Annotated in this window: 103 protein-coding genes and 3 pseudogenes (2 of these 106 running past the window's edge); 53 read left to right on the forward strand and 53 right to left on the reverse strand. The window is 72.3% G+C overall.

Annotated features, from left to right (window positions below; translation table 11 throughout):
• Positions 1-627: the 5' end (the start) of a protein kinase gene (locus ACGF3H_RS07175; RefSeq protein WP_362492792.1), read on the reverse strand. Its footprint begins 903 nt before the window's first position; only the first 627 of its 1,530 coding nucleotides appear in the window; the start codon lies at positions 625-627; its stop codon lies beyond the left edge, outside the window.
• Between the two features lie 279 nt (positions 628-906).
• Positions 907-1,452, reverse strand: coding sequence for a GreA/GreB family elongation factor (locus tag ACGF3H_RS07180; protein ID WP_362492917.1), 546 nt, complete (start codon positions 1,450-1,452; stop codon positions 907-909).
• A gap of 308 nt (positions 1,453-1,760) precedes the next feature.
• On the opposite strand from ACGF3H_RS07180, the gene ACGF3H_RS07185 reads away from it, so the two are divergent.
• Positions 1,761-1,955, forward strand: a complete 195-nt coding sequence (locus ACGF3H_RS07185; RefSeq protein WP_362492790.1) for a hypothetical protein — start codon at positions 1,761-1,763, stop codon at positions 1,953-1,955.
• Positions 1,956-1,960: 5 nt separating this feature from the next.
• Here the strand turns inward: ACGF3H_RS07185 and ACGF3H_RS07190 are convergent, their stop codons facing one another.
• The 5 genes from ACGF3H_RS07190 to ACGF3H_RS07210 form a co-directional block, all read right to left on the reverse strand.
• Entirely contained in the window at positions 1,961-3,340 is a 1,380-nt protein-coding gene (locus ACGF3H_RS07190) for a cellulose binding domain-containing protein (RefSeq protein WP_362492914.1), read from the reverse strand.
• Positions 3,341-3,405: 65 nt separating this feature from the next.
• Positions 3,406-4,986 (reverse strand): beta-N-acetylhexosaminidase, encoded by a 1,581-nt coding sequence (locus tag ACGF3H_RS07195; RefSeq protein WP_362492787.1) that lies wholly within the window; start codon positions 4,984-4,986, stop codon positions 3,406-3,408.
• A gap of 45 nt (positions 4,987-5,031) precedes the next feature.
• Complete coding sequence (locus ACGF3H_RS07200) at positions 5,032-5,868, reverse strand: carbohydrate ABC transporter permease (RefSeq protein ID WP_362492785.1); 837 nt, start codon at positions 5,866-5,868, stop codon at positions 5,032-5,034.
• Positions 5,865-6,812, reverse strand: a complete 948-nt coding sequence (locus tag ACGF3H_RS07205) for a carbohydrate ABC transporter permease (protein ID WP_393590232.1) — start codon at positions 6,810-6,812, stop codon at positions 5,865-5,867. Before ACGF3H_RS07205 ends, ACGF3H_RS07200 begins: the two co-directional genes overlap by 4 nt.
• An 85-nt stretch (positions 6,813-6,897) precedes the next feature.
• A complete protein-coding gene (locus tag ACGF3H_RS07210) occupies positions 6,898-8,169 on the reverse strand; it encodes an extracellular solute-binding protein (protein WP_362492781.1) in 1,272 nt (423 codons plus the stop codon).
• A 265-nt stretch (positions 8,170-8,434) separates the two neighbouring features.
• Between ACGF3H_RS07210 and ACGF3H_RS07215 the strand changes: the two genes are divergently transcribed.
• Positions 8,435-9,247 carry a GntR family transcriptional regulator gene (locus ACGF3H_RS07215; protein ID WP_362492911.1) on the forward strand — a complete coding sequence of 271 codons (813 nt, stop codon included), beginning with the start codon at positions 8,435-8,437 and terminating at the stop codon, positions 9,245-9,247.
• 54 nt (positions 9,248-9,301) lie between these two features.
• On the opposite strand, the pseudogene ACGF3H_RS07220 reads toward ACGF3H_RS07215, so the two are convergent.
• The 6 genes and pseudogenes from ACGF3H_RS07220 to ACGF3H_RS07245 all read right to left on the reverse strand — a co-directional run.
• Positions 9,302-9,547: pseudogene (locus ACGF3H_RS07220) on the reverse strand (LysR family transcriptional regulator); the annotation flags it as partial.
• A 109-nt stretch (positions 9,548-9,656) separates the two neighbouring features.
• Positions 9,657-10,886, reverse strand: coding sequence for an MFS transporter (locus tag ACGF3H_RS07225; protein ID WP_362492778.1), 1,230 nt, complete (start codon positions 10,884-10,886; stop codon positions 9,657-9,659).
• 15 nt (positions 10,887-10,901) lie between these two features.
• Positions 10,902-11,849: a glycosyltransferase family A protein gene (locus ACGF3H_RS07230; RefSeq protein WP_362492776.1), complete on the reverse strand. Its 948-nt coding sequence runs from the start codon at positions 11,847-11,849 to the stop codon at positions 10,902-10,904.
• 35 nt (positions 11,850-11,884) lie between these two features.
• Positions 11,885-13,030: a Gfo/Idh/MocA family oxidoreductase gene (locus tag ACGF3H_RS07235; protein ID WP_362492774.1), complete on the reverse strand. Its 1,146-nt coding sequence runs from the start codon at positions 13,028-13,030 to the stop codon at positions 11,885-11,887.
• 92 nt (positions 13,031-13,122) lie between these two features.
• Positions 13,123-13,626 (reverse strand): peptidase inhibitor family I36 protein, encoded by a 504-nt coding sequence (locus ACGF3H_RS07240; protein ID WP_362492771.1) that lies wholly within the window; start codon positions 13,624-13,626, stop codon positions 13,123-13,125.
• A gap of 268 nt (positions 13,627-13,894) precedes the next feature.
• Entirely contained in the window at positions 13,895-14,791 is an 897-nt protein-coding gene (locus ACGF3H_RS07245) for an AfsR/SARP family transcriptional regulator (RefSeq protein ID WP_362492769.1), read from the reverse strand.
• A gap of 181 nt (positions 14,792-14,972) precedes the next feature.
• Between ACGF3H_RS07245 and ACGF3H_RS07250 the strand changes: the two genes are divergently transcribed.
• Positions 14,973-16,259, forward strand: a complete 1,287-nt coding sequence (locus ACGF3H_RS07250; protein ID WP_362492766.1) for a glycosyltransferase — start codon at positions 14,973-14,975, stop codon at positions 16,257-16,259.
• A 117-nt stretch (positions 16,260-16,376) separates the two neighbouring features.
• Here ACGF3H_RS07250 and ACGF3H_RS07255 read toward each other — a convergent pair whose 3' ends face one another.
• Complete coding sequence (locus tag ACGF3H_RS07255) at positions 16,377-17,150, reverse strand: SDR family oxidoreductase (RefSeq protein ID WP_362492763.1); 774 nt, start codon at positions 17,148-17,150, stop codon at positions 16,377-16,379.
• 21 nt (positions 17,151-17,171) lie between these two features.
• Positions 17,172-17,936 (reverse strand): SDR family oxidoreductase, encoded by a 765-nt coding sequence (locus ACGF3H_RS07260; protein ID WP_362492760.1) that lies wholly within the window; start codon positions 17,934-17,936, stop codon positions 17,172-17,174.
• 612 nt (positions 17,937-18,548) lie between these two features.
• On the opposite strand from ACGF3H_RS07260, the gene ACGF3H_RS07265 reads away from it, so the two are divergent.
• Genes ACGF3H_RS07265 through ACGF3H_RS07285 form a run of 5 tightly spaced genes read left to right on the forward strand, consistent with a single transcriptional unit; the run spans position 18,549 to position 22,850 of the window.
• Complete coding sequence (locus ACGF3H_RS07265) at positions 18,549-19,850, forward strand: beta-ketoacyl-[acyl-carrier-protein] synthase family protein (RefSeq protein WP_362492908.1); 1,302 nt, start codon at positions 18,549-18,551, stop codon at positions 19,848-19,850.
• Positions 19,847-21,100 (forward strand): ketosynthase chain-length factor, encoded by a 1,254-nt coding sequence (locus ACGF3H_RS07270; RefSeq protein WP_362492757.1) that lies wholly within the window; start codon positions 19,847-19,849, stop codon positions 21,098-21,100. The genes ACGF3H_RS07265 and ACGF3H_RS07270 overlap by 4 nt, the downstream gene beginning before the upstream one ends.
• Positions 21,093-21,350 (forward strand): acyl carrier protein, encoded by a 258-nt coding sequence (locus ACGF3H_RS07275; protein ID WP_362492754.1) that lies wholly within the window; start codon positions 21,093-21,095, stop codon positions 21,348-21,350. The genes ACGF3H_RS07270 and ACGF3H_RS07275 overlap by 8 nt, the downstream gene beginning before the upstream one ends.
• Before the next feature lie 37 nt (positions 21,351-21,387).
• On the forward strand, positions 21,388-22,326 hold the full coding sequence (locus tag ACGF3H_RS07280) for an aromatase/cyclase (RefSeq protein ID WP_362492751.1): 939 nt from the start codon (positions 21,388-21,390) through the stop codon (positions 22,324-22,326).
• Positions 22,327-22,337: 11 nt separating this feature from the next.
• Entirely contained in the window at positions 22,338-22,850 is a 513-nt protein-coding gene (locus ACGF3H_RS07285; RefSeq protein ID WP_362492748.1) for a flavin reductase family protein, read from the forward strand.
• Here the strand turns inward: ACGF3H_RS07285 and ACGF3H_RS07290 are convergent.
• The 3 genes from ACGF3H_RS07290 to ACGF3H_RS07300 form a co-directional block, all read right to left on the reverse strand.
• Complete coding sequence (locus tag ACGF3H_RS07290) at positions 22,841-23,758, reverse strand: MBL fold metallo-hydrolase (RefSeq protein WP_362492745.1); 918 nt, start codon at positions 23,756-23,758, stop codon at positions 22,841-22,843. The genes ACGF3H_RS07285 and ACGF3H_RS07290 overlap by 10 nt on opposite strands.
• Positions 23,759-23,933: 175 nt before the next feature.
• Positions 23,934-25,235, reverse strand: coding sequence for a multidrug effflux MFS transporter (locus ACGF3H_RS07295; protein ID WP_362492742.1), 1,302 nt, complete (start codon positions 25,233-25,235; stop codon positions 23,934-23,936).
• Positions 25,232-25,678, reverse strand: coding sequence for a MarR family transcriptional regulator (locus ACGF3H_RS07300; protein WP_362492739.1), 447 nt, complete (start codon positions 25,676-25,678; stop codon positions 25,232-25,234). The genes ACGF3H_RS07295 and ACGF3H_RS07300 overlap by 4 nt, the downstream gene beginning before the upstream one ends.
• Positions 25,679-25,883: 205 nt before the next feature.
• Here ACGF3H_RS07300 and ACGF3H_RS07305 point away from each other — a divergent pair, with 205 nt between their 5' ends.
• The 11 genes from ACGF3H_RS07305 to ACGF3H_RS07355 all read left to right on the forward strand — a co-directional run bounded on the left by ACGF3H_RS07305 (position 25,884) and on the right by ACGF3H_RS07355 (position 38,212).
• Positions 25,884-27,608, forward strand: a complete 1,725-nt coding sequence (locus tag ACGF3H_RS07305) for an ABC transporter ATP-binding protein (protein ID WP_362492737.1) — start codon at positions 25,884-25,886, stop codon at positions 27,606-27,608.
• Positions 27,605-29,464 (forward strand): ABC transporter ATP-binding protein, encoded by a 1,860-nt coding sequence (locus ACGF3H_RS07310; protein WP_362492734.1) that lies wholly within the window; start codon positions 27,605-27,607, stop codon positions 29,462-29,464. Before ACGF3H_RS07305 ends, ACGF3H_RS07310 begins: the two co-directional genes overlap by 4 nt.
• A 255-nt stretch (positions 29,465-29,719) precedes the next feature.
• Positions 29,720-30,445, forward strand: a complete 726-nt coding sequence (locus ACGF3H_RS07315; RefSeq protein ID WP_362492731.1) for an SDR family oxidoreductase — start codon at positions 29,720-29,722, stop codon at positions 30,443-30,445.
• A gap of 21 nt (positions 30,446-30,466) precedes the next feature.
• Entirely contained in the window at positions 30,467-31,543 is a 1,077-nt protein-coding gene (locus ACGF3H_RS07320; RefSeq protein ID WP_362492728.1) for an LLM class flavin-dependent oxidoreductase, read from the forward strand.
• 37 nt (positions 31,544-31,580) lie between these two features.
• Entirely contained in the window at positions 31,581-32,738 is a 1,158-nt protein-coding gene (locus ACGF3H_RS07325; RefSeq protein ID WP_362492725.1) for an acyl-CoA dehydrogenase family protein, read from the forward strand.
• Between the two features lie 10 nt (positions 32,739-32,748).
• Positions 32,749-33,096: an antibiotic biosynthesis monooxygenase gene (locus ACGF3H_RS07330; RefSeq protein ID WP_362492723.1), complete on the forward strand. Its 348-nt coding sequence runs from the start codon at positions 32,749-32,751 to the stop codon at positions 33,094-33,096.
• On the forward strand, positions 33,089-33,565 hold the full coding sequence (locus ACGF3H_RS07335; protein ID WP_362492721.1) for a lipocalin-like domain-containing protein: 477 nt from the start codon (positions 33,089-33,091) through the stop codon (positions 33,563-33,565). The genes ACGF3H_RS07330 and ACGF3H_RS07335 overlap by 8 nt, the downstream gene beginning before the upstream one ends.
• Entirely contained in the window at positions 33,562-34,380 is an 819-nt protein-coding gene (locus tag ACGF3H_RS07340) for an oxidoreductase (protein WP_362492719.1), read from the forward strand. The genes ACGF3H_RS07335 and ACGF3H_RS07340 overlap by 4 nt, the downstream gene beginning before the upstream one ends.
• A 63-nt stretch (positions 34,381-34,443) precedes the next feature.
• Complete coding sequence (locus ACGF3H_RS07345; protein WP_362492717.1) at positions 34,444-35,232, forward strand: SDR family NAD(P)-dependent oxidoreductase; 789 nt, start codon at positions 34,444-34,446, stop codon at positions 35,230-35,232.
• Positions 35,233-35,271: 39 nt separating this feature from the next.
• Positions 35,272-37,188, forward strand: a complete 1,917-nt coding sequence (locus ACGF3H_RS07350) for an NAD(P)/FAD-dependent oxidoreductase (protein ID WP_362492715.1) — start codon at positions 35,272-35,274, stop codon at positions 37,186-37,188.
• A gap of 25 nt (positions 37,189-37,213) precedes the next feature.
• A complete protein-coding gene (locus ACGF3H_RS07355; RefSeq protein WP_362492712.1) occupies positions 37,214-38,212 on the forward strand; it encodes an alpha/beta hydrolase in 999 nt (332 codons plus the stop codon).
• Between the two features lie 223 nt (positions 38,213-38,435).
• Here ACGF3H_RS07355 and ACGF3H_RS07360 read toward each other — a convergent pair whose 3' ends face one another.
• Together ACGF3H_RS07360 and ACGF3H_RS07365 are read right to left on the reverse strand one after the other, a co-directional pair.
• Positions 38,436-38,888, reverse strand: a complete 453-nt coding sequence (locus ACGF3H_RS07360) for a nuclear transport factor 2 family protein (RefSeq protein WP_362492709.1) — start codon at positions 38,886-38,888, stop codon at positions 38,436-38,438.
• 124 nt (positions 38,889-39,012) lie between these two features.
• A complete protein-coding gene (locus ACGF3H_RS07365) occupies positions 39,013-39,714 on the reverse strand; it encodes a response regulator transcription factor (protein ID WP_362492707.1) in 702 nt (233 codons plus the stop codon).
• Positions 39,715-40,056: 342 nt separating this feature from the next.
• On the opposite strand from ACGF3H_RS07365, the gene ACGF3H_RS07370 reads away from it, so the two are divergent.
• From ACGF3H_RS07370 to ACGF3H_RS07385, 4 genes are read left to right on the forward strand one after another with little or no spacing between them, the layout of a single operon-like run.
• Complete coding sequence (locus ACGF3H_RS07370) at positions 40,057-41,427, forward strand: MFS transporter (protein WP_362492704.1); 1,371 nt, start codon at positions 40,057-40,059, stop codon at positions 41,425-41,427.
• Between the two features lie 19 nt (positions 41,428-41,446).
• Entirely contained in the window at positions 41,447-42,106 is a 660-nt protein-coding gene (locus ACGF3H_RS07375) for a response regulator transcription factor (RefSeq protein ID WP_362492700.1), read from the forward strand.
• A 27-nt stretch (positions 42,107-42,133) separates the two neighbouring features.
• Positions 42,134-43,663, forward strand: coding sequence for a HAMP domain-containing sensor histidine kinase (locus ACGF3H_RS07380; RefSeq protein ID WP_362492697.1), 1,530 nt, complete (start codon positions 42,134-42,136; stop codon positions 43,661-43,663).
• Positions 43,660-44,646, forward strand: a complete 987-nt coding sequence (locus tag ACGF3H_RS07385; protein WP_362492694.1) for a TAXI family TRAP transporter solute-binding subunit — start codon at positions 43,660-43,662, stop codon at positions 44,644-44,646. Before ACGF3H_RS07380 ends, ACGF3H_RS07385 begins: the two co-directional genes overlap by 4 nt.
• 372 nt (positions 44,647-45,018) lie before the next feature.
• On the opposite strand, the gene ACGF3H_RS07390 is transcribed toward ACGF3H_RS07385, so the two are convergent.
• From ACGF3H_RS07390 to ACGF3H_RS07400, 3 genes and pseudogenes are all read right to left on the reverse strand, one after another.
• Entirely contained in the window at positions 45,019-45,996 is a 978-nt protein-coding gene (locus tag ACGF3H_RS07390) for a LacI family DNA-binding transcriptional regulator (protein ID WP_393816474.1), read from the reverse strand.
• 95 nt (positions 45,997-46,091) lie between these two features.
• Positions 46,092-46,424, reverse strand: a pseudogene (locus ACGF3H_RS07395) (hypothetical protein); the annotation flags it as partial.
• A gap of 103 nt (positions 46,425-46,527) precedes the next feature.
• A complete protein-coding gene (locus ACGF3H_RS07400) occupies positions 46,528-47,493 on the reverse strand; it encodes a pirin family protein (protein WP_362492688.1) in 966 nt (321 codons plus the stop codon).
• Between the two features lie 176 nt (positions 47,494-47,669).
• On the opposite strand from ACGF3H_RS07400, the gene ACGF3H_RS07405 reads away from it, so the two are divergent.
• Positions 47,670-48,020, forward strand: a complete 351-nt coding sequence (locus ACGF3H_RS07405; RefSeq protein WP_362492686.1) for a tetratricopeptide repeat protein — start codon at positions 47,670-47,672, stop codon at positions 48,018-48,020.
• Between the two features lie 114 nt (positions 48,021-48,134).
• Entirely contained in the window at positions 48,135-48,779 is a 645-nt protein-coding gene (locus ACGF3H_RS07410) for a peptide deformylase (RefSeq protein ID WP_362492684.1), read from the forward strand.
• Between the two features lie 84 nt (positions 48,780-48,863).
• On the opposite strand, the gene ACGF3H_RS07415 is transcribed toward ACGF3H_RS07410, so the two are convergent.
• Positions 48,864-50,297, reverse strand: a complete 1,434-nt coding sequence (locus tag ACGF3H_RS07415; RefSeq protein ID WP_362492681.1) for an NAD(P)/FAD-dependent oxidoreductase — start codon at positions 50,295-50,297, stop codon at positions 48,864-48,866.
• Positions 50,298-50,417: 120 nt separating this feature from the next.
• Here ACGF3H_RS07415 and trxA point away from each other — a divergent pair, with 120 nt between their 5' ends.
• A complete protein-coding gene (trxA, locus tag ACGF3H_RS07420) occupies positions 50,418-50,816 on the forward strand; it encodes a thioredoxin (RefSeq protein ID WP_362492679.1) in 399 nt (132 codons plus the stop codon).
• A gap of 12 nt (positions 50,817-50,828) precedes the next feature.
• Here trxA and ACGF3H_RS07425 read toward each other — a convergent pair whose 3' ends face one another.
• Together ACGF3H_RS07425 and ACGF3H_RS07430 are read right to left on the reverse strand one after the other, a co-directional pair.
• A complete protein-coding gene (locus tag ACGF3H_RS07425) occupies positions 50,829-51,863 on the reverse strand; it encodes a LacI family DNA-binding transcriptional regulator (RefSeq protein WP_393816463.1) in 1,035 nt (344 codons plus the stop codon).
• 632 nt (positions 51,864-52,495) lie between these two features.
• A complete protein-coding gene (locus tag ACGF3H_RS07430; RefSeq protein WP_362492674.1) occupies positions 52,496-53,164 on the reverse strand; it encodes a helix-turn-helix domain-containing protein in 669 nt (222 codons plus the stop codon).
• A 136-nt stretch (positions 53,165-53,300) separates the two neighbouring features.
• Here ACGF3H_RS07430 and ACGF3H_RS07435 point away from each other — a divergent pair, with 136 nt between their 5' ends.
• Positions 53,301-53,861 carry an NAD(P)H-dependent oxidoreductase gene (locus ACGF3H_RS07435; RefSeq protein WP_362492671.1) on the forward strand — a complete coding sequence of 187 codons (561 nt, stop codon included), beginning with the start codon at positions 53,301-53,303 and terminating at the stop codon, positions 53,859-53,861.
• A 55-nt stretch (positions 53,862-53,916) separates the two neighbouring features.
• Here ACGF3H_RS07435 and ACGF3H_RS07440 read toward each other — a convergent pair whose 3' ends face one another.
• The gene (locus ACGF3H_RS07440; protein WP_362492668.1) at positions 53,917-54,822 is read right to left on the reverse strand and encodes a LysR family transcriptional regulator; all 906 of its coding nucleotides are present in this window, start codon (positions 54,820-54,822) and stop codon (positions 53,917-53,919) included.
• A 145-nt stretch (positions 54,823-54,967) separates the two neighbouring features.
• Here ACGF3H_RS07440 and ACGF3H_RS07445 point away from each other — a divergent pair, with 145 nt between their 5' ends.
• The 4 genes from ACGF3H_RS07445 (at position 54,968) to ACGF3H_RS07460 (ending at position 59,406) form a co-directional block, all read left to right on the forward strand.
• Positions 54,968-55,186: a hypothetical protein gene (locus ACGF3H_RS07445; protein ID WP_362492665.1), complete on the forward strand. Its 219-nt coding sequence runs from the start codon at positions 54,968-54,970 to the stop codon at positions 55,184-55,186.
• 160 nt (positions 55,187-55,346) lie between these two features.
• Complete coding sequence (locus ACGF3H_RS07450; RefSeq protein ID WP_362492662.1) at positions 55,347-56,534, forward strand: CaiB/BaiF CoA-transferase family protein; 1,188 nt, start codon at positions 55,347-55,349, stop codon at positions 56,532-56,534.
• A gap of 156 nt (positions 56,535-56,690) precedes the next feature.
• Positions 56,691-57,899, forward strand: a complete 1,209-nt coding sequence (locus ACGF3H_RS07455) for a polysaccharide pyruvyl transferase family protein (RefSeq protein WP_362492659.1) — start codon at positions 56,691-56,693, stop codon at positions 57,897-57,899.
• A 64-nt stretch (positions 57,900-57,963) separates the two neighbouring features.
• Positions 57,964-59,406 (forward strand): FAD-dependent oxidoreductase, encoded by a 1,443-nt coding sequence (locus tag ACGF3H_RS07460; protein WP_362492656.1) that lies wholly within the window; start codon positions 57,964-57,966, stop codon positions 59,404-59,406.
• Positions 59,407-59,430: 24 nt separating this feature from the next.
• Here ACGF3H_RS07460 and ACGF3H_RS07465 read toward each other — a convergent pair whose 3' ends face one another.
• The 4 genes from ACGF3H_RS07465 to ACGF3H_RS07480 form a co-directional block, all read right to left on the reverse strand.
• Positions 59,431-60,450 carry a sigma-70 family RNA polymerase sigma factor gene (locus tag ACGF3H_RS07465; RefSeq protein ID WP_362492654.1) on the reverse strand — a complete coding sequence of 340 codons (1,020 nt, stop codon included), beginning with the start codon at positions 60,448-60,450 and terminating at the stop codon, positions 59,431-59,433.
• A gap of 48 nt (positions 60,451-60,498) precedes the next feature.
• On the reverse strand, positions 60,499-60,924 hold the full coding sequence (locus tag ACGF3H_RS07470; RefSeq protein ID WP_362492651.1) for a CBS domain-containing protein: 426 nt from the start codon (positions 60,922-60,924) through the stop codon (positions 60,499-60,501).
• 87 nt (positions 60,925-61,011) lie between these two features.
• On the reverse strand, positions 61,012-61,446 hold the full coding sequence (locus tag ACGF3H_RS07475) for a PPC domain-containing DNA-binding protein (protein WP_362492648.1): 435 nt from the start codon (positions 61,444-61,446) through the stop codon (positions 61,012-61,014).
• Positions 61,447-61,522: 76 nt separating this feature from the next.
• Complete coding sequence (locus ACGF3H_RS07480; protein WP_362492905.1) at positions 61,523-63,532, reverse strand: BTAD domain-containing putative transcriptional regulator; 2,010 nt, start codon at positions 63,530-63,532, stop codon at positions 61,523-61,525.
• A gap of 147 nt (positions 63,533-63,679) precedes the next feature.
• Here ACGF3H_RS07480 and ACGF3H_RS07485 point away from each other — a divergent pair, with 147 nt between their 5' ends.
• Positions 63,680-64,633, forward strand: a complete 954-nt coding sequence (locus tag ACGF3H_RS07485) for an alpha/beta hydrolase (protein WP_362492645.1) — start codon at positions 63,680-63,682, stop codon at positions 64,631-64,633.
• Here ACGF3H_RS07485 and ACGF3H_RS07490 read toward each other — a convergent pair.
• A complete protein-coding gene (locus tag ACGF3H_RS07490) occupies positions 64,589-65,017 on the reverse strand; it encodes a VOC family protein (protein ID WP_362492643.1) in 429 nt (142 codons plus the stop codon). The two genes, ACGF3H_RS07485 and ACGF3H_RS07490, sit on opposite strands and share 45 nt — an antisense overlap.
• Positions 65,018-65,192: 175 nt before the next feature.
• On the opposite strand from ACGF3H_RS07490, the gene ACGF3H_RS07495 reads away from it, so the two are divergent.
• On the forward strand, positions 65,193-65,831 hold the full coding sequence (locus tag ACGF3H_RS07495; protein WP_362492640.1) for a LysE family translocator: 639 nt from the start codon (positions 65,193-65,195) through the stop codon (positions 65,829-65,831).
• A gap of 715 nt (positions 65,832-66,546) precedes the next feature.
• Here ACGF3H_RS07495 and ACGF3H_RS07500 read toward each other — a convergent pair.
• Positions 66,547-66,846: a hypothetical protein gene (locus ACGF3H_RS07500; protein ID WP_362492637.1), complete on the reverse strand. Its 300-nt coding sequence runs from the start codon at positions 66,844-66,846 to the stop codon at positions 66,547-66,549.
• Between the two features lie 604 nt (positions 66,847-67,450).
• Positions 67,451-68,806 (reverse strand): tetratricopeptide repeat protein, encoded by a 1,356-nt coding sequence (locus ACGF3H_RS07505; protein WP_362492634.1) that lies wholly within the window; start codon positions 68,804-68,806, stop codon positions 67,451-67,453.
• A gap of 462 nt (positions 68,807-69,268) precedes the next feature.
• Between ACGF3H_RS07505 and ACGF3H_RS07510 the strand changes: the two are divergent.
• Positions 69,269-69,361: pseudogene (locus ACGF3H_RS07510) on the forward strand (IS5/IS1182 family transposase); the annotation flags it as partial.
• A 103-nt stretch (positions 69,362-69,464) separates the two neighbouring features.
• Here ACGF3H_RS07510 and ACGF3H_RS07515 read toward each other — a convergent pair.
• A complete protein-coding gene (locus ACGF3H_RS07515) occupies positions 69,465-72,608 on the reverse strand; it encodes a glycosyl hydrolase 115 family protein (protein ID WP_362492631.1) in 3,144 nt (1,047 codons plus the stop codon).
• 221 nt (positions 72,609-72,829) lie between these two features.
• Here ACGF3H_RS07515 and lanKC point away from each other — a divergent pair, with 221 nt between their 5' ends.
• The 4 genes from lanKC to ACGF3H_RS07535 all read left to right on the forward strand — a co-directional run bounded on the left by lanKC (position 72,830) and on the right by ACGF3H_RS07535 (position 79,310).
• A complete protein-coding gene (gene lanKC, locus ACGF3H_RS07520; RefSeq protein ID WP_362492628.1) occupies positions 72,830-75,445 on the forward strand; it encodes a class III lanthionine synthetase LanKC in 2,616 nt (871 codons plus the stop codon).
• Positions 75,446-75,480: 35 nt separating this feature from the next.
• Complete coding sequence (locus ACGF3H_RS07525; protein ID WP_003972313.1) at positions 75,481-75,609, forward strand: SapB/AmfS family lanthipeptide; 129 nt, start codon at positions 75,481-75,483, stop codon at positions 75,607-75,609.
• 135 nt (positions 75,610-75,744) lie between these two features.
• Complete coding sequence (locus ACGF3H_RS07530; RefSeq protein ID WP_362492625.1) at positions 75,745-77,526, forward strand: ABC transporter ATP-binding protein; 1,782 nt, start codon at positions 75,745-75,747, stop codon at positions 77,524-77,526.
• The gene (locus ACGF3H_RS07535) at positions 77,523-79,310 is read left to right on the forward strand and encodes an ABC transporter ATP-binding protein (protein ID WP_362492622.1); all 1,788 of its coding nucleotides are present in this window, start codon (positions 77,523-77,525) and stop codon (positions 79,308-79,310) included. The genes ACGF3H_RS07530 and ACGF3H_RS07535 overlap by 4 nt, the downstream gene beginning before the upstream one ends.
• Before the next feature lie 27 nt (positions 79,311-79,337).
• Here the strand turns inward: ACGF3H_RS07535 and ACGF3H_RS07540 are convergent, their stop codons facing one another.
• Together ACGF3H_RS07540 and ACGF3H_RS07545 are read right to left on the reverse strand one after the other, a co-directional pair.
• Positions 79,338-79,934 carry a response regulator transcription factor gene (locus tag ACGF3H_RS07540; protein WP_362492619.1) on the reverse strand — a complete coding sequence of 199 codons (597 nt, stop codon included), beginning with the start codon at positions 79,932-79,934 and terminating at the stop codon, positions 79,338-79,340.
• A 405-nt stretch (positions 79,935-80,339) separates the two neighbouring features.
• Entirely contained in the window at positions 80,340-80,576 is a 237-nt protein-coding gene (locus ACGF3H_RS07545) for a hypothetical protein (protein WP_362492616.1), read from the reverse strand.
• A 163-nt stretch (positions 80,577-80,739) separates the two neighbouring features.
• Between ACGF3H_RS07545 and ACGF3H_RS07550 the strand changes: the two genes are divergently transcribed.
• The 3 genes from ACGF3H_RS07550 to ACGF3H_RS07560 all read left to right on the forward strand — a co-directional run bounded on the left by ACGF3H_RS07550 (position 80,740) and on the right by ACGF3H_RS07560 (position 82,812).
• Entirely contained in the window at positions 80,740-80,826 is an 87-nt protein-coding gene (locus ACGF3H_RS07550; protein WP_362492902.1) for a putative leader peptide, read from the forward strand.
• Between the two features lie 233 nt (positions 80,827-81,059).
• Complete coding sequence (ssuE, locus tag ACGF3H_RS07555) at positions 81,060-81,614, forward strand: NADPH-dependent FMN reductase (protein WP_362492613.1); 555 nt, start codon at positions 81,060-81,062, stop codon at positions 81,612-81,614.
• 34 nt (positions 81,615-81,648) lie between these two features.
• A complete protein-coding gene (locus ACGF3H_RS07560) occupies positions 81,649-82,812 on the forward strand; it encodes an LLM class flavin-dependent oxidoreductase (protein ID WP_362492610.1) in 1,164 nt (387 codons plus the stop codon).
• Positions 82,813-82,851: 39 nt separating this feature from the next.
• Here the strand turns inward: ACGF3H_RS07560 and ACGF3H_RS07565 are convergent, their stop codons facing one another.
• The gene (locus ACGF3H_RS07565) at positions 82,852-83,277 is read right to left on the reverse strand and encodes a PPOX class F420-dependent oxidoreductase (RefSeq protein WP_362492607.1); all 426 of its coding nucleotides are present in this window, start codon (positions 83,275-83,277) and stop codon (positions 82,852-82,854) included.
• A gap of 79 nt (positions 83,278-83,356) precedes the next feature.
• Positions 83,357-84,247 carry an NAD(P)-dependent oxidoreductase gene (locus ACGF3H_RS07570; RefSeq protein WP_362492604.1) on the reverse strand — a complete coding sequence of 297 codons (891 nt, stop codon included), beginning with the start codon at positions 84,245-84,247 and terminating at the stop codon, positions 83,357-83,359.
• Between the two features lie 119 nt (positions 84,248-84,366).
• Here ACGF3H_RS07570 and ACGF3H_RS07575 point away from each other — a divergent pair, with 119 nt between their 5' ends.
• Positions 84,367-84,831 (forward strand): type II toxin-antitoxin system PemK/MazF family toxin, encoded by a 465-nt coding sequence (locus ACGF3H_RS07575; RefSeq protein ID WP_362492601.1) that lies wholly within the window; start codon positions 84,367-84,369, stop codon positions 84,829-84,831.
• Here ACGF3H_RS07575 and ACGF3H_RS07580 read toward each other — a convergent pair.
• Positions 84,816-85,655, reverse strand: coding sequence for a TIGR02452 family protein (locus ACGF3H_RS07580; protein ID WP_362492598.1), 840 nt, complete (start codon positions 85,653-85,655; stop codon positions 84,816-84,818). The genes ACGF3H_RS07575 and ACGF3H_RS07580 overlap by 16 nt on opposite strands.
• A 288-nt stretch (positions 85,656-85,943) precedes the next feature.
• On the opposite strand from ACGF3H_RS07580, the gene egtA reads away from it, so the two are divergent.
• The 4 genes from egtA to egtD are packed head-to-tail and all read left to right on the forward strand — an operon-like array spanning position 85,944 to position 90,404.
• Complete coding sequence (egtA, locus tag ACGF3H_RS07585; protein WP_362492595.1) at positions 85,944-87,248, forward strand: ergothioneine biosynthesis glutamate--cysteine ligase EgtA; 1,305 nt, start codon at positions 85,944-85,946, stop codon at positions 87,246-87,248.
• Positions 87,245-88,612 carry an ergothioneine biosynthesis protein EgtB gene (egtB, locus tag ACGF3H_RS07590; RefSeq protein WP_362492592.1) on the forward strand — a complete coding sequence of 456 codons (1,368 nt, stop codon included), beginning with the start codon at positions 87,245-87,247 and terminating at the stop codon, positions 88,610-88,612. Before egtA ends, egtB begins: the two co-directional genes overlap by 4 nt.
• Positions 88,612-89,445: an ergothioneine biosynthesis protein EgtC gene (gene egtC / locus ACGF3H_RS07595; RefSeq protein WP_362492590.1), complete on the forward strand. Its 834-nt coding sequence runs from the start codon at positions 88,612-88,614 to the stop codon at positions 89,443-89,445. The genes egtB and egtC overlap by 1 nt, the downstream gene beginning before the upstream one ends.
• Positions 89,442-90,404 (forward strand): L-histidine N(alpha)-methyltransferase, encoded by a 963-nt coding sequence (gene egtD / locus ACGF3H_RS07600; RefSeq protein WP_362492587.1) that lies wholly within the window; start codon positions 89,442-89,444, stop codon positions 90,402-90,404. The genes egtC and egtD overlap by 4 nt, the downstream gene beginning before the upstream one ends.
• 62 nt (positions 90,405-90,466) lie before the next feature.
• Here egtD and ACGF3H_RS07605 read toward each other — a convergent pair whose 3' ends face one another.
• On the reverse strand, positions 90,467-91,732 hold the full coding sequence (locus ACGF3H_RS07605) for an extracellular solute-binding protein (RefSeq protein ID WP_362492584.1): 1,266 nt from the start codon (positions 91,730-91,732) through the stop codon (positions 90,467-90,469).
• Positions 91,733-92,012: 280 nt separating this feature from the next.
• Here ACGF3H_RS07605 and ACGF3H_RS07610 point away from each other — a divergent pair, with 280 nt between their 5' ends.
• The gene (locus tag ACGF3H_RS07610; RefSeq protein ID WP_362492581.1) at positions 92,013-92,228 is read left to right on the forward strand and encodes a dodecin; all 216 of its coding nucleotides are present in this window, start codon (positions 92,013-92,015) and stop codon (positions 92,226-92,228) included.
• A 51-nt stretch (positions 92,229-92,279) separates the two neighbouring features.
• Here the strand turns inward: ACGF3H_RS07610 and ACGF3H_RS07615 are convergent, their stop codons facing one another.
• Positions 92,280-92,771, reverse strand: coding sequence for a hypothetical protein (locus tag ACGF3H_RS07615; RefSeq protein WP_362492578.1), 492 nt, complete (start codon positions 92,769-92,771; stop codon positions 92,280-92,282).
• 103 nt (positions 92,772-92,874) lie between these two features.
• Here ACGF3H_RS07615 and ACGF3H_RS07620 point away from each other — a divergent pair, with 103 nt between their 5' ends.
• Both ACGF3H_RS07620 and ACGF3H_RS07625 read left to right on the forward strand, forming a co-directional pair.
• Positions 92,875-93,894, forward strand: a complete 1,020-nt coding sequence (locus tag ACGF3H_RS07620; protein ID WP_362492575.1) for an LLM class flavin-dependent oxidoreductase — start codon at positions 92,875-92,877, stop codon at positions 93,892-93,894.
• 56 nt (positions 93,895-93,950) lie between these two features.
• Positions 93,951-96,296: an excinuclease ABC subunit UvrA gene (locus ACGF3H_RS07625; RefSeq protein ID WP_362492572.1), complete on the forward strand. Its 2,346-nt coding sequence runs from the start codon at positions 93,951-93,953 to the stop codon at positions 96,294-96,296.
• Between the two features lie 43 nt (positions 96,297-96,339).
• Here ACGF3H_RS07625 and ACGF3H_RS07630 read toward each other — a convergent pair whose 3' ends face one another.
• The 6 genes from ACGF3H_RS07630 to ACGF3H_RS07655 form a co-directional block, all read right to left on the reverse strand.
• Positions 96,340-97,248, reverse strand: a complete 909-nt coding sequence (locus tag ACGF3H_RS07630) for a PRC and DUF2382 domain-containing protein (protein ID WP_362492569.1) — start codon at positions 97,246-97,248, stop codon at positions 96,340-96,342.
• 72 nt (positions 97,249-97,320) lie between these two features.
• A complete protein-coding gene (locus ACGF3H_RS07635; RefSeq protein ID WP_362492566.1) occupies positions 97,321-98,163 on the reverse strand; it encodes a lysophospholipid acyltransferase family protein in 843 nt (280 codons plus the stop codon).
• Positions 98,160-98,933 (reverse strand): GNAT family N-acyltransferase, encoded by a 774-nt coding sequence (locus ACGF3H_RS07640; protein WP_362492563.1) that lies wholly within the window; start codon positions 98,931-98,933, stop codon positions 98,160-98,162. The genes ACGF3H_RS07635 and ACGF3H_RS07640 overlap by 4 nt, the downstream gene beginning before the upstream one ends.
• 190 nt (positions 98,934-99,123) lie before the next feature.
• Positions 99,124-99,873 (reverse strand): succinate dehydrogenase/fumarate reductase iron-sulfur subunit, encoded by a 750-nt coding sequence (locus ACGF3H_RS07645; RefSeq protein ID WP_362492560.1) that lies wholly within the window; start codon positions 99,871-99,873, stop codon positions 99,124-99,126.
• Positions 99,870-101,819 (reverse strand): fumarate reductase/succinate dehydrogenase flavoprotein subunit, encoded by a 1,950-nt coding sequence (locus tag ACGF3H_RS07650; RefSeq protein ID WP_362492557.1) that lies wholly within the window; start codon positions 101,817-101,819, stop codon positions 99,870-99,872. The genes ACGF3H_RS07645 and ACGF3H_RS07650 overlap by 4 nt, the downstream gene beginning before the upstream one ends.
• A gap of 1 nt (position 101,820) precedes the next feature.
• Complete coding sequence (locus ACGF3H_RS07655; RefSeq protein ID WP_362492899.1) at positions 101,821-102,492, reverse strand: succinate dehydrogenase; 672 nt, start codon at positions 102,490-102,492, stop codon at positions 101,821-101,823.
• A gap of 131 nt (positions 102,493-102,623) precedes the next feature.
• Between ACGF3H_RS07655 and ACGF3H_RS07660 the strand changes: the two genes are divergently transcribed.
• On the forward strand, positions 102,624-103,508 hold the full coding sequence (locus tag ACGF3H_RS07660) for a LysR substrate-binding domain-containing protein (RefSeq protein WP_362492554.1): 885 nt from the start codon (positions 102,624-102,626) through the stop codon (positions 103,506-103,508).
• A gap of 117 nt (positions 103,509-103,625) precedes the next feature.
• Here the strand turns inward: ACGF3H_RS07660 and ACGF3H_RS07665 are convergent, their stop codons facing one another.
• Together ACGF3H_RS07665 and ACGF3H_RS07670 are read right to left on the reverse strand one after the other, a co-directional pair.
• The gene (locus ACGF3H_RS07665; RefSeq protein WP_362492551.1) at positions 103,626-104,159 is read right to left on the reverse strand and encodes a 2'-5' RNA ligase family protein; all 534 of its coding nucleotides are present in this window, start codon (positions 104,157-104,159) and stop codon (positions 103,626-103,628) included.
• 152 nt (positions 104,160-104,311) lie between these two features.
• Entirely contained in the window at positions 104,312-105,202 is an 891-nt protein-coding gene (locus ACGF3H_RS07670) for an NAD(P)H-binding protein (protein WP_362492548.1), read from the reverse strand.
• Between the two features lie 170 nt (positions 105,203-105,372).
• Here ACGF3H_RS07670 and ACGF3H_RS07675 point away from each other — a divergent pair, with 170 nt between their 5' ends.
• A complete protein-coding gene (locus ACGF3H_RS07675; protein WP_362492546.1) occupies positions 105,373-106,227 on the forward strand; it encodes a LysR family transcriptional regulator in 855 nt (284 codons plus the stop codon).
• Between the two features lie 58 nt (positions 106,228-106,285).
• On the opposite strand, the gene ACGF3H_RS07680 is transcribed toward ACGF3H_RS07675, so the two are convergent.
• The 3 genes from ACGF3H_RS07680 to ACGF3H_RS07690 form a co-directional block, all read right to left on the reverse strand.
• The gene (locus ACGF3H_RS07680; protein WP_362492543.1) at positions 106,286-108,430 is read right to left on the reverse strand and encodes an EAL domain-containing protein; all 2,145 of its coding nucleotides are present in this window, start codon (positions 108,428-108,430) and stop codon (positions 106,286-106,288) included.
• On the reverse strand, positions 108,427-109,239 hold the full coding sequence (locus ACGF3H_RS07685) for an SAM-dependent methyltransferase (protein WP_362492540.1): 813 nt from the start codon (positions 109,237-109,239) through the stop codon (positions 108,427-108,429). Before ACGF3H_RS07685 ends, ACGF3H_RS07680 begins: the two co-directional genes overlap by 4 nt.
• Before the next feature lie 204 nt (positions 109,240-109,443).
• Positions 109,444-110,388, reverse strand: a complete 945-nt coding sequence (locus tag ACGF3H_RS07690) for an SCO0930 family lipoprotein (protein WP_362492896.1) — start codon at positions 110,386-110,388, stop codon at positions 109,444-109,446.
• 772 nt (positions 110,389-111,160) lie between these two features.
• Here ACGF3H_RS07690 and ACGF3H_RS07695 point away from each other — a divergent pair.
• Both ACGF3H_RS07695 and ACGF3H_RS07700 read left to right on the forward strand, forming a co-directional pair.
• On the forward strand, positions 111,161-111,295 hold the full coding sequence (locus ACGF3H_RS07695; protein ID WP_393583623.1) for a hypothetical protein: 135 nt from the start codon (positions 111,161-111,163) through the stop codon (positions 111,293-111,295).
• Between the two features lie 16 nt (positions 111,296-111,311).
• Positions 111,312-112,031, forward strand: the 5' portion of a protein-coding gene (locus tag ACGF3H_RS07700; RefSeq protein ID WP_362500679.1) for a hypothetical protein. Its footprint extends 45 nt past the window's final position; the window shows 720 of its 765 coding nt (coding positions 1-720); it begins with the start codon at positions 111,312-111,314; its stop codon lies off the right edge, out of view.

Below are 112,031 nucleotides of genomic sequence, written 5' to 3' on the forward strand. Positions count from 1 at the left end.
GAGGACGAGGCCGAGCGCGTAGACGTCGGCGGGACGGCCGACGGGCCGGCCGAGGACCTGCTCGGGCGAGAGGTAGGCGGGCGTCCCGGTGAGGGCGCCGGTGGCCGTGCGGGTGGTGGCGTCCAGGAGCCGGGAGATGCCGAAGTCGGTCAAGTAGGGGCGGTGGGAAGCGTCCAGGAGGATGTTGGACGGTTTGACGTCCCGGTGGACGATCCCCTCGTCGTGGGCGTGAGCCAGCGCCTGGGCGAGGCCGGCACCGAGTTCCGCGGTCGCCGCGGGAGACAGGGGGGCCGTGGCGATGCGGTGCTTCAGCGTGCTGCCCTCGATCAGTTGCATGACCAGGAAGACACGTCCGTCGTGCCGGCCCGCGTCGTAGGCGGTGACGAGTCCGGGGTGGTTCAGCCGGGCCAGGATCACGGCTTCGCTGTGCGCGCCGTCCCCGAGGTCGGCACCGGCTTCGGGCCGGAAGACCTTGACCGCCACCGGTCGCCGCAACCGCAGGTCGAACCCGCGATGGACGTCGGCGGCCCCGCCCGATCCGAGGAGACCGTCGATTCGGTAACGGCCGCTCAACACCTGGGCGGGGCATCGGGACACCATGACCCGGGCCGACTCACGCAACCTCATTCCCTCTCCCACCGCATCGAGGCCGGACACCCGGTGAGCCATGGCCGGCGCACCGCTGGGCTCAGGTACCCAGGGAGAAGCGGCGTATCCCGCGTCGACGTCGATGTGGCGGCGCAGCCGGGGCGAGGCCCACACTCGTCGCGCGCTGAACCCGGCATGCCTGCCCGTTCGCCGCGGGGGCCCGTGCAGCCGGGCGAGCAGGCGGTAGGCACGCGCAGCAGCCGGGCCAGGCCGCGGCGGGGGCGGTGTCCGTCGCCGCAGGACGCCGACGTCGACCGGTCACCCGCCGGTCGTACCCGACGGGCCGTTGCCGCGTCCCGGGGAGACGACAGCGGCGGTCGCGCGTCCTTCCGGTGTGTCGTATGTGACCGTGTCGCCGGGGCGGCGGCCGAGGAGGGCGCACCCGAGAGGGCTGTCCGCCGTGACCAGGTCCCGGTCCGGGGCCTCGGCACGCCCGCCGATCTCCACGGTCCGCTCCGTGCCGTCGCCGTACCGCACCGTGACCGAGCTGCCGACGCCCACCCTGTCGGCCGGGGGCGGGCCCGCGTCCTCCGCCTGGGTGAGGCGGGTGGTGATGTCCGCGATGCGGGAGTCCAGCCGCTGGAGCGCGTCGGCGCGCTGCAGTTCGTCGGCCGCGTCGGCGCGGTCCCCCACGTCCGCGTCGGAGTCCCGCAGCGTCGCCGCGCCCTTGCCGCGTTCGGCCTGCAGGGTGGCGCGTTCCTGTTCCAGGGCATGGCCGGCGTCGGCGCTGATGGGTGCGGGTTCGTGCCCGGCATCGCCTCGAGTCGCGGCTCCGGGTGTCGTGTGGAACGGTGGGGACGGCAGCGCTCGCAACGCAGCCACCTGCACCGGAAGGAGGGCGACATGTCTTCGAAGCGACGTCGGAAGAAGAAGGCGCGCCGCAAGCACGCCGCCAACCACGGGAGGCGGCCCCAGTCCTGAGGACCGCGGCGATCGGACACGAGCAGCGGGCGGAACGGCGGGCAGGCGTGGCCTCCCGCCGTCCCTCGCGACCGGGAGACGGAGTCCGGAGCAGGTGGGCCGTGCACAGCGTCGAGGAAACGATCGAGGTTTCGGTACCGATGCGTACCGCGTACCACCAGTGAACCCAGTTCAAGACGTTCCCGCGGTTCATGCCGTGGGTGCGGCGGGTCGATCAGGTCCGGCCCACCGTGCTCGTGCGGGTCGGACTCCGGAATCTCAAGCAGTTCATCGAAGCGCTCGGGAAAGAGTGCGGGGCCTGGCGCGGAGTCGTCCGCAACGGTCACGTCCGGCTCCTGGAACCGGAACCGCCCAGGAGCCGGGTGCCCGACTGGCCCGTCGGCTGATCACCTCACTGCGAGGGGACCGTGTCCTCGAAGGCGGTGCCCGCGCCGCGGTAGGCGGCCACCTTGGCGGCCACCTGCGCGGGGGTCAGCACCTGGTCCTTCACGTGCAGCACGTAGTCGACCTGCTGGTCGTACGCGCGCGGGCCGGTGCTCGTCTGGCCCGCCAGGTCGATCAGCCACTGGTTGAAGTTGATCGACATGGGCCGCTCCGGCAGATACGCGGCGTCGTGCGTGCCGAACAGCTGCCCGTCGACGTAGTAGCGGATCGAGCTGTTGTCGATCGTGACGATCAGGTCGTGCCATCCCGCGTAGCTCTGCCGGCTCTCCGTGTGCTGGTTCACGGCCTGCCACGGGTCCGGGTCATAGGTCTCCCATGACGTCGTGTAGAGGATGTTCGACGCCTCGCCCCAGCCGCCGTTGGGCAGGTACTCGAAGTCGTACTCGGCGTAGTCGTCGGCCATCGGCGCCTTGAGGTCGTTGATGGTGAAGAACGTCTGCACCAGGTGGTCCCCGTCCGGGCCGCTCTTCGGCGCGTCGGCGAACCTGACGCGCGCCGCGTACGTGCCGTTGCGGAACTTCGTGGCCTTGGTGAGCACTTCGGTCTGCTCGGTGCTCGCCCCGGTGCCGGACGTCGAGGTCTCCAGGTTCATCACGGTGTTGCCGCCGGAGGACGAGAAGGTCACGTTCTCCGGCGCCCAGGTCGCGCCGGGCACCCCGGGGCCGCCGGGGTTGGAGCGTACGTTCCAGCCGTGGGCCGAGACGGCCGGGTCGTCGTACTTCGTGTAGCTGAAGTCGTCGAAGAGCGTCGCGCCGCTCCCCGGCGGGTCGGTGGGATCCGTCGGGTCGGTGGGATCGGTCGGGTCGGTCGGATCGTTGCCCTCGGGGGCGGTGCCCCAGACCGTCGCCCCGTCCAGTTGGGCGGTGACCTTCGCCCAGCTCGCGTACGCGCTCTGGGCCGCGCCGAAGGAGTAGTCGTCGGTCTGGTTCAGCGACTGCCAGTCGGCGCGGTGGAAGCGGAGCTGGAGGTCGCCGCTGTCGGCGCCGGGGGCGAGGGAGCCCGCGCCGGAGGTGAAGCCGATCTCCAGGTAGCGGTCGGCGGTGGCGGTCGGGTGGGCGAGGGCACCGAAGGTGCCGGTGACATTGGCACAGCCGCGCACCGCCCAGGAGCAGGCGAAACGGTAGCCGGCACTCGCCGAGTCGGCCTTGAAGTAGTAGCGCAGCTTCACGCCGCTGAGCGCCACGGGGGACGTGCCGGTGTTCTTCACCTTCAGCCACGGTTCGGCCTGGTCGCTGCCGGTGGATCCGGTGTGGTACTGCACCGACACGGCGCCCGAGGCGGCGCCGGCCTCGGCGACGGGCAGCGCGGCGAGGGACGCGGAGCCCATCAGGGCGACGAGGGCACAGCGGGCCGCCCTGGTGAGCGCCCTGCGGGAGGTCGTTCGCACGGGATTCATCTCGATTCCTCTCCGGAACGGTGGGGGACGGAACTGCGAGGGACGGGGACGTACGGATCGAACGGCCCGTGCCGCACACCGAGGGCGGCGAGCCTGGTGCCGTGCGCGACGAGGCGTGCACGGGCCTGCGGCCAGGGCGAGGCGCCGTGCCACGCCCGGTCGGCGAGGGCGGCGAGCCGGGGAAAGGCCAGGTAGTCGACGTGGTCCGCGGTGGGCGCGAACTCGGTCCACAACTGGGCCTGCACCCCGAGGAGTTCGCCTCGCAGGGAGGGATCGTCGGGTGGGTCGTGGTCGTGGACGGTCCGCAGTCCGACGACGGTGCCGGGCTGGGCCGGCGGTTCGGCCGGGGAGGCGGACTGGGCGTAGTCGAGATAGGTGGCCCCGTGGTGGCTGCTGACGACCCGGTGGCCGCGTTCGAGCGCGGTCCGGACGTGTTCCGGGTCCCGCCAGGTCATGACCGTGAAGTCCGGCGGCAGCCCCTCCCCCGTCTCCGCCCACGCGACGGGGGTCCGGCCGCGCTCCAGCAGATGGGCACCGACCCGGCCGAGGAACCAGCTGCGCAGGTCCCCCGCGCCGGACAGGCCTTCCGCCGCGACGCGTGCCCGTGCCTCGGGGCTCGCGGCCCATTCGGTCGTCGGGCATTCGTCGCCGCCGACGTGGACGTGCGGGGAGGGGAAGAGGTCCAGGACCGTGTCGAGGACGGTGCGGCAGAAGTCGAGGACGGGCTCGTGGACGCCGAAGACCGTGTCGCACACGCCCCAGCGGGTCCACACGTCGAGCCGGCGGCCCGGGACGGTGCCGAGTTCCGGATAGGCGGCGAGGGCTGCCCGGGCGTGTCCGGGCATCTCCACCTCGGGCACCACGGTGACGCCACGTGCGGCGGCGTAGGCGACGAGATCCCGCAACTGCCGCTCCGTGTAGGACCCTTCGTGCGGCACCCCGTCGAAGACGTCGGACCCGGCGGGGCCCACCATCGACTGCGCACGCCGTCCGCCCACCTCGGTCAGCAGGGGGTAGTCGGCGACCGGAAGCCGCCACCCCTGGTCGTCGGTGAGGTGCAGGTGCAGCACGTTGAGCTTGTGCAGGGCGAGCAGGTCGACGTAGCGGCGCAGGAACGGCGCGGGCTGGAAGTGGCGTGCCACGTCGAGCATGAAGCCACGCCAGGCACGGCGCGGCACATCCGTGATCTCGGCGCAGGGCATCCGCCAGGGCACGCCTGGCCGGGCCCGTCCCGCCAGGGCCTCGGCGGGGAGCAACTGTCGGATCGTCTGGATGCCGCGCAGCAGCCCGGTGAGGCGGGCGGCCCGCAGGAGCACGGCGTCGGGCGAGACCGTCAGGCCGTAGCCCTCCGCGCCGAGACCGACGAGCCCGGGGTCGAGTGCGAGGAGGACCCGCCCGTCGGGAGCGGGGCGCAGCCGGAGTCCCGTGGCGGGTGCGAGGAGGGTGCGCAGCAGGGTGGCGGCGGGCTCGGCGCCGGGCGTGACGCGGACCGTGGTGTCCGGGGTGAAGGTGAAGTGGCCCGGGCGGTGGGTGTGCTGGGTGGGCGCGGGCACGAGGGCGGGACGGGACGCGGGCACGGCGGACCTCCGGTACGGGCCGTGGGGAGCGGGGGACGGGCGTGCTCAGCCCTTGACGGCGCCGGCGGCGAACCCCGATGCCACGTGTCGTTGCAGCAGCAGGAAGATCACCAGGGCGGGCAGCGCGAAGAGCGTGGAGGCGGCCATCGTGGCGCCCCAGTCGGTGCCGAACGTGTTGTGGAACGAGGACAGCCACACCGGCAGCGTCCGGTGGTCCTGTTGCTTGATGATCAGGAAGTTGGCGTAGGCGAACTCGTTCCACGCCGTGATGTAGCCGAACAGCGACGTCGCCATCAGGCCGGGCGCGAGCAGCGGGAAGGCCACGTGCCGGAACGCACCGAGCCGGGTGCATCCGTCGACCTGCGCCGACTCCTCCAGCTCCGCCGGGATCGTGGCGATGAAGCCGCGCAGCACGACGACGGTGAACGGCAGCGTCATCATGAAGTAGACGAGGGTGAGGGTCGGCAGCCGGTCGAGCATCCCGGTGTCACGGGAGATGATGTACACGGGGATGATCAGGGACTCCCACGGTGCCATCTGCGCGACGAACACCATGAGCATGAACTGCCTGCGTCCGCGCCAGCGCATCCTGGCCACCGCGAACGACGCGCCGAGCGCGACGATCAGCGCGAGCACGACCGCGCCGAGCGTCACGAGGACGCTGTTGCGCCAGAACAGGCCGAACCCGTCCGCCTCGACGGCCCGTTCGAAGTGGTCGAGGGTCCAGCTCCGGGGCAGCGGCCGGGGACTGTCGGACTGGATGTCGCGCGACGGTGTGAAGGCGGTGGTGACCATCCAGTAGACCGGGAACAGGCAGACGACGACCGTCACGGTGGCGGCGAGGTTCAGCGGCAGGCGGCGCAGGGCGCGAGGGGGCGTCACAGCTCGTTCTCCTGCCGGAACATCTGACGGAACCAGGCGACGAGCACCCCGGACATGAGCAGCACGGTCAGCATCGAGGCCGCCGAGCCGAGGTCGTAGCGCTGCTGGGCGAGAGCGGTCTGCACCGCGTACACGGGCAGGATCGTCGTGGAGTCACCCGGGCCGCCGCGGGTCATCACCCAGATCTGCACGAAGGCCTTGAACGTCCAGATGACTTCGAGGGAGAGCACGAGCATGAAGATCGGTCGCACGATCGGGAGGGTGATCGAGCGGAAGACCCGCCATCCGGACGCGCCGTCGATGCGTGCGGCCTCGTGGAGTTCGGCCGGCACGGTGGTGAGCGCCGAATAGAGGGTGATCGCCGCGAACGGGACCGACTGCCAGACCACGAGGGCGACCAGGATGGCGAACGCCGCTCCGCCGTGCGCCAGCCACGGATAGCCGTCGAAGCCGTCGAAGCCGAGGCCGGTGAGGGTGTGGTTGACGATCCCGAACTCGGAGTGGAAGAGCCACTGGAAGACGGTGGTGGCCGCGACCACCGGCATGGCCCAGGTCAGTACGAGCGCGCTGAGCACGGCCGTGCGGCCGAACCGGCCGAGCCGCTCCACCATCAGTGCGACCGACGTCGACAGCACCATGATCAGAGTGACGTTGACGGCCATGAAGAGGAAGGTGCGCCGCACCACGGACCAGAAGCGCGGGTCGGACAGGAGCGTCGTGTAGTTGTCGAGGCCGGTGAAGCGCGCGTCGCCGAGGATCAGCTGGCGCAGCCCGAAGTCCTGGAAGGAGATCAGGACGGCCCGTGCGAGCGGATAGACGAGCAGGTACAGCATGCCGAGCACCGCCGGCGCCACCAGCAGGTACGGCCAGACGCCGGACATGGTGGCGCGGCGGGCGGCGCCCCGGGTACGCCGGGGCGGGCGGGCCGGCGGCCGGGACACCATCGGGTCGCGGACGATCGTCACGGCGCACTCCTCTCGGTGGGCGCAGGTGGGCGCAGGGGGGGGGCGGAGGTGGGCGATGGCGGGGTCAGGAGCCGGACTTCATGGCATCGGTGATGGCGTCGGAGGCCTCGGCGGCCTCGCGCTCCGGGTCGCCGCCGGTGAGGACGGCGGTCAGGTAGTCCTTGATGGGATTCCTGGCCTCGACCGCCGCCCAGCCCGGGGTGTTCGGGGTGGCGTGGCCGACGGCCGCGCCGACCGCCATCGCGGAGGCGCCGGGGTCGGCGGCGACCGCGCCGGCGAGCGTGGTCTTGTTCGGCACGTAGCTCATCGCGACGGCGAGCTTCTTCTGCCACGTGTCGCCGGTCAGCTCCTTGACGAAGGTGAACGCGGCGTCGTGGTGCTGCGACGCCACCGGGATCACGAGGTCGGATCCGCCGGTGAAGACGGCGCCCGGGGTGCCGGCCGTCTTCCCCGGGATCGGGAAGAAGCCGAGCTCGTCCTTCAGCTCCGGATTGATCTGGGCGACGACGTTGGCCCCTCCGGGTGTGCTGATGATCTGCGCCGTCTGCCCCTTGGCCATCACCTCGGCCTGCGGCGGCTGCGCCTCGTCGGAGTCCTTCGGCCCGTTGCCCAGGGCCTGGAGCTCCTTGTAGAAGGCCATGGCGCGCAGGGCCTCCGGTGTGTCGAGGGCGCCCTTCCACGTGCCGTCCGATTCGGTGGCGAGATCGCCGCCCTCGTCCCAGACGAAGCCCGCGTAGGCGTACCAGTTCTGCCCGGGCAGGTAGATACCCTGCTGGGAGCCCTTGTCGAGCTTCTTCGTGGCGGCGATCCACTGGTCGCGGGTCTTGATCCGCGTGGCGTCGACGCCGGCGTTCGCGAAGAGGTCCTTGCGGTAGACGACCACGCGGTTGGCCGCGTAGTACGGGATGCCGTACTGCTTGCCCTCCCAGGCGCCCGGCTCGGCGAGGCCCTCGATCCAGGCGTCGCCGCCGAGCTCGCCGACCTTGTCGCTCAGGTCGAGCAGGCCGCCGCTCTGGGCGAACCGGGCGACCTGCGTGTTGCCGGTCTCGATGACATCGGGGGCGTCGTTGCCGGCCAGCGCGGCGGTGACCTTCTCACCGATGCCTTCCCACTCCTGGATCTGGATCCGTACGTCGATGTCCCGGTGCGCGGCCTCGAAGTTCTTCTCGAAGTCCTTCTGGAAGGCCTCCGAGACGCTGTCGCGCATCAGCCACACGTCGATCGCGGTCCGGCCCCCGCCCGTGGATCCCCCGTCGCCGGAGCCGGACGAACTGCAGGCGCTGAGCCCGGCGACCGCGACGAGCGCGGACACGCCGGTGAGCAAACGGAGCTTCACGGTTCACCTCTGGGAGCCGGACCTGACCAGCACCTAACTGGTCAGGTGACCTCTGGTGAGGGAGAAAGCTGGCATAGACCAATGACCCCGTCAACCCCCTTAGCAATGCAGGGCAGTTACCGGATTTGTTGTCGATCTCCGCGTCTTCGTGGTCAACTGGTCAGGCAACTGGTCGTACGGCATGAGGGGGCGGGCGGTGACCACGGACGCGAGCGACGCGAACGGAACGGCAGGGGCTACGGTCGGCCGGCGCTCGTCGGGGGCGGTGCTGAAGCGGGAGCGGGTCCGCGATCATCTCCTGCAGCTCGTCGAGTCCCAGCGCCCCGGCGACCCGATCCCCTCCGAGCGAACCCTCTGTGCGGACCTGGGCGTGTCACGCCCCACTCTGCGCGCGGCCGTCGACGAACTCGTCGCGGCGGGCGTTCTGGTCCGCGAACACGGACGCGGCATGTTCGTCGCACCCGAGAAGATCACCCAGGAGCTGGTCTCGCCCGAGCAGGGGCTCGAGGTGCCCCGCGCGCAGGGCGCCTGGTCCAGTCGGCTCCTGGAGTTCACGACCATCCAGGCGGGCGCGCGCGTCGGCCGCAAGCTGCGCCTCTCCCCCGCCGCCCGGATCGTCTACGTGGCCCGGCTGCGACTCGTCGACGGCGCCCCGATGGCCATCGAGCACCTTCACATCCGCGCCGATCTGGTGCCCGGACTCTCCGCGCAGGAGCTGGAGAGCGGCGATCTGTACGAGCACCTGCGCGAGCACCACGACGTTCACGTCCGCGAAGCGACCCAGACCATCGAGCCGACCGTGGTGACCCGGGCGGAGGCCGAGGTGCTGGACGTGCCCGAACTCTCCCCCGCCCTCCTGGTCGAGCGGCTGACCTCGGACACGGCCGGCCGGCCGGTCGAGTACGTCCACTCGCTGTACCGCGGCGACCGCTACCGCATCGTCTCGCGCCTCACCCTCGGCCCTGCCGCGACCGCGCCGGAGCCGCTGCCCGGCCACCACCCCGGCATCCCCCCGGGCGACTTCGCCCACCGCGACACCGTCGCCTCCTCCACCCGCGGCGACGTGCAGGCCCGCTGACGCCCGGTCGACGAGCGGCGACACCGGCCCGGCACGGGCCGTCGCGGTGGGCGGTCACCCGGTGGATCCGTCGTTCGGAAGCTCCTCGGTCATGCGTCTGCCGACGCGGGCGGCCGTCTCCCGGAGCCAGATGTGGGCCGCGTCGTGGGTGTGCACGGGGTGCCACCACATCGCCTCCCGCAACGGCACGGCCTCGTACGGCGGCTCGACCACACGCACGCCGGCGAGCGGCGCCAGGAGCCGGGCCAGGCGGGCCTGGACGAGGGTGATGCGGCGGGTGCCGGCCACCAGCAGCGGGATAAAGTCAGAACACCGGATCACCGCCCGCCGAAGACCCTTCCTGGTGGACGGGGCTCGGGCCGGCCGGCGGCGTGGTCCTCGCCGTCGGCGGGACCACCCTGATCACCATTCACGGAGCGGCACGCTGTCCCCGGTTCGCAGGCCGCCGATTCGGTTCCGGCTCCGGGGAGGACGACCATTGGGCGATGACTCTGGAAGCAGCGGCGACCGCGAGCATGAGTGTCACGAGCAGGCCCAGTGCCAGGCGCAGCCCCAGCGCGTGTGCCAGTAGCCCGATGACCGGTGGGCCGCTGAGCAGACCCGCGTAACCGAGGGTTGCGACAGAAGCCACCGCTTTGCCCGTGCCGTCCGGGAAGGTGTCTCCCACTGCCTTGAACATCTGCGGCATCAGACACGAGAGCCCCGCTCCGAACATCGCGAACCCGGTGAGTGCCACCGGGCCCAGCCCGCTGAACAGTCCCGCTGCCAGCCCTCCGCTCGCAACGAGGGCCGAGCAGGTGACCAGTCGCATGGCGCCGACGGACATCGCCACTCGGTCGGCGACGAGTCGGCCGGTCGCCATGGCGACGGAGAAGGCCATGTAGCCCGTGGGTGCGGAGGCCGCCGACAGACCGACGTCTTCTCTCAGGTAGACGCCGCTCCAGTCGGCGATCGCCCCCTCGGCGAGCAGGCAGGCGAAGCAGCAGGCGCCGAGGAGCAGCAAACGGCTGTCGGACGTCCTCGTGCCCGGCTCGTGGTCGACCGGTGCGGGCCGTGCGGTGGCGGCGAGGTGCGGACCGCGGCCGCACAGCCAGGCGCCGACCGCCGACACACCGGCCAGGACAGGAAGGGACACGGCGGGGTCGACGCCCAGGTGGGCCATCAGGCTTCCCGCCGCGGCTCCGATGAGGGCGCCGATGCTGTATACGGCGTGGAAGGAGGTGATGATCTGGCGTTCGTAGGCACGGTCCACTGCCACGGCCTGCGCGTTCATCGACACGTTGTACGCGCCGCCCGCCAGGCCGAAAATCAGCAGGCTGACCATGAGAAGGGCCAGATTCGGTGCCAGTCCGGGACCGATGAGTCCAAGGGCGACGGCGACGGATGCCACCGTGCTGACACGGTCGGCGCCGATCCGGTCGATATACCGTCCGACGGTTGCGAGCCCTGCCACGGTGCCGGCAGCGGCGACCAGCAGGGCGGCTCCCAGAAGGCCGTCGCCAAGGTCCAGTCTCTCCTTGACGTCTGGGATGCGGGCGACCCAGGAGGAGACGGCGACGCCATTGACGAAGAAGTAGCCGGCGACGGAGCGGCGCGCTGATCTCAGCCGGCCGGACGGCGACAACGAGTGCTGTGTCATGAGGTGGTCGGCCGTTCAGCGAACGCCGAGGTAGTCGATCATGCCCAGGATCTCCTGAGCCAGGGACTCCTGTCCTTCCTTCTCCATGGTGAGGGCCAGCCGCCGGAAGAAGGCATCCTTGAGACCGTTCACCTCATCGGGCTCGATGGTTCGCCGTTCCAGGGATATGGAGATCGCTTCGAAGAACCCGTCGGTGTCGACCTCGGCCTTGCGCCGGTAGTAGTCGGCGCCGATGCGGTCGCGGTCGGACGACCCCCTCGAGTCCTGCGGTACGCGGTACTGGCACGGAACAGACGGCAGGTAGGCGACGGACGTGCCCGCCGCGGACATGCGGAACCAGGCGTGCGCGTCCTCGGATGCGCGTACGTGCGGGAAGGGACTGATGACGGCCAGCTCCGTGCGGACCGCGACCGTCGACGTCAGCGTGGTGTAACCGGTGTCCACGCCCATGCGGATCCATACGCGGGGGCCCTCGACCGGATCTTCCCGGTGCGAGTCGAGGATTTCCTGAAGCGAGGGCGTGAGACGACTGTGCGCAACCGTACTGCCGTCCTCGTCGATGACGGAGAAGGTCGAGTACACGAAGTCCACTTCGGGACGTTCGACGAAGGTCTGCCTGGTTGCTTCCAGCCGCCGCGGATGGGCGAGATCGTCCGCGTCCTGGAACAGGACGAAGGGCGATCCGTGCTCATGGGCCCATCGCACGCCCACGTTGCGGCAGCAACCCTGGCCGTGGTTGGCGTCCTGCTCGATGAGGAAGACCCGCTCGGGGTCCCTGTCCTGCAGCTTTCGCAGCCGCTCGCGGTCTCGTGGATCCGGGGACGCGTCGTCGATGACGACCACCTGCCAGTCCGCATCCGTCTGTGCGTACAGGCTCTGCATGGTCTGGTCGAGATAGACGCCCGCCTTGGCGGAGTCCGCATAGTGCGGCATGACGAACGTCGCAGGGGCTGGAGAAGCCATCTTCCCTCCGTCTCTGGTCCTGACTGAGCTGGGCACTACCGTTGTTGGGCCCATGGCATCGGCTCCAGCTGATCGAACTTGGAGGTGATCTCCGTGGAGCCGTCGGTGGGCGGGTCGGCGATGGCCGAGACGATTTCCAGGACGTGCAGAGCATGCCGGGCCGACAGTGCCGGGGTGCCACCCTTGCGCACTGCTTCGCCAACGTCGGCTATTCCGCGTGCGAAATCCATGTCATGGGTGTCCTGGTACCGGAAACGGTAGTCGGCGGGCCGTGCGGGAGGAACGACTTCCGGGTTCGTCAGATAGTGATGCGCCGATTCGACACCGGTCACCCGCCTGCGCAGGTGCACATCGGCACCGTAGTCCCAGCATTCCGATGTGGACAGCACTCCCTCGTCACCGACGATCTGGAGCGAGTGATTCTCCGGGGCCACGGTGCTGCACGTCAGACGAGCCACCACCCCGGAGTGGAACGTGATGCATGCCGAGGTGAAGTCGGGCGCGAAAGCGTGGGGCTGCGGATCGCCCAGTTTCTCGGGCTGCAGCAGCCGGGAGAAGCTCACCACCTCCGCGGCCGGCCCGAAGAACGCGGTGAGCCATGTCAGGTAGTACCCCGCGTGCTCCAGCGTGGGGCCGACCCGGAACTCGTCGAGGTACGGCCAGGCGGCTCCCGAGGCGCTGATCCAGGTGCGGTAGGGCATCTGGTGGACCGCTCCGTCGTCGAGTTCCGCGTAGACGAGGCGAGGCCGGCCGATGGCGTCGTACCGGAGCGCCTGCCACATGGTCTGGGCCGTCTCGCCCAGCAGCGAACAGGGCGCCGAGGAGAGGACGAGTCCTCGCCGCTCGGCCGACTCCACCAGTTCCCGGGCCCGCGTCAGATTCTCGGCGAAGGGCTTCTCCGAGTAGACGTGTTTGCCCGCCTCCAGAGCTCTGCGGGAAACCTCGTAATGGCTGCGCGGATTGGTGAGATTCACGACAATCTCCACGGATTCGTCACGCAGCAGTTCCTCGTACGAGGCGTACACCGGCACGCCGTGATGCTTCGAGAAGATGGTGGTCCGGTCGTCGTTCAGGTCATGGACACCTCGGAGCCGAAGCTCCGGATAGTTCGGAAGGGTTGCCATGTAGAAGTCGGCCACATAGCCGCATCCCACGAATGCGATACCGGTGGACTGAGTCAACGCTGTTTCCTTGGTCGAGGATGTGGCGGGCTCCCTGCGAGAGCGCCGGACGTGTCGGTCCCGTTCGGGGCTGCGTGAGCCTTGGCTGCCGGTCAGTTCGTCCGGCCGGGCACCCAGGCGCTCAGCGGGACGAAGGCGCCGAGGTCAGCCACGCTTGCTCCCGCGTCGACGCGGTACGGGGATCCCAGGCAGTAGTCGTTCGGGAAAAGAACCGCACTGGCGGAATGTGTGTTGGCTGCGGATTCGACCCGGCCGGCCCAGCCGTGGTCGACGAGGCTGATACAGGTCCCGCTGCTGTTCAGCGAGGAAAGGGACAGGCGTTCACCGTCGAAGTTCTGTCCGGAGTACAGGCACAATGCACCGGACGAGCAGTTGGCCGCCTGGGCGGCGTGGGCCGTCGTGGGGGTCAGGACGGCCAGAGCCAGCGCGGCCGTCGACACCGCGTTCGCGGCCGGTCTCCGCCATCGAGAGGGTCGTGTGGACAGGCGGAGGGCGGCGGACATCGCGTTCATCTCTTGTGCCCCTTCGTTTGCCGGACGGTCGCTGTTTGTCGTTGCTGCCGATGAGGACCTGGGCTCCTCGGCCGCGACGGCCATGGAGCCGATGGGTTCGAGAGCCTGGGGAGTCGGATGCCGTGGACGGCGATGCGGTCCAGCGGCAAGGGTCATCCGGCCGCGACGGCGGGGAAGGATGACGCTCGGCGGTCGTCAGCGTCGAGAGGCGCAGGCCACGGTGGAATGCGTCCTGCCACCGCATGCGGCGCCGGGTCGAGCAGGCTGACGGCGCCGCTCGCGACGGGACGGGTCCGTTCATGACCTGCCGGATGCGTACGACGGCGGGCCGCTGGACGAACGCCCCCATGGGTCACGCCGGGTGGCGCAGGAGTTCGCCTCGCCGGCGCTCGGTCCGGGCCCTCGGCAGTCTGTCGGTGAGTATCGCCTCGTGAAGCTCCCGCAGTTCCGCTGACGGCTCGAGACCGATCTGGTCCACCATCACGGCGCGCAGGTCCTGGTACACCTCGAGGGCACGGGTGCGGTACCCCGAGTTGGCGAGGGCGCGGATGTAACTGGAGTTGAGACCCTCGTGGAGTGGGTAGCGCGTCACCAGCGTGGACAGTTCCCCCAACACCTTCCGGTCCCTGCCGAGCACCATTTCGGCCTCGATCTTTTCCTCGATCAGCGACAGTCGTGCTTGTTCCAGACCGTGTATCTCGGCCTGTATGTACTGTCCAGCCTGCACGTCCATCAGCGCCTGTCCATGCCACAGTGACAACGCACTCTCCGCTGTCCTGACCGCCCCCTGGTAGTCGTCCAGGTCCACTTCCATGTGCGCCCGCCGTTCGAGAGCTCGGAATTCCTCCACGTCGAGGTCCACCTGGGAGGCCACGAATACGTATCCCCCCGATCGGTGCACCAGGTATTCCTTTGCTACCGTCCTGGCGGACACCCCCATCGTTTCCGCCAGGAATTTGCGCAAGTGCAGGATGTAGGTCTGCAGGGTTGTCATCGCAGTCTTGGGTGGGTTCTCTGTCCAGAGTTCGTCGATGATCAAGCCGGTCGACGTCACGTGGGGAAGATTGAGGAGGAGCAGCGCCAGCATCTGTTTCTCCCTGTTGGACGTCGGCGCCGACTCCCGCTTGCCCGTGCCCACCGTCAGTGGCCCGAGAAGCCGAGCGAACAAGCTGCCCACCTGCCTTGGTGAAGAGCCACGCCGACGGACGCCGAGGTGGCTGCGGTCCCTGACATCAAGCACGCTAGACATCGGACGTCAAATCTCTGCACACTCCACCGCGGAAGAACGTAAGATCTTTGCGAGAAATGTAATGGCACCCGTATCGAGTCACGTTACTCAGAACTCGCGGAACCCGCATGAGTGATCAGGAGTCTGGTGTAGCCTGACCGCGTTCCCGACACGAGCACTGGTACGGGGGTTGGATCAAACAATGCGCGTCACGTTGACAACACTTGGATCCCGCGGAGATACGCAACCTTTCGTGACCCTGGGGAACGAGTTGAAATCTCGCGGCCATACGGTCCGTATCGCAGCACCGTCCGTTTACGCCGACGTCGTGCACGAAGCCGGACTGGAATTGATACCGCTGCCCGGAGATCCCGGAGAATACCTACCGGGAAGGGCGTGGAAGTCCCTGAGCGAGGAGCGGCTGGCTGCCCGGGTCGGGCGCACGGCCTCCGCGGTCCGCCTGTCCCGTGCGCTCAGCGTGCTCCCTCAGCACACTCTGCAGGACCGTCACGAGCTCCTCCGGCTGCTGCAGTCCGCCTGCGAGGGGGCCGACCTCGTCGTCAACTCCGTACTGACCCGTCCGTACCACCTGCTCGTCGAGGACCCCGCCCCCTGGGCCGCTGTGTGCCTGATCCCTCAGTCGAGTACGAAGGTCTTTCCTGCCTTCGGCGCACCCTCGCTTCCGCTCGGCCCCCGGTACAACCGGCTCACCCACCTGGCACGCCGACAGTGGGAATGGCACTGTGCGCGTGGGCCCGTGAACGAGATCCGGCGCAACAGGGGGCTCCGACCGCTGGGCCCGCGCTCGCCGCTGAGGGCGATGGGCGAGAAGAACCCGATCCTCTACCCCTTCAGCCCCAGCCTCGTCCCGCCGCCCGCCGATTGGCCGGCCAACTGCCACATGACCGGCTTCTGGCACTGGGACCGCATGACCTGGAAGCCGTCGGCCGACCTTCGCGCCTTCGTCGAGGACGGGTCACCGCCGGTGGTCTTCACCATGGGGAGCCTGTGGCCGCTGCACCGACGGTACGGTGTGCTGCGGATGGCATGGGAAGCGGTGCGGAAGGCCGGCCGACGCATGATCTTCGTTGGTTCCACTCACGGAGAGGAGTTGCCTCCCGACGTCTTCCACGTCGATGAGGTGGACCACCGCTGGCTCTTTCCCCGGGCATCGTGCGTGATCCACCATGCCGGTATCGGGACCGTATCGCAGGCCTTGCGCGCCGGTATCCCGCAGATGTCCGTGCCGGCTCTTGTCGACCAGCCCTACTTCGCACAGCGGCTCACGGAGCTGGGCGTGGCACCGTCCCCGGTCCCGCTGGCCGGGCTCTCCGCCTCGAAGTTCGCGGCGTCGATCGATGAGTGCTTCGACAACCCCGAGCTGGCGCGTCGGGCGGTGCAGGTGGCCCGCGGTGTGAGCGGGGAGCCCGGCGTGGTCCAGGCGGCGGAGGTTCTGGAGACCTGGGCCGGCGCGGGCTGCAACGGCTGACCGAACGAGAACGTCGTCGATCACGCGCGGCGGGCCCCGGTGACGTGGTGCCCACGGGGCCCGCCGGGTACGCCGGGTACGCCGGGTACGCCGGGTACGCCGGGTACGCCGCTCAGACTACGCACCGCCGTCGACGTGCACGTTCTCCCCGCAGATGTTGCCGTTGGCCGCAGAAACCAGGTAGGCGATGCAGCTCGCCACATCCTGAGGTGTGCTGAAGCGTCCCGACGCGATGCGCGACTGCAGAACCTTCAGTCTCTCCTTGGTCAGGACCCTCTCCAGCTGTTCGTTGAGGATTCCTCCCGGCGTCACCACGTTGGTCAGCACACCACCCCGGCCGAACTCCACGCCGAGACTCCTGGCGACGCCATGCAGAGCCGCCTTGGTCGCGCCGGCCGCGGCCTCGAACGGCACGTCGCCCGCCCACCCGCGCTCGCACCCCAGTGAGGACACGAGTACCACCCGTCCCCAGCCCGCAGCCGCCATCAGGGGGACGACGCGCTGCAGCGTGAAGAGCGTCGACTCCAGGTCGGTGCGAACGCGCCGCCGAATGTCGTCCCTCGGCAGGGACGCGAAAGGGGTCGTGGCCAACGGCGCCGGCGAGGACATGGCGTTGGCCACCAGAATGTCCACGGCCCCCCACGCCGCTACGACGGCGTCGACACACTCGTCGATCACCTGTGGGGAGTGCAGGTCGTAGGCCACCGCCATGGCCTGACCGCCTGCCCGTTCGATGTCGTCCACCAGATCCTTCGCCGCCGCCTCATTGGTGCGGTAGGCAACGGCCACCCGGGCGCCCTCGGCGGCCAGCGTCCGGCAGGTGTGCGAACCGACGCCGATGCCCGAACCGCCGGTGACGAGAGCCACCTTGTTCTTGATCCCGAGATCCATGCTCCACCTCTCAACTGTCGGTCAGCGGACCACTGCGCCACCGCTCACGTGCACGTCCTGACCGTTCATGACTTGGTTGGCGACCGAGCCGAGGACGACCACCATGGTGGCCACGTCCGCCGCATCGACGAGACGGCCCCGCGGAGAGAGGGCGACGAACTCGTCTCGATACTCCGGGAACCAAGGCTTGGTGACGTTGTTCTCGGTGCGTGTCAGACCGAGTACGACCACGTTGCACAGGATGTCGGCGTCACCGGCCGAGAAGGCCAGGGACCGGTTGAATCCGTGCAGCGCTGCCTTGGCCGCGCCGTAGAACTCGAATCCCTTCTTGCCCTGGGCGACCAGGCTGCTGGACACCTGGACGATGCGACCCCATCCGGTCTCGCGCATCTGCCGGAGGGCGCAGGACGAGAACTCCACGGCAGTCTCGATGTTCAGACGCAGCACCTCGCGCCAGGGCACGGCGTCGAGTTCACCGATGTCGAGTGCCGGGGCCGCAGGCTGGAACAGCGCGTTGTTCACCAGCACCTGGATCGGTCCGCCCCAGCGGTTCACCGCTCGCACGACATCGTCGGCACCGCCGTCCTCGCCCATGCGGTGGGGTACGGCCAGGACACGGCCCTCCCCTTCCCGCTCGAGGTCCTCGGCGATGCGCCGGTCGGTGTGATAGGTGAACGCGACCCTGGCTCCCTCGGCGGCGAAAGCCCTGACCAGTTCCCGTCCGATCCCTCCGCTGCCGCCGGTGACCAGGACCGTCCGGTCCCGCAGTCCCAGATCCACGGTCACGCCCCGTCCACCACGGCCGGGCGCCGGCAGTGCCCGGCCGCGTCCCCGCTCACCACCCGCTCGCGGTCCTCCCCGCCGAGCCCGCCGAGCAGGTGCCGTGCCGCGCTCCCGTGTCGGCCCGGGTAAGTACTGCTGTCATGGACACCTCCGTGCGGTGGGGAGCCCATCCCGTACATGACGGCCTCGGCAGGCCAGAGGGACTGCCGATGTACGCCCACTTCCCCGGCCGGGACGAATAGGGGCGCCTCCGCGTCCAGGGCTTTGGAGAACTGCTCTTCCGACATGGCTGACCACATCCTTCTCAGGCTGGTACGTCGAGTGGCATCGGAGACAGGGGCACCGCACCGGCCCGTCCGGCCGGCGGGAGGTGCCACCCACGGTGACCGGTCCTGGACACGCGCGAATCCCATGGAGAACCACCGCGTTCGATGACCGGATCGGGCTGGACCCGGTGCATGCCGGACGCGCGTTCCCTTCTCACGGTGCTGACCGCCGTCACGGTGGCGGCCGGCACTCGCGGAACGGTCGAGGGCTGCAAGAGCAGAGCACATGTCCAGGTGCCACGGAAACCTTGAGTCGACTTTGAGGATTGCTTGAGCGGCCGGGCGAACCATCGAGGAACAGCATCGACAGGTCAGGAGGCCGGCTGTGACACGAGTGGTGGTTACCGGACTCGGCGTTCGTGCCCCCGGCGGGTCGGGGGTGAAGGAATTCTGGAGCCTGCTCAGTGAGGGACGCACGGCGACTCGGGGAATCACCTTTTTCGATCCCTCCCCGTTCCGGTCGCGCGTCGCGGGCGAGGTGGATTTCGACGCGGCCGCCGAAGGGCTGACCCCGCAGGAGCGCAGGAGAATGGACCGGGCCACCCAGTTCGCGGTGGTGTGCGCGCGGGAAGCTCTGGCCGACAGTGGTCTGTCGCTCGACGCTCCCGTGCCCGAGCGTCGCGGTGTCGTGCTGGGCAGCGCCGTCGCCGCGGCGACCAGCCTGGAGAACGAGTACCTGGTGCTGTCGGACTCCGGCCGTGACTGGCTGGTGGATCCGGCGCACCTGTCCCCTTACATGGGCGACTACCTGTCCCCGGGAGTCATGCCCGCAGAGGTGGCTTGGTCGGCCGGCGCCGAAGGGCCCGTCGTCATGGTCTCGGACGGCTGCACCTCCGGGCTGGACGCCGTCGGCTACGGAGTGCGACTCATCCAAGAGGGCAGCGCCGACGTGGTCGTCGCGGGAGCCACGGACACTCCGATCACGCCCATCGTCGTCGCGTGCTTCGACGCCATCAAAGCGACGACCCCGCGCAACGACGATCCCGCCCGGGCCTCACGCCCCTTCGACGCGACCCGGAACGGCTTCGTTCTGGCCGAGGGCGCCGCGATGTTCGTCCTGGAGAGTTACGCCTCCGCCAGGGCCCGGGGGGCCCACATCTATGCCGAGATCGGCGGCTACGCCACGCGCTGCAACGCCTACCACATGACAGGGCTGAAGAAGGACGGCCGCGAGATGGCGGAGGCCATCCGGGTGGCGCTCGACCAGACACGCCTGAACGCCACCGACATCGACTACGTCAATGCCCACGGCTCGGGGACCAAGCAGAACGACCGGCACGAGACCGCGGCCTTCAAGACCAGTCTGGGACCGCACGCGTACGACGTGCCCGTCAGTTCCATCAAGTCGATGATCGGACACTCCCTCGGCGCGATCGGATCCCTGGAGATCGCCGCCTCGCTGCTGGCCATCGAGAACAACACCGTCCCGCCGACGGCGAACCTGCACACGGCAGACCCGGAGTGCGACCTCGACTACGTGCCGCTCACCGCCCGGGAACAGCCGACGAACGCGGTGCTGACAGTCGGCAGCGGGTTCGGGGGATTCCAGAGTGCGATGGTCCTGCACCGTCCGGAGGTGACACAGGCATGAGCACCGTACGCACCGTCGTCACCGGTATCGGTGTCGTCGCTCCCAACGGGGTCGGCACCCAGGCCTATTGGCAGGGCCTGTTGGCCGGCAGAAGCGGCATATCCGCGTTGACCCGCTTCGACGCCTCGCGCTACCGGGCCCGCCTGGCCGGGCAGATCGACGACCACCTGGCTACCGGCCACCTTCCCTCCCGGCTGATGCCGCAGACCGACGTCTCCACTCGTTACGCGCTCACAGCGGCCGAGGAAGCCCTGAAGGACGCTCGGGTGGGCCCCGAGTGCGGGCTGGCCGACTACGACATGGGGGTGGTCACCTCCACCGCCCAGGGCGGCTTCGACTTCACCCACCGCGAGTTCCGGAAGCTGTGGAGCCGTGGGCCGGAGTTCGTGAGCGTCTACGAGTCGTTCGCGTGGTTCTACGCCGTCAACACCGGCCAGATCTCCATCAGGCACGCCGCCCGCGGGCCCTCGGCGGCGCTGGTCGCCGAGCAGGCAGGAGGTCTCGACGCGATAGGGCACGCGCGCCGGACAGTGGCCTCCGGTACCCCACTGGTCCTGTGCGGCGGGGTCGACTCGGCGCTGGACCCGTGGGGCTGGGTGTCCCAGCTCGCCGACCAGCGCGTGAGCACCGCCGCCGACCCCGAACGCGCCTACCTGCCGTTCGACGCCGAAGCGCGAGGTCATGTGCCCGGCGAGGGCGGCGCCATGCTGATCGTCGAGGACGCGATCTCCGCAGCGCGTCGCGGGGCCCCCCAGGTGTACGGGGAGATAGCGGGCTACGCAGCCACGTTCGACCCCGCCCCGGGAAGCGGTCGTCCGCCGGCCCTGGGGAGGGCGGCCCGGCTGGCCCTCGATCAGGCGGGCCTCGAACCTGCCGACATCGACGTGGTCTTCGCCGACGGAGCAGCACGGCCCGAAGCCGACCGTGCCGAGGCGACGGCGATCCGCGAGCTTTTCGGCCCCCGGGGTGTTCCCGTCACCGTGCCCAAGGCCCTGCTGGGCCGGATGTGCGCGGGAGGCGGCCCGGCCGACCTGGTCGCGGCCCTTCTGGCCCTGCGCGATGGCGTGGTCCCGGCGACCAGGCACACCGTGCGGGTGCCCGCGCCCTACGAGATCGACCTGGTGGTCGGTGAACCGCGCGACATCCACCCCCGCTCGGCTCTCGTGCTGGCCCGTGGCCGGCACGGCTTCAACGCCGCGGTCGTCCTGACCGCCGGCGACAGCCACGACGAAGGAGCTCTTCATGACTGAACTCACCCTCGACACATTGCGCCGAATCCTGGTCGTGTGCGCCGGCGAGAGCGACACGAACGGCCTAGGGGACGACACCCTGGACGAGAGCTTCCAGGACCTCGGCTACGACTCACTGGCCCTGATGGAGGCGGCTGCCGTGATCGAGCGCGAGTACGGGGTCGCCCTGTCCGACGAGGAGGTGGCGACGGTTCCCACGCCCCGCGCGCTCCTCGAACTGGTCAACCGGACCGTCCGGAACGCCGCCTGAGACCAGAACCAGTCCGTCGAAGGAGGAGGGCACCAGCATGACAGGCAACACGCTGCATCGCACCGAGCATTCCCTGACCATCGCGGCGCCGGCCGACGAGCTGTACTCCGTGGTCGCGGACGTCACTCGATGGCCCGCTGTCTTCGAACCGACCGTGGCCGTACGCCACCTGGAGCGGGTGGGGCGCACCGAGCGCTTCCAGCTCTGGGCGGAGGTCAACGGCCAGGTGGCCACCTGGCGTTCCACCCGCGTCCTGGACGCTGACCGCGGGATCATCGTCTTCCACCAGGAACACAGCGCTCCGCCTTTCGACCGCATGTCGGGAGCCTGGCTGTTCCGCGCGTCCGCCGACGGCGGCACGGAAGTGGTGCTGCGGCACCGGTTCAGCGTGGCCGACTCCGAAGCCTTGGAAGACGCGGAGCGGGCCCTGGACGCCAACAGCACGCGGGAACTGAACGCCCTGGCGGGGGTCGTCGCCTCGGGTCACCCGGTGAACGACGTGACCTTTTCGTTCACCGACACCGTGGTCCTCGACCGCCCGGTGGCGGACGCCTACGCGTTCATCGAGCGGGCCGAGCGGTGGGAGCGCGTCCTTCCGCATGTCACCCGTGTCGTGCTCGACGAACCGGTGCGTCACGTTCAGCACCTGGAGATGGACACCACGGTCGACGGCTCCCGTCACACCACTCGGTCGGTCCGCATCTGCCGGGCGCCGGGATGGATCGCCTACAAGCAGCGGGTCACTCCCCCTCTGCTGGCCGGCCACAGCGGGGAGTGGATCTTCGAACCGCACCCCCGGGGGACACTGGCCGTGGCGCACCACACGGTGACGCTCCGCCCGGAGGCGATTCCCGGTCTACTGGGTCCTGGGGCCTCGGTGGCCGACGCCAGGGCCCATGTGCGGGAGGCACTGGGCCGTAACAGCCGCGCTACGCTGAGCCATGCTGCCGCTGTCACGACGCAGGCCAAGGCCTGAGGCGACGGCCCATGGCAACCGATCCGGGCACCTTCCGCGCGTTCTTCGGCTCTGTGCCGACCGCTGTGGCGGTGGTGACGGCCGCAGTACCCGACAGTGGTCCGCAGGGGTTCACGTGCAACTCCTTCACCGCCGTCTCGGCCGATCCGCCGCTCCTCCTGGTGTGCGCGGATCACCGCTCCCGCACGCTGCCCACAGTGCTGTCGGCCGAAGCGTTTGTCGTCCATCTGCTCGCCGAGAGCGGTGCGGACCTGGGCCGGCGCTTCGCGGGCAGCGCTGCCGACAAGTTCGCCGGTCTGTGCTGGCGGCCGTCCTCGGTGGTCGGTGACGCTCCGGTCATCGAGGACGACGCCATCCTGGCCTGGGCGGAGTGCGCCCTGGCCGACGTGGTGCCTATGGGCGACCACAGTGCCTTGGTGGGGCGGTTGGAGACCGCCGTGGTGCGCCCACGTCGCCCTGTGCTCTACCAGCGGGGGGTGTTCAGCCCTTGGCGCATCGCCTGCGATGCGGTGGCTCAGGCGTGACAGGCCGGCAGTCTCCCGTGGAACGCGACCATGTCGGCGAAGAGCGCGTTCATGTCCAGCGGGCTCCCGGGTTCGGCACCCAGCGCCTCGGCGCAGGCGCGGTGCAGGTTGGGCACGATGCGCTCCGAGTCCAGCCAGTCACCGAACCGGCCGAGGTCGGCCGAGGCAGCGAGGGCGAGGGGGTGCGTCCCGTCCGCAGTGCCCTCGGCGGCGAGCGACCGCAGGAACCGGAGGTACTCGGCGGTGTCGTCCAGTACCTCCGGGCCGCTGACCGGGCCGTGGCCGGGAACGATCACTCTGGGCTCCAGGGCGCGCAGTGCGTCGAGTGCGGCGAGGCACCCGGACACCGACCCCATCGGTACGAAGGGCGTCACCCCAGCCATGACGATGTCCCCGGTGAACAGCACCCGGCTGTCCGGGAGCCACACGACCACGTCGCCGCCTGTGTGGGCCGGCCCCAGGTGGAGCAGCTCGACGCGCTGGTCGCCGACATGAAGACCGATGCGGTCCGCGAACACGATCCGTGGCGGGACCAGTCGCACGTCGCCCCAGACGACGTCGGGCCACAGACCGGTGAGGTGCAGCTGGGCCGCAAGCATCTCGTCGCGGGCCCGTTCGTGGCCGATGACAGCGGCTTCCGGGAAGACGAAGTTGCCGAAGGTGTGGTCGCCGTGGGAATGAGTGTTGACGATGAGGGTGGGTGCTGTCCGTGTCACGGACATGACCGTGTCCCGCAGCCGCCGTGCACGGTCCTCGGTCGCCGCAGTGTCGACGAGCAGTGCCTGCCCGTCGGCGACGACCAGCCCGGCGTTGTTCACGCACCACCCTCCGTCGGGCTGGAGATACGCGAAGACGCCGTCTGCGACCTGCTCGAGCCGGACCGCACGCAGGCTTCCTTCCTGCCCCATGTCGACCTCCTCAGACGAGTCCTGCACCTCACGCATCTTCGGCTGAGCGGCTGGAGGAGTGGTAGAGACTTGGACGGTGACGTCCCGCGGCGGCGTGGCCCGGCCCGTTCGGAGGCGGTCGTCGAAGTCGCGGCTCCGCGCACGGCACAGCGGAAGTAGCGGGCCTTGTCCGCCGTCAGGCGCTCATGCGGTTGCGCGACCCGGTCCTGCCGGTCTTCCTGGGAAGGCCCGTGCCGTGCGGGTCCGGATCCCGAGGCACGAGGAAGGCGGCCAGGGCGGCCGGAACCAGGAACGCCGCCATCAGCCCGGCCATGGGCAGGGCACTGCCGTCACCGAAGAACCCCACCAGGGGGGAGGCGACCGCACCGAAGGTGAACTGCACGCTGCCCAGCAATGCGGAGGTGGCGCCGGGTGCATCCCGGCCCCGGCTCTGCGTGATCGTCGTGACGGCCGGGAAGAAGACGCCGAATGCCGTGATCGTCACGAAGAGACAGATCGATGTCGAGGCGAGGCCGCCTCGCCCAGTGGCCTCGGCGACGAAGAGGAGGGCGGCGGGGGCGAGGGTGAGCAGCATGGAGACGCGCAGCAGTCCCTCCGGGCTGTGGCGTCTCGCGAGCCGGCCGTAGGAGATGCTGGCGGCCATGTTGCCCAGCGCGTTCGCACCGAAGACGAGGCTCGTGATGCCGGCGGGCAGGTGGTAGACCCCCTGGAAGACGAAACTCGTGCTGCCGATGTACACGAAGACCGCCGCTCCGCCGAAACCCAGGCTCAGCACCGGCGTGAGCACCGACCGGCGGGCACAGACACGCCTCATGGACCGCACTGTCCCGCTCATGCCCCCGGACACGCGGGCGGTCGGAGCGAGGGATTCCGGCACCCAGAGCACCAGGCACAGCGTCAGGGCCAGTCCGAAGAAGGCCAGCAGGCCGAAGAGCCATCGCCAGGACCCGAAGGAGAGCACGGCCCCACCGAGCAGGGGGGCCGCGATGGGCGCCAGCGCGGTCACCGCGGACAGCGTCGCGAACGCCCCTGCGATGCGGTCGTCGTCGAAGAGGTCGGCCACGACCGCCCGGGCCACAACGATGCCGGCCGCCCCGGCCAGCCCCTGCCCCAGGCGGGCGGCGTTGAGTACCTCCAGGGTCGGCGCAAGGCCGCACAGAAGCGAGAAGCCCGTGAAGGCGGCGGATCCACCGATCAGCACTGGCCGCCGTCCGAAGGAGTCACTGAGGGGACCGCACAACAACTGTCCGACGATGATGCCGATCAGGAATCCGGTCAGCGAGATCTGGGCCCCGGCCGTGTCGGTGTGCAGGGATCGCGCCATCTGTGGCAGTCCGGGGACGTACATGTCGGTGGCCATGGGGCTGACGGCGCTGACCCCGGCCAGGGTGAGCATCAACCGCCGGCCGCCCGGTGGCCGGGAGATGCGGTGGCCGGGGCGCGGGATCCCGGGTGTGTCCCGGCTCCTTCTGATCATGATTCGGCCGCATGTCCTTCCTCGTCGGAGTCACCTTGCGGGGCTGTGGGCGCGGGGGCGGTCTCGGCCAGTCGCACCATCAGACCGGCGGCGAGTTCCAGCACGCCGCGCTCGGTCGAGGACAGGGTCGCGAGGGCCGACGAGAGCCAGCGGTTCCCCTCTTGCACGTGTCCGTCGAGTGCCTGGACACCGAGGTCCGTGATGGCGATGTCCTGACTCCGGCGATCCCTGCGGCTGGTCGACCGGATGATGCGGCCGCGTTCCTCCAGCTCGTTCAGAACCCGGGTCAGGGACTGCGGCTGCAGCCCTTCGATGGCGGCCAGGGCGGTGAGGGTCAGTGGACCGTCGTGGCGCAGGTTCGCCAGCACCGTGGCGGCCAGGCGGGTCAGTGTCTGGCCTCTCCCCGGGTGTTGTGCCCGCAGACGCGAGGACAGACGCGACACACCGAGCCGTAGCGTCTCTGCCGTACGAAGGTCTTCATCAGCTTCCACATTTACCAAGTTAGCACTTAGCATCAGTCCGCCGACTGTTCTTGATAGTGCGCAACAGGCCACTTAATAGTAAGCAGCGACTTGTTATCCGGGAACGGGAAGGACAGGGTGGGGGCACCGGCTCCGCCCGGGTGATCACCGTTCTTGGGAGGACATCTTGCTCTTACGTGCCGTCAACCGGACCCGGCGGCTCCGCCTCGGCCTGGTGGCTTTGCTGCAGACCGCGCAGACACTGGCGATGCTCTGGCTCCCGGCGCTGAACGCGGACGTCATCGATGACGGCGTGCTCCGGGGTGACCGCCACCAGATCGTCGAGCTCGGGGCCGTGATGCTCGCGGTGACCTGCGTCCAGGTGCTCTGTGCGGGCGGCGCCGCCTGCCTGAGCGCCTCGGTCGCACTGGCCTGGGGGCGGGAGCTGCGCCAGGCCGTCTTCTCCCGGGTCCTGGCCCTCTCGGCCCACGAGGTGAGCCGAATCGGCCGCGCCAGTCTCATCACGCGCTCCACCCAGGACGTACAGCAGATCCAGCAGCTCGCCCTCAACACGATGACGGTCATGGTGGTGGCCCCGCTCACCGCGGTCGGCAGCGCCGTCATGGCGCTGCGACAGGACGCCCGCCTGGGACTCGTGCTGTCGGTGGTCCTGCCGACGCTCACCGTGGCGCTGTGGCTCGTCCTGCGCCGCACGCTGCCGCTGTCCGCCGCGGTACAGCAGCGCCTGGACCGCCTCAACCAGATCATGCTGGAACGTCTCTCGGGCATGCGCACCACCCGGACCTTCGACCGCGACGGCCATGAGGAGGCCCGCTCCCGGGGCGCGAACGAGGCGATGATGCGCACCGGCCTCGCACTGGGCCGGGCCCAAGCCCTGATCATGCCGACGTTCACCGTCGTCATCGAGTTGTCCTCGGTGGCGGTGCTGTGGTTCGGCGGCGTACGCGTGGCCGCGGGCGACGTCCCGATGGGCACCGTCATCGCTTTCCTGCAGTACCTGTCGCTGATGCTCCAGGCGGTCATGATGGCCATGGGCGTCTTCCTCCAGGCCTCACGCGCCGGGGCCAGCGTGGGGCGGGTCTCGGAGGTGCTGCAGACCCGGGCCACCCTCGACCGGCCGCGTCGGGCCGCGGGGCGGCTGGTCCGGCCGAGCGGTGTGGTGATCGACTCCGTGCACTTCCGCTACCCGGGCGCCCGCGAGGCCGTGCTGCACGCGGTGTCGCTGACCGTGGACCCCGGCGAGACGGTCGTGCTGACCGGGTCGGTCGGCAGCGGCAAGACGACTCTGCTGCACCTGGTGGCACGGATCGCCGATCCCCACGTCGGCAGGGTCACCGTGGGCGGGCACGACGTGCGCGAACTGGAGCGCGACGTACTCGCCGCGTCCGTCGGCCTCGTCACCCAGCGGCCCTACCTCTTCTCGGGCACCGTCGCCGAGCACCTGCGGCGCGGCGCTCCGGACGCCGACGACCGCGCACTGTGGCGGGCGCTGGAGCTGGCGCAGGCACGCGACTTCGTCGAGGCCACCGGCCATGGTCTGCACACCCCGATCAGCGCCGGCGGCACCAACCTGTCCGGCGGCCAGCGCCAGCGGCTGGCCATCGCGCAACTGCTCCTCAAGAGGCCACAGGTCTGCCTGCTCGACGACCCCTTCTCCGCTCTGGACGCGGACACCACCGCACGGCTGCGAGCCGCTCTGGACGCCGAGACGGGCGGGGCCGCGCGCCTCGTCGTCTCCCAGCACATGGCCACGCTGCGTGCGGCGGACCGCGTGGTGGTGCTGGACCGGGGTCGCGTGGTCGGACAAGGTCCGCACACCGACCTCATGGCGGGCAACTCTGCCTACCGGGAGATGGTGGACGCCCGCGAAGGCGAGGTGGAGGCGTCGTGACCGACAGGGACGATCGTGCCGACGAACACGGGACGAAGGCGCCGTCCGTCCGTCCGGCCCTGCGGCTGGCAGCTGCTACGGCCGGTGCACGCGCCCGCTTGGCGGCCTGCCTCCTGCTGAGCGCCCTCAGCGTCACCCTGTCCCTGGTGGTGCCCCAGCTGCTGGGCGCGGTCACCGATCTCGTCGTGGCCGGCCTGCGCAGCGAAGGAGAGGTCGACCTTTCTGCGGCCGGCAGGCTCCTGCTGCTCGCTACGGTGCTCGTCCTGGGCTCGGCCGCCGCTGCCTGGGGACGCGGCCTGCTGGCACAGTCTGTGGCGCAGGGCGCGGCCTACCGGCTGCGGGAGGCCGTATCGGCCAAGCTCTCCCGGCTGCCGATGGCGTATCTCGACGCGCGGCCACCCGGTGACGTCCTGTCGAAGACGACGAACGACATCGAGAACACGTCGATGACCATCCAGCAAGCCCTCACGCAGATCACCGCCGCCCTGCTCACGATCGTGGGACTGCTCGCCGCCATGCTGTGGCTCTCCCCGGCGCTCACGGTGGTGGCGGTGGCCATGCTGGTGATGTCCGCACTCGTCACGCGAGCCTTGGCCCGGCGCTCGCGTCCGCAGTACGCGGCGCAGTGGGACGCCGTGGGCAAGGTGAACGCCTTCGTCGAGGAGGCGGTCACCGGGCACACCGAACTCGTGGCCGGAGGCCGGGCGGACCAGGCCGAGCGGGCGTTCGGCGAGCGGAACCGTCTGCTGTTCCGCGCCGGGCTGCGGGCACAGATCCACGCCGGCGTCATGGGCCCCGCGACGACGTTCATCGGCTCCGTCGGCTATGTGCTCGTCGCCGTTCTGGGCGGCCTGCGGGCGGCTCGCGGTGACCTGTCCGTCGGTGACGTCCAGGCGTTCATCACCTACACGCTCCAGCTCGGTGGCCCGGCGTCGGCCGTGGCCTCCGTCGTGGGCGTGCTGCAGTCGGGGCTGAGTTCGGCCCGGCGCGTCCAGACCCTCCTGGGTGCCCCGGAGGCCCCGGCACCGACTCCGGCGACCGCGACCGGCGCCGCGCCCTCCGGGCAGGTACGGTTCGAGCACGTCCGGTTCGGCTACACGCCCGACCGTGAGCTCTTCGAGGACCTCTCCTTCACCGCACGGCCCGGGGAGACGGTCGCGATCGTCGGTCCCACCGGCGCGGGCAAGAGCACGGTCGTCAACCTGCTCCTGCGGTTCTACTCGCCCTGGTCCGGGCGCGTCCTGCTGGACGGCACGGACATCGCCGCGCTGCCGCGCCACGACCTGCGCCGACGGGTCCGAGCCGTGCTGCAGGAACCGTGGCTGTTCACCGGAACCGTCGCCGACAACATCGCCTACGGAGCCGACGGGGCGAGCGACGACGACATCCGGCGGGCGGCGCGGGCGGCCTGCGCCGACCACTTCGTCCAAGCCCTGCCGCACGGATACGCCACGGTGGTGGGTCCGGACGGCGGTGGCCTCAGCACCGGGCAGATGCAACTCCTCGCCTTGGCCCGGGCCTTCCTCGCCGACCCCGAAGTGCTGGTGCTGGACGAGGCGACGAGTGCGGTGGACGCCCGCACCGAGGTACTGATCCGCGAGGCCTCGGCGCGGCTGCGCAGGGGACGGACCAGCATCGTGATCGCCCATCGGCTGTCCACGGTCGAGAACGCGGACACCATCCTGGTCATGGAGGAGGGAGGCGTCGTCGAGCGGGGCGGGCACCGCGAGCTGGTGGCACGAGGCGGCCGGTACGCCACGCTCCACGCCCGCCTCGACGGCGCCGGCACCGACTCGGGCGTCGCTTCTCACCCGGACTCCGACCCGGCCCTCGGGCCCACCCCCGGCCGCCCGTAGGGCGTGTCCGCACAGTCCTTCCGTCCGCCCGGAGAGCAGGAGGGACTTCGCGGACACGCCCCAGGAGTGCGCACCGTTCCCGTGCCGTTCGCCGGGCCGGGAGCGCGCCGAGGATACAGCAGCTCCGCGGCCTCGTCGCCGTCACACCGTTTATCGACCTCCGACCACTCCTTGAGCCCGGGCGAGCACGATGAGGCCCGTAGGGCGAAGTCGGCACAGGCAGCCGGCACTGGGCGTCAAGGCTGGGGAGTGAGCATGCGAGACCGCCGCGTCATCCTGGTGACCGGTGCGACGTCGGGCATCGGAAGGGCAGTCGCGACGCTGGCAGCGGAGCGAGGCTTGCGCGTGGTGCTGAATTCGGCACGCTCCTCGGAGGAGGGCGGCGAGTTGGCCTCCTCCCTGCCGGACGCGCGATACATCCAGGCGGATGTGGGCCAACCCGCGCAGGTGCAGACGCTCCTCGATCAAGTCGAACGGGAGTACGGGCGCCTCGATGTCCTGGTCAACAACGCCGGGGTGACGCGACGCATCGCGCACCGCGCGGTCGACGCGGTCAGCCACGAGCTGTGGCGCGAGATCCTCGACGTGAACCTCATCGGGACGTGGTCGACGGTCCAGGCCGCCGTGGACCTGCTGCGCCGCTCCCGCGGCACCGTGGTCAACATCTCCTCGGTAGCGGGCGACCGCCCGGTCGGCAGTTCCATCCCCTACGCGGTCAGCAAGGCGGCCGTCAACCACATGACACGACTGCTGGCGGCGGCGCTCGGTCCCGAGATCCGCGTCAACGCGGTCGCCCCCGGCCTGATCAACACGCCGTGGACCGCGGACTTCGGCGACATCCGCAAGCATGCGGAATCCGTGACGCCGCTGCGCCGCATCGGAACGCCCCAGGAGGTGGCGGAGTCCGTGCTCTGGCTGGCCGAGGCCTCCTACACCACCGGCGAGGTCCTCGGCGTCGACGGCGGCGCCCACCTGGTCTGATCGGAAGGACTGCACGACGGCATGGAACTGGCAGTGAACATCGGCCTCGACGGCGCGCTCCCTCTCGCCCGGGCGGCGGAGGAACTCCGCTACCGGACGGTGCTGGCCTCCGACAACTTCCGCAGTGACGCGCTCACCGTGCTGTCCGGCGTCGCCGTACACACCCGGCGCATCGGTCTGATGCCTGGGGTGCTGCAGCTTCCGGCCCGGAGCCCCGCGGCGACAGCCACGGCGGCCGCCTCACTGCATGCGCTGTCCCAGGGCCGGTTCGGCCTCGGGCTGGGCGTCTCCAACCCGGACGTGTCGGAAGGGTGGCACGGCGTCGCGTTCGAGCACCCCCTGGGACGGCTCAGGGAGTACGTCACCATCGTGCGCAGGGCGCTCGCCGGCGAGGAGGTCCGCTTCGAGGGGGAGCACTTCCGTCTGCCCGTGGGCGACCGGCACGCCCACACGCCCCTGCGGCTCGGCATGGCCCCCGGGGACGCGCGGGTTCCCGTCCACCTGGGAGCGTCGAGCCCAGGCTCACGTCGGCTGGCCGGCGAGATCGCGGACGGGTGGATCGGCGCCTTCACCACCCCGGAGGACGTAGCCGACGCGGTGGCGCAGATCGACCGAGGCCGCGCGGGAAGGGCGGAGCCCCCCTTCGACGTCCTGCCCTGCGCCGCGACCTGCATCGACGACAGTGTCGAGCGCGCTGCGGACACCCTGCGGGCGCACTACGCCGGCCTGCTCGGCGTCGGCGACGCGGCGACCAACTTCTTCTGCCGGCTCCTGCGCCGGTACGGCTTCACCGACGCGCCCGAGGAGATCCACGCCCGGACGCGCGCCGGTGACCGGGCTGCCGCCGCCGAGGCGGTCCCCCTGGAATTCATCGACATGACCGCCCTGATCGGACCGCCCCGCCGGGTGGCCGCGCGGATGCACCGGTACGCCGACGCCGGCGCGACCTGCCTGGGAATCATGATCACAGCGGCTCAGCTGGACACGCCGGAGAGAATCCGGCAGTTGCACGAGGCCAAGCGGGCCCACGACCTGTTCCTCGCGGAACGGGCCACGACGCGCCCGCCGTCGCACCGCCCGGTGCCCGACCCCCTGTAACGGTCCCCGGCCGCCCTCCGGACGGAAGGAAACAACCATGCCCCTGTGGGGAACCGCCGTCGAGCCGCCTCCGGCCGTGGCAGACCTCGCCGCGACGGCGGCGAAGCACGCCGAACAAGCCGAGACACAACGGAGACTGTCCCCTGACATCGTCACGGGTCTGCGCACCGCCGGTTTCGCCCGGCACTTCGTCCCCGCTGCCTTCGGCGGCTCGCAGGGCGGGTACGAGGAACTCCTCGACATGGTCGCCCCGGTGGCCGCCGGCTGCCCGTCCACAGGGTGGAGCGCGTCGATCGCCGCCTACACCGGAAGGATGGCGGTGCACCTGCCCGAGCAGGGGCAGCGCGAGGTGTGGGGCGAGCATCCCGACGCGCTGATCGCCGGGGCGCTCGTACCCAGCGGGACGGCCACGTCCGTGGCCGGAGGGTGGCGGGTCACGGGACGCTGGGCCTACGTCAGCGGAGCCGACTACTCCGACTGGGCCCTGATCTGCGCTCCGGGCGGCACCGGTACCGGTACGCGGCCCTGGTGCTTCGTCCTGCCCCGGGAGCACTACGAGGTGGCGGACACCTGGTTCAGCGTCGGGATGCGAGCCACGGGCAGCAACACCGTGGTGGTGCGGGACGTCCTCGTACCGAAGCACCGCTCCTTCACCCGGGCCGCCCTCGAAGCCGGACTGGACCCCGACGACGAGCGGTTGAGCGGCCGGGCGCCCTTGAAGGCGGTGAACGGGCTGTCCTTCGCCGGGCCGCTGCTGGGCGCGGCGCGCGGGCTGCTGGAGCACTGGGTCGACTGGATCAGCCGCAAGGTCGACACACACACGGGGACGCCCGCCTGTGACCGCCCTGCGGTGCGGGCCGTGCTGGCTCGCAGCAGCGCGGAGGTCGAAGCCGCCGCCCTGCTCGTCCGGTCCATCGCCCGGACGGCGGACTCCGGCCGCGAGCTCAGCCCGTTCGTCGCGCGGCACATGCGGGACTGGTCGTACGCCACCGAGCTGCTGCGCGACGCGGCCGAACGGATCTTCGTGGCGTCGGGCACCGCGGGGCAGGGCGAGGGGGACCGGGCCCAGCGCTTCTGGCGGGACATCCACGCCGGCGCCAGCCACTTCGCCCTTCAGCTGGAACAGGCGAGCGGCCCGTTCGCCGAGTCCGTGTTCACCACGCCGAATCAGCACACCCCGAGCCGAGCGACGTAAGGACGACACCATGAACCAGACACCGCGGGAGCACGCCTCGCACGACGGGACGGGGGCCGACTACGTCCTCTTCATCCTGCTCGACACCCCCGGCCCGGAGCAACAACGCCGACTCGCCACGGCTGTGCAGGAACACATCGACACCTGGGTGCGGCACTGCCCCGGGTACGTTGCGACGCGGCTGCACCTGGCGACGGACGGCCGGACGATCGTGAACCACGCGCAATGGGCCGACGAGGACCACTACCGGCGCAACTTCCAGGAGCATCCACGCAAGAAGGACCTCGACGCCTCCATCGCCGCGTACGCGACCGGGGCTCCCAGGCCGATCCCGTGCCAGGTGTCGAGCCGTGACTGATGCGAGCGACGTACCGGACGCGGCCGGCCTGGTCGGTGCCTGGCAGCTGGTGGAGTTCTGCGAACTCGAGGAAGGCGGCGGCACCTCCGCAGGCCCGCTCGGTGCCGACGCCCAAGGGCTGCTCATCTATGCACAGGACGGCGCCATGTCCGTCTCGATGATGCGACGCGACGGGCAGACCGCGACCGCGGGGCCGGCCGGAGGGCGGTCGGGCACCACCGAGTACATGGGGTACGCCGGAACCTGGCGCCTGGAGGGGACACGGCTCCTGCACCGCGTGGAAGTCAGTACCCACACCTACCAGCTGGGGCAGGAACTCGAACGCGAAGCGCGCCTGAGGGGCGACCGGCTCGAACTCGTCGGCCGGGCACCGGTCGATGGCCGCTCGCGCCGTCGGATGCTGATCTGGCAGCGCCGTGCGCCCCGCGGCGCGCCGGACACTCACCGTCCCAACGGGGGCCCGGGATGACACTCGTGGAACGGCTCGACGGACGGGTGGTCGTGGTCACCGGCGCCGGCCGCGGGATCGGCCGCGCGGTCTGTGAGGAGTTCCTCCGGGCCGGGGCGTTCGTGGCTGCCGGGAGCCGCGGGGCCCGAGCGGATCTGGCCGGCCTCGCCGCGGACCCGGACCGGCTGTGCACCGTCGACGTCGACCTTGCCACCCCCGAGGGCCCCGCGATCCTGGTCGACGCGGCCGCCCGCCGCTTCGGCGGGGTGGACATCCTGATCAACAACGTGGGGGGCTTCCCCGACGGCCGGCCACGCTTCGGGGGCTTCCGGTCCGTCACCGACGACGACTGGATACGTACGCTCGAGTTCAACCTGTTGACCGCGGTGCGCGCGGTCCGTGCCGTTCTGCCCCTGATGCTGGAACACTCCGGCGGCTCGATCGTCAACGTCTCGTCGGTCAATGCGCGGCTGCCGGCACCCAACGTCATCGACTACGCGGCCGCCAAGGCCGCCCTGAACAGTCTGTCGAAGTCCCTGTCCGCAGAGTTCGCAGGCCGAGGCATCCGCGTCAACACGGTCTCGCCCGGCCCGGTGCGCACACCGCTGTGGACGGATCCCGGAGGGCTGGCGGAGCAGGCGGCCGACGCCATGGATCTCACGGACGGCGAGGCTGCCATGAAGGCCATGGCCGACGGCATCGGCGGCATCCCGCTCGGCAGGTTCGCGAGGCCCCGCGAGGTCGCACGCCTGGTGCGGTTCCTCGCGGGACCGACCGCCGACTACATCACGGGAAGCGAGGTCGTGATCGACGGCGGTCTGCTGAGGACCGTCTGACCCGCGCGCCGGCTTCCGCCCGCGTTCTCCCGACCGAACACTCCACCGAAGGACGGAGGAACCATGAGTGCACAGCAGCGAGAAGTGGTCCTGGTGACCGGTGCCACGAGCGGCATCGGCAAGGCCGTCGCCCGACAGCTCGGCCGACGCGACGGCGCGAGCCTGTACATCTGCTCGCGTGGCGAGGAGCGGCTCAACACCACGCTGAAGGCCCTACGTGAGGAGGGGGTGGACGCCGACGGGGAGACGTGCGACGTGACCAGGCCCGAGGACGTGCGACGGTTCGTCGCCTCGGCCGTGGAGCGCCACGGACCGGTGGACGTGCTGGTGAACAACGCGGGGCGCAGCGGCGGCGGCGCCACGGCCCAGCTGGCCGACGAGCTCTGGTACGACGTGATCAACGCCAATCTCAACAGTGTCTTCCTCATGACGAAGGAGGTGCTGACCAGCGGCGGCATGCTGGGGAAGAACACCGGGCGCATCGTCAACATCGCGTCCACCGGCGGCAAGCAGGGAGTGGTGCACGCCGCACCGTATTCCGCCTCCAAGCACGGAGTCGTCGGGTTCAGCAAAGCACTCGGTCTGGAGCTGGCCCGCACCGGCATCACGGTCAACGCGGTCTGCCCCGGCTTCGTGGAGACGCCCATGGCGGAACGCGTGCGCACGCACTACGCGACCATCTGGGGCGTCTCCGAGGAGGAGACCTTCGAACGCATCACGAACCGGGTGCCGATCGGCCGATACGTCCTCCCCGAGGAAGTCGCCGCCATGGTCGAGTACCTCATCGGTCCGGGCGCGTCGGCGGTCACGGCCCAGGCCCTGAATGTCTGTGGCGGGTTGGGCAACTACTGAGCCCTCATCGCCGGCGAGGTGGCACAGGAAGGAACCACCATGGTTTTCAGCAGACCGATCGACCCGATCGATCTGGACGACGAGGAGTTGACTGAGTGCCTGCGCGAAGCGGACCTGCCCGCTCTTGTCTCGACTCTGGTTCACCTCACCGGCGATCTCTCCCTGCTGCCCAACGGCACGACGGGGCGGGACTGGCTGCACCAGCAACAGGGCGGGTTGTCACCCGCCTGGCGGGACGCCGTGCTGGCCAGGGCCCTGCGCGTGCTGGGCGACCTGCGGGACCGGGGTGCCCCTGCCGACATCTCGCCACCCGGTCCCGGCCTGCTGCATGCCGTCAGCTCATGGCTCATGGGCCGAGACACCACGGACTTGATGCCCCTGCTCAAGGAGCAGGTGCTGCCGCCGGGCTCGGACCCTGGCGCCCCGCACTGGAGGCTGGACGCGGCGGCGGCCCGGGATTTCCGGGTCGTCGTCGTCGGGGCGGGTCCCAGCGGACTGCTCGCGGCCCGTCGCCTCTCACAGGCCGGGGTGCCGTTCGTGGTGTACGAGAAGAACGCGGACGTCGGTGGGACGTGGCTGGAGAACGTGTATCCCGGTTGCCGGGTGGACGTTCCGAGCCACTTGTACACCTTCGCGTCCGCCACCCGGACCGACTGGCCCGAACACTACTGCTCCCAGGAGGAGCTGCTCCGCTACTTCCGCCGGTTCGCCGAGGAGTTCGGCCTCTACGAGCACATCCGGTTCCGCAGCGAGGTGACGGCGGCCCACTGGGACGAACAGCGGCGCGAGTGGGCCCTGGAGGTGCGGACGGACCAGGGCCGGGTACGGGACAGCGCCCGTGCCGTCGTCACGGCGGTCGGTCAGCTCAACCGGCCTCGGCTTCCCGACATCCCCGGGCGTGACCTGTTCGCCGGGCCGGCCTTCCACTCGGCGCGCTGGGACGCGTCCGTGGACCTTGCCGGCAAGCGCGTCGCGGTGGTCGGCACCGGAGCCAGCGCCTTCCAGTTCGTTCCGGAGATCGCCGGGACAGCGCGCGAACTGCTGGTCTTCCAGCGGACCCCGCCGTGGATGCGCCCCAGCCCGGATTACGGCAAGCGCATGTCCAAGAGCGCCCTGTGGCTGTTTCGGCACGTTCCTCACTACGCCATGTGGTACCGCCTCGTGCTCGCGGCTCCCGGGCTGCAGGGCGCTCCCTGGGTGGTCGACTCGGGATACCCGGTATCGGAACGGGCCGTGTCCGCGGAGAACGAGCGCGTCCGGGCGGCGCTGGTCGCCGCCATGCGGACCCAACTGTCGGACGCGCCCGACTTGCTGGCCCGCGTGGTCCCTGGCTACCCCGTGGGGGCCAAGCGCGTGGTGAGAGACAACGGCAGCTGGTTCACCACGCTCAAACGCGACGACGTCACGCTGGTCACCGACCCGATCACCAGGATCGACACGGGAGGGCTGCGCACCGCCGACGGCACCCGGTACCCGGCGGACGTCATCATCTACGGCACCGGTTTCCGAGCCGATCGCTTCCTTGAGCCGATGTCCGTGACCGGCCGGGGCGGCGCCGATCTGCACAAGACCTGGGACGGCGACGCGCGGGCCTACCTCGGCATGTCCGTCCCCGGTTTTCCCAACTTCTTCTGCCTGTACGGCCCCAACACCAACCTCGTGGGACAGGGCAACAGCATTCTCTTCTTCTCCGAATGCGCCGTGACCTACCTGTTGGACGCGCTGCGGCGCCTCAGCGAACCTGGACGCCCGTGCATGGAGGTCCGACGCGATGTGCACGACCGCTACAACGCCTGGATAGACGGAGCCACGCGCGAACGGGCCTGGGGCTGGACCTCCGTGCGGACCTGGTACGTCAACGACCAGGGCCGCTCGCCCCAGAACTGGCCGTTCTCCGCTCTGGAGTACTGGCAGCTCACCCGTGCCGTCGATCCGGGCGACTACCTCATGGAATAAGAGCCGCCTTCCCAGGAGTGTTCCGATGTCTGCGCCCGCCGACCGCCGCGCCACTGCCGAGGCGGGGCCGCCACCGCCGTTCGACCCCGAGCTGGCGGTTGCGCTCCCCTCCCTGACCGCGTCCGTACCGCCCTCGGTCACCAGCCGGATGATCCCGGAACTGCGCAGGCGCAGCTCCCGGGGACCCACGGATGAGGAGCTGAGCCGTCCGGGAACGTTCCTCCTCGAGGAGCGATCGGCACCGGCCCCGGCCGGCGGCCCCTCGGTCCCGCTGCTCGTCTGCCGGCCCGCACAGCGGGCCGCCGCCACGGGGGTGATCTACTACATCCACGGCGGGGGGATGGTCTTCGGCCACAACAGGTCCGGTCTGTCGGCGGTCCTCGACCTGGCCGGGGAGCTGGGGCTCGCGGTCGTCTCGGTCGAGTACCGGCTGGCGCCGGAGACGCCCCACCCCGGCCCGGTGGAGGACTGCTACACCGGGCTGCTCTGGACGGCCGAGCATGCGGATGAGGTGGGGATCGAGCCGGGTCGGATCACGCTGGCGGGACGCAGCGCCGGCGGCGGTCTGGCCGCCGCCGTCGCCCTGCTGTCCCGGGATCGTCGTGGCCCTCGGCCGGCCGGGCAGATGTTGCTGAGCCCGATGCTCGACGACCGCAACGACAGTGTGTCCGGGTGGCAGATGGCCGGTCGGGGCGTATGGGACCGGGTCAGCAACGAGATGGGCTGGAAGGCCCTCCTCGGCCCGGCTCAAGGGGGCCCGGACGTTCCGTCCTCCGCCGCACCGGCCCGGGCCGCTGTCCTGGCGGGACTGCCACCGGCGTACATCGACGTCGGTTCCACGGAGACCTTCCGTGACGAGGGCGTCGGCTACGCCGACCGCATCTGGCGGGCCGGTGGGCAGGCGGAGTTGCATGTGTGGCCCGGGGCCTTCCACAACTTCGACGTCCTCGTCCCCCGGGCCCGTCTCTCGCGGGACGCCCGGAGGGCACGCCTGAACTGGCTGAGGCGGATCGTCGAGGCGTGAGACCGACCGGTGCGGGCGGAGAGACGGCCCCCGTGGGTCGCGGTCCGGGATCCGTTCGTTGTGGCGACCCCCGGCTCGGGGAGTGCACACGAGGGACTTCGGGACTCGGGGCCGAGCGTCGCACGACCGAGGGGCGGTCTCCGTGAGGCCGCCCCACCGATGTGCCGCTACGCTCCGGCCGCCCCGCGTTCGCGGATCGGCTCATGCCCCGGTACCTCGTCGCTCAGCCGGCGACGGCCGTGTCCGGACTCCTCACGTGGTCGTGCCCGACCACCCGGGAACGCGTCCTGAGCAGTCCGTCCTCGAAGGCGAGGACATCGCTCACCACGCAACTCGGAGCGATCTCCGGTACTCGGTCGGCCTCAGTGGTGACCACCAGTGCGTACATGGAGGTCTCGATGGTCCCGTCCCCCTTGTCCACGACACCCAGCATGTTGAACCAATGGCGTCGCTGTACCCGGCGGCCTTCGAACCGTCGGTGGAACTCCCGGAGTTCCCTGGCGATTCCCGCAGGCGTTCGGGCCGCCGGCCGCCCGGGCGAATGGGCGAACTCTCCGTCAGCCGTGAAAGTCGCCGCATACCCCTCGAAGTCTCCACCGTCCAGCATCCTCATTTGTTCAGCGTAGAACTGTTGAATGGCCACATACAGGTCGGTGAAGCTGTGTCCGGATTCCATGGGTAGCCCTCCTACCGACGAACGGACTCTGGCGACGAGAGCGCCCCCACGCGCCAGTTCTTCTCCGAAGGATGTCCGGTGTTCCTCGAGGACCGCTCAAGGAACACATGCAACAGCCGCCCTGCTATGCGGGCGAACCGACGAACCGGAAACCGACACCGCGGACCGTCTCGATCCAGTCGCGGTGGCCAATTTTCTTGCGCACCGCGGCAATGTGGGAGTCAAGGGTGCGCGAACTGTCCACCCACTGGTCCGCCCACACGGTCTCCCCGATGTACTGGCGCGTGAAGACGCGGCCGGGCGAGGAGGCCAGCAGCACGAGCAGCTCGAATTCCTTGCGCGTCAGGACCACGGCCGTGCCCCCCACCGTCGCGACCCGTTGCCGCAGGTCCACCCGCAGCGGCCCGTGCCGGAGAACCTCGGACGGCGGCGTGGTCTCGGCCTCGTGGTCCGGGTCGGAACCGGCCGTCCCTGCCGGCGAGAACCACTGGGTGGTGCGGCGCAGCACGGCAGCCATTCTCGCCAGCAGTTCATGCAGCCGGTACGGCTTCACGATGTAATCGTCCGCGCCCAGACGCAAGCAGAGCGCCTGGTCGAACGAGTCGGACCGGCCGGTCACCGCGATGATCGGGACATGGGTGCGTTCGTGGAGACGACGGCACAGTTCCAGACCGTCGACATCCGGGAGATTCAGGTCCAGGAGAACGATGTCCACGGCATCGGCGCTGCCTAACGCTTCCAGGCCGAGGGCGAGATGCTGGACACTCCAGCCGTGGTCCTCAAGCCCTTCCGTCAGCGCCTCGGCCACGTCCAAGTCGTCTTCCACCAGAAGAGCCTTCACTCAACAACCCCGTTCGATGCCTGTGTACAACCCCCGGCCCCCCATTGATCGTTACCGATCCCATAGTGCCCTTTCCCAGCTCCTGGGTACACACACGGACTGTGCCGTACCTGGGCCCTTTTCAGGATTGGCGCCGCTTTCTCCACGCCCATGCGCCCACAACTGTCCGAAACGCGTCGCGGGCGCCGGGAACGTGCCGGCTCCGCGTCCTACCGGATTCACGTCCTAAGGGACTGTAAGGTCTGCGTTCCGTGGCTTGATCGAAGCGTTCTTCCCTCGGACCTTGGTGCCTCCGACACCGTCATCCCATCACCGAGGGAGTTTCTGTTGGAGACAGGCACCAGGATCACGAGGCCCGGCGAGAGGCGACGCGAGGAGCGCAGGGCCGTCAGCAACATCGTGCGCGGGTCCGTCGGCAACCTCATCGAGTGGTACGACTGGTACGCGTACACGGCCTTCAGCGTCTACTTCGCCGCGGTGTTCTTCCCTGCCGGCGACCAGACCGCCCAGCTGCTCAACACGGCGGCGGTGTTCGCGGTGGGCTTCCTCATGCGCCCGGTCGGCGGCTGGTTGCTGGGCCGGTACGCCGACCGCCACGGACGCCGGGCGGCGCTGACGCTGTCGATCTCGCTGATGGCCGGGGGCTCGTTGGTCGTCGCCCTCACTCCGTCGTACGACGTCATCGGGCTCGCGGCGCCCGTGCTTCTGGTCGCCGCACGGCTCTTGCAGGGCGTCTCGGTGGGCGGCGAGTACTCCACCTCGGCCACCTACATGTCCGAGGTGGCCTCGCCCGGTCGCCGAGGGTACTACTCCAGCTTCCAGTATGTGACGCTGATCGCGGGGCAGATGGTGGCCCTCGCCGTGCAGATCGCCTTGCAAGCGCTGCTGTCCGCCGAACAGATGGAGGCCTGGGGCTGGCGCGCCGCTTTCGCCCTAGGTGCCGTCGGGGCGCTCGTCGTCCTCTGGCTGCGGCGCGGGATGGACGAATCGGAGAACTTCAAGCGCGCCTCGGCGGCCGAGCGCCACCGGGCCCACCCTGCTCCCGGGAGCCTGCGACTGTTGCTCGCCCATCCCCGGCCGTGCCTGCTGGTGGTCGGCATGACCATGGGAGGAACCCTTTTCTTCTACACGTACACGACGTACCTGCAGAAGTTCATGGTGAACACCAGCGGCATCGACAAGCCGACCGCTGCATGGATCAACTTCTCCGCGCTCCTGGTCTTCGTGGTCCTGCAACCGGTGATGGGCCGGCTGTCCGACCGGACGGGGCGCCGCCCGCTGTTGCTCGCGTTCGGCGGGCTGGGAGCCCTCGTGGTCGTACCGTCCCTGACACTGCTGTCCCGGACGAGCAACCCGCTGCTGGCGTTCCTGCTGATGGTCGTCCCGCTGGCCGTCGCCTCCCTGTACACGTCGATCAGCGCGGTCGTGAAAGCCGAGTTGTTCCCGACGTCGATCCGGGCCATGGGCGTGGGTCTGCCCTACGGTCTGACCGTGGCACTCTTCGGCGGTACCGCCGAGTACATCGCGCTGTGGTTCAAGCGTGCCGGGCACGAGAGCTGGTTCTTCTGGTACGTAACGGTGTGTGTGGTGATCTCGTTGCTCGTCTACGCTCGGATGCGTGAGACGTCGGCGGACTCACCGCTGGAGGAGATTGCCGTGTCGTCCTCGAGGACTCCGAGCGGCGTCGGTGACGGCTGACAGGCGGAAGGCGGGGACGGTGCGGGTACTGCTGGCCGAGGACGACGACGGCGTGGCCGGTGCGCTGGCCGAGGCACTGTACGAGCACGGTCACCTGCCCATGCGGGTGGGCCGGGGCCAAGCGGTCCTCACCCGTCACCGTCAGGTCGACCTTCTGCTCCTCGATCTCGGTCTGCCGGATCTCGACGGTCTGGAGGTGCTGCGCAGACTTCGTGCGGTGAGCGGCGTGCCGGTCGTCATCCTCACCGCTCGCGGGGACGAACGCTCGGTGGTGCGCGGGCTGCGCCTCGGTGCAGACGACTACCTGGTCAAACCGGTGCGGGTGGCGGAGTTGATGGCCCGGATGGACGCCGTCACCCGTCGCATGCCGGACCGGGGCCCCGCGGCACCGCACACCGTCACCACCGGGGACGTCGAGGTCGACCTCACCGCCCGCCGAGTGTTTGTCGCGGGCGAGGAAGTCCGGCTGACCACGAAGGAGTTCGCGGTCCTGGCCGTCCTGGCCGAGCGGGCGGGCACGGCGGTCAGCCGTCAGCAGGTGCTCGACGAGGTGTGGGGCGACGCGTATCTGGCGGTCTCCCGGTCGCTGGACGTCCATCTCACGCAACTGCGGGCCAAACTCGGCCGTCCGGACCTGCTCACGACCATCCGGGGTTTCGGCTACCGCTTCGGTGGCTGAGGGACCCGCGACGAAACGGAGGCTCCAGTGCGCGCCAGAGTCCTCACTGCCCTGCTCGCGTTCACGGTGCTGGCCCTCGCCGGCTTCACCGTGCCGTTGATGACTTCCACCGCGTCCGAACGCACTCAGCAGCTGACCGGGGCCCGCTCCGTCAACCTCGACCGGTTCGCCACGCTGACGGACCAGGCTGCGCGTAGCGGTGACACGAGCGCGCTGGTCGCCGAGGCCACTCGCTACACGCAGATCTACGAGGAAGCGGTCGTGATCGTCGACGCCCGGCAGGTGCCGGTGGTGCAGACCGGCGGTATGCGGGCGTCCGACCCGGCGGTGGCCCGGCTGGTGGACGCGGCACTGCGCAACCAGCCCGTTTCCCCCGCGAGCACGCTGCACCCCTGGGATCGGGACGACCGTCTGTACGCACGACCGGCGGGCAGCGGAACCCGGGTGACCGGCGCCGTCGTCCTACGCGCCTCAGTGGACGCGGCCGCCCATGACATCGCCGTCCGCTGGGGTCTCGTTCTCATGGGCACGGGCCTGGTAGCCGGGGCCTGCGTCTTACTGGCGCTGGCAGCGACCCGCTGGGTGGTGCGCCCGCTCCACCGCCTCGACCGGGCGGTGGGAGAGCTCACCGCGGGACTCCCGCCCCAGCACCCCCAGGTCGGAGGGCCACCCGAACTGCGCAAGCTGGTCACCGGGTTCAACCGCATGGCCGACACCGTCACGGCCGCACTGGACCAGCAGCGGCGCCTGGTGGCCGACACCTCGCACCAGTTGCGCAACCCCCTGACGGCGCTGCGGTTACGCGTCGACTCGCTCGGGGCACGGCTGCCCTCCTCCGCCGACCGCACCTACACGGCGATGACCAACGAACTGGAGCGCATGGAAAACCTCCTCGATGACCTGCTCGCTCTGGCCACAGCGGAACAGCGGGCCGGTGAACTGACCGTCGATGACGCGCGGGGGGAGGCCCGCTGTGACGCCGCCGCGATCGCCCTGTACCGGGTACAGCTGTGGCATCCGGTGGCGGACCGGGCCGGTGTGTCACTGCGCGCACGCGATGCGTCCTGCACCGAGGTGGCCTGCACGGAGACGGAGCTGGCCCAGACGGTGGACGTCCTGGTGGACAACGCGATCAAGTACGCCGGCCGGGGCGCCGAGGTCGTGGTCGACACCGTCTGCGACGGCCCCTGGGCGGTGCTGGAAGTCCGTGACAACGGCCCGGGACCGGCCGAGGACGAACTCGCCCACCTTGCTGACCGCTTCTGGCGCAGCGAACGGCACCGCGGCGTGCGCGGCAGTGGCCTGGGACTGGCCATCGTGGAGCGGATCGCCGCCGGGCGAGGTGGACGCATCGCCTTCAGTACCGTCGAACCGCACGGGCTGAGTGTCAAGGTCCACCTGCCCCGGGCCGCTGCCTGGCGCGGAGCGCAGGTCGGCCCGGGCCCGTGCGGTCCGCTGTCGGCCGGTGTGGGATCCGAGAGCGGAGCGCCGTGCACACGCCACGAGCCGTCGGCACTGGTTCCGGGCGGCGCCCGGCCGGAGGGTCGGTACCGGTGATCCCTCGAAGGCCGGTGCTGCGTCTCGGTCTGGCGGCCGTGTCCACCGGGGCGCTGAGCACTCTGACCGGCGACGGGAGGCACGCGGGCACGGGTCTCGCGGGCGTTCTGCGCATCGCGTCCGGCGAACCGAGTGGTTTCTACGCCGCGTTCTGCCGTCTCCTCGCCGCCGAGTGCGCCAAGGTGTCCCCGCCCCTGGCATGCCGCCCGGTGTTCACACAGGCCAGCGTCGCCAATCTGGAACTGCTGGGTGACGGTCGCGCCGAGCTGGCCCTGGCCCTGGCCCACACGGCGGGGGCCGCGATGGCGGGCGACGCGCCGTTCTGCGGCCGGACGCCTCTGCGGGCCTTGGGGCGGGTCTACGAGAACTACCTGCAACTGGCGGTCCGCGCGGACTCCCCCGTCCGCAGTCTCCCGGAACTTGCCGGCCGGACGATCTCGTTGGGGGCGCCCGAGTCGGGCGGGGCGTCACTCGGTGGGCAACTGCTGCGCGCGGCCGGCCTGATCCCGGGCAAGGACATACGGATCCGTCATCTGCTGATGCCGGAGGCCGCACGTGCTCTGCGCGGCGGCACGATCGACGCGCTGCTCGTGGCGGGAGGCGTGCCCCTGCCACTGCTGTCGGACCTGGGCACCCGGCCCGGCTTCCGGCTCCTCCCCCTGGCGCCTCTGTTGCCCGCGCTGCGGTCCCTGGGCGGCCAGGACGACGACGACTGGCTGGAGGAGGTGACCGTGCCACCGAACGCCTACTGCGGCACAGCCGGTGTCGCCACCATCGGCGTGGCCAATCTCCTGTTGTGCCGCCCCGATCTCCCGGACGCCGTCGCCGCGGCCGTCACCAGGATCCTGGTGCTGCGCTCCGACCGTCTGGTGCCGAGGGAGTCGGTGGGCACCCAGTTCCTCGACGCACCCAGCCTCATCGCCACCGGCACCGTTCCGCTGCATCCCGGGGCGGTCACAGCCTACCGGGAGGTGCACGGCTGAGTCGGAGTCGCCCGGCCCGACGCGTGTGGCCCTCGGGCGGTGGTCCGGGGGTGGTCCGGAACGGCGGGGCGGGCGCCGGGTCCGGGTGCCGGGCGTACGCGTGACCTGGCATTCGCTGCCCGGCGGCATGGCGTTCTGCAGCGCGCCCGGACAGGCGTCGAGACACAGGGTGCGTGGTCGTGGAGAGGAGCTGGTGCGCCTTGGTCTGTGGCGCCCTCCGGCTGAGCAACCGGTGGTCAGCGATCGGCGTGCCTCGGGAACCCTGGAGAGCGACACGGACGCCGTGGTACTCATGCACCGGTGGAGAGGGCTCACCAGAAGGAGTCATCTCGCGGCGGCGTCCGCCGAGGCGTTCCCGGCAGCCGCGGCGTCTCAGGACGACTGGCGTACGACGAGTGAGGAACGGAGTGTCGACTTCTCCCCCGCGGCGGTCTCGTTGTCGAGCCGGGCCATCAGGAGACGTGCCAGCTCCTGACCCATGGCCTCGAAGGGCTGCCGCACGGTGGTCAGGGGCGGGTCGGCGTCCGCCGCCACAGGGGAGTCGTCGAAACCCACCACGGCCACGTCGTCGGGAATCCGCCGACCCGACTGTCGTAGGACCTGCAATGCACCGGTCGCCATGCTGTCGGAGGCGGCGAACACCGCGTCCAGCTCAGGGTGGTTCACGAGAAGCTTGTGCATGGCCGCGACACCGGAGGCGCGGGTGAAGTCGCCCTGTTCCTCGATCGGGTGCAGGCTGCTTTCCTGGAGCACCCTGCGGTAGCCGGTGCGTCGGTCCACGCCCGCCTGGAGGTCGAGCGGACCGGTGATGGTCGCGATGCTGCGCCGGCCGCGCTCGACAAGATGCCGAACGGCCAGCCGTGCGCCGTCCACGTTGTCGACGTCGACCGACCAGTTCGGGACGTAGCCGACCGGTCGGCCCACTAAAACGGTGGGAATTCCGGATCGCTCCAGTTCACCCGGCAGCGGGTCCGAACCGCGCAGTGAGCTGAGCAGCACCCCGTCGACATGACGGGCTTTCAGGAAATCGGTCAGCCGGTTCCGGTCCTGCTGGGACTGGGCGATTGCCAGCAGCAGCTGGAGACCCCTCGCGGCCAAGCCCGCCGTGGCCCCGCGCACGATGGCCGAGAAGTACGGCTCCTCCCAGAAGACCCGTTCCTCATCGACCGCGACGACGAGGGCGACCGTGTCGTTGCGCTGGCGCACCAGGGCCCGGGCTGCCGAATTCGGCACGTACCCCAGTTCCCGTACGGCGCGCAGCACCGCTTCGCGGGATGCCTGACTGACCCGGGCGGAGCCGTTGATCACCCGCGACACGGTGCCCCGGCCGACACCTGCGTGCGCTGCCACCGAGTCGAGTGTCGCTCGTCGTTCCTGCAACTGCTCTTCTTCCTCTCCCTGTTCGGGCGCTTCCTCTTCAGGGCCGGCGGCGCCTGTGGCTGCCCTCAGGTTAAACCGTTCGTCGGTCCGCACTCGCCGACCTCGGCCTGCCGCCGGGCGTCCGAGGTGCAGGGCTGCTGGTGTGCCGTGGGTCTGGGGCCGCCGAGGCCGGGTCGAGCGGAGGCTGATGCCCCGCCGCGTAGCAGGTCTGGCGTGAGGTGTCCCCAAGGACGACGTCGGGCGACCGGACGCACCCGCCCGTCAGCCACTCGAGCCGCACGGGCGAGGATGATGTTGATCTGTTCGGCCGCGTAGGCCGAGCACTGACCGGCGTTGCTGCCGTACGGGTCGCCTGGCAGGGCGTCCCGGGTGTAGGCGCGGCCCGAGCCGGACGCCATCCGACCGGGACGGACAGGGCGGGCAGGCCGGTGATGTTGGCCGGAGGAAGCCGGCTTCTGGGCAGACGAACCAACGCGACGGTGTGGCTCGACGAGGACCTCGTCAACGAGCCCTTCCCCGCGGCTTCAGCGGCGTCACCGGCAGCTCCGGAGCTGGCAGCGGAGCCCCTTCGTAGCCCTTCACCTCACCGAACCGGGTCCCTTCCGTCCAGTCCCGGCGGGCCTGTTCGATCTCCTCCTGGGAGCGCCCGATCCAGTTCCAGAACATGATCAGCTCTTCCTCGAACGGCTCGCCGCCCAGGAGCATGAGGCCCGCGTCCGACTCCGCCCGCAGCGGCAGTTCGCGGCGGCCGCAGCCGAGGTAGAGCATCGAGCCCGGCACCAGGGGCACGCCGTCGACGTGGGCCTCTCCCGACATGGACAGGACCGCGTACTCGAAGTCCGGTTCCAGCGGCAGGCGTACGTCCGCGCCCCGGGTGAGACTCAGGTCCGCGCCGACCAGGGGGGTGTACGTCGTGCCGGGCGAGGTCGCTCCGTCGAGTTCGCCCAGGAGCAGGGTGGCCGTCAGGCCGGGGGCCGTGACGTGCGGCAGGTCGCCGTGGAACTCGAAGTGCGGGTCGGTGTGACGGTGGGCGTCCGGGAGCGCCACCCACAACTGTGCGCCGTGCAGGTAGCGGGCGTGCGAGCGCGGGCTCTCCTCGGAGTGGCTGATCGCGCGGCCGGACGTCATCAGGCCCAGCTGGCGCGGGCGGATGGTCTGCAGGCTGCCGGTCGAGTCGCGGTGCAGCACCTCGCCGTCGTGGAGCCAGCTCACCGTCTGCAGGCCCATGTGCGGGTGCGGCGGCACCTGCATGCCGGGCTCGTCGGCGATGTCGTCGGGGCCGTAGTGATCCACGAAGCACCAGGCGCCGACCATGCGCCGGCCCAGGTTGGGCAGCAGCCGGCGCACCTCGGTGGACTCGCCGAGCTTGACCTGGCGGGGGCTGAGGAGTTCCCGCACGGGCTCCGCCACCACGAAGCCGCGGCCGCCGCACACCGAGGGGACCGCCTCGCGATCAAGATTGCTCATGCCGCCCAACCTAGACCCGTGCGGCCCGCCGCGTCAGTCCGTCGTCGGCCCCTTCACCCCGCCGCCGGACGGACGCGCGGCGCCGGCCGGTCCCGGTACGCACCACCCCCTCGGAGAGGGTAGTGGAATATTCAACCAACACGGCCGGTTCCCGAGTACGCAGAAGGAGGTCACGAGTGGACACGACGTACTACGACCACGGAACGCCGGCGGAGCGCTGGGAGCGCGCGCGGATGTTCTTCGACGCCAAGGACTACGCCGCCGCCGCGCGCGTGCTCGGCGGGCTGGTCGAGGAGGTGCCCGAGCAGACCGGCCCCCGGCTGCTGCTGGCGCGCGCCTACTACCACTCGGCGCAGCTGCGGCGCGCGGAGGCCGAGCTGCGGGTCATCGTCGAGCGGGATCCGGTGGAGCACTACGCCCGGCTGATGCTGGGCCGCACCCTCGAACGCCAGGGCCGCCAGGAGGAGGCCGACTCCCACCTGCGGATCGCCTCCGCCTTCGTGGGCGAGTTCCCGGACGGCGTCTGAACGGCGCGCCCCGCCGGTGGTGCCGCGGTGCCCGGTTCCCCACGGGGGCCGGGCACCGTCGTGCACTCGGAGAGCGGCGGTGCGTGGGGGCCCGCGCCGTGACATGCTGGCGCGATGGGAGCCCTGAGTGAGCACGCGTCACTGGCCGAGCGGGTCGAGGAACTGCTCGCCGCCGGAGGCCCGTTGCCGATCGTCGCGGCCGGCGACCCGGTGCTGCGTCGGGCCGCCGAGCCCTTCGACGGGCAGCTGGAGCCCGAGCTGCTGGCGCGGTTCGTCCAGGCGCTGCGCGTCACCATGCACGCGGCGCCGGGGGTCGGCCTGGCCGCCCCGCAGGTCGGGGTGGGACTGAGGATCGCGGTGATCGAGGACCCGGCGCCGGTGCCGGACGAGGTACGCGTTGCCCGGGGGCGGGTGCCGCAGCCGTTCCGGGTATTGGTCAATCCGCGCTACGAGCCCGTCGGCGCGGGCCGGGCCGCCTTCTACGAGGGCTGCCTGAGCGTGCCCGGCTGGCAGGCGGTGGTGGCCCGGCACGCCGAGGTGCGGCTGGTCGCGCGGGACGAGCACGGGCGCGCGGTGGACGAGGTGTTCGCGGGCTGGCCGGCCCGGATCGTGCAGCACGAGACGGACCACCTCGACGGCACGCTGTACGTGGACCGGGCCGAGCCGCGGTCCCTGGCGTCCGGCGAGGCGATGGCGCGGCTGTGGGCCCAGCCGACACCGGAGCGGGCGGCGGCCGCCCTGGGATTCGACCTTCCCTGACGACACGTCAGAGACTGCTTGCCGGGCGTGGAGGCGTCCGGGGCGGCGGTGTTCCGCTCACCCCGAACGCCGCTGCCGGACCGGTCAGTTGTCCCGGTAGGCCTCCAGCAGCCGCAGCCACACCTCGCTGATCGTCGGGTAGGACGGCACCGCGTGCCACAGCCGGCTGACCGGCACCTGCCCGGCGACGGCGACGGTCGCGGAGTGGATCAGTTCCCCGACACCGGGGCCGACGAAGGTGACGCCGCGGACGATCTCGTCCTCAAGGTCGACGACCATCCGGGCACGGCCCGTGTAGCCGTCGCGGTACAGCCCCGCGCCCGCCACGGTCGACAGGTCGACGTCGACGGCGCGGACGCGGTGGCCGGCCTCTTCGGCCTCGGCGAGGGAGAGACCGACGGCGGCCGCCTCCGGGTCGGTGAACACCACCTGGGGCACGGCGTCGTGGTCGGCGGTCGCGGCGTGCGCGCCCCACGGCCCGGCCTCCAGGGCGGGCTCGCCGGAGGCGCGCGCGGCGATGGCCGCGCCCGCGATCCGCGCCTGGTACTTGCCCTGGTGGGTGAGCAGGGCACGGTGGTTGACGTCGCCGACGGCGTACAGCCAGTCGTGGCCGTCGACGCGGAGGCTGTCGTCGACCGGGAGCCAGGAGCCGGGCCGGAGGCCGACGGTCTCCAGCCCGATGTCGTCGGTGCGCGGGGCGCGACCGGTGGCGAAGAGGATCTCGTCGGCCTTGATGCGGTCGCCGGTGCCGGTGACGGCCACCACGGTGCCGTTCTCACGGCTGACGGACTCGACGGAGGTGCCGGTGCGAATGTCGGCGCCGGCCTCGGTGAGCGCCTCGGCGACCAGTTCGCCGGCGAACGGCTCCATCCGGGCGAGCAGGCCCTTGCCGCGGACGAGGAGGGTGACCCGGGAGCCGAGGGCCTGCCAGGCCGTGGCCATCTCGACGGCGACGACTCCCCCGCCGACCACGATCAGCCGTCCCGGCACGCTGCGGGCGCTGGTGGCCTCGCGGCTGGTCCAGGGGTGTACGCCGTCGAGGCCCGGCAGGTCCGGCAGGGCGGCCCGGGTGCCGGTGCAGACGGCGACGGCCTGCCGGGCGGTGAGGGTGCGGCGGGCGCCGTCGGGGCCGGTCACCTCCACCGTGCGCGGTCCGGCGAGGCGCCCCTGTCCGCGGTACAGGTCGGCGCCGATGCCCTCGACCCACTGGACCTGGCCGTCGTCCTTCCAGTGCGAGGTGAAGTCGTCGCGGTGGGCGAGGACCGCCTCGGCGTCGAGGGGGGCCTGCGCCGCCCGGCTCAGTCCCGGCGTTCGGCGGGCGTCCGCGTGGGCGATGACCGGCCGCAGCAGGGCCTTGCTGGGCATGCACGCCCAGTAGGAGCACTCGCCGCCGACCAGCTCGCTCTCCACGATCGCGGTGGACAGTCCCGCCGCCCGGGTGCGGTCGGCGACGTTCTCCCCCACGGGGCCCGCACCGATCACCACGACGTCGTACGCGATGGATTCCGATTCCGTCATGGGGCCAGTCTGGTGGGTGGTGTGCGGCGGGGCCACATGGGTACGTGCGCGGAATAGCCGTCCCATCGTCCGCGTTGTGCCGACGGCTTGTCGCCGACACTCAGGAAGAGGGATCACGTCATGAGCAGCACCGTGGAGCTCACCAAGGAGAACTTCGACCAGATGGTCACGGACAACGAGTTCGTCCTGATCGACTTCTGGGCGTCCTGGTGCGGGCCGTGCCGTCAGTTCGCCCCGGTGTACGAGAAGGCGGCGGAGGAGAACCCCGACCTGGTGTTCGGCAAGGTGGACACCGAGGCGCAGCCGGAGCTCGCGCAGGCCTTCCAGATCCAGTCGATCCCGACGCTGATGATCGTGCGGGACCAGGTGGCCGTGTTCGCGCAGCCGGGCGCGCTGCCGGAGGCCGCGCTGACGGACGTCATCGGGCAGGCCCGCAACCTGGACATGGACGAGGTCCGCAAGGCGGTCGCCCAGCAGCAGGCGCAGCAGGGCGACCAGGCGGGACGGGGCGGCCAGTAGGGGCCGGGCGGCTCAGCTCGATTCGCGGTGCACGGCCCTCGCGCCGAGCACCGTGTGCAGCTCGGGCGCGGCGCCGGGGTCGTGGACCGCGCGGTCGACCAGCGCCGCTAGGTCGCGGCCGGACGGCAGTTCGAGGTGGACGGTGCTGAGCCGGGGGCGGAGCAGGCGGCCGAGCATGAGGTCGTCGGCGCCGATCACGGCGACGTCCCGGGGGATGTCGAGGCCGGCGTCCTGCAGGGCCCGCATCAGAAGCATCGCGTACTCGTCGTTGTACGCGAACACCGCGTCGAGGTCGAGGGAGGGCCAGCGGGCGGCCAGCCGGGCGGCGTCCTGCTCGTCGTGGGCGAGCGGCAGTTCCGTGACGGTGGCGCCGGTGCCCGCGACGGCGCGGCGCACCCCGTTCAGACGGGGCGCCGAGAAGACCTCCAGGCCGTCCTCCGCGGGGACGACGACGCCGATCCGGCGGTGTCCGCGGTCGTGGAGGTGGCGTCCGGCGCAGCGGCCCACGGCCTCGTGGTCTATGAGCAGGGCGTGCGCGCCCTCGACGGCCTCGGGCGCGAGGGTGACGACGGCACGGGCGCCGGAGCGTTTGAGCAGTTCCACACCGCGCGGGCCCAGTCCCGAGCCGGGGACCAGGACGGCGACCGGGCGCAGTTCGGCCCAGGCGCGGGCCGCGTCGTCGTCGTGCGCGCCGGCGGTGCCGTACTGCACGACGGTGTAGTCGAGCCGGCCGAGCGCCCACTGGAGTTCGGTGAGGAACCGGCTGTAGAGCGGGCCGACGGGGAAGGCCGGGGCGGGCATCAGGACCATGCGGCTGTGTCCGGCGCGCAGGGAACGGGCCGCCGCGTGGGGGACGTAGCCCAGTTCCCGGGCGGCCTCGTGGACGCGGCGGCGGGTGGCTTCGCTGATGCGCACGGCGCCGGTGTTGTTGAGGACGTAGGAGACGGTCGCGCGCGAGACGCCGGCCAGGCGGGCCACATCGGCACTCGTGGGGACGGAGTGCGGTGCCGGGGCCGCGGGGGCGGGCGTTTTCGGTATCTGCACCATGACGTACGGCATCTTGGCAGAGCCCTGGCCACCGCCCGCGAGCGGGGGACGGTCGTCCGGACCGGACGAAACCGCGGCCCGCGGCGGGCGACACGACGGCATCGCCGGGGGGCGACACCAGGGCGTCGGGACAGGACAAGCGCCGCTCCACGGCGGACGACACCAGGGCGTCGAGACGAGTGCCGCTCGGCGGCGGACGACACCAGGGAGTCGGACGAGCGCCCCTCCACGGCGGACTACACCACGGCGTCGGAACAAGCGCCCCTCCACGGCGGACAGCACCACGGCATCGGGACAAGCACCCCTCCACGGCGGACAGCACCACGGCGTCGGGACAAGCACCCCTCCACGGCGGACAGCACCACGGCGTCGGGACAAGCACCGCTCCACGGCGGACGACACCACGGCGTCGGGACAAGCGCCGCTGTGCGGCGGACGAGGCGGCTGCCTGGGACGGACGTCCGCGCTCCGCCCAGGACGAGCCCGCTCGTCGACGGTGACACGACAGCGCCGGCCCGGACGATCGGCCAGGGTGGGACGCGGCCGGCTCGGGTCGGGAGCGCGGCCCCCTCCGCACGAGCGCGCCGCGTCGGGCACGCCCCTGACCCCACGCCGGCCCCACGGCCGGGCGCTCAGCGCGGCGGCTCCGTGCGGGTCAGCCGTGCCACCAGGTCCAGCCAGCCCGCCTCCAGCCGTGCCACGGGCACCCCGCACTGCTCGGTGAGGTGGTGGATCAGGGCCGCGTCGAGGTAGGCCATCAGCGTGTGGGAGAACAGCTCGCTGTCCGCGTCCGGGACGGCCTGGCGCAGCAGCAGGGCCACTTGGCCGCGCAGGAAGCGTCTCGGAGCGGCGGTGTAACGGCGTTCCGCGCTCGGTTCGGCGGCCAGTTGCAGGGCCAGTTCGTCGCCGCTGCGACGCAGCATCGCGCAGCCGAACGCCCGCAGCCGCTCCACGGCCGGCGCACCGGGCCCCAGGGGCGGCGGTCCGCCGAGGAGGTCGGCCTGGAACTTCTTCTCGGAGTGGTCGAGCAACGCCATCAGCAGGCCCGTGCGGTCGCCGAAACGCCGGAAGACCGTGCCCTTGCCCACCGAGGCCGCGGCGGCCACCGCCTCCATGGTGAGGCCGGCCGCGCCGTGCTCGGCCACCAGCCGCGCGGCGGCCTCCAGCAGCCGGGCGCGGTTACGGGCGGCGTCGGCCCGCAGGCAGGGTTCGTCCTCGTCGGCTCCCGTCCCGAGCTGGAGCAGTTCGGGCGGGCCGTCGGTCTCCTGGGGCCTGGGGAAGGGCGGCGGGGCGGCGGACATGACAGCAGCGTAAAGCATCGGGAACAGAACTGGACCGCGGTCCGCTTAGGATGTTAGAAATTAAACGGACCTCGGTCCGGATCGCTCCGGCGGTGTTTCGGCACCGGCCGTTCCAGCACCAGCAGTGGGAGTACTCATGTCTGTCCGCATCCTTGCCCTCGTCGGAAGCCTTCGCGCCGGTTCGCACAACCGTCAGCTCGCCGAGGCGGCCGTCAAGTTCGCCCCCGAGGGCGCCGAGGTGGAGCTCTTCGAGGGTCTGGCCGACGTCCCGTTCTACAACGAGGACATCGACGTCGAGGGCAGCGTCCCCGCCGCCGCGGTCGAGCTGCGTGAGGCCGCGCGGGCCGCCGACGCCTTCCTGTTCTTCTCGCCGGAGTACAACGGCACCATGCCGGCCGTGCTGAAGAACGCCATCGACTGGCTGTCCCGCCCCTTCGGCGCCGGCGCCTTCAACGGCAAGCCCGTCGCCGTGATCGGCACCGCCTTCGGCCAGTACGGCGGCGTGTGGGCGCAGGACGACACCCGCAAGTCCGTGGGCATCGCCGGCGGCAAGGTGATCGAGGACATCAAGCTGTCCATCCCGGGCTCGGTCACCCGCTTCGCGGAGACCCACCCGGCCGACGACGCCGAGGTCGCCGCGCAGCTGACCGAGGTCGTCGCCCGTCTGCACGGCTACGCGGAGGGCGCCGCCGCCTGACCGGCCCCGTCGGTACGCAGGACCGGAGCTCACCGAGCTCCGGTCCTGCCGTGCGTCAGGCCACCGCGCCCGACGCCAGGACGCGCAGCTCCTCCAGCGCGGCCGCGACCGCGGGGCGCCGGTGGCCGCCGCGGCGCGTACAGGTCAGCAGCGTGCGGTGCGGGCGGGCCGCACAGGGCACCCGGACGATCGGCAGATCCGGGGCCGGGCGGGCGAGCCGCGGGATCAGCGCGACGCCGAGTCCGTGCGCGACGAGGTGGGCGGTGACGTTCCAGTCGAGGGCGTGGTGCACCACGTCGGGGGTGAACCCGGCGGCACCGCACGCCGACATCACGTGCGGCCGGCAGGGACTCTCGGGCACCGGCGCGATCCACGGCTCGCGCGCCGCCTCGGCCAGGTCGACCGGCCCCCGTCCGGCCAGCGGGTGACCCTCGGGCACGACCAGGTCGAACGGGTCGTCCAGCAGCGGCCGCTGGTCGAAGCGCGCGTCGGACGACGGCGGGTTGTGGGGCGTCGACTCCACCACCGCCAGATCGCTCTCCCCCTCGAAGAGCAGGTCGAAGCTCTCCGTCACGGCGGCCTCCCGGATTCGCGGGGACAGCCGCGGATGCCGCTCCCGCAGCCGCGCTGCCATCGGCGCCAGCAGCACCGAGACGGCCACCGGGAACCCCGTGACCCGCAGCGGCCCGGCGGGCATCCCCTCCCCCGCGCGCAGATCGAGTTCCGCCTCGTCCCAGCGGGCCTGGATGGCGTCGGCGTGCGCGAGCAGGCTCTCGGCGGCCGGGGTCAGCCGTACGCCCCTGCCCTGCGGTTCCAGCAGGACGACGTCCAGGTCGCGGGCGAGCTGCCGGATCTGCTGGGATGCGGCCGACGGAGTGAAGTGCAGGGCACGGGCCGCCGCGGTGACCGTGCCGTAGTGGGCGACCGCTCTCAGGACGTGCAGCCTGCGCAGGTCAATCATGAAGGCAACGCTTCACGGTGCGGTCCGGAAAGTCAACCTGGACGTGAACGGTGCCGTGGCCGCACCCTGTCCGTGGTGGCGCGGTCGGTCGACAGCCGCGCACCGGACCTCCCCCCGCGTACCACCGATGCTCGAAGGAGTCGCCATGCCCAGCACGACCGGTGCTCTCTGCCCGCACTGCGGGTGGCCGGACGCTGCCGAGCCCTTCCAGGTGGTGTCGACGCACACCACCGGGGCGGGCGGCACGGTGTGGACCCGGTGCGCCTGCGGGTCCCTGCAGGCGCGGGTCGTCGACGACCGCGGCACGCGCGTCGTCTCCCGCGGCGGTCCCTCGCCCGCGTCCTCGGGGCCGGCGGGCGGTTGAGAGGTCCTCGGGCCGGCCGGCGAAGGTACAGGTGAGAGCGTCGGCGCCGGCGCGGGCCGCCGTTGACATCCGCCGGACGGGGGCCGTAGAAATCAGCGCACAAGGCCCGCCGGGAGCACTCCGCCCGCGGGTGCCCGGTCCGGCGGCAGGAGACACGAGCGTGCAGCGGCTTCCCCTGACCGGGGTCACGGTGGTCAGCCTCGAACAGGCCGTGGCGGCGCCCTACGCCACCCGGCAGCTCGCCGACCTCGGCGCCCGGGTGATCAAGGTGGAACGGCCGGGCGACGGTGACTTCGCCCGCCGTTACGACACGACCGTGCACGGTCACTCCAGTTATTTCGTGTGGCTGAACCGGTCCAAGGAGTCGCTCACCCTCGACCTCAAGGACCCGAGGGGCCGCGAGATCCTGCACCGGCTCCTCGACGACGCCGACGTCTTCGTGCAGAACCTCGCGCCGGGCGCCGCCGGGCGCCTGGGGCTGGACGCCGCGACCCTCGCAAAGCGCTGCCCGCGGCTGATCCCGTGCACGGTCTCCGGCTACGGCACCAGCGGCCCGTGGGCCGACCGGAAGGCGTACGACCTGCTGGTCCAGTGCCAGACCGGGCTGGTGTCGCTCACCGGAACCGCCGAGGAGACCGCGCGCGCCGGCATCTCCGTCGCCGACATCGCCGCCGGGATGTACGCGTACAGCGGCATCCTCACCGCCCTGTACACCCGCGCCACGACCGGCCGGGCCCACCCGGTGGAGGTCTCCCTGTTCGAAGCCCTGGCGGAGTGGATGGGCCAGCCCGCCTACTACACCGAGTACGGCGGCAGCCAGCCCCCGCGCCTGGGCACCCGGCACGCCACCATCGCCCCGTACGGCGCCTACCGTGCCGCCGACGGCAAGGAGGTGCTGTTCTCCGTGCAGAACGAGCGCGAGTGGGCCGCGCTGTGCGCCGGCTTCCTCGGGCAGCCCGGGCTGACGGACGACCCCCGGTTCGCCACCGGCTCCGACCGCGTCGCCCACCGGGAGGAGCTGGACGCAGTCGTCGCCGCCCGGATCGCCCGCTCGGACAGCGACACCGTCCTGGAGGACCTGCGGCACCTCGGCATCGCCTGCGCGGGGGTCAACGACATCGCCGCGTTCCTCGACCACCCGGTGCTGGAGGCCCGCGACCGCTGGCGCCGGGTACCGGTGCCGGGCGGCGCCACGGTGCGGGCCCTGCTGCCGCCGGCCGACCTCGCGGGGGTGCCCGCGCGCATGGACGCGGTGCCCGGGGTCGGCGAGCACACCGACGCGATCCTCGCGGAACTCGGCCGCTCCCCCGGCGACATCGCGGCGCTGCGCGCGGACGCCGTCATCTGAGGAACCGCACGCCACCGGGGCAAGTCCGGACAGGACCGCACCAAGAGGGTGTTTCCGGACCGAGGGGCAGGCAACTCGGCACGGCATGCGGGCGACGTCCGTCCGCATGCCCTGGCCGACGGGCCGGCCGACTCCGACGCGACGGGAGCCCCCCGGATGACCACTGCCCCCTTGCACTCGCGCCCCGCCGGGCCGGGCCCGCGCATCGGCGTACTCGGCTCCTACGGAGGCTTCAACACCGGCGACGAGGCGATCCTGACCTGTGTGCTGGCCTGTCTGCGCGCCCAGCGGCCGGACGCGCACCTCGTGGTGCTGAGCCGGAACGCCGAGCACACCCGCGGCCATCACCGGGACGCCGACGAGGTGGTGCCCTGGGAGGGCGTCAGCCGCAACCACGTCCTGGACGTGCTGCCCGGACTGGATCTGCTGGTACTCGGGGGCGGCGGCATCCTCTACGACGGCGAGGCCCGCCGGTATCTGCGGCTCGTGCGCGCCGCGCAGACCCGGGGCGTGCCCACCTTCGCCTACGCCGTGGGCGCGGGCCCGCTGACGGACGCCGAGGACCGGGAGGCGGTGCGCACCGTGCTGGCGGACATGGACGACGTCGTGGTGCGGGACGAGGAGTCCCGGCTGGTCCTGGAGGAGGTCGGCCTGGAACGCGAGGTCACCGTCACCGCCGACCCGGCACTGCTGCTGCGTCCGGAGCCGTTCACCGAGGCGATGATGCGCGACGAGGGCATCCGCACGGACGCCCGGCTGGTGGGGATGTCGGTGCGGGAGCCGGGCCGGGCCGCCGAGAAGCTCGACGAGGGCGACTACCACGCGCTGCTCGCCGACGTCGCGGACTTCCTGGTGCGCCGGCTGGACGCGCACGTGGTGTTCCTGCCGATGGAGCGGCACGACGTGCGGCACGCGCACGCCGTGCTGTCCCACATGACCGCGCCGGACAAGGGACGGATCCTGCACGGCGACTACAGCCCGGGGCAGATCCTCGGCTTCATGCGCCATCTGGACCTGGCCGTCGGCATGCGGCTGCACTTCGTGATCTTCGCGGCGCTCACGGGGGTGCCGGTGCTGCCGCTGCCCTACTCCGGCAAGGTCTTCGACTTCGCGCGCAGGCTCGGCGCACCGGCCCTGGTGGGCGTGGCCCGGGAGCAGGCGGGACTGCTGCTGGCGGAGGTGGACCGGCTGTGGGACGAGTACCCGCAGCGCCGTGCGGACCTGCTGGACCGGATGCGGGAGCTGTCCTCGGCGGCCCGGGAGACCTGTGTGCGTTGCGGCTCGCTGCTCGACGGGATCGGCCCGGGTGCGCGGGCGGCGGGGACCCTGGCCCACGGGTCCGAGCCGCGGCCGCTGCACGCCTGATCCCGGCGAGACCCGAGGAAGCCCGAGGAAGCCCGAGGAAGCTTGAGGAGACCCGAGGAGAGCGATGCCGGTCCTGGAAGAGCCCCCCGAGCCCCGCACGGTCACCCTGCCCCCACGGGCCGCCCGGCACGGGGGCCGGTGCGACGTCCTGGTGGTGGGCGGTGGCCCCGCCGGGTTCGCCGCGGCCGTCGGCGCGGCCGACGCCGGGGCCGACGTGGTGCTGGTCGAGCGGTACGGGTTCCTCGGCGGCAACGCGACCGTGGCGCTGGTGATGCCGCTGATGTCCTTCCACAACGAGCACAAGCAGGCCGCGTTCACGGAGTCCGGGGACACCTCACGCCTGCTGCCCACCGACCACGGGGAGGGCGAGCCGGTGGTCGCGGGGGTGCTGTGGCAGCTGCTCGACCGGCTGATGGGCCGCGGCGGGTGTCTCCCACCGTCTCCGAGAACCGGGTACACGGTCCCCTTCGACCCCGAGCTGTTCAAGCTGGCCCTGCTGGAGATGATGGACGAGTCGGGGGTGCGGATGCTGTTCCACTCCTTCGCCTCGGGTGCGCTGCCGCTGGACGACGGTTCCGGCTGGCGGGTGGTGTTCGAGACGAAGTCGGGGCCGGTGGTGATCGACGCCGGGGTGGTCGTCGACGCCACGGGGGACGGGGACGTCGCGACCGCCTGCGGGGCGCCGTACGAGATCGGCCGGCCCGAGGACGGGCTGGTGCAGCCGATGACGCTGATGTTCCGCGTCGCCGACTTCGCGCGGCCCGACTTCGCCGACTACGTGCGCGCCCACCCCGACCAGTGGCGCGGCGTGCACGGCCTGTGGGACCTGATCGAGGAGGCCAGGGCGGCGGGGGAACTGCGGCTGCCGCGCGAGGACATCCTCTTCTTCGCGACCCCGCACCCGCGCGAGGTCGCCGTGAACAGCACCCGGGTGAACCGCGTCCTCGGCACCAGCGTGTGGGACCTCACCCGCGCCGAGTACACCGCGCGGCGCCAGCTCAGCCAGATCGACCGCTTCCTGCGCACCCGCGTGCCCGGCTTCGAGGAGTCGTACGTGGTGCAGAGCGGCACCCACATCGGCGTGCGGGAGAGCCGGCGCGTCCTCGGCGACTACCAGCTGACCGGCCACGACATCCTGGCGGCGCGCACCTTCCGGGACGTCGTCGCGCACGGCGCCTATCCGGTCGACATCCACAATCCGCGCGGCTCCGGAACTATCCTGAAGCGGGTGCCGCGAGGGAGTTTCTACGACATCCCGCTGCGCTGCCTGGTCCCCCGGGGCACCGAGCGGCTGCTGGTGGCCGGGCGCTGCATCTCCGGGACGCACGTGGCGCACTCGTCGTACCGGGTCATGCCCATCGCCATGGCGACCGGCCACGCGGCCGGTGTCAGCGCGGCGCTGACCGTCCGGCACGGGCGTGGTCCGCGCGGGCTGCCGTACCGGCTGGTGCAGCGGGAGCTGCTGCGGCAGGGCGCCCGGCTGCGGGTGCCGGAGGACGGCGGCTGAGGCCGCGCGGAGTACGGGCGCCGCTCAGCTCGCCCAGTCCAGCAGCCGGTCCCGGTTCTCGGGGGCGCGCAGGTGGGCGAGGGACTCCTTCTCCAGCTGGCGGACGCGCTCGCGGGTCAGCCCCACGTGCTGCGCGACCTGCTGGAGGGTGCGGGGCCGGCCGTCGTGCAGGCCGTAGCGCAGGCTGAGGATGAGCGCCTCCCGGGGGGCGAGGGTGCCGACGGCCTCCCGCAGCTCCTCCGCCAGGGCGCGGAACTCGGCGACCTCCGGGGCCCGCAGCACCTCGGTGTCGGGGATGAGGTCGCCGACGACCGTCTCCCCCGTCTCGTCCACCGGCGTGTCCAGGCTGACGGCGTCGCGCCCGACGCGGCGCAGCCACACGACCTTCTCCGCGTCGATGCCGCTCTCGGCGGCGACCTCCTCGACGGTCGGCTCGCGGTCGAGGGCACCGCGGAGCTTGCGCTCCACCTTGGCGAGCTTCTGCAGCTGCTCCACGACGTGCACGGGCAGCCGCACGGTGCGCGCGTGGGTGGCCAGGCCCCGTTCGATGGCCTGGCGGATCCACCAGGTGGCGTACGTGGAGAACTTGAAGCCCTTGGTGTGGTCGAACTTCTCCACGGCCCGGATCAGTCCCAGGTTGCCCTCCTGGATGACGTCCAGCAGGGGCAGGCCCCGGTGGGCGTGGCGCTTGGCCATCGACACCACGAGCCGCAGGTTGGCGCGCACCATGTGGTCCTTGGCCGCCCGGCCGTCGTGGACGGTCTCCTCCAGCGCGCGGCGCCGCCCGGGTGCCGGGGCGGGTTCGCCGGCGTCGGCGGCCGCCAGCTCGTCGGCGGCCCGGACGCCGGCCTGCATGCGCTGGGCGAGCCGTACCTCGTCCTCGGCGGTCAGCAGCGGGGTGGTGCCGATCTGCGCCAGGTACTGGCCGAGGAGATCGGGTTCCTCGTCGGGTTCGGGGATGCGGCTGCGCAGCCGTGCGGTGCGGCCGACGGCACGGCGGTCCTCCCGGGTGCCCGCCGCGGGGGTTGGTGCCAGGGGGGTCATGTCGCTTCCTCCGTCCCCTCCTCGGATACTGGGGCCGGCGCGGGGCGGTCAGTGGTCGGGGGCGGCCTTGCTGATGTCCGCCAGGGCCGAGTGCGGGTCCTCGGTGCCGGCGAGGTCGCCGAGGCTGACCACACCGACGGGGACGCCGCCGTGCTCGACGACCGGGAGCCGCCGGACGGCGTGCCGCCGCATCAGGTCGACCGCGTGCTCGGTGGAGTCGTCCGGTGCGAGGGTCACCACGGGCGGCGGCGTGCACACCGATCCGACCGTCGTGTCGTCCGGGTCGCGACCGTCGGCGACGCTGCGGAGCACGATGTCGCGGTCGGTGAGCAGGCCGAAGAGGTCGCAGTCGTAGGTCACCAGGACGTCGCCGACGTTCTCCTCGCGCATCAGCCGGGCGGCCCGCGTCACCGTGGTCATGGGCTCGACGGCCACCGTCGCGGGTGACATCACGTCGCGGACGCGGTGTGTCATGGTCGCGCCTCCCTGGGTGTCGGTGCGTGCGTGTGCGGGCCGCGTAGCCCGCACACGGGCCGGTAAACCGACTCGAGGCGGCCGGGCTCACCCCGGGTCGATCAGGGCCAGACCGATCTCCGGCCGGTGCGTCCTGGCCAGCTCCGCCGGGCCGTCGCGGACGACGACCTCCAGCGTCGGCCAGACCCTGCCCGAGAGCAGGTGGCCGCCGCGGGTGGAGCCGTCGGACAGGCCCAGTACGGCGTGCAGGTGCGGGGTGGGTCCGTCGTCGGCGACGGCGATGTCCCCGATCAGCGACAGCACCTCGCACTGCTCGCCGACGGGAATCCGCCGGTAGTCCTTGGCCGCGCGGTCGAACCAGCCGACGACCGCCTCCGAGAAGGCGCCCACGGCGGTGATCTGGGACGCCGTGAGGGAGCGGTCGCGGGCGAAGGCGGTCAGCTCGGCTACCGCGTCCTCGCCGGGGTCGAGCACCACCACGTACACCGCCGACGGACCGTCCTGCACCTGTTGCCACTTCATGCGCTGCCGGGTACCCGGTGCGGCTCGGCACAACCAGCGCCGCGGACGGGGCGCGGGCGGCCGGGAGACACGCCGGTCAGTCGTGAGGTGCCGCGGGGGCGTCCGGCGCCGTGCCGGCCGGACCGAGCGCGCGGCGGATCGCGGCGAGCCAGTCGTCGACGGGCCCGAAGGTGAGCAACCCGCTGCCCGCGCCCGCGAGTTCACCGGAGGCGGGGAGCAGCCGGCGGTACGTCCGTCGCAGTGCCGTCCGGTCGCCAAGAGCGAGGGCGAGCGCGGCCTCGGCACAGCACAGGGCCTCGTGGAGGAGGTCGGGCGGCGGTTCGGAGAGGGTCCGGAGCGCCGACCGGGCCTCGGTGTCGCGGCCCTCGCGCAGGAGCGCGAACGGTTCGGCCCACGGACGGTACGGGCCCCAGTCGGCCCGCGGGTCCACCTCCGGGGGGCGTCCGTGGGCCAGGCGCAGGCCGAGCAGTGCCAGGGGCAGCAGGCCGCGTTCCAGGCCGGGCATCCCCGCGCCGTCGAACCGTGCGGCGGCGGCCCGGTAGCCGGCCTCGGCGCGGTCGTACGGGCTGCCGGCAGCGGCCTGCCGCAGGGCCCGGTACCAGGTGGTGAACACTGCCACCAGGGGCCGTTCGTACCGCTCGGCGAGGCGGTCCACGGCGTCGGCGTGCTCGTCGGCGGCGGTGAAGTCGGCGAGGGCGGACCGCGCCTGGACGCGGATCAGGTGGCCGAGCACCTCGTGGCTGTGCAGGCCGTGCCGGCGGGCGAGGGCGACGAGTTCGGCGCCGATCGCGTCGCGGCGCGGAGCGAGCCCGGCGGTGGTACAGGACTGCATGAAGACGCCGTTGAGGGCGAACGCCAGCAGCCCGGGGTCGTCCAGGCGACGGGCGATCCGCTCGGCCTCGGCGGCGGCCTCGGGTCCGCGCGGAGAACGGACGCCCCGGGATTCCAGGGCGACGGTGGCGAGCAACCGGCAGCGGGCCGGGTCGGCCCCGGCGTCGTCCGGCAGGGCGGCGAGGGTGCGTTCGGCGGCCGTGACGATCCGCCGTGCCGCCTCGGGGCCGTCGCTGCGGGTCCAGACGGCGGGAACGTCGTAGGCGCCGATCACCCGGGCCGCGAGTTCCGCGTCGCCGGTCTCCTCGGCCGCGGCGACCGCCGCCGCGCGGTGCTCCCGGGCCGCCTCGAGACCACCGCCGCCGGTGACCGCGAGGTCGCGCAGCAGGCCGACGGTCGACTCCAGGCGGGCGCGGGCCCCGGCGGCGACCGTGCGGTCGTACGCCTCGGTCGCGCGGGACCACAGGCGGGCGGCCGTGTCCGCGGGTTCGGCGGGCGGGTCGAGGGATGGGTCTTGGGCGAGGATGCCGGCCTCCAGCCGGCGCAGGCCGGGCCCGGGGTCGATGCCCAGTTCCCCGGCGAGCAGGGTGCGGGCCCGGCGCAGTACCGCGAGGGCGTCGGCCTGGCGGCCGGTCCGGTACAGGGCCAGGGCGAGCAGCCGCCAGGCCTCCTCGCGCCAGGGGTGCTCGGCCAGGTGTGCGTCCAGGTCGGGGACCGCCTCGGCCGCCCGGCCGAGGCCGACGAACAGGTCCGCCCGCCGCTCGACCGCGTGGAGTCTGAGCTCGGTCAGCCGGGCGCGCTCGCCGCGGGCCCAGCCCTCGCCGCCGAACTCGGCGTAGGCGGGTCCGCGCCACTCCCCCAGGGCCGCGCCGAGCCGGGCCGGCGCCCGGTCGGGCGGTCGCCGTTCGGCGAGTGCCACGGCCTCCTCGAAACGCCAGGCGTCCACCGCCTCCGGTGCCGCGCGCAGCGCGTAGCCGGGGCCCTCGGTGACCAGCAGCCGGGCCGGTGCGCGGCGCGGGCGTTCGGGTTCCAGAGCCCGGCGCAGATCGCCGACGAAGGTGCGCACCGTGCCGACGGCCCGGGCGGGCGGCACGTCCCACAGGTCCTCGACCAGGCGCGCGACGGGGACGACGCGCCGCCGAGCCAGGAGCAGCCTGGCCAGCAGGGCCCGGTGCCGGGGTCCGCGCAGGTCGAGCGGGTCGCCGTCCCGTTCGGCCGTGACGGGCCCGAGCACCCCGAAGGTGACCGCTTCCATGTTCCGTCCGCCCTGCTCCGCGCCGTCGCGCCCGTGGTCCGTGATCACCACGGTACGCGTGCTGATCGGTTGCTGATTCGCGTGCGGCAGGCTGAGGGACGTCCTGGACCGGACGCGTCGAAGAACACCGAAAGGCACCGATCAGTCATGGCACCGACCATTCCCGGCTTCACCTACGACCGTGTCCCCGTCGCCGACGGCGTCGCGCTGAACGTGGCCGTCGGCGGCTCCGGCAGCCCGCTCGTGCTGCTTCACGGTTTCCCGCAGACCCACCTGATGTGGCGGCACGTCGCCGCCGACCTCGCCGCCGAGCACACGGTGATCTGCCCGGACCTGCGCGGCTACGGCGACAGCGACAAGCCCGCCGACCCCGACGGCACCGCGTACGCCAAGCGGACCATGGCCGCCGACGTCGTCGCCCTGGCCTGGGCGCTCGGGCACGACAGGTTCGCGCTGGCCGGACACGACCGGGGCGCCCTGGTAGGGGTCCGGGCCGGACTCGACCACCCGGACGCGGTGACGCACCTGGCCGCGCTGGACGTGCTGCCGACCCTGGACATGTGGGACGTCCTGCACGGGACGACGGCGGCCGTGGGCTTCCATCTGTATCTGATGGCGCAGCCGCCCGGTCTGCCGGAGCAGCTGATCGGCGCCGCGCCGGACGCCTTCTTCGGCCACTTCCTCGACGTCTGGACCCGGGACCCGGGGGCCCTGCCCGCCGACGTCCGCGCCGCCTACCTGAAGGCGTCGCGCGAGGCGGTGCCGTCCATCGTGCCCGACTACCGGGCCTCGGCGGGCATCGACGTCGACCACGACCGCGCCGACCGCCAGCGCGGCAACCGGCTGAGGATGCCGGTGACCGTGCTCCAGCAGGACTGGGGCACGGCCCTCGGTTACGACGCCACCGCGCTGTGGCGGGCCTGGGCCCCCGATCTGCGGCACCTCACGGTCGGCTGCGGCCACTTCATGGCGGAGGAGGCGCCCGGGGAGGTCGCCGGGGCCCTGCGGGACCTCCTGGCCCGGCAGCCGTTCCGCCGGGGGTCCGGCCGTCGCCGGTCAGCGTGCTCCGGGGACGTCCTCCGTGACGCCGTTCAGCGGTGAGGACGGGTCACTGCCGTAGGGGCGGGTGAAGGCCTCCATGCCGTGCCCGGACGGGTCGGTGAAGTACACGCCGCGTCCGCCGTCGTTGCGGTTGATCCGGCGCGGGTGCCGCCCGTGCGGGTCGGCCTGGATGGGGACTTCGCCCGCGACGAGCCGGGCGAGGACCGCGTCGAACTCGTCCTCGGAGACGAGGAACGCGTAGTGCTGGACGGGGATGTCGGTGCCGACGGTCGCGAAATCCAGGGTGACGCCGTTCGCGGTGGTCACGGGCAGGAAGATCCCGGCGGGCTCCCCGACTTCGAGACCGAGGATTCCGGCGAGGAAACGGGCGGACGTCTCCCGGTCGCGGGAGAGGACGATGGTGTGGTTGAACTCGACTGACACGGGTCAATGCCTCCATGGGCATCTTCGCGGCGCCTCCATACCTCACCCGGTCGGTGACCGGCACGCGATGCCGCGCCGAGCAGCCTAGGCGAGCGGCGTGGCCGTGTCGATCGTGCCGGGCGACAGCCGCGAAATGCCGTGGAGCGCCGGGCCCGCGCCGTGCTTGCATGGCGTCATGGTGTCCTCCGACCGTCTGCTCGCCTTCGCCGCCTTGTCGCTGCTGCTCATCGTGGTGCCCGGCCCCAGTGTGCTGTTCGTGATCGGCCGGGCGCTCGCGCAGGGGCGCCGGGCCGCGCTCACCACGGTCGTGGGAAACACCCTCGGCGCGTACGTGCTGGTCGTCGCCGTCGCCCTGGGGGTCGGGTCGGTCGTGGAACGCTCGCTCCTGGTCTTCACGGTGCTCAAACTGGCGGGCGCCGCCTACCTCGTGCACCTCGGGGCGAAGGCGTGGCGCGAACGCCGTTCCCTGCGGGCGGCGTTCACCGGTGCCGACCGGACGCGCGGAGGCCGGCGCACCTTCTGGGAGGGGTTCGCGGTCGGCGTCACCAACCCGAAGACCATCGTGTTCTTCGCCGCGGTGCTGCCGCAGTTCGTCGACCGTGGACAGGGCGGCGTCGCGGCGCAGATGCTGCTGCTCGGCCTGGTGTTCAACGTCATCGCCGTGGCCTGCGACAGCCTCTGGGGGCTGCTCGCGGCCACGGCACGCGACTGGTTCGCCGGCTCCCCGCGGCGGCTGTCCGCGGTGGGCGGGGCAGGCGGCCTGGCCATGATCGGCCTGGGTGTCACGGTGGCCGTGACCGGCCGCGGGGACTAAAGGGTGTTGCATGCACCGGTCCAGCACCTCAGCAGGTCCTGGAGGAGGTCGAGGACCTGGTAGAGGGACAGGCCGGTGTGCGGACTTTTGGGTCGAGCTTCTTCAGTTGGGCTGGGGTGCTGGCGGCCAGGGCGTCCTTGCACGGGGCGCCCTGGCCTTCGCTTTCGCCGCCCAGCTGCGGGCATTTGGCGAGGAGGTCGGCGAAGCCGAGGGTGTTTCCGCCCACGCCGACAGTGATGACGTCGGTGTCGGCGCCCACCGCCTCGGACTGAGGGGGCACCGCGGGAAAGGGGTAGTCCGGGTCCTCGAGGTAGGGCGGCAGGTGACGGCCGATCGGTGCTGGGGTGTGTCGGTGACGTTCTCGATGGTGGCGGCGCCGCAGCTGACATTGGTCAGCTCGAACAGACCGCTGAAGTCGCGCTCGATGACCTAGGGGTAGGACCGGTCGGTGCGCTCGCAGCCATCGCGCGAGACTTCGAAGATGTCGCCCGCAGCCCGGATCACCCCGGCGGTGTAGGAGTCCCCCAGGGCAGCCCACTGGTAGTCCACGGCCGCGGCGGCGGGTTGGGCCCCGGTGAACTGCGCGGGGACAAGAACGCCGGCGGCGAGAGGACGACCGCGCCCAGGCCGTGGCGGGGGATCTACCGGCAGGCCCTTGAGCGGATTTCGAGCACGGGCGGCCGAGAACCAGCCCAGTCAGGCGTGCCTCGCATCCTCACTGGGAATGCGGGGCACGACCTCCCTCGTCGTCCGGTGGTGAGCTGCTGCCGGAGGCGGGCGTCGTGAACGTGAGTCCTCCGGAGATGTTCTCGGCCAGCACCGCGGGCCCATGGAACGTGCCGCCGCTGATGTGGTTGGTCGTCTTGCCCTCGCCGACGCGCAACGTCATGGCCAGCTCGTGCCACTGGTTCAGGTCTGAGCGGAAGCCGCTGTCGGCTGTCGCTCGTGCGGCCAGGGCCTCGCTCAGCGCCTGGGCACGCGACTGATCAGCGGGGACCTCCTCCAACCGGCTCAACTCTCCTTCACCGGAAGTTGCCAGTGAACTTTCCGAAGTCTCTCCGACGCCGCGAAAGGGGCGCCGTACCAGGGTGCTCAGCCCTGCCCATGCCTGTCGCCCAGCCTCGCCTCCGGCGCCACCCGCCAACGCCATCAACAACCCCACCGATACAGGATCCACCACGTGCTCCCTGCGTCCATATACTCACCTTTTGACAGAAGACACGCTACGAGAAACGGCGGCTCCCTGAGGGCCGACCAGTAGCTTCAATCGCCCGGCTCTTTGCCGCACCGGGCCGACCTCGGGCACCCTCGCGGCAGCAGCCTAAAAATTCCCCCTCGCCGTTCCGCTGGCCCAGCAGGTACCGCCCCGGGGAACATCGGTACAGCGGCCACCGGCCAGGCCGCCGAGTACCTCCCGGGTCATCCCGAGGCGCTCCCGCAGCAGCTCTCCGTCGATGGTCATCTGTGTTTGCTCATCAGGCATTTGGGCCCCCTCGTCAGGGATGTGCCTGTGAGCGCAGGGCTCCACGGAGGCCGTGGCTCCGTCTTCACCGGCAGCCGGGAAGCAGAGAAGTTCGGAATGCGCCCGGAGGTGGCCGGCTGTCTTGCTCAGTGGCTGGTCACCGAGCCTGCTCTTTGGCCTCGCGTTGTTCCGTGATGCCGTCGATGACCCTCAAGGTTCTGTGGGTGGTCGGGTGATCATCGCCGAGTACCCGAGCGCTCGTGCGTAGGACCTTCCTCGCCAGCTTCTCGGCGGTGTCCAGTTCTCCGAGTTTGCTAAGAACCAAGGCTAGATTGCTGGTGACGGTCAGTGTGTCGGGATGCTTCTTACCCAGGGTCTTCCGGAACCGGGGGAGGACGCTCTCGAACACAGACCGCGCTTCCCCGTACCTGCGCATCCCACACAGGCATCCGCCGAGCCTGTTCGCCAGGGCCAACGTGTGCGGATGGTCCTGGCCGAGGTGCCCTCTCCAATCGTCGTACACCGAGTTAGCGATCCGCCAGCCCAGATCACTTTGACCGGACATGTAGAAGAACCGGATGACGCGAATGAGCAGCGCGCGGAACGGCTCCGACCTGTCGCTGCGGAAACGCTCCTGCCCCAAGAGGGTTCGCACGTGCGTGGCGAGCTGCTGGTAGGCCTCCCATGCTGCCGGGTCGTCGGGATCGACGTCCCGCATGTGAGCGTCCAAGGCCAGCGCGCCGTGAAAGACCTCCTCGGCGTTGATGGAACGCGACCAGGTAGAGGGGGGTGGGGGCAGCCTGTGCTCCTGGTCGATTCGGCGGCGCAGACCCTCCCGGTAGGTGTAGGAATTCTCCTGCAGGGCCCACGAGCCGGGGCCAGCGAACACACCCGACGGATACGTCTCGAACGGGTGCCCGTTGTCATTGATGACGGTGGTTCCCTGCTGGCCCGCGCAGATCCAGTCCAGCTCCACCTGCCAGCAGACCTCCTCAGAACCGGCGGTGGCTGTGAACCGGAACTGCTCGATGTCGGTGGCGCTGATCGTGAATGGGAAGTCCGGACCGTTCGGGAGTAACTGTGGCGAGTCCGAATCAAAGGGCTTTGGAGGGGAATTGACCGTGCTGAGATCCGCCTCGAAGTGTCGGATCGATGGCCGTCCCCCGATCCTGTCGCTGGCAGGCGAGTACGCCGGCCGCGGCAGCCGACGGGACAGCACGACTACCCGCGCAGCACGGAGGACGACCGCCCGGACCGTACGCGCTTCCAGAGTGACGACGTACGACAGGCCGCTGGGCGACATCCACCGCGGCGGGTCGGCGTCTACCGCCAACCAGTCACGGCACTCCCGGTGCACCGTCACGATCACCGGGTCCTTCAACGCGCCCGGGCTGTCCGCCCCGCCGGCAGTGACATGTACGCCGCCGTGGATCGTGCCCGCCTGAACGACGTTCTCGAAGTTGCCGTCGGCTATCTCGTTCCAGACACGAGATCGTCTTTCCTCATCGTTCACCTAGAGCGCTCCTCACTCCGAGCATGCGCCGGGCCAGCGCATGCACCTCCGACAGGCGCTGATGCTGATGTCCTGGCACCCGAGGAAGCGGGTCAGTCGCGGGAGCAGAACGAGCGAGCGCACGTTCCTCTCATGCCACCCGGCCATCCTTCCCCGGTCCGTGCTCGGCCGCCGATCGCCTGCAGGGTCCTCCCGTCCCGAAGCAACGCCGCCGAGGGGCATCTGCTGTTGCGCGTCGGACATCTGAGCCTCCCTCGCTCGGCCAAAATCTACCCGGCTGCCCTGGCGACGACCCATCCCCCGACAGGCGGAGCCGACGCGCGGTAATCAACCGTTTGAACCGTAGGTACGCGGTCCGCTCGATTAAGGTCACAGTCCCGCCCCTGCCTCAAACGACAAGCCCGACACCACGCCAACGACACTGGGCCAAATGGGTGACGACGGGTCGCGCTTCAAAGCATCAAGATCATCCGTGACTGCCGACAGCACGGCGACGGCCTCCACCACGCCGTCCAAGCCGTCGCCCACATGCATAACCTCGCACTCACATCATGACCAGAAGACTGTGACCACGGGCCCTGACCTACCCAAACGCAGCCTTGTGCAACACCCTTTAAAGGCTGTCCCGTCCACCCGCGGGCCCGGACGGGCGGTCCCGTTACACCCGTCGGCTCTCCAGCGGCCCCAGGTACGTCACCGGCAGCCCGCCCGTGTCGATGAGCAGGCGCTGGATCACCACGGTCGGGTCGACCATCCACAGCTTCAGGCGGTGGACGCCCGCCTTCGCCAGGGTGTGGGTCGTGGCCGTGCGGTTGACGTTGTCGGAGGTGTTCCTGGCCCACTGGCCGTTCATCGTGGAGTCGTCCGAGCCGGTCGCCGCGATGATGTCGACGGTCTGCGGGGCGGCGTCGTCGAAGGAGACGGCGTAGCGCAGGGCACCGCCGGTCCGCGGGACGGCCGCGTTGCGAGGGGAGAGTTCCGCCCGGACGGTCACCTCGCCGGCCGACAGGAGAGTCACCTCGTACTCCAGCCGCGGGGAGGTCGCACCGCCCGGGGTGCGGCTGGGTGACGTCACCGGCCACGGGGTCATGCCGGCGGTCGTGCGGCCGATGCCGTCCAGGCGTCGCCACTCCCCCACCGCGCGGTCGTAGTGCTCGGCGTCGACGGCCACGTAGCCGCCCGCCTCGACGAAGCCGCGCAGGCCGCGCAGGCCGCGCCGCGAGGGTCTGCGGGCGGTGCAGGAGACGGTCACGGAGCTGCCGGCGCCGGTGACGGTCAGGCTGCCCTCGGCCGTGTCGCCCGGCAGCTTCGACCAGTCGACGCCGACTTCGACGCGGACCTGCTGGGTCACCCGGCCGCGCGGGCGGTCCGCCGTCAGCCAGGGGGCGGAGGTCTCCACCCGGTAGTCGAACGGCGTGCGGCCGCGGTTGAAGATCTCCACGTACTGCTGCGGCCGGGTCTGGTGGGGGCTGAACTCCGGGAGGGCCGGCTGCCCGGCTCCCGCGCCGCCGGGCCACCACGCCCCCGCGTCCTCCGTGCCGTCCACGGACACGCCGAGTTCCGCGGCCAGCGGTACGTCGATCCGTTCGACGGCCGGGAAGAGGACGTCGGGGATGGCCACGTTGTCCTTCTCGGGCTGTTGCCAGCCGGCGTCGGGTCCGTAGCGGTCGACGTCGCCGTAGTCGATGTGCGGCTGGGTCTGGAAGCCGTTCCACTTGCCCTTCGCCACCTCGGTGTGGAAGCGGTCGGCGAGGGCGAAGTCCGCTGCCAGGTGTTCCTCCGCCTGGCGGGCGCGGTCGTTGGTGGCGGCGCGGCCCTGGCGGGCGTAGAGGAGGTTGGTGAACTCCGCGTACCGCAGGGCGTAGAGGTTGGCCGTGGCCTCGACCTCGTAGCCGACGAGTTCGAACCAGGCGTCCTGGGTGTCGCGCGGCAGCCGGCGGGCCACCCGGTTCCCCCGCGCCGCCAGTGACCGCCACTCCTGCGTGACCCGCTCCAGCTCGCGGTGAGCGAAGTGGTACGGGGTCTGCCGGTCGTCGTTGACCACCTTGCCGTCCTGGACGGTGATGCGGCGGTTGAGCAGTTCCGGCTTGCGGCGGGCCTGGAGGCGGCCGTAGGTCTCCAGGATGCCCGCGATCTCCTCGGACGCGGACGCGCCGAAGTTCTGACGGGCGTAGCGGCGGTGCCACTGCGTGAGCCGTTCCCGGGGCAGGGCGTCCGGGTTCCAGGCGTAGGTGAGGAAGAACTCCGTCGGAAGTTCGTTGCCCTTCAGGTCACCGGCGTTGACCACCCACAGGCCGTGGTTGCCGTAGGCGTGGGCCTGGTGGAGCTGGTCCCAGACATTGGTCAGGTTGGCGGTGTCGACCCACTTGTAGTTGCGGCCGGCACCGACGTAGTCGAAGTGGTAGTAGAGGCCATAGCCGCCGGCACGGTTCCCGTCGGCGGGGTCCGGGTGCTTGCGGATGTTGCCCCAGTTGTCGTCCGTGAGGACGACCGTGACGTCGTCGGGGGCGCGCAGGCCGCGGTCCCAGTAGCGCTGCACTTCCTTGTAGAGGGTCCAGACCTGGGGGGTCTCCCTGGCCGGCCTGCCGGTGACCTCCTCGATGATGCGACGCTGCTCGGCGATGATCTCCCGCATCAGTTCGATGCCGTCGCCGTCGGGGAGACCGGTGTCGCCGTTGCCGCGCATGCCGAGGGTGACCACGCCCTCGAAGCCCTGGTCCACCAGCCGCCGCACCCCGTCCCGCCAGTACTTCCTGAGCGCCTCCGCGTTGCGCAGGTACGACCACTCGCCGGTGCCGCCGTAGGGGTCGTGGCCGGGGGTGACGATCGCGCCGGAGGCGTCGCGGACGGCGGGCGTGGCGTGGCGGTTCCACTCCTCGATGCCGCGCATCATCGGGGCCTCGTGGGAGGTGCCCATGACGATGCCGTACTCGGCCGCGCGCCGGTGGTTGTCCGGGTCGTCCTCGGCGAAGGCCCGGCCCCACACCGCGGGCCAGCAGTAGTTGGCCTTCAGGCGCAGCAGCAGTTCGAAGACCCTGGCGTAGAAGTCGGCGTTGAAGCCGCCGGGGTGGCCCTCCGCCTTTCCCGGTCCGAAGTACCCGGGCGCCCAGGTGCCCAGGGCCGGGTTCTCGTCGTTGATGAAGACGCCCCGGTACTTCACCGTGGGCGTGCCCTGGGTGTGGCGGCCGGGCAGGACCCAGACGTGCTTCCTGCGCACCGGCGGTACGTCGTCCCACCAGTACCACGGCGAGACGCCGATGCCGTAGGAGACGTCGTAGGCTCCGAAGACGGTGCCGCGCGGGTCGCTGCCCGCGATGACGAGGGCCTGCTCCACCCCGGGCATCGGGTGGTCGACCACCGCCTGGAGCGACGTCTCCCACCGGCCGCGCACGCCGCTGACGTCGAGCTTCCCCGACGTCACCAGGCCGTCGATCAGCCGGCTGCGGCCGATGGTGCCGACCAGCACGGCGCGCCGGGCGATCGTGCTGCCGGGGCGGACGCCCGTGACCCGGTCGATGTCGGCGCGCAGATCCGCCACGGCCCGGACGACTCCCGGGTGGTCGTCCTCGCCGACCAGGACGGGGGCGCCGACCAGGGGGAAGGCCCCGGCGGCCGGGGCGGCCGGCGAGAAGGAGAGGTACGCCCCCGGATCGGTCCGCCGGAGTGGCCCGGCGCCGGTGGCGGCCGCCGTGTCCCGCCCGTTCCCGTTCCCGGCCGGCCGGGCGGCCGGCGGCGGGGAGACCACGGGAACCGCGGCCAGGCCGGCCCCCAGGACGGCTCTGCGACTGACGTGCGCGGACATGGCACACCTCTCCCACTCATATTTGGTCAGCGGCATGACAAATAGTGGGAGGAGTGACTGCCGGGGAACAGGGGGCGTGCACGCCGAATAGTTTCGGAACCGCGGCTCCCCGGAAGTTACCTGTGCGTTCCGCACGTCGGAGTGGTGACAGCGGTGACTGTCCCGGACACGGCGGCGCGTGACAGCGTCTTCCTCGGCACCGGCCGGCGGAGGGAGAAGGCGTGAACAAGGGCTACGCCGTGTACTGCGACGCAGACCCGCACTTCTACGACGCGCCGCACCGCACGGCCCCGGGCACAGCGGCGGCCGGCACCCGGTACGCGGCGGCCACCGAGCCCGTCCCGGCCGGGTGGCAGCGCGGCGAGAGCGGCGACTGGCTGGCCCTGCGGCCGCTGGACGCCGAACTGCCCGCCCAGGGCTGGAAGATCCACGTCTCCGCCTGTCTGGACAACGCCGAGTCAGTCCTGGAGCGCGTACGGCGGTACTGCCTGGAGCACGGTGTCGCGTTCAAGTTCGTCCCGAGCCGCTACCTGCTCCACCAGCGCAACGCCAAGTACGCCGACCGGGCGGGCAGCGGCAAGTTCATCACCGTGTACCCGGCGGACGAGGAGCGGTTCGAGCGCCTCGCCGGCGAGCTGAGCGACCTGCTGGCCGGCGAGCCCGGACCGCACATCCTGAGCGACCTCAGACTCGGCGACGGCCCGGTGCACGTGCGCTACGGCAGCTTCACCCGCCGCAACTGCTACGACGAGGACGGCGAGCTGAGACCGGCGATCGCGGACCCCGACGGGGTGCTCGTCCCCGACCCGCGCGGCCCGGTGTTCCGGGTGCCCGACTGGGTGAGCGTGCCGGCGTTCCTGAAGCCCCACCTCGAGGCGCGGGCCACGGTGACCCTGACGGACATCCCGTACACCGTCGAGGCGGCGCTGCACTTCTCCAACGGCGGCGGTGTCTACCGGGCGCGGGACACGCGCACCGGTGAGACGGTGGTCCTCAAGGAGGGCCGCCCGCACGCCGGTCTGGCGGCCGACGGGGCGGACGCGGTGGCCCGGCTGGAGCGCGAGCGCCGGGCGCTGGAGATGCTGTCCGGTCTGGACTGCACCCCGGAGGTGCGGGACGCGTTCACCGTCGGGGAGCACCACTTCCTGGTCCTCGAGCACCTCGACGGCAAGCCGCTCAACACCTTCTTCGCCCGGCGCCATCCGCTGATCGAGGCGGATCCCGACGAGGCGCGGATCGCCGAGTACACCGAGTGGGCCCTCGACGTCCACGCACAGGTGGAACGGGCCGTCACGCAGGTGCACGAGCGGGGCGTGGTCTTCAACGACCTGCACCTGTTCAACATCATGATCCGCGACGACGGGCGGGTGGCCCTGCTGGACTTCGAGGCCGCCCATCACGTCGACGAGCCGGGCCGGCAGACCGTCGCCCACCCCGGTTTCGTCGCGCCGCCCGGCCGGCGGGGCCCGGCCGTGGACCGGTACGCGCTGGCCTGTCTGCGGCTGGCCCTGTTCCTGCCGCTGACCAGCCTGCTGGCCCTGGACCGGCGCAAGGCGGAACACCTCGCCGACGTGGTGGCGCGGCAGTTCCCGGTCCCGCGGTCCTTCCTGGACGCGGCGGTCGCCGAGATCACCGGCACGCCGGTCCGTCCGCCGTCGGCGCATCGGGACGGGGGCTTCATCCCGGTCGAACCGGGCAACTGGCCCCGCAGCAGGGACTCGATGGCGGCGGCCATCCGCGCGTCGGCGACCCCGTCCCGCGACGACCGCCTGTTCCCCGGCGACATCGCCCAGTTCGCCACGGCGGGCGGGGGCCTGTCCTTCGGATACGGGGCGGCCGGCGTGCTCTACGCCCTCACCGAGAGCGGCGCGGGGCGCGACGAGGACGGGGAGCAGTGGCTGCTGGAGCGGACGAAGGAACCGCCGTCGGGCATGCCGCTCGGCTTCCACGACGGGATCGCCGGGACCGCCTGGACGCTGGACCACCTGGGGCACCGGGCCCGGGCGCTGGACCTGACCGGCACACTCCTGGAGCACCCGCTCGACGGGCTCTCCCCCGACCTGCACAGCGGCACGGCCGGCATCGGCCTGACGCTGGACTCGCTGGCCGCCTCCACCGGAGACCCGGCCCTGCGTGCCGCCGCCCTGCGGTGCGCCGAGCTGAGCGCCCGGAGCGTCGCGCCCGCCACGGCGGAGGGCGCGCCCGGCCGCCGGCCCCGCGCCGGCCTGCTGCACGGCGCGACGGGCAGCGCGCTGCTGTTCCTCCGCCTGTACGAACGCACCGGGGACACCGGACTCCTCGACCTCGCCGGTGACGCGCTGCGCCAGGATCTCGCGCGCTGCGTCCGCGGCGCGGGCGGCGCCCTCCAGGTGGACGAGGGCTGGCGCACCATGCCCTATCTGGGAGCCGGCAGCGTGGGCATCGGCATGGTGCTCGACGACTACCTGGCGCACCGCGCCGACGAGGAGTTCGAGCGGGCGCGGACCGAGATCGTGCGCGCGGCGCAGGCCATGTTCTACGCCCAGCCCGGGCTCTACCGGGGCGTCGCCGGCATGGTCCTGTACCTCGGCCGGACGACGGCGCCGGGACCGGGAACGGGGCCCGCGGCCGTCCGGCGCCAGATCGACGCGCTGGCCTGGCACGCCATGTCCTACCGCGGCCGGCTCGCCTTCCCCGGCGAGCAGATGATGCGCCTGTCGATGGACCTGTCCACCGGGACGGCCGGCTGCCTGCTGGCCCTCGCCTCCGTGCGCGCGGACCGGTCCGCCGGTCTGCCGTTCCTCCCACCGCCGCGGCCCGAGCCGCGGCCCACGAGCCGGTCCCACGAGGGGCCGTGAACAAGCAATGTTGTCCGTTACGAAGGGATGAGCACATGAACCTGTTCGACCTGCAGTCGATGGAGACCCCGAAGGAAGAGGCCATGGGGGACGTCGAGACCGGCAGCCGCGCCAGCCTGCTGCTCTGCGGCGACAGCAGCCTCTCCATCACGACCTGTAACTGACGTCCGAGGCGGCCCGCCGCGCGGTTCGCGGCGGGCCGCACGGTCCGGTACCGGCGTCCCGGCCTCACCGCCGGGGCGCCGGTGCCGTGTCCCGTCGCCGCCGCGCGCGGCGCCGACCACGAGGAGGGGCGGCTGATGGACACGACCCCGGCCCGGCGACGACGCGGGCGCACCGCGCCCGGCGCGGATCCCGGCCGTGGGCCCGAACTGCTGGTGCTGGTGTGCTCGGTGGCGGCCGCTGCCGCCGCGGTCGCGCAGCCCCTGGTCCTCGGCCGGGCGCTGGACCTGCTGCTGTACGACGGCGGAGCCGGGCCCTGGCTCGCGGTGAGCGTGCTGCTGCTCACCGGCGAGGTCCTCCTCGACGGCCTGACCGCGCTGCTCACCGGCCGGTGCACCGCCGCCTGGACGGCGTCGATCCGCTCCCGCGCCCTCACCGGCCTGCTGCACGCCGTACCCGGAGCGACGCGTCCGTACTCCGCGGGAGACGTCGGGACACGGGTCACGCTCAACGCCTCCGACGCGGGCGGCGCCCCGGCGGCCCGGGCCTCGCTGGCCGCTTCCCTGATCACCCCGGCCGGTGCGCTCGTCGCGCTGGCCTTCGTCGACGTGTGGGTCGCCCTGTGCGTCCTGGCCGGACTGCCCGCCCTGGTACTGGTGCTGCGGGTCTTCGCGCGCGACACGGGCACGTCGGTGCGTGCCTACCAGCGCGTGCAGTCGGACATCGCGGGCCGCCTGCTGGAAGCCGTGGAGGGCGCGGAGACCATCGCCGCGGCCGGGACGACGGAACGCGAACGCGACCGGGTGCTGGGGCCGTTGGCCGAGCTCGGCGCACTGGGCGAGCGCATGTGGGTGCTGCACGGGCGGGCGCTGGCCACCGGCGGCGTCCTCGTCCCGCTGCTGACGGTGGCGGCCACGGCCGTCGGCGGGCTCCGGCTCGGCGCCGGGGCACTGAGCGTCGGTGAGCTGCTGGCGGTGTGCCGGTACGCGCAGCTGGCCGCCGGGTTCGGCGGCGCGGCCACACTGCTCGGCGCACTGGTCCGGGGGCGGACGGCGCGCGAGCGCACGGCCGCCCTGGAGGGCCTGCCCGCGCTGCGTCACGGCGGCCGGACCCTGCCCGCCGGCGGCCCGGGTGTCCTGGAGCTGCGCGGTGTGCGCGTCCGGCGGGACGGCACGGAGGTCCTGCGGGCGGACGAGGTGGTGGTGCCCGGCGGGGCGACGGCAGCAGTCGTGGGCCGCAGCGGCGCCGGCAAGTCCGTACTGGCCGCCGTGGCGGGCCGGCTGATCGACCCCGACGAGGGAGAGGTGCTGCTGGACGGCGTCCCACTGGACTCCCTGACCCGAACGAGCCTGCGCTCCGAGGTCGGTTTCGCCTTCGCGCGTCCGGAACTCGGTGACGGCACGGTGGCGGAGGCCGTCGCGGCCGGGGCACGCCCCGCCACGCCGCACCGCGTGCGGACAGCGGTCCGCGTCGCGGGCGCCGACGCCTTCGTGCGCCGTCTGCCGCGGACGTACGACACCCCGCTCGCCGACGTGCCGCTGTCGGGCGGGGAGTTCCAGCGTCTTGGTCTGGCCCGGGCGTTCGCCCACGCTGGCCGGCTGCTCGTGATGGACGACGCGACCTCCAGCCTCGACACCGCCACCGAGCACGCCGTGGACCGGGCGGTGCGCCACTCCCTCGACGGCACCACGCGCCTGGTCGTGGCGCACCGTCCGTCGGTCGCGGCGCGGGCGGACCTGGTGATCTGGCTGGAGAACGGGCGGGTCCGGGCGGTCGGCCCCCATCGGCGGCTGTGGGAACAGGCCGCCTACCGGGCGGTGTTCGCCACCGGCGCGCGGTCCGGCGCCGAAGGGGCCGAGGCCGGGGCCGGGGCGGCGGACGGCCGGATCGCCTCCCTGCACGGCGAGGCGCGGCCGTGACCGCCGCCGACGCCGGCGGGACGGCGTGGTCCGGCGGGGAGCCCGGCCCGCTGCGCCGGGTGGCGCCGTCCGCCCGGCGCTTCCTGGCCGGACGCAAGGGCGTCCTCGCCCGGCTCGGGGCGTGGTCGGTGGCCGAGTCGGCACAGACCTTCCTGGTCGGGTACGGCGTCGCCCAGGCCGTCGACCGGGGCTTCCTGGCGGGCGACACGGCCGCGGGGCTCGGCTGGCTGGCGGTCGCCGCCGTCGCCGTGGTCCTCGGGGCGCCCGTGGTCCGGGGTGTCTTCGCCCAACTGGCCGGTCTGACGGAGCCGTTGCGGGACCGGCTGGTGCGGCGGGCGGTCGAGCGGTCCATGGCGGAGGCGCAGTCCCGTCCCGGCGGCGGGGACCGTGCCGCGGTGTCGCGGCTCACGAACCAGGTCGAGATCGTGCGGGACAGCTTCGCCGGGCTCGTGCTGACCCTGCGCTCGTTCGTGTTCACCGCCGCGGGCGCGCTGCTCGGCCTGTTCTCGCTGGACCCGGCGCTGCTGACGGTCGTCGTGCCGCCCCTCGCCGGGGGCCTGGCCCTGTTCCTGGTCACGCTGCGCCCCATGGCGGCGGCGCAGCGCCGGGCCCTCGCCGCCGACGAGGCGCTGGGCGATCACGCGGCGCGGACCCGGCGGGCACTGCGCGACATCACCGCCTGCGGCACGCAGGAAGAGGTGGCGTGCGGCGGTGAACGGCTCGTCGAGGACGCCGCCGCCGCCGCGCGTGTCCTCGCCCGCTGGGCCGCGGTGCGCACCCTGGCCCTCGGTCTCGCGGGGCAGCTGCCGGTCCTGCTGCTGCTGGTGGCCGTGCCGTGGCTGCGCGGCAAGGGCGTCACCACCGGGGCGCTGCTGGGTGCCTTCACGTACCTCGCCCAGTCGCTGCTGCCCGCGCTGCACACCCTCATGACGGCGATCGGTGCCGCGGGCACGCGGCTGCTCGTGGTCCTGGACCGCATCACGGGGACGGAGCCGCGTCCGCCGCTCACCGGCACGCCCCCGGCGGCGCCCGTCACCGACGCGGACCGGCGGGCGGGGCCGGCGGCGCCCGCCGTGGAACTGCGGTCGGTGACGCTGTCCTACGGTGCGCGGGCCGAGCCGGTCCTCGACGCGCTCGACCTGCGGGTGGAGGACGGTGAACACCTGGCCGTCGTCGGGCCCAGCGGCATCGGCAAGTCGACCCTCACCCGTCTGGTCGCCGGGACACTGGCACCCAGCGGCGGTGCGGTGGAGGTGGCCGGCCGCCCGGTCGCCGGCCGCGGTCCGGCCGAACTGGCCGCCCTGCGCGTCCTGCTGCCGCAGCAGGCGTACGTCTTCACCGCCACGGTGCGGGACAACCTCACGTACCTGCGGCCGGACGCGTCCGAGGCGGACGTCCGGGCCGCCGTGCGCGAGCTCGGTGCCGGCGGTCTCGTCGAGCGCCTGGGCGGGCTGGACGCGCCGCTCGCTCCCGGGGACCTCTCGCAGGGCGAGCGCCAGCTGCTCGTGCTGGTGCGCGCGCACCTGTCCACGGCGCGCCTGCTCCTGCTCGACGAGGCGACCTGCCATCTCGACCCGGCCGCCGAGGCGCGGGCCGAGGAGGCCCTCGCCCGGCGCCCGGGCGCGCTGGTCGTGGTGGCCCACCGCATGTCGTCGGCGCTGCGCGCCGACCGGATCCTGGTGCTGGACGGCGTGGGCGCGGCCTGCGGGACACACCGTGAACTCCTCGGCCGTTCACCGCTCTACCGCGATCTGGTGGGGCACTGGGGCGAGTCCGGGAGGTGACCGGTGCGCGCGCCGTGCCCCGCCTCCTCACACCCAGCCGGCGCTCTGGACGATGCGTATGGCGTCCACCCGGTTGCGTGCCCCGACCTTCCGTATCGCACTGGCCATGTAGTTGCGCACCGTGCCCCGTGACAGGTGCAGGGCGACGGCGATCTCGGCGACGGAGGAGCCCTGCGCGGCCTGCGCCACCACATGGAGCTCACGGGCCGTCAGGGGGGTTCTGGACGCCTCGAGAAGGGCGACGGTGAGTCTCTCGTCGATGAACCGCTCCCCCTTGGCGACGGTGTGCACGGCGTCGATCAGCCGGTGGGACGGGGCGTCCTTGGCGACGAAGCCGAGCGCTCCCGCGTCGAACGCCCTGCGCAGCACGCCCGGGCGTTCCGGTGCCGCGAGGACGACCAGCCGGGCCCCGCACCGGTCCCAGTAGGGTGCGCGACAGAGTTCTTCCGTGCCGTCCAGACAGTCCCCGTCCACGACGCACACGTCCGCGGGTAAGTCGTCCTCGCCCGGCCCCTCGCCCCGGGAGGACATGGACGAGACCTCGAGTCCGTCGGCGGACAGGAGAAGCTGAGCCAGTGCCGAGCGCAGCAGCAGCGCGTCGTGCACCACGAGAACACGCACCATGTACGACCCCCCAAGGTCTCCCGGCCGTCCGCGCGGACCACCGGGCTCGTCCCCCAATGTCCCCAGCCGTCTGCCCCGGGCTCCCGCCCGAGAAGCACGGGATGCGGCCGCACGGGGAGACAGCGACATCAATCCGCCGTTCTCCACGGCACCACGGGCCCCGGCCGGGACGGGTGGTCAGGCCGAATCACGCCCTTGGCGCGGGGTGTTCCGCTTCGGTAGCGGGCAGGGTGCGAAGCGGGGGCACGGAAGGGGCGTCTCCCGTGCGGCCTCACGGGCCGAAAACCGTCGAAGTGAATGTGGCCCGAAAGGTCATGTCCGGCAGCCACCGACTTGCCCCGCACGGCCCCGCACGCATGGCCGGCGTCGGTGCCACGCCGCGCGTCCGGGACGCCCGCCGCCGCGCTATTCGGCGGCGTGCCCCCGTCGGCGCTCCCGCGCCCGCTCGCCCGCTCGCCGGGCCGTGCCCATCAGCCGTTCCCGCCCCGCGGACAACAGCAGGGCCAGCGGCGTCACGACCAGGGCGATCAGCAGTGCCGGGCCCCAGTCCATGCCGTCGCGCCGGTACCGCAGGATCAGTACGGCGCAGGCGTAGGTCAGCACGACGATCAGCGCGTTCTTGAGCGGCTTGGGCAGCGTCATACGGGCTCAAGTACCCCGCCGGCGGGCCCACATGGCGCGTGGTCGGGACTGCCTTCACAGCGGCGGCGCCCTTGTCACACCCGTGTGAAATCCCGCGGAGGACAGCCGGGAACGGACCGCTGTTCCTTGACGGCCGCGCGGGCCCGCTGCCACGATCACCGTCATGAAGCAGACGCGACCGGATCTCACGCGGCGACGCCACGTCGACCTCGCGCGTGTCTCCAGCGCCTGCTGTCGCCGCCGGGTCTGACGCTCCCGCCGGCCGGCCGCCGCCCGCTCGCGGCGCCGCGTGGTCCGCGGCGATCGGCACCTTCCCCGCTGAGCCGTCCCCTCGCCCGCGCACGCCGACGCGCGTACGGCGGGCTTCCGACGAGCCGGCTCCCTCGCGCCCCGGTCCCCGCGTGCCGGCCTTCATGTCCCCTGCCCCGACCCTCGCGTGCCCTGGCGCGCGCAGGCGTCCCGGCGTTCTCGAAAGAGGTCCCCATGGCCACCGTCCTGTCCGTCTCCGGCAGCCCCTCCGCCTCCTCCCGCACCCACCGTCTGCTGCGCCACCTGGACGAGCGGCTCGTCTCCCAGGGCCACCGGGTGATACCGCTCGACGTCCGCACCATCCCCGCCGAGGCGCTGCTGGGCGCCGACTTCACGCACCCGGCCATCGCCGAGGCGACCGAACTGTTCGCCGCCGCCGACGGCGTGGTCGTCGGCACCCCGGTCTACAAGGCCGCGTACTCCGGCGTGCTGAAGGCACTGCTGGATCTGCTCCCGCAGTACGCGCTCACCGGCAAGACGGTGCTGCCGCTCGCCACGGGTGGCAGCGTCGCCCATGTGCTGGCCATCGACTACGCCCTGCGGCCGGTGCTGTCCTCGATGGGCGCGCGGCACGTCGTCCAGGGCTGGTTCACCCTGGACCGGGACATCACCCGGCACGACGACGGGACCCTGTCGGTCGCCCCGGCCGCCGCCGAGGCCCTCACCCAGATCGTCGACCAGTTCTCCGCCGCCCTCGGGCACGCCCCGCTGCTCGTCGCGGCGAGCTGACCCGGCGCCCCGAAGACCCCTGATCGGAGACGGCATGTCCCTGACCTTCCACTGGTTCCTGCCCACCAACGGCGACAGCCGCGACGTCGTCGGCGGCGGCCACGGCACACCGGCCACGACGTCCGGCCGGGACCGGCCGCCGACGGTGGCGTACCTGAGCCAGATCGCCCGGGCCGCCGAGACCGTCGGTTTCGCCGGCGCGCTCACCCCCACCGGCGCGTGGTGCGAGGACGCCTGGCTGACCACCGCCATGGTGAGCCGGCACACCGAGCGGCTGAAGTTCCTGGTGGCGTTCCGGCCCGGGCTCCTGTCGCCGACGCTCGCCGCGCAGATGGCCTCCACCTTCCAGCGGCAGTCCGGCGGACGGCTCCTGCTGAACGTGGTCACCGGCGGCGAGAGCCGGGAACAGCGGGCCTACGGCGACTTCCTCGACAAGGACGCCCGCTACCGCCGTACCGGCGAGTTCCTGAGCGCCGTCCGGCAGTTGTGGAGCGGCGGGAGCGTCGACCTGCACGGCGAGCACCTCCGGGTGGAGGACGCCAGGCTGACCCGCGTGCCCGACCCGGTGCCCGAGGTCTACTTCGGCGGCTCGTCGCCGTCCGCGCTGGCGGTCGCCGCGCGCCACGTCGACGTCTACCTCACCTGGGGCGAGCCCCCCGCGCAGGTCGCCGAGAAGATCGCCCGGGTGCGGGAGCTCGCCGCGAAGGAGGGCCGCACCCTGCGCTTCGGCATCCGGCTGCACGTCATCACCCGCGACACCTCGGCGCAGGCCTGGGCGGAGGCGGAACGGCTGCTGTCCGGCTTCGACCCGGAGACGGTACGGACCGTGCAGGAGGGGCTGGCCCGCAGCGAGTCGGAGGGGCAGCGGCGCATGCTCGCCCTGCACGGCGGCGCCCGCGACGGCCTGGAGATCCACCCCAACCTGTGGGCCGGCATCGGCCTGGTGCGCGGCGGCGCGGGCACCGCCCTGGTCGGCGGCCACGAGGAGGTCGCGGAGCGGATCGAGGAGTACGCGTCCCTGGGCATCGAGGAGTTCGTGCTCTCCGGTTACCCGCACCTGGAGGAGGCGTACTGGTTCGGCGAGGGCGTCCTGCCGCGGCTGGCCGCGCGGGGCCTGTGGCGGCACCCCTTCGACGGGCCGGCCGCGGCTCCCGCCGCGGTGCCCTCCCCGGCCCCGCAGGCGGCCTTCGCGAGCTGAGGACGGGCCCGGCCGGCTCGCCGCCGGCCGGGCCGGGCCTCAGCTCGATGCCTGGTCGCTGTCCTTCATCGAGCCCCAGCCGTGCCAGCGCTCGACCTCGATCCACGCGCTGACCCGGGCACGGACCCGGTCCGGGTAGGCGTTGCCCGTGTAGTGCGTGGAGATCCGGTCGATGTCGGCGAGGCCCTCGTCGTCACGGGTCTCGGTGACGCGGCCGATGAGGGTGACGTGCGTGTACCAGTCGTCGCCGTCCAGGACGGTGAGGGTCACGCGCGGGTCGCGGCGCAGGTGCTTGAGGCGGACGCGGCCCTCGTCGAGGCTGATCAGGACGCGACCGTCGTCCTCCCACACGTACCAGGTGGGCGTGGAGACGGGACTGCCGTCCGAGCGGAGGGTGGCCATCACGCACGGGTTCGGGCGGCGCAGCAGTTCGACGGCCTCGGGCGGCAGCGGGGGCTTGGACATGGGGCTCCTTCGTGTCGTGGTCGCTTCCGGTCTGCTCCGGCATTCTGTGTCTTCCGCTCGTCCGGTACCCCGGACGCGCTCAGTCGGACGGCTTCTCGTCGAAGCTGGCGAAGTAGGCCGCCGCCATGTCCTCGCCGCCGTGTCCCTGGGCCGCGGCGCGCTCCAGGCGCTCCGCGCCTGCGGCGGCGACGTCCAGGCGCACGCCGTTGCGCTCGCCCGCCTCGACGATCAGGCGGGCGTCCTTCGCGGCGGTGGTGACGGCGAACTGGGGTGGGGTGAGGGCGCCGTCGCGGATCAGGCCGGCCTTGGCGCGCAGGTAGCCCATGTCGAGGGGGCCGCCGGCGATGGCGTCGAAGAAGCCGTCGGGGTCCACGCCCAGCGCCTGTGCCAGCGCCAGGACCTCGCCGACCGCGTTGGTGGCGGCCAGGACCCAGCTGTTGGCCACCAGCTTGAGCCGGGTGGCGCTGCCGGCGGCACCGTCCTCGCCGGTCCACACCGTGCGGGAGCCGACCGCGTCGAAGACGGGCGCCACCGTGTCGCGCGCGCCGGCCGGACCGGCGGCCAGGACGAGCAACTGGCCGGCCTCGGCGGGCTGCCGGGTGCCGAGCACGGGGGCGTCGAAGAAGACCAGCCCGTGTTCGCGGGCGAAGGCGGCGAGGTCCGCGACCGCGTCGAGGCCGGCGGTGGTCGACTGCACCCACGCGGCGCCGGCGCGCAGGCCGGGGGCGGCGCGGCGCATGACGTCCAGGGCGGCCGGGCCGTCGTACAGCATGGTGAGGACGACGTCGGCGTCCCGCACCGCCTCCTCGGGGCCGTCGGCGATGAGCACGCCGTCGGCGGCCAGCGGCTCGGCCTTGTCCCGGCTGCGGTTCCAGGCGTGGACGGTGAGTCCGGCGCGGGCGAGGTTGCGGGCCATCGCCGCGCCCATGATGCCGGTTCCCAGGACGCTCACGGTGAGCTTGTCGGTCATGACGTCGGCTTCCTGTTCTCGTGCTCGTACGGAAGGGGGCCGGTCATCAGCCTGCCATCCGGCCGGGGGCGGCGCCGACCGGTCCGGCCGCCTCGGTACGCGTCGCGTACGGTACGGCCGTGAACGCCTCCACCCGCAGCACCGACGACAGCGACGCGTACGTACCCGGCCGCCACGGCCCCTCCGCGACCACCCGGGCGGACCCCCGGGAGGTGGGCCGGGTGCGGACGGAGTACGCGCCCGAACACGACGGGGACCCCGATCCGGGCGAGATCGTCTGGACCTGGGTGCCGTACGAGGAGAACGACGGGCGCGGCAAGGACCGGCCGGTGCTCGTCGTCGCCCGGGAGCCGGCGGGCACGCTGCTCGCCGTGCAGCTCTCCAGCAAGCGGCACGACGGGGACCGGGACTGGGTGCCGATCGGGAGCGGGCCGTGGGACCGGTCGGGGCGGGATTCCTGGGTCGGCGTGGACCGGGTGCTGCGGCTGCACGAGGCCGGTATGCGCCGCGAGGCGTGCGCACTGGACCGGATGCGGTTCGGCCTCGTGCGGCAGCGGCTGCGGGAGCGCTACGGCTGGAGCTGACGCCCGTCGGCGACGGCCTCCGGGAAGGTGCGCGCGAACGCGGCGCGGACCCGGCCGCCGGGTGTGCGGTCCAGGATGCCGAACGTCACCCGCTCGAACGCCGAGGCGAAGCGTCCGCCGGGTCCGAGCAGCGTCCGGAAGGCGCCCGCGACCTGGGCCGGGTCGTTGCGGAACACGCCGCAGCCCCAGGCGCCGAGCACCAGCCGCCGGTAGCCGTGGGCCGCGGCCGTCTCCAGCACCCGTTCGGCGCGCACGGCCAGCGCGGTGCCCAGCTCGCCGGCGCGCTCGGGTGCGGTGCGCAGCACCACGCCCGCGTTCGGTGCGGCGGCGGTGAGGAATCCGGCCGTGTACGGCGTCTCCAGCAGCCGTCCCTGGTCGTCGCGGAAGACCGGCACGGCCGGTGAGTGGATGACGCGGTCGCTGTAGAAGGGGTCCCGGTGGGCCCGGTGGTGGTCGTAGAACGGGCGGGCCCGCAGCAGGCAGGTGTACAGGGCGGAAGCCCGGCACAGGGCCTCCTCCTGGGCCTGGGCGCCGTTGAGATACCCGCCGCCGGGGTTGCGGGCGGAAGCGAAGTTCAGCACGGCGACCTCGCCGCCGAGCCGGCGCGCGGCCTCCAGGCTGCTCTCGCCCGTGACCTCGAGGACCGTCGTCACCGGGACGGACGAGGGCACCCCGACCGGCTCCGGCCCGTACATCCTGGTGCCCTCGCGGGCCGCCTCGACCGCCGCCGCGACCGTCACCTCGCGTCCGCCGGGCGTGCGATAGGCCCCCGCCATGACGATCTGCTCGGTCTGCTGTGCGATGCCCCGCAGGCGCGCGCTCATGGCGCCACCCCCGTGGACGCCATGACCGCGCGCGGCGCGGTCTCCCCCGTCGTGCTCATGCGGGAATCCTGGGTGATGCTGGTGGTGCGGCGCAACGTGATTTCCCTGCCCGGGAAACGAGGGGGGAAGCCCCCGGAAACGGTCGGGTCGTGGAGATGACGGAGCTGGAACGTCCCGATATGCACCCTTGTGCGGAGCGGCGTGAGGGTCTTGGGTGGGACGAGTGTGCCGACCCGGCCCACCACGAACAGGGTCGGCGACATGGTGGAATCTCAGGAGGATCCCGACATGTCCGATGCGGTAGGTGGCTGTACGCGGCCACGCACCACCGTCACGGAAGCCGAGGTCGAGGCGCTGGTCCACGGCATCTGCTTCAAGACCGGTCCGCCCTCGCGCCTCGGTGTCGAGGTGGAGTGGCTGGTCCACGAGCTGCGCGCGCCGCGGCTCCCGGTGACGGACGAAAGACTCGAAGCGGTCTACGCCGCGCTGCGGCCCGTACCGCTGAACTCGTCGCTGACCGTCGAACCCGGCGGCCAGCTGGAACTGAGCTCCCTGCCCGCCGCCTCGCTGATGGAGTGCGTCGACGCCGTCCGGGCCGATCTGGACGCCGTCCGGGCGGTCCTGCGCGAGGAGGGTCTCGCCCTCGTCGGCCTCGGCCACGACCCGTGGCGCTCTCCCCGCCGGTACCTGCGCCGGCCGCGGTACGACGCGATGGAGGCCTGTCTCGACCGCACCGGCCCCGCGGGGCGCTTCATGATGTGCGCCACCGCGTCCGTGCAGGTGTGCCTGGACGCCGGGCACGAGGAGCCCGGCCCGCTCGGCCACGTACGCCGCTGGTGGCTGGCCCACCAGCTGGGCGCGGTCCTCGTGGCCGCGTTCGCCAACTCCCCGCTGTCCGGTGGCCGGCCCACCGGGTGGCGGTCCACGCGGCAACTGCGGTGGACGCAGATCGGCGCCGGCCGGGCGGGCGGCCCCCCGCTGGACGCCGACCCGCGCCGCACCTGGGCGCGGCACGTGCTGGACGCCCCGGTGATGTGCGTACGCCGGGACGGCGGCGGCCCCTGGGAGGTGCCGGACGGCATGACCTTCCGGGAGTGGACCAGGGTCCGGTCGCCGAGACCACCGACCAGGGAGGACCTCGACTACCACCTCACCACGCTGTTCCCGCCGGTCAGGCCGCGCGGGCATCTGGAGCTGCGCATGATCGACGCGCAGCCCGGTGACGACGGCTGGATCGTGCCGCTCGCCGTGACGGCGGCGCTGTTCGACGACCAGGAGGCCTCCGAGACCGCCTACCGGGCCGTGAAACCCCTGGCGGAGCGCACCCTGGGCCAGCCCGCCCCGCACAACCCGCTGTACCGGGCCGCGGCGCGCGACGCCCTCACCGATCCGGAGCTGCGCGACGCGGCCGCCGTGTGCTTCGCGGCGGCGCTCGACGCGCTGCCGCGGCTCGGCGCCACCACCGGGGTGACGGACGCGGTCGCGGCGTACCGGGACCGCTATGTCGACCGGGGCCGCTGCCCCGCCGACGACCTGCTGGACACGCACGACGGCGCGGGCCCCGGCCCGCACGGGAGGGAGACCCGACGATGACCGACTCCGTCACGGACCCCGCCGGCGGCCCGGGCACGGGACCCGCCGCCGAACCCCGCGTGGACGCCGAGACGCTCCGCGAACGGGCCCTGGCCACGCTCGTCACGGCCCGTGAGCGCACCACGCTGCTGACCAGCTGCGTGGAGGGCCCCGACCTGACCGCCCAGGTGTCGCCGCTGATGTCCCCGCTGGTGTGGGACCTCGCGCACATCGGCAACCAGGAGGAGCAGTGGCTGCTGCGCGCCGTCGGCGGGCAGGAGGCGATACGGCCCGAGATCGACAGCCTGTACGACGCCTTCGAGCATCCGCGTGCCGAGCGCCCCGCGCTGCCGCTGCTGCCGCCGGACGAGGCCCGCCGGTACGCGGCGGACGTGCGCGGCCGGGCCCTGGACGTCCTGGAGGGAGCCGCGTTCCACGGGACGCGGCTGACCGAGGCCGGCTTCGCCTTCGGGATGATCGCCCAGCACGAGCAGCAGCACGACGAGACCATGCTGATCACCCACCAGCTCCGCAGGGGGCCGCAGGCCCTGACGGCCCCGGACCCCGACCCGGTGCCGCTGTTCACCGGGCCCGCGGAGGTGCTGGTGCCCGGCGGTCCCTTCACGATGGGCACCTCGACGGAGCCGTGGGCCCTGGACAACGAGCGGCCCGCGCACCGGCGCGAGGTGGCCCCTTTCTTCATCGACACCACACCGGTGACGAACGCCGCCTACCAGGCGTTCATCGAGGACGGAGGATACGACGACCCGCGCTGGTGGGCCCCGGAGGGCTGGGACCACATCCGCCGCCACGCGGTCACGGCCCCGCTGTTCTGGCGCCGCGACGGCGGGCAGTGGCTGCGCCGCCGCTTCGGCGTCACCGAGGTGGTGCCGCCCGACGAGCCGGTGGTGCACGTCTGCTGGTACGAGGCCGACGCGTGGGCCCGCTGGGCCGGGCGGCGGCTGCCGACCGAGGCCGAGTGGGAGAAGGCGGCCCGGCACGACCCGGCCGGTGACCGCTCCACGCGCTATCCGTGGGGCGACGCCGACCCGGGCCCGGAGCACGCCAACCTCGGCCAGCGGCACCTGCGTCCGGCGCCCGCCGGCAGCTATCCGGCCGGTGAGTCCCCGCTCGGGGTGAGGCAGTTGATCGGCGACGTGTGGGAGTGGACGTCGAGCGACTTCGCCCCGTACCCCGGCTTCCGGGCGTTCCCGTACCGGGAGTACTCGGAGGTGTTCTTCGGGCCGGACCACAAGGTGCTGCGCGGCGGTTCGTTCGCCGTGGACGCGGTGGCCTGCCGGGGCACGTTCCGCAACTGGGACTACCCGATCCGGCGGCAGATCTTCTCCGGCTTCCGCACCGCGCGTTCCGCGGAGGCGTCCTGATGTGCCGTCACCTGGCCTACGTGGGCCCGGCCGAGCCCCTGGGCCGGCTCCTCGTGGAGCCCGCGCACGCCCTGTACCGCCAGTCCTGGGCGCCCCGGCGCCAGCGGTACGGCACGGTCAACGCCGACGGGTTCGGCGTCGGCTGGTACGCCGAGGGCGACCCGGTGCCTGCGCGCTACCGCCGGGCCGGGCCGATCTGGGCGGACCAGTCCTTCGCCGACCTGGCCCGGGTGGTGCGGACCGGCGCGCTGCTGGCCGCGGTCCGGGACGCGACACTGGCGGGTGCCGACGCGGAGGCCGCCGCGGCACCGTTCGCCGCGGGTCCCTGGCTGTTCAGCCACAACGGCGCCGTGGCGGGCTGGCCCGGTTCGCTGGAGCGGGTGGCCGGGTCCCTGCCGGCGAGGGAACTGCTGTCGCTGGAGGCCCGCAACGACTCGGCGCTGGTGTGGGCGCTCGTGCTGCACCGGCTGCGCTCCGCGGCCGCGGGCGAGCCGCGTCCGCGCGTCGCGGCGCGGGCGCTGGCCGACACGGTGCTGGAGGTCGCCGCGGCCTCCCCCACGTCCCGGCTGAACCTGCTGCTCACGGACGGCGAGACCGTCGCGGCCACCGCCTGGGGCGACACCCTCTGGTACCTGGCCCGGCCCGGCGGCGGCACGGTCGTCGCCTCCGAGCCGTACGACGACGACCCGCACTGGCAGGAGGTCCCCGACCGCACCCTGCTCGCGGCGAGCGGCAGGGACGTGCTGCTGACGCCGCTCGAGGATCAGCGCGAGAACACCCTGGTGCCCGCGGCCACGGCCGCTTCCGTATCCGTGAAGGAGCCCCGCACGTGAGCCCGTTCCGTCTCACCCGCACGCTGCCCGAGGACACCACGGACGCCGCCCTGCGCGCCGACGTCCTGGCGGGCCTGTCCAGTACGCCCAAGTCGCTGCCGCCGAAGTGGTTCTACGACGCCCGGGGCAGCGAGCTCTTCGAGGAGATCACCGCGCTGCCCGAGTACTACCCCACCCGGGCCGAGCGGGAGATCCTCGTCGACCGGGCCGGGGAGATCGCCGCCGCGACCGGTGCCCGCACGCTGGTCGAGCTGGGCTCGGGCTCCTCGGAGAAGACGCGGCACCTGCTCGACGCGCTGACCGGGCTGGACGCGTACGTGCCGGTCGACGTCAGCGAGAGCGCCCTCACGCAGGCGGGGCGGGCGATCGCCGCCGAGCGGCCGGGGCTGCGGGTGCACGCGCTGATCGCCGACTTCACCGCCGGGCTCACGCTCCCGGACACGCCGGGTCCCCGGCTGGTGGCGTTCCTCGGCGGCACGATCGGCAATCTGCTGCCCGCCGAGCGGGCCGCGTTCCTCGCGTCCGTCCGTGGCCTGCTCTCGCCCGGCGACGGGCTGCTGCTGGGCACGGACCTGGTCAAGGACGAGCGGGTGCTGGTGCGGGCGTACGACGACGCGGCGGGAGTGACGGCCGCGTTCGACAAGAACGTCCTGGCCGTGATCAACCGCGAGCTGGACGCCGACTTCGTGCCCGCGGCCTTCGACCACGTCGCGGTGTGGGACCCGGAGCGGGAGTGGATCGAGATGCGGCTGCGCTCGCGCACGGCGCAGACGGTCAAGGTCCAGGCGCTCGAGCTGGCCGTGGAGTTCGCCGCCGGCGAGGACCTGCGCACCGAGGTGTCCGCGAAGTTCCGCCGCGAGGGCGTGCGGTCGGAACTGGACGCGGCCGGCCTGGACCTCACCCACTGGTGGACCGACGGCGAGGAACGCTTCGCGCTGTCGCTGAGCCGGGTGCGCTGAACCGGGGCGCGCTGGGCCGGGCGCGCTGAACCGGGCGCCGGTGTCCGAGACCCGGCGTCCGGTCAGCCGGCGCCGGGGTCCAGGAGTTCGCCGATGCGGTCGGAGGCGCGCTCGGCCTCCGGCCGCGCTTCGGCGCCGGTGAGCACCTTGGTCATGTACTCCTTGATCGGGTTGTCCGCCTCGACGGCGCCCCACAGGGGCGTGCCGGGGGTCGCCCGGCCCTGCGCGGCGCCGGCGGCCATCGCCTCGACGCCCTCCTCGCCCGCGACCTCCGCGGCCAGCGACTTCTTGTTGGGGACGTAGTTCATGGTGCGGGCCAGGTCGGTGTTCCACTTGGCGCCGGTGAGGGCCTCCAGCACGGCCACGGCGCCGTCCCGGTCGTCGGTGTTGGCGGGGACGACGAGGTCCGATCCGCCGGTGAACACGGCCCCCGGCTTGTCGGCGCTCTTGCCGGGCACGGGGAAGAATCCCAGCTTGTCCTTGAGCCCCGGGTTCTCGCGCAGGACGGTCTGGGCGAGCCCCGGCACCGCGATGATCTGCGCGACCCGGCCCTCGGCGAACACGCCGGCCTGCGGCGGGTGTTCCTCGTCGGCGTCGACGGGTCCCTCGCCCAGGGCCTGCAGTTCACGGTAGAAGTCCATGCCGCGCAGGGCGGCCGGGCTGTCCAGCGCGCCCGTCCAGACGCCACCGCTCTCCTTGGCGAGGTCGCCGCCCTCGTCCCAGATGAAGCCGGACAGGGTGTACCAGTCCTGTCCGGCCAGGTAGATGCCCTGGCCGGCACCCCGGTCGAGCTTCTCGGTGACGGTGAGCCACTCCTCGCGGGTCCGCGGCGGCTCCGTGACACCGGCCTGCCGGAACAGGTCCTTGCGGTAGATGACGACGCGGTTGGCGGCGTACCAGGGGATGCCGAACTGCTGGGACAGGTACTCCCCCGGTTCGGCGAGGCCGGGCAGCCAGTCGCGGATGCCCCAGTCGCGCATCGACTCCAGTGTCAGGTCCTCCAGCCGGCCGCCCTCGGCGTACTGCGGCACCTGGGTGTTGCCCACCTCGATGACGTCCGGCTGTGCGTCACCTCCGTCGGACTCCAGCGCGTCCTGCACCTTCTCGCCGATGCCGGTCCACTCCTGTATGCGGATGTCGAGGTCCAGATCGGGGTGCTCGCGTTCGAAGTCCTCGGTGAAGCGCTCCAGGAAGTCCTCCGAGGCGCTGCCCTTCATCAGCCACACGGTGACGGCGCGCCGCCCGCTCCCGCCGTCCGAGGACACGAGGCCGCAACCGCTGAGCAGGGAGGCGGAGGCACAGACTAGGGCGAGGAGGCGACGTCTCACGAGGGGGTCCTTCTGATCGAACAGTGTCGGTGGCGGACCGGTGGGTCCCGCGCACGCGAAGGGAGACCCGACGTGGGGGGACGAGCGTGAGGCTCGTACGGGTGTTTGGGATTTTGGTATGGACCAATGCCCGGGTCAAGGGGGTCGGCAGGACCGGGGCGGCGACGGGGGCGACCGGCGCGGCAGCCGACGCCTCGCGCTCCGCCGTCGGGTGGGGCACGGTGGAGTGACGCGCGACACACGCGACACCGCCGCCCGCCCCGCGGAAGGGAGCACCCGCATGTCGAACCACACCTACCGGGTCACCGAGATCGTCGGCACCTCGCCCGACGGCGTCGACCAGGCCGTCCGCAACGGCATCAGCCGCGCCTCGCAGACCCTGCGCAACCTGGACTGGTTCGAGGTCACCCAGGTGCGCGGCCAGATCGAGGAGGGCGAGGTCGCACACTGGCAGGTGGGTCTGAAGCTCGGATTCCGTCTGGAGGGCACGGACTGACGTCCCGCCGGGACGGGACCGGCACCCGCGGACGACGGGCCGCCGGGACGGTCAGGTACGCCCCTGCCGCTCCTGGGCGTCCTCCAGCTCCGCTGACCCGGCGGCCCAGTCCGCGCGCACGACGGTGAATCCCGCCCGTTCGGCGTCGGCGCACACCAGTTCGTCGTCGTCGACGAAGACGCGGACCTCGCGGGCGCGGGCGAGCCGGCCCAGGATCTCCAGCTTGGTGCGCCGGGCGGGCCGGCGGTCGGTGTCGCCCCGCATGTACAGCCGCCCCTCGGGGAGCCCCTGCGCGGCCAGCCAGTCGAGCGTGTCGCGCCGGCAGCGCTCGGGCCGTCCGGTCAGGTAGACGATCTCGCACTCCCCGGCGCTCGCGTGCACCAGCGCGATGCCCTCCGGCAGCGGCGGATCCTGGGGCGCGGCGGCGAAGAAGGCGTCCCACTCACGTGGCCGGCGCTCCAGGAAGCGCTGCCGGTGCGCGGTGCCGGCGAGGGTGTTGTCCAGGTCGAACACGGCCAGCGGAGGCCTGCTGCTGTCGGTCACACCCCCAACCCTAGAACGCGGGCTGCCGCGCCCCGGGGGCCGACCGGGCCGGCCGCCCGCCCGGTCCCGGGAATCCTCGCGCCGCGCACGCGTTGAACCCCGTGTGAGCTCAGTGATCGCGACGACCCGCTTCTCCGTCCTCGACCGCTCCCGCATCCGTGAGGGACACACCGGCGCCGAGGCGCTGCGCGACACCGTGGCCCTGGCCCGGGAGGCGGAGCGGCTCGGCTACCACCGGTTCTGGGTGGCCGAGCACCACGGCGTGCCGGGCGTGGCCGGTTCGGCGCCGACCGTGCTGGCCGCCGCCGTCGCCGGCGCCACGCACCGCATCCGGGTCGGCACCGGCGGCGTGATGCTGCCCAACCACCGGCCCCTGGTCGTCGCCGAGCAGTTCGGCGTGCTGGAGTCGCTCTTCCCGGGCCGCATCGACATGGGTCTCGGCCGGTCGGTGGGCTTCACCGACGGCGTGCGCAGGGCGCTGGGCCGGGACAAGGACGACGCCGAGGACTTCGACGCGCAACTGGCCGAGCTGCTCGGCTGGTTCCGGGGCACCTCCCCCACGGGTGTGCACGCCCGCCCCGCGGAGGGGCTGACCGTGCCGCCGTTCGTGCTGGCCATGGGCGAGGGCGCGGCCGTCGCCGCCCGCGCCGGCCTGCCGATGGTGATCGGCGACCTGCGCGACCGCGACCGCATGCTGCGCGGCATCGACCGCTACCGCGCCGCCTTCCGCCCCTCCGTGTGGAGCCGGGAGCCGTACGTCGTCGTCTCGGGCACCGTCGCCGTGGCCGGCACCCCGCAGGCCGCCCGGCGCCTCCTGCTCCCGGAGGCCTGGTCCATGGCCCACGCGCGCACCCGCGGCGCCTTCCCGCCCCTGCCGCCGGCCGAGGACGTCGAGGCCCGCTTCATGACCGCCAAGGAGCGCGATCTGTACGAGTCCGGCCTGAGCGGCCACATCGCGGGAACCGAGGAGCAGGTCGCCGGCGAACTGGAGTCGCTCCTGAAGGAGACGGGCGCCCAGGAGGTGCTGGTCACCACCAGCACCTACGACCGCGAGGCCCTGCTGGACTCCTACCGGCGGCTCGCCCGCGTCACCGGCGCGGGGACGCGGGGCGCCTCGGCGTAGAATCGCGGAGTTTGTCCCACCGGCCGTGGCCCGAAGACCGTACGGAGTTCCCCGCGATGCACAGCCCCCACGACCCGTACGTCCGCGTCCGCGGCGCCCGTGAGCACAACCTCAAGGGCGTGGACGTCGACGTCCCGCGGGACGTGGTGGCCGTGTTCACCGGTGTGTCCGGCTCCGGCAAGTCGTCGCTCGCCTTCGGCACCGTCTACGCGGAGGCGCAGCGGCGCTACTTCGAGTCGGTCGCGCCCTACGCCCGCCGGCTGATCCAGCAGGTCGGCGCGCCGAAGGTCGGCGAGATCACCGGGCTGCCGCCCGCCGTGTCGCTCCAGCAGCGCCGGGCGGCGCCGACGTCCCGTTCGTCGGTCGGTACCGTGACCAACCTGTCCAACTCGCTGCGGATGCTGTTCTCGCGCGCCGGCGACTATCCGCCGGGCGCCGCGCGGCTCGACTCCGACGCCTTCTCGCCCAACACGGCGGCCGGGGCGTGCCCCGAGTGCCACGGGCTCGGCCGGGTGCACCGCACGACCGAGGACCTGCTCGTGCCCGACCCGTCGCTGTCGGTCCGGGACGGTGCGATCGCCGCGTGGCCCGGCGCCTGGCAGGGCAAGAACCTGCGGGACGTCCTCGACGCGCTCGGGTACGACGTGGACCGGCCGTGGCGCGAGCTGCCGGCCGAGCAGCGGGAGTGGATCCTGTTCACGGACGAGCAGCCGGTGGTCACCGTGCATCCCGTCCGGGACGCCGGCCGTATCCAGCGGCCGTACCAGGGCACGTACATGAGCGCCCACCGGTACGTGATGAAGACGTTCTCGGACTCCCGGAGCGCGACGCTGCGGGCGAAGGCGGAGCGGTTCCTCACCAGCGCGCCCTGCCCGGTCTGCGGCGGCGGCCGGCTGCGGTCGGAGGCCCTCGCGGTGACCGTCGGCGGCCGGAGCATCGCCGAGCTGGCCGCGCTGCCGCTCACGGAACTCGCCGGGCTGCTGCCCACGGGCGACGAGACGGCCCGGGTACTCACCGCCGACCTGACCTCCCGCATCACGCCCGTCGTGGAGCTGGGCCTCGGCTATCTGAGCCTCGACCGCCCGGCGCCCACGCTCTCGGCGGGCGAGCTGCAACGGCTGCGCCTGGCGACGCAGCTGCGCTCCGGGCTGTTCGGCGTGGTGTACGTCCTCGACGAGCCGTCCGCGGGCCTGCACCCGGCGGACACCGAGGCGCTGCTGACGGTGCTGGAACGGCTGAAGTCGGCGGGGAACTCGGTGTTCGTGGTGGAGCACCACCTCGGGGTGATGCGCGGCGCCGACTGGATCGTGGACGTCGGCCCGCGGGCGGGCGAGCACGGCGGGCGGGTGCTGTACAGCGGCCCGGTGGCCGGGCTGGCCGAGGTCGGGGAGTCGGCGACGGCGCGTCACCTCTTCGACCGCTCCCCCGCGCCGGTCCGCGAGGTGCGCGAGCCGCGCGGCACCCTGACGGTCGGCCCGGTCACCCGGCACAACCTGCACGAGGTGAGCGCCGGTTTCCCGCTGGGCGTCCTCACGGCGGTGACCGGTGTCTCCGGGTCCGGTAAGTCGACGCTCGTCGGCGCGATCACCGAGGAGTCGCCGGGTGTGCAGCGGCTGGTCTCCGTGGACCAGAAGCCGATCGGCCGCACCCCGCGGTCCAACCTGGCCACGTACACGGGCCTGTTCGACGTCGTACGGAAGGTCTTCGCGGCCACCGACGCGGCACGCGACCGGGGTCACGGGGTCGGCCGGTTCTCCTTCAACGTGGCGGGCGGGCGCTGCGAGACCTGCCAGGGCGAGGGCTTCGTCAGCGTCGAGCTGCTGTTCCTGCCGAGCACCTACGCGCCGTGCCCGGACTGCGGCGGAGCGCGCTACAACCCCGAGACGCTCGAAGTGACCCACCGGGGGCGGAACATCGCCGAGGTGCTGGACCTGACCGTGGAGGCCGCGGCGGAGTTCTTCGCGGACACTCCCCCGGTGGCGCGCAGCCTGGCGGCGCTGCTCGACGTCGGACTGGGCTATCTGCGGCTCGGCCAGCCCGCGACGGAGCTCTCCGGCGGGGAGGCGCAGCGCATCAAGCTGGCGAGCGAGCTGCAGCGGGGGCGGCGCGGCCACACGCTGTACCTCCTGGACGAGCCGACGACCGGTCTGCATCCCGCCGATGTCGAGGTGCTGATGCGGCAGTTGCACGGCCTGGTCGACGCCGGGCACACGGTGGTCGTGGTGGAGCACGACATGACCGTGGTGGCGGGCGCCGACTGGGTGATCGACCTGGGGCCGGGCGGCGGCGACGCGGGCGGGCGGATCGTCGCCGCGGGCCCGCCGGCCGAGGTGGCCCGGGCGGAGGGCAGCGCCACCGCGCCGTATCTGGCGGCCGTCCTGCATGGCGGGGCGCGCCGGTGAGACCGCCGCACCGGCGCGCGCCCTGCCGGACGCCGGCCGAACGCTACTCGCGGCCCCGCCGGATGTCGTCCTCGGTCATGCCCTCCGTCTCCGCCTCGATCCGCTCCTTGCGGATCTGACCGCGCACGGTCTCGTTCTCCACGTGCTCCTCCGTGGTGAGCCGGACGCGTTCGACCGGCACCGTCTCGGTCTCCACGACGGCGCGTTCCTCGTGCAGGGTGACCTCGTGCTCGGCCTCGCCGAGCTCCGGCCCGGAGAGCGCCTCGTCACGGTTGGCGTCCGTGATCGGCTCGCGCTCCACGCGCACCTCCTCGTGGCGCACCGGAACGGTCTGCTCGACCTCCTCGGTGACCACGTACTTGCGCAGCCTGGCCCGGCCGATCTCGTGCCTTTCGACGCCGACGTGCATCCGCTCCTCCGAGCGGGTCATGGCGTCGTCGCCGCGCATCCCCCGCCGGCCCGACATGTCCTCGCGCCCGGTGGTGTCCGCCGTGCCCGCCATGCCTGCGGTGCCTGCGGTGCCTGCGGTGCCTGCCATGCCGGCGGTACCCGCCGCGCCTGCCGCGCCTGCCGTGCCCGGGCCCGCGGCCCAGCGGCCGTCGTCGGTGCGCTCGGCCTCGGACAGCACGCTGTCCCAGTTGATGCCGTAGTAGTCGTAGAGCCGGTGCTCCTCGGCCTCCGACAGATGGCCGCCCGCGTCGACGTCCACGTTGGGTGCGTCCTTGACCTTGTCCTTGCGGTACGGGACCTCGAGGTGGTCGTGGACCAGCGAGGCGTCGCGGATGGGCACGAACGACTCGTTGGAACCGAACATGCCGGTCTTGACGCTCACCCACTCGGGGCGCCCTGTCATGTCGTCGAAGAAGACGTGCTTGGCGTCGCCGATCTTGTTGCCGTCCCCGTCGTAGACCGGATGGTCCAGGACGTCGGCGATCTCTTCACGGGTGATCATCTGGCATCACCCTCCTTCCGGAGTGCCTTCACTCCGACTGTCCGCATCAGCAGCCCGAAAACGGTACATCTGTCACAAAGGGCACATACTTTTCGAATGTGCTTTCCGGTGGTGACCGCCCCGGCCGGTCCAGGCCCCCGCGGCCGCCTGCTGGGCGGCGCCGGCGAGGGAGCGGCGGGCCGGGTGGAGCCCGGGCGGCACGGCCGGGCACACCTCCACCTCGGCCGTCAGCCCGCGCGCCGACACCACCCGCCACAGGGAGGCGAGCAGGGTGTCCTCGCCGACGAACGCGGGCGCCGTGCTCAGTGTCCGCTCCCGCGTCCGGTAGCGGATGCGGACCGGCTGGACGGGCACCCCGGCGTCCAGCGCGGCCTGGAACACGGCCCGGCGGAAGGCGCCGTGCGCGCGTCCGCACCAGGTGCTGCCCTCGGGGAAGGCGGCGACCGCGGCGCCCTCCCGCAGCGCCCCTGCGACCCGCGCGACCGTGTCCGGCAGCGCCCGCAGGCGGTCCCGCTCGATGAACAGGACTCCCCCGCGGGCGGCGAGCGGCCCGGCCACCGGCCACCGCCGGATCTCGCTCTTGGCGAGCATCCGGGCCGGGCGGACGGCGGCGAGCAGCGGGACGTCCAGCCAGGAGACGTGGGGGGCGACCAGCAGCAGGCCGCCGCCGGGCACGGCGGCACCCGTGACGCGGACGCGTACGCCGGCGGCGCGCACGACCCAGCGGCACCAGCGCCTCACCAGGGCGTCCGGCGTCCGCCCCCGCAGCGGCGACAGGGCGACCGCCGTGCCGACGAGGAGGAGCACGGTGACCGCCGTCAGCCGCAGCACGGCGCGCGGTACGCCGCTTCCGGTCGGGGCCGGCTCCACGCAGGCCGCGGGCGTGCAGGGCGCGGCGGGCAGCCAGGCGCTCACCGGGCCGGCAGCAGCGAGAGGAAGTGCCGCAGGTAGCGCGGGTCGACGCGGCTCATCGGCAGCAGCACGTACAGGTCCGCGACGCCGAAGTCGACGTCGTGCGCGGGCTCCCCGCAGACCCAGGCGCCGAGGCGGAGGTAGCCGCGCAGCAGGGCGGGCAGTCCGGTGCGGGCGACGGGTGCCGCGGCGCGCGGTGTCCAGGGCAGCAGCGGCCGTACCCGGTACTCTTCGGGCGCCAGGTGCGCCGCCCGGACCCGGTCCCAGGTGGCGGCGGCGAGGGCGCCGCCGTCGGCGAGCGGTATCGAGCAGCAGCCCGCGAGCCACTCGTGGCCCCGGTCGGTCATGTAGCGGGCCAGGCCGGCCCAGATGAGCCCGATCACGGCGCCGTCCCGGTGGTCGGGGTGCACGCAGGAACGGCCGACCTCGACGAGCGAGGGCCGGATCGCGTCCAGCGCGGCGAGGTCGAACTCGCCCTGCGCGTAGAGGCGTCCGGCGATCGCGGCGCGTTCCGGGGGCAGCAGCCGGTAGGTGCCGACGACCTGCCCGGTCGTCTCCTCCCGCACCAGCAGGTGGTCGCAGTACGCGTCGAAGGGGTCGATGTCGTAGCCGGGCTGCGGGCTCGCCAGCAGGGCGCCCATCTCCCCGGCGAAGACGTCGTGCCGCAGCCGCTGGGCCGCGCGCACCTCGTCCTCGTCGCGGGCGAGGGCGACGGTGTAGCGCGGGGGCGCGGCGGGCGCCGGGGGACGGTCCGCGGTCAGTACGCCGGTCATGGGTGCTCTCCTGGTGACGGGGCCGGGTCCGCCACAGTTCTTCCGACGGCGGCTGTCCTGTGCGTGACCGGTACCGGGAGAGCGGATGTGGGATTGCTGAATGCCAGGGGCCCGGAAGCGAGACGGGGCCGGGAGGAGCACCTCTCCCGGCCCCGTCCGTCCGCACCCGTCGGCGAACGTTCGGGGGTCGCTAGCGCTTCGCCGCCTTGCGGGTGGCGCGCAGCCACTCCTTGTTCATGCTCGTGATGGACATCAGCGGGATGCCCTTCGGGCAGGCTGTCGCGCATTCGCCCGCGAGCGTGCAGCCGCCGAAGCCCTCGTCGTCCATCTGCGCGACCATGTCCAGCACCCGCGTCTCCCGCTCGGGCGCGCCCTGCGGCAGGACGTTGAGGTGGTTGATCTTCGCGGAGGTGAACAGCATGGCCGCGCCGTTCGGGCACGCGGCGACGCAGGCGCCGCAGCCGATGCACTCGGCGTGCTCGAAGGCGAAGTCGGCGTCGGGCTTCGGCACGGGCGTGGCGTGGGCCTCCGGCGCGGCGCCGGTCGGCGCGGTGATGTAGCCGCCGGCCTGGATGATCCGGTCGAAGGCCGAGCGGTCGACGACCAGGTCCTTCACGACCGGGAAGGCGGCGGCCCGCCACGGCTCCACGTCGATGGTGTCGCCGTCCTTGAAGGACCGCATGTGCAGCTGGCAGGTGGTGGTGCGCTCGGGGCCGTGGGCGTCGCCGTTGATGACCAGCGAGCAGGCGCCGCAGATGCCCTCGCGGCAGTCGTGGTCGAAGGCGACCGGGTCCTCGCCCTTGAGGATGAGTTCCTCGTTGAGGGTGTCGAGCATCTCCAGGAACGACATGTCCTGCGAGATCCCGTCCACCTCGTACGTGGACATGGCGCCTTCGGCGTCGGCGTTCTTCTGGCGCCAGACGCGCAGGGTGAGCTTCATGCGTAGCTCCGCTGGGTGGGGTGGACGTACTCGAAGACCAGGTCTTCCTTGTGCAGGGTGGGAGCCTCGCCGGTGCCGGTGAACTCCCAGGCGGCGGCGTACCCGAACTCGTCGTCCTTGCGGGCCGCCTCGCCGTCCGGGGTCTGGGACTCCTCGCGGAAGTGGCCGCCGCAGGACTCGGACCGGTGGAGCGCGTCGAGGCACATCAGCTCGGCGAGCTCCAGGTAGTCGACGATGCGGTTGGCCTTCTCCAGCGACTGGTTGAACTCCTCGCCGATACCGGGGACCTTGATGCGCCGCCAGAACTCCTCGCGGATCTGCGGGATGCGCTCCAGGGCCTTGCGCAGTCCGGAGTCGGTGCGGGCCATGCCGCAGAACTCCCACATCAGCTCGCCGAGTTCGCGGTGGAAGGAGTCCGGGGTGCGGTCGCCGTCGACGGAGAGGAGCAGGTTGAGCCGGTCCTCGGTCTCGGCCAGCACCTCCTGCACCGCCGGATGGCCGCCGTCGACCTCGTCCTTGTGCGGGTTGCGGGCGAGGTAGTCGTTGATGGTGGCCGGCAGGACGAAGTAGCCGTCCGCCAGGCCCTGCATCAGCGCGGAGGCCCCGAGCCGGTTGGCGCCGTGGTCGGAGAAGTTGGCCTCGCCGATCGCGAAGAGGCCGGGGACGGTGGTCTGGAGGTCGTAGTCGACCCACAGTCCGCCCATCGTGTAGTGCACGGCCGGGTAGATCCGCATGGGCACCCGGTACGGGTCCTCGTCGGTGATCCGCTGGTACATGTCGAAGAGGTTGCCGTACTTGGCCTCGACCGCCTTGCGCCCCATCCGCTCGATGGCGTCGGCGAAGTCCAGGTAGACGCCCTGGCCGCCGGGGCCCACTCCCCTGCCCTCGTCGCAGACGTTCTTCGCGGCGCGGGAGGCGATGTCGCGGGGCACGAGGTTGCCGAAGGACGGGTAGATGCGCTCCAGGTAGTAGTCGCGCTCGTCCTCGGGGATCTTGTTCGGCGGCCGGTCGTCGCCCTTGGCCTTCGGCACCCAGATCCGGCCGTCGTTGCGCAGCGACTCGCTCATCAGCGTCAGCTTGGACTGGTGGTCGCCGGTGCGCGGGATGCAGGTCGGGTGGATCTGCGTGAAGCAGGGGTTGGCGAACCAGGCGCCGCGCCGGTGCGCCCGCCACACGGCGGTCGCGTTGGAGTTCATGGCGTTGGTCGACAGGTAGAAGACGTTGCCGTACCCGCCGCTCGCCAGGACCACGGCGTCCGCGAAGTAGGTGTCGATCTTCCCGGTGATCAGGTCCCGGGCGACGATGCCGCGCGCCCGGCCGTCCACGACGATCAGGTCGAGCATCTCGGTGCGCGGATGCATCTCGATGTTGCCGGCCGCGATCTGCCTGCTGAGCGCCTGGTAGGCGCCGAGCAGCAGCTGCTGGCCCGTCTGGCCGCGGGCGTAGAAGGTACGGGAGACCTGGACGCCGCCGAAGGAGCGGGTGTCGAGCAGGCCGCCGTACTCGCGGGCGAAGGGCACCCCCTGGGCCACGCACTGGTCGATGATCTCGACGGAGATCTGGGCGAGCCGGTGCACGTTGGACTCGCGGGAGCGGAAGTCGCCGCCCTTGACGGTGTCGTAGAACAGGCGGTGGACGGAGTCGCCGTCGTTGCGGTAGTTCTTCGCCGCGTTGATGCCGCCCTGCGCGGCGATGGAGTGGGCGCGGCGCGGCGAGTCCTGATAGCAGAACTGGACGACGCGGTAACCCTGTTCGGCGAGGGTCGCACCGGCGGAACCGCCCGCGAGGCCGGTGCCGACGACGATCACGGTCTGCTTGCGCCGGTTGGCGGGGTTGACCAGCTTCGCCTCGAAGCGGCGCGTGTCCCAGCGTTCGTTGACCGGCCCGGCGGGGGCCTTGGTGTCGGCGACCGGCTCTCCGGTCGTGTAGTCGGCGTAGGTTGTCATGTCAGCTCACCACTCCGGTCATGACGCCCACGGGTACGGCGACGAAGCCGGCCGTGAGCAGCAGCGCGAGGACGTTCGCGACGGTCTTCAGGGCGCGGTCGCGGGTGCGGCTGCCGGCGCCGAGGGTCTGGGCGGCGGACCAGAAGCCGTGCCGGACGTGCAGGCCGAGGGCGAGCATCGCGACGATGTAGACGACGTTGCCGTACCAGGTGGAGAAGGTGTCCACGACGTTCTGGTAGGGCTTGCCGCTCTCGAAGCCGCCGGCGTGCACGGTGCCGGTGGTCAGGTCCAGCAGGTGCCAGACGATGAACAGGCCGAGGATGATCCCGCCCCAGCGCATGGTGCGGGTCGCGTAGCTCGCCCGGGGCTTCTTGTGCACGTACTTGCTGGGCCGCGCCTTGATGTCGCGGCGGCTGAGCTGGTACGCGGACGTGGCGTGGGCGACGACGGCGACGACCAGCACGACGCGGATCAGCCACAGCGTCCACTCGTAGTGCATGAACGGCTCGCCGACCGTGCGCAGCCAGTGGGCGTAGTGGTTGAACTCGCTCGTCCCGAAGAAGATCTTCAGGTTACCGATCATGTGGGCGACCAGGTAGAGCAGCATGACGAGACCACTGATCGCCATCACCGTCTTCTTGCCGACGGACGAGTCCCACACGGTGCGCGCCATGGACGGCCGTCGGTCCGTCCGCGTTGCCAGAGCCATGCCACAGGACGCTACGCGGGCGAAGGGCCATCGGTCCAAGACATGGTCCGCCTCGTTTCCATAGAGGATGCCTATCGGCGACGTATGCTTGCGGTATGCAGTTCCAGCAGCTCCAGTACTTCGTGGCGGTCGCCGAGACCCGGCACTTCACCCGGGCCGCCGAGACCGTCCACGTGGCGCAGCCGTCGCTGTCGCAGCAGATCAAGGCGCTGGAGCGGGAGCTCGGCGCGGATCTGTTCCTGCGGGCGCGGGGCAACATCACGCTGACGGACGCCGGGGAGGCGCTGCTGCCCCTGGCCCGGCGCATCCTGGCCGACGCGGACACCGCGCGGCACGAGGTGCTGGAGCTGGTGCAGCTGCGCAGCGGGCGGGTCCGGCTGGGTGCCACGCCGAGCCTGTGCACCGGCCTGCTCCCCGACGTGCTGCGCGCCTTCCACGACCGCTACCCAGGTGTCCGGCTGCTGATCGAGGAAGGCGGCTCGCACGACCTGGTGCGGGAGCTGGCCCGCGGCGCGCTCGACCTGGCCCTGGTGGTCCTGCCGCTGCCGACCGCGTCGCCGGCGCTGACCACGGTGGAGCTGCTGCGGGAGGACCTGGTGGTGGTGTCGTCGCCGGAGGCTCCCCGCCCGGGCGGGGGACGGCGGGCGGTGCGGATCGCCGACCTGGAGGGCGAGCGGCTGGTGATGTTCCGCCACGGCTACGACCTGCGGGAACTGACGGTGGCCGCGTGCCGCTCCGAGGGGTTCGAGCCGGACTTCGCGGTGGAGGGCGGGGAGATGGACGCGGTGCTGGGGTTCGTGCGGGCGGGCCTGGGCATGGCGGTCGTCCCCCGGATGGTGGCGGCCCGTTCCGGCCGCGGGCTGCGGGTGACGCCCCTGTCCCGGCCTGGCCTGCACCGCACCATCGCCCTGGCCCACCGCAGCGACGTGGCTCCGCCGAGGGCCGCGCGGGAGCTCCAGCGGATGCTGCTGGAGCGGTGAGGGCCGTCCGTACGGCACGCGTCCGTACGGCACTCCCCGGGCGACGACCCTGGGGCGGGGCCTGTGGCGGCGGGACAGGGCGAAGGGAGCCGCCGGCCGGTCGGCGTCAGGGGCGTTTCAGGGGCGGGGCGCCAGCACTTCCAGTGCGCCGGTCTCGGTGTCGTAGCTGCGCAGGGTGGTGAGCCGGGCCGACAACGGCGGCGCCGGCAGCAGTTCGGGGATCCGCCGGCCGGCGAAGGCACCTGCCCGCCGGGTGCGGCCGAGGGTGATGTGCGGGCTCCAGCTCCCGGGTTCGTGGAACGGGCTGAGGGCCTGGGGCGGGCTGTCCGAGACCACCGCCTCCCACACCCGGCGGTGCAGGCCGGCCAGCGCCGAGTCGAGGTCCAGCGCCCAGGCCAGGACCGAGGTGGGCCGCTCGAAGCGGACCACGCCGGTGAACCGCACCGGCAACGGCAGGTCCGCGGCCGCCTCGGCGAGCTCCCAGCGGATCGGGGCGGTCAGCTCCGGGCAGGCGGCCAGCGTGAGGTGCGGGCTGTTGGTCGGTGAGCGGTGACGCGCCTGACTGGGCAGCCCCGCGTCCGCGAGCCGTCGCCAGGCCTCCCGGACCGCCAGGTCCGCCGCCTCGTCCAACAGAAGCTCGACCGTACGCACCGCCGCAGCCTACCGGCGGCCGGCGCGTGTCGACGACCTTGCCGGGGGCGGCGTCGAGCAGACGGCGGGCCGTGGCCGGTGGTCTGCCGCCGGGGCTCCCGCGTCGGGCGACCGGCTCGAGGACGCTCCGGGGCCGCCGGCCGGGGCCGGGCTCAGACGAGCACGGCCGGCCTGAGCTTCTCCTCGCACCAGCGGTGGAAGCTCGTGGGCGCCGTGTCCGGTGTGCTGGGTGCGGACGAGCCGTAGAAGCCCTGGGCGTCCATCGCGGCGGCCATGTCGGCCAGCCCCCGGGCGCCGTCCTCGCTCGCCCCGAAGCGCAGGGCCGCCGCCCGGTACTCCGCCGGGGTGGTCTCCCGCACCCGCACCGGGCGCTCCAGCACGTCGGACATGACCTTCGCCATGCCCTCAGGTGTGAGGTCGTCGGGGCCGACCAGCGGAACGTCGGCCCGGCCGGTCCAGGTGCCGTCGAGCAGCAGCCGCGCCGCCGTCGCCGCGATGTCCCCGGTGGCGCAGGTCCGCAGTACCCGGTCCGCGGCGTACGCCACGCGGAACTCACCCGTGGAGCGGAGGGCCGCCGCCTGACCGAGCAGGTTCTCCATCAGGAAGGGCGGGCACAGCGCCCGGTAGTGCACGCCGGTGGCCGCGATCCGGTCGTCCATGGCGAGCGAGGCGGAGATCGGGCCGGCGTTCGCCGCGACACCGCGCCCCAGGCTGGAGACGGCCACGACCCGCCGGACACCGTGCTTCGCGATCACCTCGCACAGCGCCGCCGTGAACTCGCGGAAGTGGCCCTCGACGCTCTCGGCGCCCGGCGCGGGCGGCACCAGCCAGAAAACCTGGCCGGCACCGGCGCAGGCCGCACCGAGGAGCTCGGGGTCGGCGTGCGAGCCCTGGAACACCTCGGCCCGCTCGCGTGCCCGGGGGGTGAGGCGGCCGGGGTCGCGGGCGATCACCCGGACCGCGGTCCCGTCGTCCACGGCGTCGAGGACGTTGTCGAGGACCTGTCGGCCGATGCCGCCGGCCGGGGTGGTGATGACGATCACGGAACACAACTCCGTCTCGGAGAGGGAAGGATGAAGGATCGCGCCGGTCCGGGGGGAATCCCGCCCGGCCCGCGGCGCATGTTCATCCTGTTCCGCGGGCGCGCGGAACTGAAGGACCGTTCGGATCGCGGTTGTTACCCTGAGGGCAATACCGGAGGGAGGCGGACGCCGTGGAGTCACGTGCCCTGCGCTACTTCGTCGCGGTCGCAGAGGAACTCAACTTCGCCCGCGCCGCCGAGCGGCTGGGCATCTCCCCGCCGCCCCTGTCCCGGGCGATCCGCCGGCTGGAGGCCGAACTGGGCGTCACCCTGTTCGAGCGGACCACGCACCGGGTGTCCCTGACCCCGGCCGGTGACGTCCTGCTCACCGAGGCCCGCGTCGCACTGGAGGCCCTGGAGGCGGCCGGGCGCAGAACCCGGCGCGCTGCCCAGGGGCCGAAGCTGGTGCTGGCCGTGAAGGCCGACGGGGACGCGGGCCTGCTCGAGCCGATCCTGGCGCGCTACGCGTCCGAGCCCGGGTCCGTGCCGGTCGCCGTCCGGCTGTGCGGCTGGCAGGAACAGCCGGGGCTGCTGCGCGGCGGCGAGGCGGACGTCGCCCTGGTGCACGCGCCGTTCGACCGCACCGGACTCGACACCGAGACACTGACCGCCGAACCGCGCGTCGCCGCCCTCGCCTCGGACCACCCGCTCGCCGCGCGCGACCGGTTGGAGCTGGCCGATCTCGGCTGGAGCCCCGGCACCGTGGAGCGGCGCATCGACGAGGCCCGGCGCGGCCGGGGGGACCTGGCCCAGATGCTCACGGCCGTCTCGCTCGGCGAGGCCGTCACCCTGCTGCCGGCCTCGGTCGCCGTGCGCTATCCGCGCCCGGGCGTCGCCTACCGGCCGGTGTCCGACGCGCCGCCGGTCGTCCTCGCCCTCGCCTGGCCCCAGGAGTCCCGCTCGACCGCCACCGCGGCGCTCGTGCGCGTGGCGACCGAGGTCGTCGAGGCCGCCGAGCCCGCCGAGCCCGCCCGCGACGGAGCGTAGGCGGGCCGGGCAGCGGGCGCCGGGACGGGGCGGGGCCGCCGCGGGGCCGGGGGCCCGCTCAGCCGGTGGCGTCGACCAGGGCCAGTTCGTGCAGGCGGTCCGGCGGGCCGGGGCGGGCGTAGTACCAGCCCTGGGCCGTGTCGCAGCCCAGGATGCGCAGTTGCTCGGCCTGGGCGCCGGTCTCCACGCCCTCGACGGTCACCGTGAGGTCCAGACCGTGGGCCAGGGCGACGATGCCCTCGACGATCTTGAGGTCGACCGGGTCCGCCGGGAACTGCTGCATGCTCTGGGTGAAAGAGCGGTCCAGCTTGAGGACGCTCACCGGCAGCCGGCGCAGATTGGCGAGGTTGGAGTAGCCGGTGCCGAAGTCGTCCAGGGCGATGTCCACGCCCATCTCGGCCAGCCGGCGCAGCGGTTTCAGCAGGTCGTCGTCCGCGCCGATCAGGGCGGACTCCGTGACCTCCAGGCAGAGCGCGTCGGGTGCCACGCCGGCGCGTTCCAGGATCTCGACGGTGTCCTGGACCAGCCCGGGGTGGGTGAGCTGGCAGGGCGAGAGGTTGACGTTGATCCGCAGCGGCCCGGCGGCGGTCGTCCCGCCGTACCGCTCCCGCCACACGCCGGCCTGCCGCACGGACTGCTCCAGCACCCAGCGGCCCAGGGGAACGATCAGCCCGGTGTGCTCGGCGAGCGGGATGAAGCGGTCCGGACCGAGCACGCCGTGCTGCGGGTGCAGCCAGCGCACCAGGGCCTCGGCGCCGTGCACGCTGCCGTCGCCGAGGTGCACCAGCGGCTGGTACTCGATGAAGAACTCGCCCCGCTCCAGGGCCGCCGGCAGGGCGGTCGTCAGCCCGTGCCGGGTGATGACCCGGGCGTCGGCCTCGGGGTCGGCGAGCTCGAAGCGGTTGCCGCCCGCCGACTTGGCCCGGTACATGGTGATGTCGGCGCTGCGCAGCACCTCCGCCGGGCTGCGTTCGCCCGCCGGGCCCTCGACGATGCCGATGCTGCCGCGCACGGTCAGTTCCCGGCCGTCGATGCTGATGGGCGCCAGCAGCGCGTTCATGATGCGCCCGGCGAGCTCGTCCACCTCGTGACGGGTTTCCGGGCCGGTGGTCAGCGCCACGAACTCGTCGCCGCCGAGCCGGGCGACCATCTCGCCGGGCGCGGTGGCGCAGGCCTGCAGCCGGTCGGCGACCTCCACCAGCAGCCGGTCGCCGGCGGCGTGGCCGAGGCTGTCGTTGACGGTCTTGAAGCCGTCCAGGTCGAGGTAGCAGAGGGCGAACCGCTGGCCGGGGCCCGCGCCGAGGGCCTTCTCCAGGCGCTCGAAGAAGAAGCTGCGGTTGGGCAGGCCGGTGAGCGCGTCGTGGGTGGCCTCGTAGCGCAGCCGCAGGTTCAGCAGGCGGCGCTCGGTGGTGTCCTCCATCAGCGCGAGCTGGTACTGCGGGCTGCCGTCGGCGTCGCGCAGCAGGGAGACGGTCAGGTTGGTCCACAGGACCGTGCCGTCGGGGCGGTAGAAGGCCTTCTCGCAGTGGTAGGCCTCGCGTTCGCCGCGTACCAGCTCCTGGTAGAGCCGCCAGGTCTGCGGTGCGTCGTCGGGGTGGGTCCACTCCTTGACGTTGCGGCCGCGCAGCGAGGGGTCGGTCAGGCCGAACATGCGGGTCAGGGCACCGTTGACCTGGAGGATGTTGCCGTCGAGGTCCGCGATGCCGATGCCTATGGCGGCGCCCTCGAAGACCGCGCGGAAGCGGGCCTCGCTGGCGTGCAGCGCCTCCGCCACCACTCCCTGCGCCTTCAGGGCGGCCTGGGCGATGGCCTCCTGCTCGGCGAGCGTCCGGCCGCGCAGCGCCCCGGCGAACCCGGCCGCCATGGCGTGCTGGAGTCGCGCCGAACGCGCTCGCAGCGCCTCGGCGTCGCCGTCCTCGCCGCAGTACAGCACCAGATAGGCGTCCACGCAGTCCAGCGTGCGGGCAAGGGCGTCGGGGTCGGTGCAGTGCACGTCGACGAGTGCCGCGCCGACCGCCTTCGCCTCCTCGGTGTCCAGGCTCCGGGCCCGCAGCAGTTCGCTCAGCCGGCGGGCCAGCGGCACCAGTTCTTCCTCGAACTCGGGCCGGGTCGACGACGTCGAGGTCACCGGGAACACCGCGCGGCTCCAGATCGTCGCGAACCGGCGGAGTCTGTCCTCCGGCCCGCCCGGCTCCGCGGTCACGCCGTACGCCCCACGCCCGCGAAGCCGGCGAAGGCGTACGGGTCCTCGTCCTCCGGCGGCGTCTCGGGCCGCCAGCGCGGCATGGGAACCAGTCCGGGTTCCACCATCTCGTACCCCTCGAAGAACCGGGCGATCTCGTCGCGCGAACGCATGACCAGCGGATTGCGAATGTCCTCGTACACGTCCACCGCTCCCTGGGCCCGCTCGGCGTGCTCCGGGATCCCCTCGTACGAGGCGTGCGTGAGGACGAGCAGGCTGCCGGGGGCGAGCGCGTCGCTCAGTTCGGCCACCGCCGCGCAGGGGTCGTCCGCGTCGTCCACGAAGTGCAGTATGGCAACGAGCAGGAGGGCCAGCGGCCGATTCAGGTCGATCAGCCGCTTCACCTGGGGGCTGTCGAGGATGTCCCGCGGCTTGAGCAGGTCGGCGGCCACGACGTCCGCGTCCTCGGCGCCCTCCAGCACCGCCTGACTGTGCGCCACCGCGACCGGGTCGTGGTCGACGTACACCACCCGGGCGCCGGGCCGGGCCGCACGGGCCACCTCGTGGACGTTGCCGAAGGTGGGGATGCCGGAGCCGATGTCCAGGAACTGGTCGATGCCCTCCTGGGCCGCGAAGCGCACGGCCCGGCGCATGAACGCCCGGTTCGCCTGGCTGATCCTGGGGAGTTCCGGCATGAACTCCATGGCCCTGCGGGCCGCTTCGCGGTCGACCTCGAAGTTGTGCGAACCGCCCAGGTAGAAGTCGTAGACGCGGGACACGCTGGGCACCGAGATGTCGATGCTCCGCGGCGCCCAGGCGGGACGCTCCATCTCTCTCTCCAAGGCTCGGGCGATCCGGTGTTCGAGCTGAGGCTACTGATCGCCCGCCGATGGAGCGAGCCCGAGCGGAGATCGACCGTCCGTTCCCGGTCACTGCCTGCGGCACGTGCCGGGCGCCAAGGCACGTCAAAGCGCGCGAATGGGGCCGCCCCCTCCGGCCTGGCGACGGAGGGGGCGGCCCCGGGGGGGGTGGCGTCACTTCTTCGGCGCGCCGACCGGCTTCCCGTCGGGTGCGACGGCGTACCAAGTGCCGCCTACACCCTGGCCATTGGTGTCACCGGCCTTCTTGTCACCCGCGAAGGTGTAGATCGGCCAGCAGTTGACCGTCTGCTGCGCGGCGCCGTCGGGCCGGGTGAAGCTCATCAGGCCCTTCTTCACCACGCCCTCGGTGTCGTTCGCCGCCACGGGTGCCACGACCGGCCACTTCTCCAGGCAGGCCCCGGTACACGCGGAGACCGGCTTCGGCCACGCCTCGTCCTTCATGAAGCGGTAGACGGTCATGCCGTTCCTGTCGACGACGATCTCGCCGAGCTCGGGGTCCTTGCGGGTGGACAGTCCCGCCAGGTCGGCGGCCTCGGCCTTCTTGCCGTCGGGGGCGAGCGCGTACCACTTGCCGCCGACGCCCTGGCCCTTGACCTCGCCGACGGCGTCCTTGGCATAGCGGTACGCCGGCCAGCCGCCGATGGTCAGCTGCCTGGTGCCGTCGGCGCGGGTGACCTCGCCGAGCAGCGACTTGTCGATGCCCTCGCCGGCGATGGCGTCGTCCGCGGCCACCGGCGGCCAGGTGGTGGCGCAGTCGGCCTCGCACGCCGTCTTGGGCGGCTGGGCGGTGTCCTGGTCGAACCGGTAGAGGGTGCGGCCGCCGCCGTCGGTCACGAGCTCGCCGAGTTCGGCGTTCGTGGAGACGGACAGCTTGCCGGCGGAGACGGGCGCGGCTGCGGAGGCCTGCCCGCCCTTGGCGCCGAGGCCGTCGCCGAGCCCGGCTCCGGCGCCGATGGTGCTGACGTCACCGGGGGCGGCCGTGGCACCCACGTTCTGGCTGTTCGCGGCGTTTCCTCCGTCCTGACCGCACGCCGTCGTCAGCGCCAGCACCGCCGCAGCGCTCGCCACGAGTGAGGCGCTCCGCCAGGAGGTCTTCATCGTCAATCCCCGATCGTCGCAAAGGTGTTGCGGCGCCCTGCTGCGCCGAAGCACGACACTGGGTACGCACGACGGCGCGGGTCGTGTTCAACCGGGGCGCGAATTTCTTCGCGGCCGGGGCTCGGCCGCCGGGGAGGGAAGCGACGCACCCCGCTTCTCCTCGCACGCGCGTACGGTTTCGTGCCCGGGTCGCCTACCGCCGGTCAAACCGCCCGGCGGCCCGTGTCCCTCCTTCGGGGCAATCACCGGCTTCTCCCGCGTGGCACCGCGCGCGAAGGCTGATGATCTCGTCGTGCATGGACCCGAACCGACCCAATCCGCCGTAGCCGGCCGGGTGTTGGCCCTGGTGGTGCTGACGTTCACGCTCGTCGGCACACCGGCCGGCCCGGCGCGGGCCGACGCCTGCGCGTGGGCCTCGACCGGCCCGGGCGGCATCGAGGCGGTGGCGGTCGCCGGCAGCGACCCGTGGCCCGGCTTCCCGGCGTGCCCGGAGCCGACGCCCCCACCGCCGCCTCCGCCCACTCCCACCCCTGCTCCCACCCCACCGCCACCTCCGCCGCCTCCGCCGCCGAAGCCCACGCCCCCACCGCCGCCCGCGCCGAAACCGCCTCCACCGCCCGCCCCGAAACCCGAGCCGCCGCCCGCGCCGCCCCCGCGGCCGACGCCGGCCCGCCCCAAGCCCACGCCGACGCCCGCACCGGCGCCGGTGCGGCCCGCCCCTCCCGCGCCCGCCCCGTCGGCGACGCCGGCGCCCCGCCCGTCGCCGACCCCGGTGCACTACCCGCGGTACCGCGCCGCCCGGGTGGTGAAGCAGGGGTCCTCGCGCGGGGCCACCTCACCCCTCGTCTTCGTCCTGCTCATCACGGTGCCCGCGGTGGTAGCCGTCGCCGCGCTGCGCGCGCGCTGATCCCTGGAGGTCCCTCTTGCCGGAATGGCTTGTTCTCATCCTCGCGATGCTGGCCGCCTGCGTCGTCGTCATCGTCATCACGCTCCTGCGGCACCGCAGGGCTTCGGACGACGAGGACATCAACGAGACACCGGACGTCATCGAGTACATGACGATGTGGATCGGCGTGGTGTACGCCATCGTCCTGGGCCTGGCCATCGCCGGTGTCTGGGAGGCCCGCAGCGCCGCCGAGGACCACGTGCAGGCGGAGGCCGTCGCGCTGCACGAGGTCTCCGAGCGTGTCCGGGTCTACCCACCCGATGTCCGTGACCGCATCCGGGAGGATGTCAACGCCTATGTCGGACACGTCGTCACGACCGAGTGGAAGTCCATGGCCGACGACGGCCAGGTCACCGAGCGCGGCACCGAGCTCCTCGACCGGATCCGCGCGGACGTCACCGACTACGAGCCCCGGTCGGACTTCGAGGCCCAGGCCTATCAGCCGCTCGTCGACCAGGTGGCCGCCGCGGACCAGGCCCGCACCTCCCGGGCCGAGTCGACCGGGGCCACGATGCCGGGCGTGGTGTGGTTCGGGCTCATCGCCGGAGCCGTCATCACCATCGGCATGGTCTTCGCCCTGCAGATCCGGCGCACCACACGCGAGCTGGTCCTCGCCGGGCTGTTCTCCGCGCTGATCGCCTTCCTGCTCTTCCTGATCTGGGACTTCGACGCGCCCTACAGCCGCGGGGTCGCGGCG

Source organism: Streptomyces sp. NPDC048185 (assembly GCF_043202495.1).
Classification (GTDB): domain Bacteria; phylum Actinomycetota; class Actinomycetes; order Streptomycetales; family Streptomycetaceae; genus Streptomyces.

What these genes read in the sequence shown, in the direction of transcription:
- ACGF3H_RS07475 (WP_362492648.1), bottom strand. Translation starts at nt 61,446, where the DNA reads ATGAAGTGGCAACAGGTGCAGGACGGTCCGTCGGCGGTGTACGTGGTG.
- ACGF3H_RS07460 (WP_362492656.1), top strand. Translation starts at nt 57,964, where the DNA reads ATGCCGGTCCTGGAAGAGCCCCCCGAGCCCCGCACGGTCACCCTGCCC.
- ACGF3H_RS07230 (WP_362492776.1), bottom strand. Translation starts at nt 11,849, where the DNA reads ATGGCTTCTCCAGCCCCTGCGACGTTCGTCATGCCGCACTATGCGGAC.
- ACGF3H_RS07580 (WP_362492598.1), bottom strand. Translation starts at nt 85,655, where the DNA reads ATGAGCGCGCGCCTGCGGGGCATCGCACAGCAGACCGAGCAGATCGTC.
- ACGF3H_RS07645 (WP_362492560.1), bottom strand. Translation starts at nt 99,873, where the DNA reads ATGAAGCTCACCCTGCGCGTCTGGCGCCAGAAGAACGCCGACGCCGAA.
- ACGF3H_RS07295 (WP_362492742.1), bottom strand. Translation starts at nt 25,235, where the DNA reads ATGATCAGAAGGAGCCGGGACACACCCGGGATCCCGCGCCCCGGCCAC.
- egtA (WP_362492595.1), top strand. Translation starts at nt 85,944, where the DNA reads ATGTCCGATGCGGTAGGTGGCTGTACGCGGCCACGCACCACCGTCACG.
- ACGF3H_RS07285 (WP_362492748.1), top strand. Translation starts at nt 22,338, where the DNA reads ATGGCAACCGATCCGGGCACCTTCCGCGCGTTCTTCGGCTCTGTGCCG.
- ACGF3H_RS07340 (WP_362492719.1), top strand. Translation starts at nt 33,562, where the DNA reads ATGACACTCGTGGAACGGCTCGACGGACGGGTGGTCGTGGTCACCGGC.
- ACGF3H_RS07630 (WP_362492569.1), bottom strand. Translation starts at nt 97,248, where the DNA reads ATGATCACCCGTGAAGAGATCGCCGACGTCCTGGACCATCCGGTCTAC.
- ACGF3H_RS07470 (WP_362492651.1), bottom strand. Translation starts at nt 60,924, where the DNA reads ATGACACACCGCGTCCGCGACGTGATGTCACCCGCGACGGTGGCCGTC.
- ACGF3H_RS07565 (WP_362492607.1), bottom strand. Translation starts at nt 83,277, where the DNA reads ATGTCCAAGCCCCCGCTGCCGCCCGAGGCCGTCGAACTGCTGCGCCGC.
- ACGF3H_RS07280 (WP_362492751.1), top strand. Translation starts at nt 21,388, where the DNA reads ATGACAGGCAACACGCTGCATCGCACCGAGCATTCCCTGACCATCGCG.
- ACGF3H_RS07445 (WP_362492665.1), top strand. Translation starts at nt 54,968, where the DNA reads ATGCCCAGCACGACCGGTGCTCTCTGCCCGCACTGCGGGTGGCCGGAC.
- ACGF3H_RS07360 (WP_362492709.1), bottom strand. Translation starts at nt 38,888, where the DNA reads ATGGAATCCGGACACAGCTTCACCGACCTGTATGTGGCCATTCAACAG.
- ACGF3H_RS07515 (WP_362492631.1), bottom strand. Translation starts at nt 72,608, where the DNA reads ATGTCCGCGCACGTCAGTCGCAGAGCCGTCCTGGGGGCCGGCCTGGCC.
- ACGF3H_RS07190 (WP_362492914.1), bottom strand. Translation starts at nt 3,340, where the DNA reads ATGGGCTCCGCGTCCCTCGCCGCGCTGCCCGTCGCCGAGGCCGGCGCC.
- egtC (WP_362492590.1), top strand. Translation starts at nt 88,612, where the DNA reads ATGTGCCGTCACCTGGCCTACGTGGGCCCGGCCGAGCCCCTGGGCCGG.
- ACGF3H_RS07640 (WP_362492563.1), bottom strand. Translation starts at nt 98,933, where the DNA reads ATGACCGGCGTACTGACCGCGGACCGTCCCCCGGCGCCCGCCGCGCCC.
- ACGF3H_RS07485 (WP_362492645.1), top strand. Translation starts at nt 63,680, where the DNA reads ATGGCACCGACCATTCCCGGCTTCACCTACGACCGTGTCCCCGTCGCC.
- ACGF3H_RS07480 (WP_362492905.1), bottom strand. Translation starts at nt 63,532, where the DNA reads ATGGAAGCGGTCACCTTCGGGGTGCTCGGGCCCGTCACGGCCGAACGG.
- ACGF3H_RS07325 (WP_362492725.1), top strand. Translation starts at nt 31,581, where the DNA reads ATGCCCCTGTGGGGAACCGCCGTCGAGCCGCCTCCGGCCGTGGCAGAC.
- ACGF3H_RS07250 (WP_362492766.1), top strand. Translation starts at nt 14,973, where the DNA reads ATGCGCGTCACGTTGACAACACTTGGATCCCGCGGAGATACGCAACCT.
- ACGF3H_RS07400 (WP_362492688.1), bottom strand. Translation starts at nt 47,493, where the DNA reads ATGAGCAATCTTGATCGCGAGGCGGTCCCCTCGGTGTGCGGCGGCCGC.
- ACGF3H_RS07185 (WP_362492790.1), top strand. Translation starts at nt 1,761, where the DNA reads ATGCCGTGGGTGCGGCGGGTCGATCAGGTCCGGCCCACCGTGCTCGTG.
- ACGF3H_RS07415 (WP_362492681.1), bottom strand. Translation starts at nt 50,297, where the DNA reads ATGACGGAATCGGAATCCATCGCGTACGACGTCGTGGTGATCGGTGCG.
- ACGF3H_RS07660 (WP_362492554.1), top strand. Translation starts at nt 102,624, where the DNA reads ATGCAGTTCCAGCAGCTCCAGTACTTCGTGGCGGTCGCCGAGACCCGG.
- ACGF3H_RS07440 (WP_362492668.1), bottom strand. Translation starts at nt 54,822, where the DNA reads ATGATTGACCTGCGCAGGCTGCACGTCCTGAGAGCGGTCGCCCACTAC.
- ACGF3H_RS07550 (WP_362492902.1), top strand. Translation starts at nt 80,740, where the DNA reads ATGAAGCAGACGCGACCGGATCTCACGCGGCGACGCCACGTCGACCTC.
- ACGF3H_RS07205 (WP_393590232.1), bottom strand. Translation starts at nt 6,812, where the DNA reads ATGGTGTCCCGGCCGCCGGCCCGCCCGCCCCGGCGTACCCGGGGCGCC.
- ACGF3H_RS07255 (WP_362492763.1), bottom strand. Translation starts at nt 17,150, where the DNA reads ATGGATCTCGGGATCAAGAACAAGGTGGCTCTCGTCACCGGCGGTTCG.
- ACGF3H_RS07270 (WP_362492757.1), top strand. Translation starts at nt 19,847, where the DNA reads ATGAGCACCGTACGCACCGTCGTCACCGGTATCGGTGTCGTCGCTCCC.
- ACGF3H_RS07625 (WP_362492572.1), top strand. Translation starts at nt 93,951, where the DNA reads ATGCACAGCCCCCACGACCCGTACGTCCGCGTCCGCGGCGCCCGTGAG.
- ssuE (WP_362492613.1), top strand. Translation starts at nt 81,060, where the DNA reads ATGGCCACCGTCCTGTCCGTCTCCGGCAGCCCCTCCGCCTCCTCCCGC.
- ACGF3H_RS07275 (WP_362492754.1), top strand. Translation starts at nt 21,093, where the DNA reads ATGACTGAACTCACCCTCGACACATTGCGCCGAATCCTGGTCGTGTGC.
- ACGF3H_RS07290 (WP_362492745.1), bottom strand. Translation starts at nt 23,758, where the DNA reads ATGGGGCAGGAAGGAAGCCTGCGTGCGGTCCGGCTCGAGCAGGTCGCA.
- ACGF3H_RS07650 (WP_362492557.1), bottom strand. Translation starts at nt 101,819, where the DNA reads ATGACAACCTACGCCGACTACACGACCGGAGAGCCGGTCGCCGACACC.
- ACGF3H_RS07545 (WP_362492616.1), bottom strand. Translation starts at nt 80,576, where the DNA reads ATGACGCTGCCCAAGCCGCTCAAGAACGCGCTGATCGTCGTGCTGACC.
- ACGF3H_RS07610 (WP_362492581.1), top strand. Translation starts at nt 92,013, where the DNA reads ATGTCGAACCACACCTACCGGGTCACCGAGATCGTCGGCACCTCGCCC.
- ACGF3H_RS07560 (WP_362492610.1), top strand. Translation starts at nt 81,649, where the DNA reads ATGTCCCTGACCTTCCACTGGTTCCTGCCCACCAACGGCGACAGCCGC.
- ACGF3H_RS07425 (WP_393816463.1), bottom strand. Translation starts at nt 51,863, where the DNA reads ATGGTGCAGATACCGAAAACGCCCGCCCCCGCGGCCCCGGCACCGCAC.
- ACGF3H_RS07655 (WP_362492899.1), bottom strand. Translation starts at nt 102,492, where the DNA reads ATGGCGCGCACCGTGTGGGACTCGTCCGTCGGCAAGAAGACGGTGATG.
- ACGF3H_RS07350 (WP_362492715.1), top strand. Translation starts at nt 35,272, where the DNA reads ATGGTTTTCAGCAGACCGATCGACCCGATCGATCTGGACGACGAGGAG.
- ACGF3H_RS07525 (WP_003972313.1), top strand. Translation starts at nt 75,481, where the DNA reads ATGAACCTGTTCGACCTGCAGTCGATGGAGACCCCGAAGGAAGAGGCC.
- ACGF3H_RS07685 (WP_362492540.1), bottom strand. Translation starts at nt 109,239, where the DNA reads ATGGAGCGTCCCGCCTGGGCGCCGCGGAGCATCGACATCTCGGTGCCC.
- ACGF3H_RS07330 (WP_362492723.1), top strand. Translation starts at nt 32,749, where the DNA reads ATGAACCAGACACCGCGGGAGCACGCCTCGCACGACGGGACGGGGGCC.
- ACGF3H_RS07245 (WP_362492769.1), bottom strand. Translation starts at nt 14,791, where the DNA reads ATGTCTAGCGTGCTTGATGTCAGGGACCGCAGCCACCTCGGCGTCCGT.
- ACGF3H_RS07225 (WP_362492778.1), bottom strand. Translation starts at nt 10,886, where the DNA reads ATGACACAGCACTCGTTGTCGCCGTCCGGCCGGCTGAGATCAGCGCGC.
- ACGF3H_RS07240 (WP_362492771.1), bottom strand. Translation starts at nt 13,626, where the DNA reads ATGGCCGTCGCGGCCGAGGAGCCCAGGTCCTCATCGGCAGCAACGACA.
- ACGF3H_RS07465 (WP_362492654.1), bottom strand. Translation starts at nt 60,450, where the DNA reads ATGACCCCCCTGGCACCAACCCCCGCGGCGGGCACCCGGGAGGACCGC.
- ACGF3H_RS07540 (WP_362492619.1), bottom strand. Translation starts at nt 79,934, where the DNA reads ATGGTGCGTGTTCTCGTGGTGCACGACGCGCTGCTGCTGCGCTCGGCA.
- ACGF3H_RS07530 (WP_362492625.1), top strand. Translation starts at nt 75,745, where the DNA reads ATGGACACGACCCCGGCCCGGCGACGACGCGGGCGCACCGCGCCCGGC.
- ACGF3H_RS07690 (WP_362492896.1), bottom strand. Translation starts at nt 110,388, where the DNA reads ATGAAGACCTCCTGGCGGAGCGCCTCACTCGTGGCGAGCGCTGCGGCG.
- ACGF3H_RS07430 (WP_362492674.1), bottom strand. Translation starts at nt 53,164, where the DNA reads ATGTCCGCCGCCCCGCCGCCCTTCCCCAGGCCCCAGGAGACCGACGGC.
- egtB (WP_362492592.1), top strand. Translation starts at nt 87,245, where the DNA reads ATGACCGACTCCGTCACGGACCCCGCCGGCGGCCCGGGCACGGGACCC.
- ACGF3H_RS07320 (WP_362492728.1), top strand. Translation starts at nt 30,467, where the DNA reads ATGGAACTGGCAGTGAACATCGGCCTCGACGGCGCGCTCCCTCTCGCC.
- ACGF3H_RS07455 (WP_362492659.1), top strand. Translation starts at nt 56,691, where the DNA reads ATGACCACTGCCCCCTTGCACTCGCGCCCCGCCGGGCCGGGCCCGCGC.
- ACGF3H_RS07570 (WP_362492604.1), bottom strand. Translation starts at nt 84,247, where the DNA reads ATGACCGACAAGCTCACCGTGAGCGTCCTGGGAACCGGCATCATGGGC.
- ACGF3H_RS07345 (WP_362492717.1), top strand. Translation starts at nt 34,444, where the DNA reads ATGAGTGCACAGCAGCGAGAAGTGGTCCTGGTGACCGGTGCCACGAGC.
- ACGF3H_RS07315 (WP_362492731.1), top strand. Translation starts at nt 29,720, where the DNA reads ATGCGAGACCGCCGCGTCATCCTGGTGACCGGTGCGACGTCGGGCATC.
- ACGF3H_RS07435 (WP_362492671.1), top strand. Translation starts at nt 53,301, where the DNA reads ATGTCTGTCCGCATCCTTGCCCTCGTCGGAAGCCTTCGCGCCGGTTCG.
- ACGF3H_RS07495 (WP_362492640.1), top strand. Translation starts at nt 65,193, where the DNA reads ATGGTGTCCTCCGACCGTCTGCTCGCCTTCGCCGCCTTGTCGCTGCTG.
- trxA (WP_362492679.1), top strand. Translation starts at nt 50,418, where the DNA reads ATGAGCAGCACCGTGGAGCTCACCAAGGAGAACTTCGACCAGATGGTC.
- ACGF3H_RS07410 (WP_362492684.1), top strand. Translation starts at nt 48,135, where the DNA reads ATGGGAGCCCTGAGTGAGCACGCGTCACTGGCCGAGCGGGTCGAGGAA.
- ACGF3H_RS07355 (WP_362492712.1), top strand. Translation starts at nt 37,214, where the DNA reads ATGTCTGCGCCCGCCGACCGCCGCGCCACTGCCGAGGCGGGGCCGCCA.